Annotated in this window: 113 protein-coding genes (2 of these 113 cut by a window edge); 54 read left to right on the top strand and 59 right to left on the bottom strand. The window is 62.3% G+C overall.

Features of this window, described 5'->3' with window-relative positions; all coding sequences use genetic code 11:
• Nucleotides 1–264: the beginning of an AEC family transporter gene (locus G9C82_RS07360; RefSeq protein ID WP_007189239.1), read on the bottom strand. Its footprint begins 645 nt before the window's first position; 264 of the gene's 909 nt are visible here — the first part of the coding sequence; its start codon is at nucleotides 262–264; its stop codon lies off the left edge, out of view.
• Between the two features lie 178 nt (nucleotides 265–442).
• Here G9C82_RS07360 and G9C82_RS07355 point away from each other — a divergent pair, with 178 nt between their 5' ends.
• The 3 genes from G9C82_RS07355 (at nucleotide 443) to G9C82_RS07345 (ending at nucleotide 2,981) form a co-directional block, all read left to right on the top strand.
• Nucleotides 443–955, top strand: coding sequence for a hypothetical protein (locus G9C82_RS07355; RefSeq protein ID WP_121301980.1), 513 nt, complete (start codon nucleotides 443–445; stop codon nucleotides 953–955).
• A gap of 108 nt (nucleotides 956–1,063) precedes the next feature.
• Nucleotides 1,064–2,473, top strand: a complete 1,410-nt coding sequence (locus G9C82_RS07350) for a signal recognition particle protein Srp54 (protein WP_004964625.1) — start codon at nucleotides 1,064–1,066, stop codon at nucleotides 2,471–2,473.
• A 109-nt stretch (nucleotides 2,474–2,582) separates the two neighbouring features.
• On the top strand, nucleotides 2,583–2,981 hold the full coding sequence (locus tag G9C82_RS07345) for a universal stress protein (protein WP_004964622.1): 399 nt from the start codon (nucleotides 2,583–2,585) through the stop codon (nucleotides 2,979–2,981).
• Nucleotides 2,982–2,989: 8 nt separating this feature from the next.
• Here G9C82_RS07345 and G9C82_RS07340 read toward each other — a convergent pair whose 3' ends face one another.
• From G9C82_RS07340 to G9C82_RS07315, 6 genes are all read right to left on the bottom strand, one after another.
• A complete protein-coding gene (locus G9C82_RS07340) occupies nucleotides 2,990–3,673 on the bottom strand; it encodes a co-chaperone YbbN (RefSeq protein ID WP_127013738.1) in 684 nt (227 codons plus the stop codon).
• Nucleotides 3,674–4,417 (bottom strand): ABC transporter ATP-binding protein, encoded by a 744-nt coding sequence (locus tag G9C82_RS07335; RefSeq protein ID WP_127013737.1) that lies wholly within the window; start codon nucleotides 4,415–4,417, stop codon nucleotides 3,674–3,676. It lies immediately after the preceding gene.
• Entirely contained in the window at nucleotides 4,414–5,172 is a 759-nt protein-coding gene (locus tag G9C82_RS07330) for an ABC transporter ATP-binding protein (protein WP_004964614.1), read from the bottom strand. Before G9C82_RS07330 ends, G9C82_RS07335 begins: the two co-directional genes overlap by 4 nt.
• Entirely contained in the window at nucleotides 5,169–6,260 is a 1,092-nt protein-coding gene (locus G9C82_RS07325) for a branched-chain amino acid ABC transporter permease (protein WP_127013736.1), read from the bottom strand. The genes G9C82_RS07330 and G9C82_RS07325 overlap by 4 nt, the downstream gene beginning before the upstream one ends.
• Complete coding sequence (locus tag G9C82_RS07320) at nucleotides 6,257–7,195, bottom strand: branched-chain amino acid ABC transporter permease (protein WP_007189237.1); 939 nt, start codon at nucleotides 7,193–7,195, stop codon at nucleotides 6,257–6,259. The genes G9C82_RS07325 and G9C82_RS07320 overlap by 4 nt, the downstream gene beginning before the upstream one ends.
• Before the next feature lie 132 nt (nucleotides 7,196–7,327).
• Entirely contained in the window at nucleotides 7,328–8,719 is a 1,392-nt protein-coding gene (locus tag G9C82_RS07315) for a substrate-binding protein (protein ID WP_127013735.1), read from the bottom strand.
• A gap of 131 nt (nucleotides 8,720–8,850) precedes the next feature.
• Here G9C82_RS07315 and G9C82_RS07310 point away from each other — a divergent pair, with 131 nt between their 5' ends.
• The 4 genes from G9C82_RS07310 to G9C82_RS07295 all read left to right on the top strand — a co-directional run bounded on the left by G9C82_RS07310 (nucleotide 8,851) and on the right by G9C82_RS07295 (nucleotide 12,064).
• Nucleotides 8,851–9,693: a hypothetical protein gene (locus tag G9C82_RS07310; protein WP_127013734.1), complete on the top strand. Its 843-nt coding sequence runs from the start codon at nucleotides 8,851–8,853 to the stop codon at nucleotides 9,691–9,693.
• Nucleotides 9,694–9,748: 55 nt separating this feature from the next.
• Nucleotides 9,749–10,327 carry a magnesium transporter gene (locus G9C82_RS07305; RefSeq protein ID WP_007189235.1) on the top strand — a complete coding sequence of 193 codons (579 nt, stop codon included), beginning with the start codon at nucleotides 9,749–9,751 and terminating at the stop codon, nucleotides 10,325–10,327.
• Nucleotides 10,328–10,894 (top strand): magnesium transporter, encoded by a 567-nt coding sequence (locus tag G9C82_RS07300; RefSeq protein ID WP_004964594.1) that lies wholly within the window; start codon nucleotides 10,328–10,330, stop codon nucleotides 10,892–10,894.
• 123 nt (nucleotides 10,895–11,017) lie between these two features.
• Nucleotides 11,018–12,064 (top strand): nucleoside recognition protein, encoded by a 1,047-nt coding sequence (locus G9C82_RS07295; RefSeq protein WP_127013733.1) that lies wholly within the window; start codon nucleotides 11,018–11,020, stop codon nucleotides 12,062–12,064.
• 19 nt (nucleotides 12,065–12,083) lie between these two features.
• Here the strand turns inward: G9C82_RS07295 and G9C82_RS07290 are convergent, their stop codons facing one another.
• Together G9C82_RS07290 and G9C82_RS07285 are read right to left on the bottom strand one after the other, a co-directional pair.
• A complete protein-coding gene (locus G9C82_RS07290; protein WP_004964588.1) occupies nucleotides 12,084–12,818 on the bottom strand; it encodes a GNAT family N-acetyltransferase in 735 nt (244 codons plus the stop codon).
• A 123-nt stretch (nucleotides 12,819–12,941) separates the two neighbouring features.
• Nucleotides 12,942–13,835 (bottom strand): CBS domain-containing protein, encoded by an 894-nt coding sequence (locus G9C82_RS07285; protein ID WP_127013732.1) that lies wholly within the window; start codon nucleotides 13,833–13,835, stop codon nucleotides 12,942–12,944.
• 87 nt (nucleotides 13,836–13,922) lie between these two features.
• Between G9C82_RS07285 and G9C82_RS07280 the strand changes: the two genes are divergently transcribed.
• The 3 genes from G9C82_RS07280 (at nucleotide 13,923) to G9C82_RS07270 (ending at nucleotide 16,573) form a co-directional block, all read left to right on the top strand.
• Nucleotides 13,923–14,879 carry a lamin tail domain-containing protein gene (locus G9C82_RS07280; protein ID WP_127013731.1) on the top strand — a complete coding sequence of 319 codons (957 nt, stop codon included), beginning with the start codon at nucleotides 13,923–13,925 and terminating at the stop codon, nucleotides 14,877–14,879.
• Between the two features lie 51 nt (nucleotides 14,880–14,930).
• Nucleotides 14,931–15,986 carry a molybdopterin-dependent oxidoreductase gene (locus G9C82_RS07275; protein WP_127013730.1) on the top strand — a complete coding sequence of 352 codons (1,056 nt, stop codon included), beginning with the start codon at nucleotides 14,931–14,933 and terminating at the stop codon, nucleotides 15,984–15,986.
• Between the two features lie 242 nt (nucleotides 15,987–16,228).
• The gene (locus G9C82_RS07270) at nucleotides 16,229–16,573 is read left to right on the top strand and encodes a hypothetical protein (RefSeq protein ID WP_004964575.1); all 345 of its coding nucleotides are present in this window, start codon (nucleotides 16,229–16,231) and stop codon (nucleotides 16,571–16,573) included.
• 58 nt (nucleotides 16,574–16,631) lie between these two features.
• Here the strand turns inward: G9C82_RS07270 and G9C82_RS07265 are convergent, their stop codons facing one another.
• The 7 genes from G9C82_RS07265 to G9C82_RS07235 form a co-directional block, all read right to left on the bottom strand.
• On the bottom strand, nucleotides 16,632–17,255 hold the full coding sequence (locus tag G9C82_RS07265) for an HAD family hydrolase (RefSeq protein WP_127013729.1): 624 nt from the start codon (nucleotides 17,253–17,255) through the stop codon (nucleotides 16,632–16,634).
• On the bottom strand, nucleotides 17,252–17,674 hold the full coding sequence (locus G9C82_RS07260; RefSeq protein ID WP_007189229.1) for an RNA-binding domain-containing protein: 423 nt from the start codon (nucleotides 17,672–17,674) through the stop codon (nucleotides 17,252–17,254). Before G9C82_RS07260 ends, G9C82_RS07265 begins: the two co-directional genes overlap by 4 nt.
• On the bottom strand, nucleotides 17,671–18,234 hold the full coding sequence (locus tag G9C82_RS07255; RefSeq protein ID WP_127013728.1) for an AAA family ATPase: 564 nt from the start codon (nucleotides 18,232–18,234) through the stop codon (nucleotides 17,671–17,673). Before G9C82_RS07255 ends, G9C82_RS07260 begins: the two co-directional genes overlap by 4 nt.
• A 51-nt stretch (nucleotides 18,235–18,285) precedes the next feature.
• On the bottom strand, nucleotides 18,286–19,128 hold the full coding sequence (locus G9C82_RS07250; protein WP_004964564.1) for a polyprenyl synthetase family protein: 843 nt from the start codon (nucleotides 19,126–19,128) through the stop codon (nucleotides 18,286–18,288).
• Nucleotides 19,129–19,189: 61 nt separating this feature from the next.
• Nucleotides 19,190–20,140 carry an electron transfer flavoprotein subunit alpha/FixB family protein gene (locus G9C82_RS07245; RefSeq protein WP_004964562.1) on the bottom strand — a complete coding sequence of 317 codons (951 nt, stop codon included), beginning with the start codon at nucleotides 20,138–20,140 and terminating at the stop codon, nucleotides 19,190–19,192.
• Nucleotides 20,140–20,931, bottom strand: coding sequence for an electron transfer flavoprotein subunit beta/FixA family protein (locus tag G9C82_RS07240; protein ID WP_004964560.1), 792 nt, complete (start codon nucleotides 20,929–20,931; stop codon nucleotides 20,140–20,142). Before G9C82_RS07240 ends, G9C82_RS07245 begins: the two co-directional genes overlap by 1 nt.
• A gap of 81 nt (nucleotides 20,932–21,012) precedes the next feature.
• Nucleotides 21,013–22,107 carry a hypothetical protein gene (locus G9C82_RS07235; protein ID WP_127013727.1) on the bottom strand — a complete coding sequence of 365 codons (1,095 nt, stop codon included), beginning with the start codon at nucleotides 22,105–22,107 and terminating at the stop codon, nucleotides 21,013–21,015.
• A 154-nt stretch (nucleotides 22,108–22,261) separates the two neighbouring features.
• Between G9C82_RS07235 and G9C82_RS07230 the strand changes: the two genes are divergently transcribed.
• On the top strand, nucleotides 22,262–23,494 hold the full coding sequence (locus G9C82_RS07230; protein ID WP_127013726.1) for a hypothetical protein: 1,233 nt from the start codon (nucleotides 22,262–22,264) through the stop codon (nucleotides 23,492–23,494).
• 182 nt (nucleotides 23,495–23,676) lie between these two features.
• Here the strand turns inward: G9C82_RS07230 and G9C82_RS07225 are convergent, their stop codons facing one another.
• Nucleotides 23,677–24,297 carry a methyltransferase domain-containing protein gene (locus G9C82_RS07225; protein WP_004964555.1) on the bottom strand — a complete coding sequence of 207 codons (621 nt, stop codon included), beginning with the start codon at nucleotides 24,295–24,297 and terminating at the stop codon, nucleotides 23,677–23,679.
• A 115-nt stretch (nucleotides 24,298–24,412) separates the two neighbouring features.
• Between G9C82_RS07225 and ahaH the strand changes: the two genes are divergently transcribed.
• The 11 genes from ahaH (at nucleotide 24,413) to G9C82_RS07170 (ending at nucleotide 34,707) form a co-directional block, all read left to right on the top strand.
• Complete coding sequence (gene ahaH, locus G9C82_RS07220) at nucleotides 24,413–24,745, top strand: ATP synthase archaeal subunit H (RefSeq protein WP_004964552.1); 333 nt, start codon at nucleotides 24,413–24,415, stop codon at nucleotides 24,743–24,745.
• On the top strand, nucleotides 24,732–26,960 hold the full coding sequence (locus G9C82_RS07215) for a V-type ATP synthase subunit I (protein WP_127013725.1): 2,229 nt from the start codon (nucleotides 24,732–24,734) through the stop codon (nucleotides 26,958–26,960). The genes ahaH and G9C82_RS07215 overlap by 14 nt, the downstream gene beginning before the upstream one ends.
• 218 nt (nucleotides 26,961–27,178) lie before the next feature.
• Nucleotides 27,179–27,439, top strand: a complete 261-nt coding sequence (locus tag G9C82_RS07210) for a F0F1 ATP synthase subunit C (protein WP_004518385.1) — start codon at nucleotides 27,179–27,181, stop codon at nucleotides 27,437–27,439.
• 22 nt (nucleotides 27,440–27,461) lie between these two features.
• Nucleotides 27,462–28,046: a V-type ATP synthase subunit E gene (locus G9C82_RS07205; RefSeq protein ID WP_004964545.1), complete on the top strand. Its 585-nt coding sequence runs from the start codon at nucleotides 27,462–27,464 to the stop codon at nucleotides 28,044–28,046.
• Nucleotides 28,043–29,116 (top strand): V-type ATP synthase subunit C, encoded by a 1,074-nt coding sequence (locus tag G9C82_RS07200; RefSeq protein ID WP_004964543.1) that lies wholly within the window; start codon nucleotides 28,043–28,045, stop codon nucleotides 29,114–29,116. The genes G9C82_RS07205 and G9C82_RS07200 overlap by 4 nt, the downstream gene beginning before the upstream one ends.
• Nucleotides 29,113–29,436: a V-type ATP synthase subunit F gene (locus G9C82_RS07195; protein WP_004593990.1), complete on the top strand. Its 324-nt coding sequence runs from the start codon at nucleotides 29,113–29,115 to the stop codon at nucleotides 29,434–29,436. The genes G9C82_RS07200 and G9C82_RS07195 overlap by 4 nt, the downstream gene beginning before the upstream one ends.
• Before the next feature lie 2 nt (nucleotides 29,437–29,438).
• Nucleotides 29,439–31,199, top strand: a complete 1,761-nt coding sequence (locus G9C82_RS07190) for an ATP synthase subunit A (protein WP_004964538.1) — start codon at nucleotides 29,439–29,441, stop codon at nucleotides 31,197–31,199.
• Between the two features lie 2 nt (nucleotides 31,200–31,201).
• Entirely contained in the window at nucleotides 31,202–32,614 is a 1,413-nt protein-coding gene (locus G9C82_RS07185) for an ATP synthase subunit B (protein WP_007189221.1), read from the top strand.
• Between the two features lie 94 nt (nucleotides 32,615–32,708).
• Nucleotides 32,709–33,461 (top strand): bacteriorhodopsin, encoded by a 753-nt coding sequence (locus G9C82_RS07180; RefSeq protein ID WP_127013724.1) that lies wholly within the window; start codon nucleotides 32,709–32,711, stop codon nucleotides 33,459–33,461.
• 108 nt (nucleotides 33,462–33,569) lie between these two features.
• The gene (locus tag G9C82_RS07175) at nucleotides 33,570–34,262 is read left to right on the top strand and encodes a V-type ATP synthase subunit D (protein WP_127013723.1); all 693 of its coding nucleotides are present in this window, start codon (nucleotides 33,570–33,572) and stop codon (nucleotides 34,260–34,262) included.
• 55 nt (nucleotides 34,263–34,317) lie between these two features.
• Complete coding sequence (locus G9C82_RS07170; protein ID WP_127013722.1) at nucleotides 34,318–34,707, top strand: DUF6276 family protein; 390 nt, start codon at nucleotides 34,318–34,320, stop codon at nucleotides 34,705–34,707.
• Between the two features lie 122 nt (nucleotides 34,708–34,829).
• Here G9C82_RS07170 and prf1 read toward each other — a convergent pair whose 3' ends face one another.
• Entirely contained in the window at nucleotides 34,830–36,086 is a 1,257-nt protein-coding gene (gene prf1, locus G9C82_RS07165; protein ID WP_127013721.1) for a peptide chain release factor aRF-1, read from the bottom strand.
• 361 nt (nucleotides 36,087–36,447) lie between these two features.
• Here prf1 and G9C82_RS07160 point away from each other — a divergent pair, with 361 nt between their 5' ends.
• The gene (locus G9C82_RS07160; protein ID WP_127013720.1) at nucleotides 36,448–37,266 is read left to right on the top strand and encodes a P-loop NTPase; all 819 of its coding nucleotides are present in this window, start codon (nucleotides 36,448–36,450) and stop codon (nucleotides 37,264–37,266) included.
• Between the two features lie 27 nt (nucleotides 37,267–37,293).
• Here G9C82_RS07160 and G9C82_RS07155 read toward each other — a convergent pair whose 3' ends face one another.
• The gene (locus G9C82_RS07155) at nucleotides 37,294–37,980 is read right to left on the bottom strand and encodes a helix-turn-helix domain-containing protein (RefSeq protein ID WP_127013719.1); all 687 of its coding nucleotides are present in this window, start codon (nucleotides 37,978–37,980) and stop codon (nucleotides 37,294–37,296) included.
• Between the two features lie 135 nt (nucleotides 37,981–38,115).
• On the opposite strand from G9C82_RS07155, the gene G9C82_RS07150 reads away from it, so the two are divergent.
• Nucleotides 38,116–38,907 carry an alpha/beta fold hydrolase gene (locus G9C82_RS07150; protein WP_127013718.1) on the top strand — a complete coding sequence of 264 codons (792 nt, stop codon included), beginning with the start codon at nucleotides 38,116–38,118 and terminating at the stop codon, nucleotides 38,905–38,907.
• Between the two features lie 44 nt (nucleotides 38,908–38,951).
• Here the strand turns inward: G9C82_RS07150 and argS are convergent, their stop codons facing one another.
• Nucleotides 38,952–40,691 (bottom strand): arginine--tRNA ligase, encoded by a 1,740-nt coding sequence (gene argS / locus G9C82_RS07145; RefSeq protein ID WP_127013717.1) that lies wholly within the window; start codon nucleotides 40,689–40,691, stop codon nucleotides 38,952–38,954.
• Nucleotides 40,692–40,825: 134 nt separating this feature from the next.
• The gene (locus tag G9C82_RS07140; protein WP_127013716.1) at nucleotides 40,826–42,592 is read right to left on the bottom strand and encodes a site-2 protease family protein; all 1,767 of its coding nucleotides are present in this window, start codon (nucleotides 42,590–42,592) and stop codon (nucleotides 40,826–40,828) included.
• Nucleotides 42,593–42,695: 103 nt separating this feature from the next.
• Here G9C82_RS07140 and G9C82_RS07135 point away from each other — a divergent pair, with 103 nt between their 5' ends.
• Nucleotides 42,696–43,592 (top strand): universal stress protein, encoded by an 897-nt coding sequence (locus tag G9C82_RS07135; protein WP_127013715.1) that lies wholly within the window; start codon nucleotides 42,696–42,698, stop codon nucleotides 43,590–43,592.
• A gap of 61 nt (nucleotides 43,593–43,653) precedes the next feature.
• A complete protein-coding gene (locus G9C82_RS07130) occupies nucleotides 43,654–43,830 on the top strand; it encodes a hypothetical protein (protein WP_007189212.1) in 177 nt (58 codons plus the stop codon).
• Nucleotides 43,831–43,880: 50 nt separating this feature from the next.
• Here the strand turns inward: G9C82_RS07130 and lysS are convergent, their stop codons facing one another.
• A complete protein-coding gene (gene lysS, locus G9C82_RS07125) occupies nucleotides 43,881–45,518 on the bottom strand; it encodes a lysine--tRNA ligase (RefSeq protein WP_007189211.1) in 1,638 nt (545 codons plus the stop codon).
• Nucleotides 45,519–46,205: a UMP kinase gene (gene pyrH / locus G9C82_RS07120; RefSeq protein WP_011224653.1), complete on the bottom strand. Its 687-nt coding sequence runs from the start codon at nucleotides 46,203–46,205 to the stop codon at nucleotides 45,519–45,521.
• A gap of 420 nt (nucleotides 46,206–46,625) precedes the next feature.
• Here pyrH and G9C82_RS07115 point away from each other — a divergent pair, with 420 nt between their 5' ends.
• Together G9C82_RS07115 and G9C82_RS07110 are read left to right on the top strand one after the other, a co-directional pair.
• Nucleotides 46,626–46,874, top strand: coding sequence for a hypothetical protein (locus G9C82_RS07115; protein WP_004518404.1), 249 nt, complete (start codon nucleotides 46,626–46,628; stop codon nucleotides 46,872–46,874).
• Nucleotides 46,875–46,969: 95 nt separating this feature from the next.
• Nucleotides 46,970–48,217, top strand: coding sequence for a site-2 protease family protein (locus tag G9C82_RS07110; RefSeq protein ID WP_127013714.1), 1,248 nt, complete (start codon nucleotides 46,970–46,972; stop codon nucleotides 48,215–48,217).
• 28 nt (nucleotides 48,218–48,245) lie between these two features.
• Here G9C82_RS07110 and thiL read toward each other — a convergent pair whose 3' ends face one another.
• Complete coding sequence (gene thiL, locus G9C82_RS07105) at nucleotides 48,246–49,112, bottom strand: thiamine-phosphate kinase (protein ID WP_127013713.1); 867 nt, start codon at nucleotides 49,110–49,112, stop codon at nucleotides 48,246–48,248.
• 96 nt (nucleotides 49,113–49,208) lie between these two features.
• Here thiL and G9C82_RS07100 point away from each other — a divergent pair, with 96 nt between their 5' ends.
• From G9C82_RS07100 to G9C82_RS07085, 4 genes are all read left to right on the top strand, one after another.
• Nucleotides 49,209–50,243 (top strand): lysylphosphatidylglycerol synthase transmembrane domain-containing protein, encoded by a 1,035-nt coding sequence (locus G9C82_RS07100; RefSeq protein WP_127013712.1) that lies wholly within the window; start codon nucleotides 49,209–49,211, stop codon nucleotides 50,241–50,243.
• 115 nt (nucleotides 50,244–50,358) lie between these two features.
• A complete protein-coding gene (locus tag G9C82_RS07095; protein ID WP_004964492.1) occupies nucleotides 50,359–50,820 on the top strand; it encodes a 30S ribosomal protein S19e in 462 nt (153 codons plus the stop codon).
• Between the two features lie 85 nt (nucleotides 50,821–50,905).
• A complete protein-coding gene (locus G9C82_RS07090) occupies nucleotides 50,906–51,250 on the top strand; it encodes a DNA-binding protein (protein ID WP_004518409.1) in 345 nt (114 codons plus the stop codon).
• Nucleotides 51,251–51,868, top strand: a complete 618-nt coding sequence (locus G9C82_RS07085; protein ID WP_127013711.1) for an alpha hydrolase — start codon at nucleotides 51,251–51,253, stop codon at nucleotides 51,866–51,868.
• Nucleotides 51,869–51,904: 36 nt separating this feature from the next.
• Here G9C82_RS07085 and G9C82_RS07080 read toward each other — a convergent pair whose 3' ends face one another.
• On the bottom strand, nucleotides 51,905–52,570 hold the full coding sequence (locus tag G9C82_RS07080) for an RAD55 family ATPase (protein WP_127013710.1): 666 nt from the start codon (nucleotides 52,568–52,570) through the stop codon (nucleotides 51,905–51,907).
• 255 nt (nucleotides 52,571–52,825) lie between these two features.
• Between G9C82_RS07080 and hisS the strand changes: the two genes are divergently transcribed.
• Both hisS and G9C82_RS07070 read left to right on the top strand, forming a co-directional pair.
• Complete coding sequence (hisS, locus tag G9C82_RS07075; RefSeq protein WP_007189206.1) at nucleotides 52,826–54,133, top strand: histidine--tRNA ligase; 1,308 nt, start codon at nucleotides 52,826–52,828, stop codon at nucleotides 54,131–54,133.
• A 61-nt stretch (nucleotides 54,134–54,194) separates the two neighbouring features.
• Nucleotides 54,195–54,617 carry an SHOCT domain-containing protein gene (locus G9C82_RS07070; RefSeq protein ID WP_007189205.1) on the top strand — a complete coding sequence of 141 codons (423 nt, stop codon included), beginning with the start codon at nucleotides 54,195–54,197 and terminating at the stop codon, nucleotides 54,615–54,617.
• 63 nt (nucleotides 54,618–54,680) lie between these two features.
• On the opposite strand, the gene G9C82_RS07065 is transcribed toward G9C82_RS07070, so the two are convergent.
• Together G9C82_RS07065 and G9C82_RS07060 are read right to left on the bottom strand one after the other, a co-directional pair.
• Complete coding sequence (locus G9C82_RS07065) at nucleotides 54,681–54,950, bottom strand: hypothetical protein (RefSeq protein WP_007189204.1); 270 nt, start codon at nucleotides 54,948–54,950, stop codon at nucleotides 54,681–54,683.
• Between the two features lie 48 nt (nucleotides 54,951–54,998).
• On the bottom strand, nucleotides 54,999–55,505 hold the full coding sequence (locus G9C82_RS07060) for a GNAT family N-acetyltransferase (protein ID WP_007189203.1): 507 nt from the start codon (nucleotides 55,503–55,505) through the stop codon (nucleotides 54,999–55,001).
• A gap of 95 nt (nucleotides 55,506–55,600) precedes the next feature.
• On the opposite strand from G9C82_RS07060, the gene truA reads away from it, so the two are divergent.
• The 3 genes from truA to G9C82_RS07045 all read left to right on the top strand — a co-directional run bounded on the left by truA (nucleotide 55,601) and on the right by G9C82_RS07045 (nucleotide 59,633).
• On the top strand, nucleotides 55,601–56,428 hold the full coding sequence (gene truA / locus G9C82_RS07055; RefSeq protein WP_127013709.1) for a tRNA pseudouridine(38-40) synthase TruA: 828 nt from the start codon (nucleotides 55,601–55,603) through the stop codon (nucleotides 56,426–56,428).
• A gap of 45 nt (nucleotides 56,429–56,473) precedes the next feature.
• On the top strand, nucleotides 56,474–58,264 hold the full coding sequence (gene pepF / locus G9C82_RS07050) for an oligoendopeptidase F (protein WP_127013708.1): 1,791 nt from the start codon (nucleotides 56,474–56,476) through the stop codon (nucleotides 58,262–58,264).
• A 148-nt stretch (nucleotides 58,265–58,412) separates the two neighbouring features.
• The gene (locus G9C82_RS07045; protein WP_004964481.1) at nucleotides 58,413–59,633 is read left to right on the top strand and encodes a proteasome-activating nucleotidase; all 1,221 of its coding nucleotides are present in this window, start codon (nucleotides 58,413–58,415) and stop codon (nucleotides 59,631–59,633) included.
• A gap of 35 nt (nucleotides 59,634–59,668) precedes the next feature.
• Here G9C82_RS07045 and glpR read toward each other — a convergent pair whose 3' ends face one another.
• The 6 genes from glpR to G9C82_RS07015 all read right to left on the bottom strand — a co-directional run bounded on the left by glpR (nucleotide 59,669) and on the right by G9C82_RS07015 (nucleotide 65,173).
• Nucleotides 59,669–60,436 carry an HTH-type transcriptional regulator GlpR gene (glpR, locus tag G9C82_RS07040; RefSeq protein ID WP_004964479.1) on the bottom strand — a complete coding sequence of 256 codons (768 nt, stop codon included), beginning with the start codon at nucleotides 60,434–60,436 and terminating at the stop codon, nucleotides 59,669–59,671.
• A gap of 201 nt (nucleotides 60,437–60,637) precedes the next feature.
• A complete protein-coding gene (locus G9C82_RS07035; protein WP_004964478.1) occupies nucleotides 60,638–60,811 on the bottom strand; it encodes a hypothetical protein in 174 nt (57 codons plus the stop codon).
• Between the two features lie 2 nt (nucleotides 60,812–60,813).
• A complete protein-coding gene (locus G9C82_RS07030) occupies nucleotides 60,814–61,944 on the bottom strand; it encodes an ABC transporter ATP-binding protein (RefSeq protein ID WP_004964477.1) in 1,131 nt (376 codons plus the stop codon).
• 6 nt (nucleotides 61,945–61,950) lie between these two features.
• Entirely contained in the window at nucleotides 61,951–62,871 is a 921-nt protein-coding gene (locus tag G9C82_RS07025) for a carbohydrate ABC transporter permease (protein ID WP_004964475.1), read from the bottom strand.
• Complete coding sequence (locus G9C82_RS07020; protein WP_004964473.1) at nucleotides 62,868–63,806, bottom strand: carbohydrate ABC transporter permease; 939 nt, start codon at nucleotides 63,804–63,806, stop codon at nucleotides 62,868–62,870. Before G9C82_RS07020 ends, G9C82_RS07025 begins: the two co-directional genes overlap by 4 nt.
• A gap of 26 nt (nucleotides 63,807–63,832) precedes the next feature.
• Nucleotides 63,833–65,173: a substrate-binding domain-containing protein gene (locus G9C82_RS07015; protein WP_127013707.1), complete on the bottom strand. Its 1,341-nt coding sequence runs from the start codon at nucleotides 65,171–65,173 to the stop codon at nucleotides 63,833–63,835.
• Nucleotides 65,174–65,535: 362 nt separating this feature from the next.
• Here G9C82_RS07015 and G9C82_RS07010 point away from each other — a divergent pair, with 362 nt between their 5' ends.
• From G9C82_RS07010 to G9C82_RS07000, 3 genes are all read left to right on the top strand, one after another.
• Entirely contained in the window at nucleotides 65,536–66,750 is a 1,215-nt protein-coding gene (locus G9C82_RS07010) for a PQQ-binding-like beta-propeller repeat protein (RefSeq protein ID WP_127013706.1), read from the top strand.
• A gap of 42 nt (nucleotides 66,751–66,792) precedes the next feature.
• A complete protein-coding gene (locus G9C82_RS07005; protein WP_011224666.1) occupies nucleotides 66,793–67,263 on the top strand; it encodes a pyruvoyl-dependent arginine decarboxylase in 471 nt (156 codons plus the stop codon).
• Between the two features lie 81 nt (nucleotides 67,264–67,344).
• On the top strand, nucleotides 67,345–67,698 hold the full coding sequence (locus G9C82_RS07000) for a DUF5811 family protein (RefSeq protein ID WP_004593952.1): 354 nt from the start codon (nucleotides 67,345–67,347) through the stop codon (nucleotides 67,696–67,698).
• Nucleotides 67,699–67,754: 56 nt separating this feature from the next.
• Here G9C82_RS07000 and G9C82_RS06995 read toward each other — a convergent pair whose 3' ends face one another.
• Nucleotides 67,755–67,949: a hypothetical protein gene (locus tag G9C82_RS06995; RefSeq protein WP_007189199.1), complete on the bottom strand. Its 195-nt coding sequence runs from the start codon at nucleotides 67,947–67,949 to the stop codon at nucleotides 67,755–67,757.
• Between the two features lie 189 nt (nucleotides 67,950–68,138).
• On the opposite strand from G9C82_RS06995, the gene G9C82_RS06990 reads away from it, so the two are divergent.
• Both G9C82_RS06990 and G9C82_RS06985 read left to right on the top strand, forming a co-directional pair.
• Nucleotides 68,139–68,966 carry an IS5 family transposase gene (locus G9C82_RS06990; protein WP_127013705.1) on the top strand — a complete coding sequence of 276 codons (828 nt, stop codon included), beginning with the start codon at nucleotides 68,139–68,141 and terminating at the stop codon, nucleotides 68,964–68,966.
• 177 nt (nucleotides 68,967–69,143) lie between these two features.
• A complete protein-coding gene (locus G9C82_RS06985) occupies nucleotides 69,144–70,952 on the top strand; it encodes a hypothetical protein (protein WP_127013704.1) in 1,809 nt (602 codons plus the stop codon).
• Nucleotides 70,953–71,224: 272 nt separating this feature from the next.
• On the opposite strand, the gene infB is transcribed toward G9C82_RS06985, so the two are convergent.
• Both infB and G9C82_RS06975 read right to left on the bottom strand, forming a co-directional pair.
• Nucleotides 71,225–73,030: a translation initiation factor IF-2 gene (infB, locus tag G9C82_RS06980; RefSeq protein WP_127013703.1), complete on the bottom strand. Its 1,806-nt coding sequence runs from the start codon at nucleotides 73,028–73,030 to the stop codon at nucleotides 71,225–71,227.
• A gap of 94 nt (nucleotides 73,031–73,124) precedes the next feature.
• Nucleotides 73,125–73,679: a plastocyanin/azurin family copper-binding protein gene (locus G9C82_RS06975; protein WP_011224668.1), complete on the bottom strand. Its 555-nt coding sequence runs from the start codon at nucleotides 73,677–73,679 to the stop codon at nucleotides 73,125–73,127.
• A 197-nt stretch (nucleotides 73,680–73,876) separates the two neighbouring features.
• Here G9C82_RS06975 and G9C82_RS06970 point away from each other — a divergent pair, with 197 nt between their 5' ends.
• The gene (locus G9C82_RS06970; protein WP_004518435.1) at nucleotides 73,877–74,116 is read left to right on the top strand and encodes a PRC-barrel domain-containing protein; all 240 of its coding nucleotides are present in this window, start codon (nucleotides 73,877–73,879) and stop codon (nucleotides 74,114–74,116) included.
• Complete coding sequence (locus G9C82_RS06965) at nucleotides 74,117–74,575, top strand: NOB1 family endonuclease (protein ID WP_127013702.1); 459 nt, start codon at nucleotides 74,117–74,119, stop codon at nucleotides 74,573–74,575. It abuts the gene before it with no gap.
• Here the strand turns inward: G9C82_RS06965 and G9C82_RS06960 are convergent.
• Genes G9C82_RS06960 through G9C82_RS06950 form a run of 3 tightly spaced genes read right to left on the bottom strand, consistent with a single transcriptional unit; the run spans nucleotide 74,572 to nucleotide 77,251 of the window.
• Nucleotides 74,572–74,718, bottom strand: coding sequence for a CopG family transcriptional regulator (locus tag G9C82_RS06960; protein ID WP_121303846.1), 147 nt, complete (start codon nucleotides 74,716–74,718; stop codon nucleotides 74,572–74,574). The genes G9C82_RS06965 and G9C82_RS06960 overlap by 4 nt on opposite strands.
• 56 nt (nucleotides 74,719–74,774) lie before the next feature.
• Nucleotides 74,775–75,917 (bottom strand): CPBP family intramembrane glutamic endopeptidase, encoded by a 1,143-nt coding sequence (locus G9C82_RS06955; RefSeq protein WP_127013701.1) that lies wholly within the window; start codon nucleotides 75,915–75,917, stop codon nucleotides 74,775–74,777.
• A 23-nt stretch (nucleotides 75,918–75,940) separates the two neighbouring features.
• A complete protein-coding gene (locus G9C82_RS06950; protein ID WP_127013700.1) occupies nucleotides 75,941–77,251 on the bottom strand; it encodes a glucose-6-phosphate isomerase in 1,311 nt (436 codons plus the stop codon).
• 122 nt (nucleotides 77,252–77,373) lie between these two features.
• On the opposite strand from G9C82_RS06950, the gene G9C82_RS06945 reads away from it, so the two are divergent.
• The gene (locus tag G9C82_RS06945) at nucleotides 77,374–77,919 is read left to right on the top strand and encodes a hypothetical protein (RefSeq protein ID WP_007189193.1); all 546 of its coding nucleotides are present in this window, start codon (nucleotides 77,374–77,376) and stop codon (nucleotides 77,917–77,919) included.
• A 95-nt stretch (nucleotides 77,920–78,014) separates the two neighbouring features.
• Nucleotides 78,015–78,482, top strand: a complete 468-nt coding sequence (locus G9C82_RS06940) for a DUF5812 family protein (RefSeq protein ID WP_058992799.1) — start codon at nucleotides 78,015–78,017, stop codon at nucleotides 78,480–78,482.
• A 26-nt stretch (nucleotides 78,483–78,508) separates the two neighbouring features.
• Here G9C82_RS06940 and G9C82_RS06935 read toward each other — a convergent pair whose 3' ends face one another.
• Nucleotides 78,509–78,823, bottom strand: coding sequence for a hypothetical protein (locus tag G9C82_RS06935; RefSeq protein WP_127013699.1), 315 nt, complete (start codon nucleotides 78,821–78,823; stop codon nucleotides 78,509–78,511).
• A gap of 100 nt (nucleotides 78,824–78,923) precedes the next feature.
• Between G9C82_RS06935 and secF the strand changes: the two genes are divergently transcribed.
• On the top strand, nucleotides 78,924–79,787 hold the full coding sequence (secF, locus tag G9C82_RS06930; RefSeq protein WP_004964432.1) for a protein translocase subunit SecF: 864 nt from the start codon (nucleotides 78,924–78,926) through the stop codon (nucleotides 79,785–79,787).
• Nucleotides 79,784–81,340 carry a preprotein translocase subunit SecD gene (locus G9C82_RS06925; protein WP_007189190.1) on the top strand — a complete coding sequence of 519 codons (1,557 nt, stop codon included), beginning with the start codon at nucleotides 79,784–79,786 and terminating at the stop codon, nucleotides 81,338–81,340. The genes secF and G9C82_RS06925 overlap by 4 nt, the downstream gene beginning before the upstream one ends.
• 34 nt (nucleotides 81,341–81,374) lie before the next feature.
• Here G9C82_RS06925 and rnhB read toward each other — a convergent pair whose 3' ends face one another.
• From rnhB to G9C82_RS06910, 3 genes are all read right to left on the bottom strand, one after another.
• Nucleotides 81,375–82,010 carry a ribonuclease HII gene (gene rnhB, locus G9C82_RS06920; RefSeq protein WP_011224676.1) on the bottom strand — a complete coding sequence of 212 codons (636 nt, stop codon included), beginning with the start codon at nucleotides 82,008–82,010 and terminating at the stop codon, nucleotides 81,375–81,377.
• A gap of 58 nt (nucleotides 82,011–82,068) precedes the next feature.
• Nucleotides 82,069–83,346 carry a tRNA pseudouridine(54/55) synthase Pus10 gene (locus G9C82_RS06915; protein ID WP_127013698.1) on the bottom strand — a complete coding sequence of 426 codons (1,278 nt, stop codon included), beginning with the start codon at nucleotides 83,344–83,346 and terminating at the stop codon, nucleotides 82,069–82,071.
• An 86-nt stretch (nucleotides 83,347–83,432) separates the two neighbouring features.
• Entirely contained in the window at nucleotides 83,433–84,548 is a 1,116-nt protein-coding gene (locus G9C82_RS06910) for a mechanosensitive ion channel family protein (protein WP_127013697.1), read from the bottom strand.
• Between the two features lie 89 nt (nucleotides 84,549–84,637).
• Between G9C82_RS06910 and G9C82_RS06905 the strand changes: the two genes are divergently transcribed.
• Nucleotides 84,638–85,450 (top strand): undecaprenyl-diphosphate phosphatase, encoded by an 813-nt coding sequence (locus G9C82_RS06905; protein WP_127013696.1) that lies wholly within the window; start codon nucleotides 84,638–84,640, stop codon nucleotides 85,448–85,450.
• A gap of 55 nt (nucleotides 85,451–85,505) precedes the next feature.
• The gene (locus G9C82_RS06900) at nucleotides 85,506–86,372 is read left to right on the top strand and encodes a CheF family chemotaxis protein (RefSeq protein ID WP_127013695.1); all 867 of its coding nucleotides are present in this window, start codon (nucleotides 85,506–85,508) and stop codon (nucleotides 86,370–86,372) included.
• A gap of 256 nt (nucleotides 86,373–86,628) precedes the next feature.
• Here the strand turns inward: G9C82_RS06900 and G9C82_RS06895 are convergent, their stop codons facing one another.
• The 8 genes from G9C82_RS06895 to acs (G9C82_RS06860) form a co-directional block, all read right to left on the bottom strand.
• Nucleotides 86,629–86,853, bottom strand: coding sequence for a hypothetical protein (locus G9C82_RS06895; RefSeq protein WP_228841750.1), 225 nt, complete (start codon nucleotides 86,851–86,853; stop codon nucleotides 86,629–86,631).
• 211 nt (nucleotides 86,854–87,064) lie between these two features.
• Nucleotides 87,065–87,280: a hypothetical protein gene (locus tag G9C82_RS06890; RefSeq protein WP_007189183.1), complete on the bottom strand. Its 216-nt coding sequence runs from the start codon at nucleotides 87,278–87,280 to the stop codon at nucleotides 87,065–87,067.
• A 50-nt stretch (nucleotides 87,281–87,330) separates the two neighbouring features.
• Complete coding sequence (locus G9C82_RS06885; RefSeq protein WP_004964408.1) at nucleotides 87,331–87,804, bottom strand: universal stress protein; 474 nt, start codon at nucleotides 87,802–87,804, stop codon at nucleotides 87,331–87,333.
• 4 nt (nucleotides 87,805–87,808) lie between these two features.
• Nucleotides 87,809–89,479 (bottom strand): cation acetate symporter, encoded by a 1,671-nt coding sequence (locus tag G9C82_RS06880; RefSeq protein WP_127013694.1) that lies wholly within the window; start codon nucleotides 89,477–89,479, stop codon nucleotides 87,809–87,811.
• The gene (locus G9C82_RS06875) at nucleotides 89,476–89,904 is read right to left on the bottom strand and encodes a DUF4212 domain-containing protein (RefSeq protein WP_004964404.1); all 429 of its coding nucleotides are present in this window, start codon (nucleotides 89,902–89,904) and stop codon (nucleotides 89,476–89,478) included. The genes G9C82_RS06880 and G9C82_RS06875 overlap by 4 nt, the downstream gene beginning before the upstream one ends.
• A 45-nt stretch (nucleotides 89,905–89,949) precedes the next feature.
• On the bottom strand, nucleotides 89,950–91,944 hold the full coding sequence (gene acs, locus G9C82_RS06870) for an acetate--CoA ligase (protein WP_011224682.1): 1,995 nt from the start codon (nucleotides 91,942–91,944) through the stop codon (nucleotides 89,950–89,952).
• Between the two features lie 70 nt (nucleotides 91,945–92,014).
• On the bottom strand, nucleotides 92,015–93,706 hold the full coding sequence (locus tag G9C82_RS06865) for a bacterio-opsin activator domain-containing protein (RefSeq protein ID WP_007189180.1): 1,692 nt from the start codon (nucleotides 93,704–93,706) through the stop codon (nucleotides 92,015–92,017).
• Nucleotides 93,707–93,846: 140 nt separating this feature from the next.
• Complete coding sequence (gene acs, locus G9C82_RS06860; RefSeq protein ID WP_127013693.1) at nucleotides 93,847–95,790, bottom strand: acetate--CoA ligase; 1,944 nt, start codon at nucleotides 95,788–95,790, stop codon at nucleotides 93,847–93,849.
• A gap of 163 nt (nucleotides 95,791–95,953) precedes the next feature.
• Here acs (G9C82_RS06860) and G9C82_RS06855 point away from each other — a divergent pair, with 163 nt between their 5' ends.
• The 3 genes from G9C82_RS06855 (at nucleotide 95,954) to glmS (ending at nucleotide 99,953) form a co-directional block, all read left to right on the top strand.
• Nucleotides 95,954–96,814, top strand: coding sequence for a CheF family chemotaxis protein (locus tag G9C82_RS06855; RefSeq protein ID WP_004964393.1), 861 nt, complete (start codon nucleotides 95,954–95,956; stop codon nucleotides 96,812–96,814).
• A 158-nt stretch (nucleotides 96,815–96,972) separates the two neighbouring features.
• Complete coding sequence (gene glmU, locus G9C82_RS06850; RefSeq protein ID WP_127013692.1) at nucleotides 96,973–98,163, top strand: bifunctional sugar-1-phosphate nucleotidylyltransferase/acetyltransferase; 1,191 nt, start codon at nucleotides 96,973–96,975, stop codon at nucleotides 98,161–98,163.
• The gene (gene glmS, locus G9C82_RS06845) at nucleotides 98,163–99,953 is read left to right on the top strand and encodes a glutamine--fructose-6-phosphate transaminase (isomerizing) (RefSeq protein ID WP_007189177.1); all 1,791 of its coding nucleotides are present in this window, start codon (nucleotides 98,163–98,165) and stop codon (nucleotides 99,951–99,953) included. The genes glmU and glmS overlap by 1 nt, the downstream gene beginning before the upstream one ends.
• Nucleotides 99,954–100,401: 448 nt before the next feature.
• On the opposite strand, the gene G9C82_RS06840 is transcribed toward glmS, so the two are convergent.
• Both G9C82_RS06840 and aglF read right to left on the bottom strand, forming a co-directional pair.
• Nucleotides 100,402–101,817: a sugar transferase gene (locus G9C82_RS06840; RefSeq protein WP_004964384.1), complete on the bottom strand. Its 1,416-nt coding sequence runs from the start codon at nucleotides 101,815–101,817 to the stop codon at nucleotides 100,402–100,404.
• A gap of 356 nt (nucleotides 101,818–102,173) precedes the next feature.
• Nucleotides 102,174–102,929 (bottom strand): UTP--glucose-1-phosphate uridylyltransferase AglF, encoded by a 756-nt coding sequence (gene aglF, locus G9C82_RS06835; RefSeq protein ID WP_004964383.1) that lies wholly within the window; start codon nucleotides 102,927–102,929, stop codon nucleotides 102,174–102,176.
• Nucleotides 102,930–103,017: 88 nt separating this feature from the next.
• On the opposite strand from aglF, the gene aglM reads away from it, so the two are divergent.
• Entirely contained in the window at nucleotides 103,018–104,325 is a 1,308-nt protein-coding gene (gene aglM, locus G9C82_RS06830) for a UDP-glucose 6-dehydrogenase AglM (RefSeq protein ID WP_007189175.1), read from the top strand.
• A 5-nt stretch (nucleotides 104,326–104,330) separates the two neighbouring features.
• Here aglM and G9C82_RS06825 read toward each other — a convergent pair whose 3' ends face one another.
• From G9C82_RS06825 to G9C82_RS06800, 6 genes are all read right to left on the bottom strand, one after another.
• Nucleotides 104,331–104,825 (bottom strand): metal-dependent hydrolase, encoded by a 495-nt coding sequence (locus tag G9C82_RS06825; protein WP_127013691.1) that lies wholly within the window; start codon nucleotides 104,823–104,825, stop codon nucleotides 104,331–104,333.
• On the bottom strand, nucleotides 104,818–105,291 hold the full coding sequence (locus G9C82_RS06820) for a hypothetical protein (protein ID WP_127013690.1): 474 nt from the start codon (nucleotides 105,289–105,291) through the stop codon (nucleotides 104,818–104,820). The genes G9C82_RS06825 and G9C82_RS06820 overlap by 8 nt, the downstream gene beginning before the upstream one ends.
• 69 nt (nucleotides 105,292–105,360) lie before the next feature.
• Nucleotides 105,361–107,691, bottom strand: coding sequence for an STT3 domain-containing protein (locus tag G9C82_RS06815; RefSeq protein WP_127013689.1), 2,331 nt, complete (start codon nucleotides 107,689–107,691; stop codon nucleotides 105,361–105,363).
• A gap of 48 nt (nucleotides 107,692–107,739) precedes the next feature.
• The gene (locus G9C82_RS06810; RefSeq protein ID WP_127013688.1) at nucleotides 107,740–108,735 is read right to left on the bottom strand and encodes an NAD(P)-dependent oxidoreductase; all 996 of its coding nucleotides are present in this window, start codon (nucleotides 108,733–108,735) and stop codon (nucleotides 107,740–107,742) included.
• Complete coding sequence (locus G9C82_RS06805; protein ID WP_127013687.1) at nucleotides 108,728–109,660, bottom strand: NAD(P)-dependent oxidoreductase; 933 nt, start codon at nucleotides 109,658–109,660, stop codon at nucleotides 108,728–108,730. The genes G9C82_RS06810 and G9C82_RS06805 overlap by 8 nt, the downstream gene beginning before the upstream one ends.
• Nucleotides 109,661–109,662: 2 nt before the next feature.
• On the bottom strand, nucleotides 109,663–110,170 hold the end of the coding sequence (locus tag G9C82_RS06800; RefSeq protein WP_127013686.1) for an NAD-dependent epimerase/dehydratase family protein. 665 nt of this gene lie beyond the right edge of the window; only the last 508 of its 1,173 coding nucleotides appear in the window; its start codon lies off the right edge, out of view; its stop codon occupies nucleotides 109,663–109,665.

Genomic DNA, 110,170 nt, shown 5'->3' with positions numbered 1-110,170 from the left:
GGACTCCAGCCGACGGTGGACGAGCCAGCCCAGTGTTATTGTCAGCGCGATGATAACCCAGAACCCCCCCAGCAACGCCGGCGAAATGATTTCCTGTAATGGGCGGTCATACGTGGACCGGAATATGAGTGCCGGCAGCGCGACGGTAAAGACGAGTGTGGTGAGGATATCCGTCCGTCGCTCGGTCAACAGCCCGAAATGGCCGGCGGCGACGCCGCCCGAAAGAAACGCGATCATGAATCCGAGCTGTCCGAGAACGGCCATGTTGTTCCCCAACCGGTTCGTCTTTTTGACCCTTTCGTCACGGGCAGAAACAGTATCAGCGGAGAAGCTGGAGAGAGTTCACAGAGAATTGGAACTAATTCTGAAGGATTTTTGAAAAATCTTCTCAATATCCCTCTCCCTGGTGAACTGTGGAGGCGGAGACAGCCTCCAGAGCACCATGACTGGAAGCGAACAATCGACACGGCGACAGGTTCTCCGGACAACAGCAGCCCTCGGCGTCGCAGGTGTTGGGCTGTCTGTGACTGGAGCAACTGCAGCGAACCCAGGAAAGGGAGATGAGCGCGGTGCGGGGAAAGAGTTTGGTCGTGTCTATGCGAACGACGTACTCTGGCGGACAAACGTTGTGAACGTCCTTGACGAGCGTCCCAACCCGGAAGACAAAATCTACTTCCTGCATGATGGAAGCAGACCGATCGTGGCTAACGAGAAGGTGAGCGCCGACCAACGCTCACCGTTCGTCTCCGAGTCAGCACCCGGTGACCGGGACTGGAACGGTGGGCAATGGACGCACTTCTCGGCAGAGGTGACTGACATTGCGGCGTTCAATGACGACGCACCGCTGGCAACCGATAGCGATATCCTAGACAAAGACTACATCAGCGTCACTCTCGGCCGCCCTGGTTTCGGCCCACCCGACTTCTTTGTCTGCCCACTGAACGGTCGCGCATAGCGACATCCCTACAACCACTTTTCTGATTGCTGTCGGCTCACGGCTCCAGGGGAGTCGGGCGCATGACAACAAGCCTTTACCCGCACCGTCGCGTATCTCGCGCCAACAATGGTACTCGACGATCTTGGGAGTTCACTCCGGGGGACGCTTGACGACCTCCGGGGGAAATCCCGGCTCTCTGAAGAAGACATCGAGGACATCGTCAAGGAGATTCAGCGGTCGCTGTTACAGGCCGACGTGGATGTCGGGCTCGTACAGGACCTCTCCAACAGTATCGAAACACGCGCGCTGGATGAGGAACCGCCGGCGGGGACGACCCCGCGGGACTGGGTCCTGCGAATCGTCTACGAAGAACTGGTCGACCTCGTCGGCGAGTCGACCGAACTCCCGCTGGAAGAGCAGACGATTATGCTCGCCGGCCTGTACGGGTCGGGGAAGACGACGACGGCCGCGAAGATGGCGTGGTGGTTCTCGACGAAAGGGCTCCGGCCGGCCATTATCCAGACTGACACGGACCGGCCCGGCGCATACGACCAGTCCAAGGAGATGGCCGAGCGCGCTGAGGTGGACTTCTACGGCGACCCCGACGAGGACGACCCGGTGAAGATCGCCCGTGACGGGCTGGAAGCGACGGAGAACGCGGACGTTCGCATCGTGGACACGGCGGGCCGTGACGGCCTGAACGAGGAACTCATCGAACAGATCGAGCGCATCGAGCAGGAGGTCCAGCCCGACCGGGACCTGCTCGTACTGGACGCGGCGATGGGCCAGAGCGCCAAGAGCCAGGCCGCCGACTTCGAGGCGGCCATCGGCATCGACGGCGTTGTCATCACGAAACTCGATGGGACGGCGAAAGGTGGGGGCGCGCTCGCAGCGGTCAACGAGACCGACTCCACCATCGCTTTCCTCGGCTCCGGGGAGACGGTCAAGGACATCGAGCGGTTCGAGCCCTCCGGGTTCATCTCCCGACTGCTCGGGATGGGCGACCTCAAGCAGCTCACCGAGCGCGTCGAGCGCGCGATGGAGGAAACCCAGGAAGGCGACGAGGAGGACTGGGACCCCGAGGACATGCTGGAGGGGCAGTTCACCCTCAAGGACATGCGCAAGCAGATGCAGACGATGAACAACATGGGGCCGCTGGACCAGGTGATGGACATGATCCCCGGTCTGGGCGGCGGGCTGATGGACCAGCTCCCTGACGACGCGATGGATGTGACCCAGGAGCGGATGCAGGACTTCGATGTCATCATGGACTCGATGACGGAGGAGGAACTGGAGAACCCCCGCGTCGTCGGCCAGTCCCGGACCAAGCGCATCTGCCGTGGGTCCGGCAAGCCCGAGGAGCGGGTGCGTGAACTCCTCCAGCAACACAAGCAGATGGAGCAGATGCTCAAGCAGTTCCAGGGTATGGGCGACGGCGACATGGAGCGGATGATGAAACAGATGCAGCAGGGCGGTGGCGGCGGTGGCGGCATGGGCGGTATGGGTGGCGGCGGTATGGGGCCGTTCGGCGACTGACGCCGCTGTGTCGATCCGCGGAACGCGATGCGCGACGTTATTTTTGATGATCTATGTTCGAAATCCGGGCCAGAACTAAGGGTTGGCCCGTTCTACAGATGAAGCGAGCATGTACGAAATTGTCGCTGGGATAGACAAAAGTGAGGCTCGTGGGACCGCCATCGCTGAATCGATAACCGAGATTCCGATGGACGCCAGCCAGGTCCGTGTCACGCTGTTACACGACTTCGAGGAGAACCCTGAAGGCGCGTCCGTCGACCAGGTGGCCTCCGTGCGCCGGGCACGGGAAGTCCTCGAGGATGCTGGCGTCGAGGTGGCTCTGGAAGAGTCAAGCGGCGAACCGGCCGACGCGATCCTCCGGTTGGCCGACGAGCAGGACGTCGATATGATTGTCGTCGCCGGACGCAAGCGGACGCCGACAGGCAAGGTGCTGTTCGGCAGTGTCACACAGAGCGTGATTCTGGGCACGGACCGATCCGTGCTGGTCTGCAGCGGCGAAGAGGAGTAACGCCGCAGTCAGACGCCGTACACTTCTTCGACTCGCTCAGCGAGCGGCGACGGGTCTGTCCGGCCAGTGATCCGTTCGACAGGCTCGCCGTCCTCGAACAGCACGACAGCGGGGGCCGCGTTGACCCCGACCGACTGACAGAACTCCGGGGAGCGCTCGCCGGCGATGCCGCCGACCGGGACGCCGTCCGGGAACGCGGCCAAAACGTCGTCTAACTCCGCTTTCATTGCTTCGCAGGGATCACAGAACAGCTTCCACACAGTCACGACACACCGGTCGTGGGCGTCGACGAACGCCTCGTAGCTGTCGTCGTCGAGGTGTTTGACTCCCTCGGGGACCGGTGTTTCCGGCCCCAGTTCGGTCGCCATCTGTGCCATCGTCGTCAGTTCCACGGTGGTGTAGGAGTCGTCGACGTTCGACCGCAGGGTCAGGAACGTGGCAAACTCCTCGCGTGACACGTCGAGTTCGTCGACCCGCTGGGCCGCTTCAGCGGCCGAATCGAGGCCGAACACGTCGGCGACGGACTCGTGGAACTCCGCGTCGCCCATCGTCACGTAGGTGTCGTAGTACACCCCGCGGTCGGCCTCGAACGCTTCTGTCGTGCTGACCTCGTCTGTTTCCTCGTCGATGACGACGACACCTTCAGATTGCAGTGCGTCGAGTAGCGCTTCGGCGGATTGTGTGTCCGACATTTAGACACCTAGGTACTTATCGCGGGTCTCTTGGTCGTTTTGCAGTTCCTCAGCGGGCCCTTCGAAGACCACCTGCCCACGGTCAAGCACGTAACATCGGTCGGCGATTTTCATTGCTGCGACGGCGTTCTGTTCGACCAGCAGTATCGTCGTCCCGTCCTCGCTGATACGTTCGATGGCGTTTTCGACAGACTCGATGATCTGTGGTGCCAGCCCCTCGTATGGCTCGTCGAGCATCAACAGGTCGGTGCTCTGGTGGAGCGCGCGAGCGATGGCGAGCATCTGCTGTTCGCCTCCGGAGAGCGTGCCGGCCTTCTGGGAGCGCCGTTCGTCGAGTCTCGGGAAGTACTCGTAGATCTCCGCCGTCGACATCCCTTCGTCGCGGAAATCGAGCTTCCGCCGCCAGGTGTTGGATTTGTTGCGGACGGTGTCCGCGAGGTGGAGGTTCTCGGCGACGGTCAGGTCAGTGAACACGCGCCGTTCCTCCGGGACCAGCGAGATACCGCGGACGGCGATGTCCTCCGGCGGAGCGTTGGTGATGTCCGTTCCGTCGAACTGGATCGCACCGCTCCGAACGTCAGGCGGCGTCGCCCCGGAGATACACCGGAGCGTCGAGGTCTTTCCCGCGCCGTTACGGCCCAGCAGGGCCGTGATTTCGCCGTCGTCGACGCTCATCGACACATCCTGGATGATGTGGCTCTCGCCGTAGTAGCCGTTGATGTTGTCCACGTCGAGTAGCGTCATTCCTCGACACCTCCCAGATACGCTTCCTGTACCGCAGGGTCGTTCTGTACCTCCGTCGGCGTCCCCTCCGCGATGACCGACCCACGGTTGAGGACGACGATGCGGTCGGAGATGTCGAAGACGATCTCCATGTCGTGCTCGACCAGCAGGAACGTCAGATCGAGCTCATCCTTGACGCGTTTGATGAGGTCGACGGTCGATTTTGTCTCGTCGGGCGACATTCCCGCCGTTGGCTCGTCCATCAGCAGCATATCCGGCTCGGCGGCCAGCGCGATGCCGAGTTCGAGCCGGCGCTTGTTCCCGTAGTCGAGGCTGTCGGCTTGGTCCTCCCGCTCGTCGTACAGACCGACTGATTCGAGGACCTCGTTCGCCAGTTCATCGACCGCCGGGTAGCTGTTCTGATTCCGGAAGAAATTGAACCGGAACGAGCCGTGCTCGGCCGCCAGCGCCGCGATGGTTGCGTTCTCCTTGACGGTTAGTTCGGGGAAGATAGAGGCTGTCTGGAAGGACTTGCTCATCCCTCGCTGGACGACCTCGTGCGGGTCCATTCCGATGATGGAATCTCCCTGGAACGCGATCTCGCCGTAGCTCGGTTCGAGCCGTCTGGTGACGAGGTTGATGAACGTCGATTTCCCCGCGCCGTTGGGGCCGATGAGGCTCACGCCCTCGCCCTGTTCTATCTCCAGGTCCACCTCATCAACGGCCGTGAGGCCGCCGAACTGCTTGGTGAGTTGTTCCGTTTTGAGGACCGTCATTCGTCCTCACCTCCGACGACCATGTCACGAACGTAGTCGATACCGCCCCAGATCCCGTTGGGAAAGAGGACGACGGCGACGACGAACACAACGCCGAGTATGAGGTGCCAGAACGGGCCGAGCGTCTCGAACCCGCTGACGATGTTCTCGATGTACAGGTACAGCCCGGCACCGAACAGCGGCCCGAACAGCGAGCCGACACCGCCGAGCACAGTCATGATGACGATACGACCGGATTCGGTCCAGTACAGCGACTGCAGGGGCACGTAGTTCCCCTCGATGGTGAACAGGCTCCCGGCGATGCCAGCGAAGGCCGCCGAGATGATAAACGCCATTAGCTTGTACCGCCAGACGTCCAGCCCGACGAACTCTGCCCGCCGCTCGTTCTCGCGAATCGCGCGGAACACGGTCCCGTACGGCGAATGGAGGATGCGGTTCGCCATCGCGACCGACAGCACCGTCATGACGGCCACGAACACGTACAGCATGTTGTCGACCAGCATCGACAGCGGGAACGGCACCCCGCCGTGGATGTCGATGACGCCCAGCAGGCTGCCGATGTCCACGGAGGTGAAGCCGTTCTCACCGTTCGTCAGGAAGGCCAGCGGCGAGGCCGCCAGGTAGAACGACATCTGGCCGAACGTCAGCGTCAGGATGGCGAAGTAAATCCCACCGCGGCGCAGCGACAGGAAGCCGACGATCCACGCCAGCAACACGGCAAACGCCGTGCCGGCGAGCAACACCAGTAGCGGCGAGCTGCTGACGCTCGCGCTGAAGATGCCGGCGGCGTAGGCCGCGCCGCCGAAGAAGACGGCGTGACCGAACGACAGCAGACCGGTGTACCCCAGCAGGATGTCGAACCCGACGGCGAAGATACCGTAGATGAGCATCAGCGTCGCTAGCTGCGTGTAGCCGTTGAGGAAGTTGTTGAACAGGAACGGGAAGACGGCCACGCCCACGACGGTCAACAAGACCGTCGATATCTCTCGGTCGCGGAAGTCAGCCCATCGGTCCGCGAGGCCACCGGTGACCTCTGCATCCGTGTCGGCCGCCGCCGTGGCAGTCGCGTCGCGCGGTTCGTCGCTCATGAGACATCCACCTCCGAGCCCAGCAGCCCCTGCGGACGCACCAGCAGGACCAGTGCTGCGAGCGCGTAGATACCGACCTGGCTCCAGGCGGCGTAGCCGGTCTGGATTAAGAGTACCTGCAGCGTGCCCAGCATCAGCCCGGCGACCACGGCCCCCTCTATTTTCCCGACGCCGCCGATGACGACCGTCAGGAACGCCGGAACTAACTGTTCCGTCCCGATGTTGGGGTTGACGTTGGCCAGCGGGCCGCCGACGACGCCGGCCACGCCAGCGAGTGCGGCACCAATGCCGAAGACGACGAGGTACGGTCGGCTCAGTTTGATCCCAAGCAGGCGGACCATCTCGCCGTCGAGGGTCCCGGCTTGGACGATGAGGCCGAAGTCAGTGTACTCGACAAGTGCGTACACGCCAAGGACAAGGACCGCCGTAATCGCGATGACGCCGAGTCGCCAGCGCGGGAAGTTTCCCACCACGGGCAGCGCGATGGGACCGGATGCCCACGAGGGCTGTGGGAACGGCTGGCTGCTCCCGCCAAGCAGCGCCCGAAGCAGTTCCTGGACGATGATCGCGAGCCCGAATGTCACGAGAATCTGGTCAGTGTCGGGTCGGTCGTAAAACGCCTGTGCGATGAACCGCTCCATCAGTAGTCCGATAATGAACACGACAATCGGTACGATGACTAGTGCGGCGACGAATCCCAGTCCGATACCGTATGACTGGATTCCCCATTCCGCTAACTGACCGTTGTTCAGTGGAACCTGTCCAGTTATGAACAGCCCCAGATACGCGCCAACGAGGTACAGCGCCCCGTGGGCGAAGTTGACGAATTTCAGCGTCCCGAGGATAATCGACAGTCCAACCGCGAGCAGGACGTAAATCGCACCCTGTTGTAACCCATTCAGCAAGATGGTGAGGATATCCGCGAGTAGCGTCACGTCGGATTCCCCCCACTGCACTCTGCTCGTACTATCTGCGTATTCCTAATCATGCTAGTTTTTGTGTATCAAGTAAGGCAACCTCATGCACTATAAATCATGAGGGGAACGGTCCCCTGTCCGGATTATGACCTATTCGTCGCCGTACTCGCCGAGTTCGCACTCCGCGGCCGGCCCGGAATCGCACGCGTATCCGACATCGTCTCGAGACGTGATCTCGACGATGTCGATGAAGTTCCCGTCTGACTGTTCGCTCTCCGGCAGCCCCTGAGCAACTGGAATGTCCCGCTGGGCCTGATGGTCGCAGGCACGCATCGTCTCCTGGCCCATGCCGATGTTGCTGTACTCGTAGTCCTCCAGCTGGCGGATGACCTCCGGCGGGTAGAACGTGCCTGCTCGCTCGGCGGCGGCCGCGTACTGGAGCGTCTGCGAGTAGGCGAGCTGGGCCGGCCCGGATGGGACGCGGTCGTATTCGTCTTGGAACGCCTGCGTGAACGCGTTCGACGCCTCGTTGTCGATCTGGGAGTCCCAGGCGATCGTCCCGTAAATGCCTTCGATGGACCCACCGGCGGCCTGTGCCATTGGGCGGTTGTACAGCGGGACGACGAGCTCCATGTCCTCGTCGATACCGGCATCGACGGCCTGCGAGACGGAGTTTGCGCCGTCCAGCCCGTAGTGGTTCAGGACGAGCACGTCTGCGCCGCTGTTTGCGGCCTCCGAGAGATACGAGGAGAAGTCGCTGGTTCCGAGCGGCGTCGGGACGCTATCGACTTCTTCCCAGCCGATTTCTGAGAGGAACTGGTTCATCGAGTCCTGCTGGGTCTGGCCCCAAGAGTAGTCGGCGTACAGTTGGTAGAAGGAGTTGTCTGAGCCGTACTCGCTTTCAAGCACCGGTGCGAGCGCCTGGCCGGTCATGTACGCGTTGAACATCTCCCGGAACCCGTACCGGGCGCAGTCTTTCCCAGTCGTGTCGTTCGAGTGGGTCAGACAGGCCATGAACATGACGTTCTCCGTCTGACAGAGGCCCTGCACGGCGATGGCCACTGCACTTGAAGAGCCGCCTGAGATCATCACCACGTCGTCTCGGTTAATCATTCGCGAAGCGGCCTGCCGGGCGGTGTCGGCGTCGGTTGCGGTGTCCCCGTTTACTGAGTCGACCGTGTACCCGAGGACGCCGTCGCCGCTGAGGGAATCGAAACTGTCCACCCAGCCACCCCCGTTATTGAGGTGTTTCTGGGCGAGTTCGTATGCCCGGAGTTCGTCCTGCCCCTCTGACGAGTAGGGACCGGACTGTGGAACGTTGAACCCGAACGTGACCGTGTCGCCCTCGACCGGGAAGTTCCCGAGCGACGGGTAGTCGTCGCCGCCGTCGCCACCACCATCGCCACCATCGCCGCCGTCGCCGCCACCATCGCCACCGTCGCCACCGGAACAACCGGCCAGTCCCGTCAGCCCTGCCACACCTGCGACGCCCGTACTCTTCAGCAACTGTCGTCGGTTGACCGAACTGCCATTAGTTGGCATGTTCCATACGGTGTCTGTATCTATCATAATAGTTTCGGTAGGTTAATCAACGATTTCACGTCTGTAGACCGACACATCCCGGATAAATGGCGATCCGTAGCGTTATTCCGATCTGAATGGTTTGTTATAGCATGGCGAGGACTATGGGATGGCGGCTACTCGTCCTCATCGTCGTCGTTACCGCCGGCTGTGGCGGGTTTGGGTTCAGCGATGGCGACGACCCGGTGACACCTGCTCCGGTGCCGACCAGTTCTGCGACCACCTACCCGACTGGCGTCGGCCCAACGGGCGTCACCAGCCCATCCCTCCTCGGCTCCGCACACGGGGACCGCCTCAACGGAAGCGGGTACACGGTGACGGTGAACCGGACCGCCAGATATGCAAACGGGTCATTGCGGTCCCACCTTCGAGTCCACGTCGCGCTGGACGCGAACCGGACACACCTCGCTAACATATCTGTCCGTGGCCACGCGGCCCCGGTGCTCCTTGGTCGACCGCCGGCGACTGCGTCGTTCTGGTCCGATGGCGATAGGTATCTCCGCCGACTCGCGCGAGACAACCAGACCATCTACAACGAGTACGACCCGCCGGACAGCTACGCCGGAACGTGGCGGTACTGGGTTCATACCGCCGCGCTGAACGGCCGTCCTGCCGCCGACGTGACCCGGACCGTTGCCCCGTTCCACACTCGGACCCGACAGTCCCAGCAGCCAGATGGGACTGTCTATGTCATCAGGGGCGACCGGCTACGGGAAAACACGACATCGACAGCGTGGACGAGCCGGGAGAACGCAACACTTGTCGCCCACGTCACTCGGTCAGGGCTCGTCCGCGACTACCGGACCGAGTACACGACGGTCACGGACGGCGGCGACCCGGTCACTGTCACCAGAACTGTTCGGTTTACAGGGGTTGGGAACACGACGGTCGGGCCGCCACCGTGGCGCGACAGGGCCCAGTCGACTCCCGGCTGAGGGGTCGCCAGCGCTATCAGGGGGCTTTTTTTCGCTCGCCGTCCTTCGCCCTGCAATGACTGTCCGCGAGGTGGCACTCGAGGCCTACCGGGAAGCGCTACCGGTGCTGGCGCTCAGTGCGGTCGGCGGCCTCTTCGCGGGCGTTGTCCTTGGCGGCATGGACGCGGAGTTACAGGACGTTGCGGGATTGCTCGTACTCGTGCCGGCGCTGCTTGCCACTCGGGGGAACGTCTACGGCTCGCTCGGCGCACGTCTGGGGTCGGCGCTTCATCAGGGGCTTATCAACCCGAGGTTCTCTTTTGACGACGACCGTATCAACGCCGCCGTCGCGGCGGCACTGGCAAACGGTGTCCTCATCAGCGGCGTCGCCGCGGTGATGGCTGTCGCCCTGCTCGCGCTGGTCGGGCGACCGTCGGCCCCCCTCACAACCCTCGTCGCCATTGCGCTCATTGCGGGCTTTGTCTCCGGGCTGTTGTTGACTATTGCCGTCGTCTCGGTCGTGTTCGTCGGCTACCGCCGTGGACTTAATCCGGACACACTGGCCGGCCCGGTCGTGACGACGACGGGCGACGTGGTCGGCATCGCCACGCTGTTGGGCGCGACCCGTCTCGTCCTCGCGCTGGGGGGTGGCTGAATGGCGGAGTTCGCCTCCCAGTGGTCGGTTTCGGGTATCGTCCGGACGATGTTTCCCATTCTGGTGGTGCTCACGGCAATCGAACTCGGTAGCGGTCTCGTCCTCGATACCTTCGAGGGAACACTGCTGCAGTATCCGTCGCTACTCGTGCTCGTTCCGGTGACAATCGGGATGGCGGGCAACCTCGGCAGCATCCTCGCGGCGCGGTTCTCGACGGCGTTTCACCTCGGCCTCCTGTCGTTTGCGGTGACTGACGACCGATTGGCCGGCAACGCGATCGCCACTGTTGCCCTCGCGGTGACGCTGTTCCCGCTCGTCGGCGCTGGCGCGTGGCTCCTCCAGGCCGTCATCGGCGGCACTGCACTCCCGCTCCGGACGGTCGTCCTCGTCGCACTCGTCAGCGGGAGTCTGCTGGCGGTGCTGGCTATCGTCGTCACGACGGTGACGACCTACGCCGCCTACCGGTTCGAACTGGACCCAGACGACGTGGTCATTCCCGTCGTCACGAACGTCTGTGATGTGCTGGGCGTGGTGGTGTTGTTCGGCACTGTCCGTGTGCTCGTGTAAGGCGTCAGCGTCGGCGCTTCGGTATCCGCTGTCCAACACAGCCACCGCTGCCCGGCAGCCACCGTCCTGAAACCGACCGACGCTATCGATGGGCATTTGCGGGCCAGGGTCGTACGTTTCAGCGTGCAGTCGCTCGTCGCCGCAGTGCTCGGCCATCCGGCAGTCGCTGTCCTCGGAGATGTCGCTGTCCGGGTCCTCCGTATCACGCTTTTCCTCTCCTTTGGCGTGTTCCTCGCCGAACTGGCGGTCGCGTTCGGGCTGGTCGAGAAGATCGCCGTCGTCTCGCGCTATCTCACGTCGCCGGCGAACCTCCCGGACGAGGTCGGGACCGCTATCCTGACGACGACGGCATCGACGACCGCCGGCTACGGCATGCTCGCCGACTTCCGGGAGTCCGGCGCGCTGTCCGACCGCGCGACGATAATCGCCGTCACCATCAACACGTTCTTTGGCTTCGCTCAGCACATTATCACGTTTTACGCGCCGATACTCATCCCGATTCTGGGCTTTCGCGTCGGGGTGCTGTACGTCGCGACGCGGGGACTCATCGCGCTGGCAATTACGCTGACTGGCATCGCCGCCGGCGCGGTCCTGCTGGATGCATCTAACGTCGGCCGGTCAGGCGCAAATACGGACCCGGCCCCCGACGGCGGGACCGCTGGCGACGCAGCCGACGTGTTCGATGACCGTCCAGAGACCCGCCGAGCGGCCGTCAGGGCCGCGTTCGACGCGACCACGGACAAAGTTCGGGACATCCTGCCACGGCTAGCGGCTATCTACGCCGTCGTCTCGCTACTGCTCGCCTACAGCGATGAACTGCTGACACTCATCGGTAGTAACGGGGCGTCTGTGACGACTGCCGCTGACGGGTTCGCCGGGCTCCTTGGCTTGCCCGGCGCGGCCATCCCTGTTATCGCCGCCTACGCGCTCGATACGACCTCGGGGGCGACGGTCATCGCACCGCTCATCCGGAACGGGACCTTCTCCGCCCGGACCGCCGTGGCGACGATGCTCGTCGGCGGCATCATCTCGTTTGCCGTCTCGACGTTCAAGCGCTCGATCCCGTTCCAGTACGGCATCTGGGGTCGGGAGTTCGGCTCGAAAGTTATCGTCGTCAACACGGGGCTGAAAATAGTCTGGATCGCGCTGGCGCTTGTCGTCTTACTGTAGTGCGGAGCCGGTGGCCCCGTCAGTCAAACGTGTAGGCCATCATCACTTCGTCGACCTGCTCGCCGTCGACGGTGTAGTGGTTCCGCCGGATTCCCTCGGTGTGCCAGCCGTGGTCTTCGAGGAACACCATCGCGTTCTCCGTGATCGCCGGCACGCTGTTGTACAGCTTCCGGTAGCCGTTGGCTTTCGCCCAGTCAAGCCCGCGTTGCATGAGCTGGCTTCCGATGCCTTGGCCACGCTGTTCCTCCCTGACACCGACGGTGAGCTGGGCCGTCTCGCGAAGCTTGTCCAGCTGCGGGATGTCGAGGTGACACCAGCCGATGACCGCCTCGTCAACTGTCGCGACGAAGAACACTCTCGATTCGACTGTGTTGTGCCGTGTGACGGCATCCTCGTACAGCAACTGTTCGGCGACGCTCTCGGCGACAACGTACGTCCCGTCGCTTGAGACGTTCCGAATGGTCTGGACGAGCCCTTCGAAATCGTCGTTGTGGGCCGGTCGAATCGTGTACGTCAGCCCGTTCGTGGTGTGTTCCTCGACTGAGCCGACATCGAGCGCCAGCGTCAGTGTCCCACCGTCGTCCTCGATGTACCCCTTCGACAGAAGGTGCGTCAGGGCCTTCTCGAACGCTTCGGGAGAGAGGTCTACCATCTCACGGACTCTATGCCGTGCCGCCGTCCCGTGTCGTTCGACGTACTGGTACACCTCCATCGCCGCGCTCGTTTCGAATGTCGGCCGTTCGACAGCGTCCATACCGGGTGTATCTACTAGCAGATTATTAACAATTGTTATTTGGTAACACGAAACAGGAAACGTGGTGGGAGTTCTCCCGGACTGGTCATAGTCGAATGTGATGTGTTGTGCCTGACTATCGGCTCAGGCCGTGTCCGGAATCGGGTCAGAGATGACAACGGCGTCGCCCTCGATAACGCAGTTCCCCTCTGAATCATCGACGGCTGTGGCCAGGCGGAATCGGTTGTCCTGAATGCGTTCGACGACCTCACAGCGGGCCGTGACCTCCTCGTCGATGTCGATGGGTCCCTGATAGCTCAGTTCTTGCGAGAGGTAAATCGTCAGTCCAGGGAGCCGTGCCAGAGCCGCGCTGATGATGCCGGACACGAGCGTTCCGTGGACAATCCGGCGGCCGAACCGCGTTCCGTCCGCGAACGTCGCGTCAAGGTGGAGTCTATTCGTGTCGCCACTCGCTTCGGCGAAGGCCTCCACGTCAGCCTTGGATATCGTCTTGCTGAACTCGACGTGGTCACCCACGTCGATACCGTCGGCAGTCCCGTAGCTCTCGAACGTCCAGTCCTCGTTCTCGTACAGCGTGTCCGGCCGGGTGAACCGCTTTTGCTGGGACTGGTCGTTGGACATTCTCACCGCCCGAGAGAGGTGCGGGATGTAGTCCGAGAGGTCGGTCGTCGTGACGATGCCGACGAGTGACCCGTCCTCGACGACGGGCAGCTTCTTGATATTGTTCGTCCGGAGTCGGTCGACGGCCGCTTGCATGTCCGCGTCGGGGGCGACCGTCACCAGTGTCTCGGCCATCACGTCGCCGACTGACAGCGCTCTGGTATCCCCTTCGGCTGCGGTGACGGCGACGATATCGCTCTCCGTAATGATACCGACGCCGCTGCCGTCGTCCTCGACAACGAGCGAGCCGATGTCCTCGTCGCGGAGGCGCTGGGCCGCCTCAATGACCGGAGCGCTGGGACTGATGGTTTTGACAGGTGTCCGCATGATTTCCCTGACTGGCAGCGGGACGAGCATTGTACCGAGACCCAGACATGGCAGACGTATAACAGTCCGCCCGGCGACACCGCCACGCTTGTGTCGCCGGCCGCTAACATCTGTGTGATGCGATGGGGCGTGTTCGGCGTTGTCGTTGTCCTCGTGGTCGCTACTGGCTGTAGCGGGTTCGCCGGCTCGCCGTCGCAGTCGGCAGGGACCGCCGTCGACAGTCAGCCGGCAGTCAACGTTCCGGAGTCTACCGTCACCGTGACGGTCACGGCTGTCGTCGACGGTGACACGATACAGGTCGCCTACGAGAACGGGACCGGTGACACGGTCCGGCTCGTCGGTGTCGATACGCCCGAAGTCCACACGGAAAACGACCCCGCGGAGTTCGAAGGTGTCCCCGAAACTGACGACGGGGCATCCTGCCTCTGCGGGGCCGGCACGAACGCGTCGTCGCTCGCTAAACAGCGGCTCCTTGGCGAGACGGTCGGGCTCGCGTTCGACCCGAACCTGAACCGGCGCGGCTACTACGACCGACTGCTGGCCTACGTTGTCAACGACGAGACGCTGTTCAACTACCGGCTTGTCGAGACCGGTCACGCGCGTGTGTACGACAGCGAATTCGAACGAGCCGAACTATTCTACGCCGCCGAGGATGCCGCCCGTTCTGACCGGCGCGGGCTCTGGCGCTGTACGGACCCGGGCGAAGTGATTCGAACGGCTATCGCCGATGGCGGGACTGAGAGCGCCAGCGGCGTCGAAATTGCGGAAATCCACGCCGATGCGGCAGGCAACGACAACGAGAACCTGAACGACGAGTACGTCACGCTCACGAACACCGGCGATGCGACCCTCGACCTCTCCGGGTGGACGGTCAGCGACGCTGTGGGCCACCAGTATATGTTCACAAACCTGACCCTCGACTCGAACGGCTTGGTAACTCTCTACACCGGCAGCGGCACCGACACTGAGACAGAGCGGTACTGGGGCCGGAACGGGGCGGTCTGGAACAACGACGGCGACACCGTCATTGTCAAGAACGCCAGCGGCGAGACGGTCTTTCGACAGTCGTACTGACGCTGTCACGCCGCCACGGCAGTATAAATCAATCCAGTGCTAACAGTACCCATGACCATCCGCCGGCTGACGCCAGCGCCACGGGCGGTCGACTGGGGGCTGTTTGCGGCGGTGGCGACGCTGCTTGCCACTGGTGTCGCCACCATCTTCGCAGGCATCCCCAGCAGCGCGTGGATAATCGACCTCCACGCACTCTCTGGCGTGGTCCTGACGCTTCTGTTGCCGGTGAAGCTTCGTCGTGTCTTCCACCGTGTCGCTCCGTCGCGGCTGACCGGTACTCGTGTCCTCTCGGTCGGTCTGGCCGCCGTCACACTGGGCGCGCTCGGCACCGGCGTCTGGTGGATATTCGGCGGCACGCTCGACCTCGGCCCGTGGGGCTTGTTTCACCTCCACGTCGCGCTCGGCCTGCTGGTCCCGCCACTGCTACTGGTGCATCTCCGCGCGCGGTTCTACTCGCCGGCACAGGCCACCTGTGGCGGCCGCCGGGACGTTCTCCGGTACGCTGGCTTGGTGACCGCGGGGGCACTCCTCTGGCGAGTTCAGGGGCCGGTCAACGACGCACTTGACACGGCCGGCGCTGACCGCCGGTACACCGGGTCACGGGAGGAAGGGACCGACGACGGCAACCGATTCCCTGTCACTAGCTGGGTCGCCGACGACCCGGACCCGGTCGACGCGGCCGATTGGTCGCTGTCGGTCGCCGGCCGGGTCGCCCACGAGGCAAGCTACGTCGCTGGCGACCTCTCGCCGGACGCGACCGAATCGGCGGTGCTTGACTGCACGAGCGGCTGGTACTCTGGCCATGAGTGGCAGGGCGTTCGCGTCGGCGACCTGCTCGACGCCGCCGACCCCGACGACGCGGCGGCGTGGGTCCAGTTCCGCTCTATTACTGGCTATCGCTGGAGCCTCCCGCTGTCGGAGGCCCGCGATGCCATGCTGGCTACCCACGTCGATGGTGAGCGCCTGGCCCACGGGCACGGCTACCCGCTCCGACTCGTCGCGCCCGGCCGTCGAGGGTTCCAGTGGGTAAAATGGGTCGAGTCAGTGCGAGTCAGCAAGCGCCGCGAACTCGGGGAGTGGCTTGCGATATTCGTGAGCGGACTTTGAGTTCGTCCGAGCCCCTCAGCGGCAGCACGGTCGCCGCTCCTTGTGGCCCTTCCCCTCGGAAGGCGGCGGTTACCTGTAGTACATAGCTGCTTCGGACGGGTTTCACTCCGCTGCACTGTCGGTCCTCGCTGACCCCCGGCCCAGCGCAACACTGCGCTGTCAGCGCTCGAAAGAGCAGCTTACCGCTGTAGCTGTCACTGAAGCTACCACTAACGAAGTACCGCTGCGCGATAGCAGGAGGCATGAATTGGCGGCACCCCGCTCGATTTGCCGGTCCGTCGAACACCGCCGTCGCCCTGTGGGCGGTCGCCGTCGCTTTTTTCGGCGTCGGCGACCTCGTCACGACGCTCATTGGCTACAGCATTACTGGCGTGACCGAACTTAGCCCCGTGGTCAAACTACTGCTGGAGGAGCACGCGGTGCTGGTGCTGACCGGCCTGAAAGCCACCGTGTTCGTGGGCTTTTTCGCCGTCTGGAAGTACGTCTCTCGGCCGTATTCCATCGGCGTCCCACTTGGACTGGCGCTACTGGGCGTTGCGGTGACAGCGTGGAACACCGGCATTATCCTCACGGCTGTACTGGCCTGAGCCCCAGCGGTCGGCCGCTCCCAGTACCCGTGGTGTTCTGTGCCGGCAGTCACGCACGCTATACCAGCGCGTCGATAGAATCCCAGAGGTCCGGCCCGCCGTCATCGCCCGACTCGTAGTGAATCGGCACGAAGCCCGCGTTGCGTGCGCCCTCGACATCGGTTTCGTACTCGTTGCCGACCATCACGTACTCGTCGGCCGGCAGCTCCTCTCGGACCCGGTCGAACGGTGCGCTGTCGGGCTTGTGTGCGCCGACCTCGTAGGAGGCGACAAAGAGGTCGAACAGGTCGGTCAGCCCGTGATGGTCGAGCTTGGCGACCTGCCGCTCCCGGATACCGTTGGTGACAATCGCGAGCTGATTGTCAGCGGCAAGTGCGGTCAGGCTGTCCCGGGCTGCGTCGGGGACGGTCGTCGATGCGAACTCGGTCTCCCTGAGTGTCTCGACCAGCGCGTCGAGGTCTGTGTCGGCCCCGGCCGCCTCCACGACGGCGGCCATCGACTGGCGGTACGGGTCCGGCTCCAGCTCCTCAAAGGCCGTGTAAAACACGTCCTTGCTAACGGCCCGTAGCTCGTCCGTGTACTCGATACCGTGGGCCTCGATTGCTCTTCGGACGATGTTCTTGTACGGCTCCGGATAGTGGACGACCGTGTCATCGAGGTCAAAACAGATGGTCGTCGTCATGTGTCCTCGTCGTAGACCGGCTGGCCGTCCTCAGTTGGCGGCGCGACGTAGTCGATGTACTCCTCGGCCGTCGGTTCGGTGACGGTCACGTTCACGTGGATGTCGCCCAGTTCCGAGGGGTCACCGACCGCGAAGTTGATTCGCCCCTCGAACGCTGCTTGCTTTTTGACATCGAACGCGAAGGTGTCACCCTCTAGGTTGTCGAAGAAGACTGACCGGGCCGTATCTAGGATCTCCCGCCGGTGGAGCAGCTCGGAGAATCCGTCCATCGTGTGCACCTCCGCAACGAGTGCGCCCTGCTGGTGGGTCGGGTCGGCCTCCGGGAAGAGATTTCGAACTGCATCCGCGACCCGGTCGGTTACTTCGGTGTCGTTGACGGGGGCTTCGATTCGGATGTCGACGGAGTAGACGGCGCTCATTGGTTGAGTGCCTCCGGGCCGTCCCGAATCAGTGTGCGAACGGTCCGCTGGAACGCGGCCAGCGTCTCCGTGTTCTCGATAGTCACGTCGGCCAGCTCCATGGCCTCGCCCATCCCGAACCCGAGTTCCCGATCGTCGCGGTCCTCGAGCGACTCGCCACCGTCTTCCGCTGCGGTGTCCCGTCCGCGAAGGTCGAGCCGCTTGGCCCGCAGTTCAAACGGAGCGTCTATCTCGGCGAGCAGGAATGTGTCGCCGAACGCCGTTTCGAACGCCTCGACTTCCACGTCCGACCGGATGCCGTCGACGAGAACGGTATCGTTCGATTCGAGTTCCGCCTCGATCATCGGTAGCGAGCGCTCGGCGATGGCGGCGGGGCCGTTTTCTTCCCGAAGCGCCTTCGCGACTGTTCCGTGGTCCGTTGCGGGGTCGAGCCCGCGGTCACGGCACTCTTCGCGGATGACGTCGCCCATCGTCACGACCGGCACGTCCATCTCGGCGGCGACGTTCGCTGCCTCGCTTTTCCCGCTGCCCGGCAGCCCGACGATACCGATAACTGTCATTGCCGGGCGTAATCGAGCAGCGGGCAAAAGCCCTCCCGTTCGGATCGGTCTTCACCGTTCGCGGACAACGACGAACTCCGCGAGGTCGCGCAGGTACTCCATCGACTGGGACTCCGGGGCGTCGATGGTCGACAGCGACTCGAGGGCGGCGTCGGACTCGGCCCGCGCTCGCTCGTTTGCCTCCTCGGTCGTCAGCTCCGTCACTTCCACCAGCGACGGTCGCTCCATCTCCGCGTCGGTCCCAGCCGGCTTGCCCAGGGTTTCGGCGTCGGCCGTCGCATCGAGTACGTCGTCGCGCATCTGGAAGGCTACGCCAACCCGTTCAGCGTACTGACCGACCGCCTCAACCGTGTACGGGTCCGAGTCAGCGGCAATCGCCCCCAACTCTGCCGCAGCGCGGAACAGCGCCCCGGTTTTCCGGCGAGCCAGTTCCATGTACTCCTTCTCGTTGGAGGGCTCTGCGACCAGTTCCATCGCCTCGCCCTCGCCCAGTTCGACCATCGACTCGGAGACGGTCTGCATGGCGCGCTCGTCCGTCGAAAAGAGATTGAACGCTTCGCCGAGTAGGCCATCGGAGGCGATGATGGCCGGGCCGTGGCCGAAGGCCTCCCAAGCGGCCGGGGACCCCCGGCGGAGTTCTGACTCGTCGATGATGTCGTCGATGACCAGCGAGGCGTTGTGGACGAGTTCGATGCCGACTGCGAAATCGACGGCATCGGCCGGCTCCCCACCCAGCGCCTCACACACCAGCACTGTCACCGTCGGCCGCACTCGCTTCCCCCCAGAAAGCGCCACGTGGCGCACTTCGTCTGCGAGTTCCTCCGGCTCCACGCTGTCGAGAACCGCCTCTAAGCGCTCCTCGACCCGGTCGCGCCGGCGCTCGAGATACTCCATTACCGCTCCCTTAGGACTACCATAAAAAGTACCTTGTCACCCGCGATTCAGTGTGTAGCGGCTACTGGAACTGCTCGATGAGTGCCGGGACGACCTCGAATAGGTCGTCCTGGATGCCGTAGTCGGCGATATCGAAGATCGGCGCGTTCGGGTCGGTGTTGATGGCGACAATCGTATCCGAGCCCTTCATCCCGGCGACGTGCTGGACGGCCCCGGAGATGCCGATGGCGATGTACACGTCCGGGGTGACGACCTTCCCGCTCTGGCCGACCTGGCGGTCCTTCGCCAGCCAGCCGTTATCGATGAGCGGCCGCGAACCCGACACCGTCGCGTCCAGCGCCTCAGCGAGGTCGTGGATGATATCCAGATTCTCCTCTTCCTCGATCCCGCGGCCGACAGACACCAGCACGTCGGCGTCGGTGATGTCGATATCGCCACCGCCGACCTCCTCAAAGCCCTTTACCGTGGACCTGACGGCGCTCTCGTCGATGGTCGCGTCGAACGCCTCGATTGCGGCGTCGCCGTCCGTTTCAATTGTCGGCCATTCGGCCGGGCGGATGGTCACGGCCGCCTGATCGGCGTGGACATCGATCGTCGTCTCGGCTTTCGAGCCGTACAGCTCTCTGGTAGCGGTGAGGCCGTCCTCGGCGTCGATGTCGACCACGTCGGTTACGAGCGGTCGGTCCAGCCGGTTGGCGACTGCCGGCGCGTAATCGAGGCCGTTGACGCTGTTGGGCATCAGGAGGACGGTCGGGTCCAGCTCCGTGGTCAACTGGGTGACAACCTGCGTGTACACGTCGTGGTTGAACTCCTCGCCGATGTCGACAGTGTGGACGGTGTCGACGCCCTCACGGTTCAACTCCGCCCCGAACGCTTCGACATCGCCGCCGATGACGGCGGTGTGTAGCTCGCCACCGAGTTTGTCGGCGAGATCGCGACCGGCTGCTAACTGTTCCAAGCTCACTGGTCGGAGCTCCCCGCGCCGGTGTTCGGCGATAGCGAGGACTGACATTAGCTGGTCACCCCCTTCTCCGCGAGCAGTTCAGCCAACTCGGTCGCCGTCTCTTCGGGACTCCCCTCGAACACTGTCGCCTCGCCCTCAGTTTCAGGCTCGTACAGCGAGGTCTGTTCGAGCGGGCTTTCGATTTCGGACGCGTCGAGGCCAATATCTGCTAGGCCGTGCTCCGCGAGCTCCTTGCTCTGGGCCTGCCGGATGCCCCGAAGACTCGCGTAGCGTGGGTCGTTGATCCCGGTCTGTATCGTCAGTACGGCCGGAATCTCGATGTCGGTGAGTTCCTCGACGCCGCCTTCCAGTTCCCGGTGGACGCTGGCAACACCCGCCTCCAGATCGAGGTCAAGATCGTTGACGACAGCGCCCCACTCCATGTCGAGCTTATCGGCCAGCGTGACACCGGTCGCCCCGAACCCGTCGTCGGCTGACTGGACGCCGGTCAGCACCAGATCGGGGTCTTCCTCGGCAGCGACGGCGGCCAGCACTTCGGCCTTCGTCTCGGGGTCCAGCAGGCCGGCGTCGGCGAGTGCGTCGTCCCAGACACGGATCGCACGGTCGGCCCCTTTTGCCAGTGCCTGCCGGATTGTCTCATCCGTCTCGGACGGGCCGACGGTGACAGTGACGACCTCGACATCGTCGTGGGCCTCCTTTATCTGGACGGCCGCTTCGACAGCGTACTCGTCCCACTCGTTGAGGTCGGCTGTGACGTACCGGTCGTCGATAGCGAGTCCGTCGATCTCGAACTCGTCGTCGACGGCTGCCACCTCCTTTACCGTGACAAGGATTTTCATACTCGAACTCCGACCGGACAGCGAATAAACGTTTTCGAACCAGAAACCACGCCCGGCTTGTTTACACTCACCTGCTCCGGGTTACTCGTCGAAGTCGGTGATGTCCTCATCCGGGAACGAAATGAGGTTCTCCCGGCCGATACGGAGCTTGTCGATGCGACCCTCTTCGTCCATCGATGAGAGTAACTGCGACACCTTCGCGTTCGACCAGCCGGTCTCAGAGACGATACGGGCCTGTTTCATCCGTCCGCCGTTCTCTTCGAGGAGCCGCTCGACGCGTTCCTCGTCGCTCAGGAGTTCGACATCGACATCGTCCGAGGTTCCGGTATCGCTCGCTCGCGCTGCCGTCCCGGTGCTGTCGTCTCCGTCGCCGTTCTCGGCTCCAACCGATGGTAGTGCGTCAGTGTACCCCGTTTTGAACATGTAACCGACGGCCCCGACGAGCAGCACCATCAGTATGACCCCGCCGATCCAGGCCGAACCTATGCCGCTGAAGATCGACTCCGGGGCCTCCGTTGGCGTTCGAGTATCCGGTTGTTCCCCAGTGTACACAACGGACAGGTACCCTGGCTCGAAGGTCCGTTGCCCCTCGAAAACTAGCTTTCCGTCGTCGACGGCGCTCGGGGCGCTTTCCACCCCGTATCCGGACGGTGGCGAGATGACGAATCGCTGGTCAGCGGTCAGTGTCCCAAACCACGTGCCGTCCGTGGAATTGAACGCGTCCCCGACGACGATGTTCTCGTCGGTGACGACCGCGAAGTTCGTCCACGTGAATTCGAGAATCAGCTGTCCCTTTCGGTCTGACACCTCGTACCGACGTTCGACATCGGTGATCTCCATCTCGCGACCGGTAACCGTACTGGCCTCGTCTTTAGCCTCCCGGAACGCCGGCAGCCACGCTCCTTCGCCGTTCTCCTCCGCGAACTGCTCACCGGTGTCTCTAAACCACTCAGTCTCAGTCTCGTCAAGCGCATAGGTGTCCGTTATCGTCCACTTGGCGTCGCCGTTTGACTGTATCTGGAGGGCGAACGTCGTGTTCTCCGCGACCGGTGCCGGTGTCCCGGCCGTCTGTTGGGCGGGAATATCATCCGTCGCCGCCGCTGTCGCAAGCGGCGGGGTCGCCAACAGGGCAAACAGGACAAGGAGGAGGAGGGCACCTGAAACCCGCGGGGTCATTCTCGTTCATCGATGAACGTTCTGGGGGCAAAACCCTTTCCATCCAAGAATAAAACGTCAGCGGACGCTTTGAAAGGTCTCGTGCCTTCTCAGGCAATTATTGAGATATGGAGAATGGGGAGATTTTTGTACGGTGGGTGAGTATTCATCGCTGATGCGTCCCCTCCCCGCAGTCGGTGTAATCCTCCTCATGGTCGTTTCCGTGGCTGCCCCGGTGACCGGGTTCGCCCCGCCGGCCCAGACCGCTGGGGGCAGCGACCAGTTACCACAGGTCACGCCCGTCGACAACACGACGAACCATCTCGCTATCCCGGCCAGTGACGTCAGGTCAACGACGTACAACCGGTCCTCGATCGATGTCGGCGTCGCGGTTGCAGCCGGGTCCAGTGACCTTCGGAGCGATTACGCGACGACGACATTTGAACGACAGTTCTTCCAGCAGGACAGCGAGACTGCCCGCGACCGCCTCGTCGACGAGACACTGACCGATATCGAAAGTCAGCGAACGAGTCTGGAACAACGGAACGAGGCCGCTATCCAACAATACGCCAACGGTGTAATCTCCGCGACTGAGTTCCTGCGGCAGCTGGCATTGATCGACGCTGAGTCCCGCCAGCTGGCCACCCGACTTGACCGGATCCGGGCGACCGCTGGCACCGCACCGGACTACTCACTTTCACCGGCTCAGCGCTTCCGTCTGGAAAACAACAGGGGCGTGCTCAAGACGTATCGCGGCCCGATAAGCCAGCGTATCAGTGCTGAAACCGCCGGTGAGACTGAGCCGAATGCGGTGTACGTCGAAACATCACTGGAGGGGTATATGTTGTCGACGGTCTCGGACGGCCAGTACACGCGCGAGACGTATCTCGGTCAGGACCGCGAACAGACGGCAGTCGACCAGTTCGCACAGACTAACGACTCCCTCGGTGCGGTCAACACGCGGGCGGAGAACCTCTATCCGTGGCTCTACAGCGAGCAGTACCCGTCCGTTCAGACGTACGGCCGGAGTGCTATCTACCAGATTCAGGCCGACCATCCGAACGGACGGCTGACCGCGTATCTCGACGGCGGCACGGCAAATGTTTTCTACGAAACCCAGACCCTCGACCTGACGACGGTCGACCGGTCGGAAGTGGCGACAAACGTGAATCAGTCAGTTCGCGTCCGAGTCCAGCAGTCCTTCGAGTCCGGTCCATTGCTCGTCACAGTCATTGACAACAGTACGGGCTCTACGGACGATGCAACCGTCAAAATAAACGGTAAACGAATCGGCACGACCGGCACAGACGGCGCCCTCTGGACGGTCGAACCTCGTGGGGAGTACACGGTTACTGCTATCACACAGGACGGCGACCGGGTTCGAGTGCCTGTCAGTGGGTCGGTGTAGCGACGCAGGAACCGTGGGACCCGCTGTTATTCGGGCACTTCTGCAATCGTTGTGATCGCACGCGGACTGCCCGGGCGGGACTGTCAAACCACCTTTTTCCGGCTCGGGTGACCCTTGGTCACCGCTCCCCGAAAAAACGTGGGCGAAAAAGTGGCCACTCGCTTTGCTTGTGCCCGAAGCGATTACTCGGGTACTTCTGCAATCGTTGTGATCGCACGCGGACTGCCCGGGCGGGACTGTTGAATGTGATGTTCGAACTCCTCGTACCCGGCCTCGGTGAACATCCGGTCAGCCTCCTCCTCGTCGTAAAACAGCATGATAGCATCGGCCATCTTCTGGAAGACAGTCGAGTTTGGATAGTCGGGGCCGACGATGAGGACTTTGCCGCCGGGCTTGGTCAGTCGGCGACACTCAGCAAGCGCGTCGACGGGATTGGGCCAGTACTCGATTGACCCCGAGGACCACACCGCGTCGAAACTGTCGTCCTTGAACGGGAGTCGTTCGGCGTCACCGAGGTGGTAGCGTACGTCGCCGAATTTCCCGAACTTCTCGAAAGCCTTCGAGAGCTGGTGGGGGCTCTGGTCGAGCCCGTACACCGTATCGACGTGTTCGAGCAGCCCCTCAGTGGCGAAGCCGGTGCCACAGCCGACATCGAGGACCTTGTCGTCGGGCGAAAGGTCGAGCATTGCGATCGCCTCGTCGCGCATCCGTTCGTCCCAGATGAAGGGGTTGATCTGGTCGTACACCTTCGAGAGATACTTGTAGAACGTCCGCGCGCGGGCTTTGTTCTCGAGGACTCCCATTACTGCCAGCTTAGGACTTGGCGGTCATAATTCCCCGGATTTCGGCCGCTGTATCACACGGGGAAACTTCGCAACTACCAAATAGCCGCTCTGGCAACGCTCACATGATTAGAGAATGCCACGGCCAGAAGTTCTTGACAGGATACAGGAGGCCGAGCAGGAGGCCGACGAGATCGTCGAAGAGGCCGAACAAGACCGCGAAGACCGCATCGCGGAGGCTCGCGAGGAGGCCGACGAGATCCGCGAATCCGCGCGGGAAGAGGCCGAGGCGGCTGCCGAGGACCGTCTTGAATCGGCTCGCGAAGAGATCGAGGCCGAACGCGAGCAAATCATCGAAGACGGTGAGAGCGCTCGCGACGACCTCGAACAGCAGGCAAGTGAACAGATCGACGAGGTAGTCGAATACGTCACAGACCTGTTTGAGGAGGCGGTGCATGCTCAGACCTGAGAAGATGTGCCGCGTCTCGGTGACGGGGTCGAAACGCGCGATGGAGCAGACTATTGAGGCCGTCCACGACCTCGATATGCTCCACGTCACCGAGTATGATGGCTCCTGGGACGGATTCGAACCGGGGAACTCGCTTACCGGAACCAACGAGGTTTCGGACAAGCTTGTCACGGTTCGCTCGCTACAGTCCATTCTGGACGTCAGTGAGGAGGACGCCGGCCCAACCCGAGTTGTCACCGACGAGGCGATCGAGGAGCAACTCGACGAGGTTCGGACAGCGGTCAACGAACTCGACGACCGGCGTGACGATGTCCGGGACGAACTCCGGGCTGTTGAGGACCAGATCAACACGATGGCGCCGTTCGTTGCGCTGGGAATCGATCTCGACCTGCTCCGTGGCTACGACTCGCTGTCAGTCGTCGTCGGTGAGGGTGACAGCGACGAGATCGAGGCCGTCCTCACAGAGAGCGACATCGGCACGTTCGAGTTGTTCACCGAGGACAGCGTCGTCGCCGTGTTCGCACAGGCCGACGAAGACGCCCTGCAGGACGCACTGGTTGGGGCGACGTTCTCCCGGCTCGAAGTGCCGGAGGGCGACGGCAACCCGACATCATATCTCGAAGAGCTGGAACACGAGAAACAACAGCTCGAATCGAAGCTCTCGACAGTTGAGGACGAACTCAACGAACTCCGCCTCGACCACGCCGGGTTCCTGCTCGCCGCCGAGGAGAAACTGGCTATCGAGGCCCAGAAGGGCGAAGCGCCACTCACCTTCGCAACGACCGAAAACGCCTTCATCGCCGAGGGCTGGATTCCGAACGAGCGCTACGAGGCGTTCGAGCGGTCCCTTTCGAGTGCTGTCGGCGATGCTGTCGACATCGACCGAATCGAGATTGCCGAGTACAATAGTGAGGGGCACGCGGAGTCTCACGAAGAAGTCGAGCGCGAGGGCGGCAACGGCGGCGAACCCGTCGGCAGTTCCGTCGACGCTCCTGAGCCGGAGAGCGAGAGCCAACCGCAGGAGACCGTCGCTGACGGCGGTGTCATCACGATGGGTGACGACGCGCCGCCGGTTATTCAGGACAATCCGAGCGGTGTCCGGCCCTTCGAAGATCTCGTCGAGGTCGTCAACCGACCGAAGTACGGCGAGTTTGACCCGACAGTCGCCTTCTTCCTGACGTTCCCGGCCTTCTTTGGGTTCATGATCGGTGACCTCGGCTACGGGCTGTTGTATCTGGCGCTGGGCTATGGGCTGTACTCGAAGGTCGACAGTGACGTGTTGAAGAGCCTCGGTGGCGTCGGTATGTGGGCTGGTGGGTTCACCGCGCTGTTCGGTGTGCTGTACGGCGAATTCTTCGGGCTTCACCAGCTTGGAGAAATTGTCTGGGGTGGCAGTCCGCCGATGCACAAGGGCCTCCAGCCGACCTACTCCGGCTACGCGCTGGCCTGGCTGACGATGAGCCTGCTCGCCGGGACGGTTCACCTCGCTGCGGGTTGGATCTTCGACTTCGTCGAGAACTTGAATCACGGCCTCTGGGACGCGATCACCGAGAGCGGGTCCTGGCTGCTGATGCTATTCGGCCTCTGGGCGTGGGTGTTCTCCGGCGCGAACGGCGCAGCACCTGACTTCCTCTACACCGCCGAGGCAGGAGTCTTCGCCGGGAACCCGTACGCGTGGGGCTTCACGGGACTGCCAGCGATAAACCTCTTCACGATTCCGGGACTGGGCGCGCCGTTCTCGGCGTGGCTCATCCTCTTCTTCGCTGGTCTCGTCCTGCTGGCGCTTGCCGACCCCATTGAGGTCGTCGAGTTCCTCAACGTGCTCGTGAACGTTCTGTCGTACACACGACTGGCCGCTGTACTGCTGGCCAAGGCAGGGATGGCCTTCGTTGTCAACCTGCTGTTCTTCGGCGCCTACTCCCACCATGGGGAATTCCACTTCCTCATCGGGCACGGGCCCGAATGGGCGGTCGCCGAATACGGCGCGGAAGCGATCATGTTCCCCGGGCTCGTTCACTCTGGTATCGCCGGCGCGCTGGTCGGTGTTCTCATCCTCGTGATCGGTCACCTGCTCGTGCTGGTGCTCGGTATCACCAGCGCCGGACTGCAGGGCGTCCGACTTGAGTACGTGGAGTTCTTCGGCAAGTTCTTCGAAGGCGGCGGGAAGCGGTACAACCCGTTCGGCTACGAACGCAACTACACGACTGAGGACTGATCGCGCGCTTCCTTTCTTGTCGGGCTAATTGTCGCCGTTTACTGCCGGTTTTGCCAATTGCATCGCGGGTGTCGACTGCTACACGCTCACAACCGACTACAGCTGAGCCCCTAAACCGCCCGAACAGCACGCTGACGAACCGTTTTGGGAAGCTTTATGAACTACGTGGATTCACATACGCCTGTTCGGACACGAGCAATTCCAGAGACTACACATCCATGATCGAAACCATCGCACTCCTTGTCAACGCAGTACTGCAGGAAGGTACCGCCAGTGCTCCAGCTATTCCGGCTTCAGCCGGCGCAGCACTCGCAGTCGGACTCGCCGCGCTCGGTTCGGGGTATGCGGAACGTGGGATCGGGGCCGCCGCCGTCGGCGCAATCGCAGAAGACGAGAGCATGTTCGGCCGTGGGCTCATCCTGACAGTCCTGCCGGAAACGCTCGTCATTCTCGCGCTTGTCGTCGTCTTCGTCGTCTAACAACACTCCGTTTTTTCCAATAATGAGCCTTCAAACAGTCGTAGAGGATATCCGCGACGAGGCCCGCGCGCGTGCTCAGGAGATTAGCGACGCGGCCGACGAACGTGCCGAGGAGATTATCGCCGACGCCGAGGCTGACGCCGACCAGATCCGCGAGGAACGCGAGGCTGAGGTCGAGCGGACCATCGAGCAGGAGCGAGAGCAGCGACTCTCCTCTGCGAAGCTCGAGGCCAAACAGGCTCGACTCAACGCCCGGCGTGACATCCTCGAAGACGTTCACGGCGACGTCGAGGACGCGCTTGCGGCCCTCGAAGGGGACAGACGAGAGGAACTGACACGCGCACTGCTTGACGCCGCTGTCGATGAATTCGACGACAGCGACGAGCTGTCGGTGTATGGCCGTGCGTCGGACCAGTCGCTTCTCGAGGATGTACTCGATGACTACGACGGCGCGACGTACGCCGGTGAGCGGGATTGCCTCGGCGGCGTCGTCGTCGAGAGCAACGAGTCACGAGTCCGTGTGAACAACACGTTCGATTCCATTCTTGAGGACGTCTGGGAGGACAACCTGAAAGCAATCAGCGACCGCCTGTTCGAAGACCAATGAGTTCGCGAACGGGAACGAGCGGCCAGGGAAGCAACTACGAGTACGTCATCGCACGGGTCCGTGCCCGCAGCGCGTCCCTGTTCGACGATGACGACTACCGGAAGCTGGTCCGCATGGGGACGGGCGAAATCGCCCGCTTCATGGAGGAAACGGAGTACGAGACCGAAATGAATGCGCTCGGCTCCCGGTACGACGGCGTCGACCTCGTCGAGTACGCGCTGAACCGCAACCTCGCGAAACACTTCGACGACCTGCTTCGCTGGTCTGAGGGCGCGCTGTACGACTACATTGCCCGTTACCTGCGGAAATTCGACGTGTGGAACGTCAAGACCGTCATTCGCGGGCTCTACTCGGACGCGGAGCGGACCGAGGTCGAAGACGACCTCATCCGGGCCGGCGAGTTCAGTGACCGACGTATCGAGGACCTGCTGAACGCCGGCTCTATCGAGGAGGTCGTCGAGCAACTCGACGACACCATCTTCGGTGACACGCTGGCCGAAGCGTTCGACGTATACGAGGAAAGCGGCGTTCTCGTGCCGCTGGAGAACGCGCTCGACCGCGCGTTCTACGAGACGCTGCTGTCGGGGCTTCCGGACAACCCAGAGATCGACAGCCCGACCGGGCTGTACGTGGAGTTCCTGGAGACGGAAGTCGACTTCCGGAACCTTCGGAACGCGCTCCGGCTGGCCCGAAGTGGCGCGGACATCGACCCCTCGGAGTACTTCATCGAGGGCGGACAGCTGTTCGACGCACAGGAGGTCGCACAGCTGTCGACGAACCTCGACCAGCTGGTCAGCGCCGTCCGCGAGAGCAAGTACGGCGACGACCTCGACCAGGCACTGTCGGCGCTTGAAGAAGCCGACAACCTCATCGACTTCGAGCGGGCGCTGGACGCGGCGCTGCTCGAATACGCCGACCGGCTCTCGAATCGCTACCCGCTGTCGGTCTGTCCGGTGCTGTCCTACGTCCTCGCCAAGGAACGCGAGGTCGACAACATCCGGGCCATCGCCCGCGGTCGCGAGGCCGGCCTCGGCCCCGACGAAATCGAACAGGAGCTGGTGATACTATGAGTCAGGAGATCGCTGTCATCGGAAGCCCGGAGTTCACGACGGGCTTTCGGCTAGCTGGCGTCCGCAAGTTCGCGGACGTGCCTTCCGACGAGAAAGACGAGCAGCTCGACGACGCCGTCGAGGAGATGCTCAACGACGACGACGTCGGTATCGTCGTGATGCACGACGACGACCTGTCGCATCTCTCACGCGGTGTCCGGCAGGATGCGGAGACGAGTGTCGAGCCGGTGATGGTCACGCTCGGCGGCGGCACTGGGAGCGGCGGACTGCGTGAACAGATCAAGCGAGCCATCGGTATCGACCTGATGGACGAGGACTAACCATGAGTCAAGCAACAGACACAGACGTCCGTGAGGACGGCATTATCGAAAGCGTCTCGGGACCGGTCGTAACGGCTCGGGACCTCGACGCCCGGATGAACGACGTCGTTTACGTCGGCTCGGAAGGGCTGATGGGCGAGGTCATCGAGATTGAAGGAAATATCACCACGATTCAGGTGTACGAGGAGACCTCCGGTGTCTCCCCCGGCGAACCCGTCGAAGGGACGGGCTCGCCCCTCTCCGTGGACCTCGGGCCGGGTATGCTCGACGCCATTTACGATGGTGTCCAGCGCCCGCTCGATGTGCTCGAAGAGAAGATGGGGTCGGCGTTCCTCGACCGTGGTGTCGACGCGCCGGGCATCGACCTGGAGAAGACCTGGGAGTTCACCCCTGAAGTCGAGGAAGGCGACGAGGTCGAGGCCGGCGACATCGTCGGCACCGTCCCCGAAACGCCGAGTATCGACCACAAGGTGATGGTCCCGCCCGACTCCGAGGGTGGCGAAGTCGTCGCCATCGAATCGGGCAACTTCAACGTCGAAGAGACCGTCGTCGAACTGGATAACGGCGAAGAAATCCAGATGCACCAGGAGTGGCCGGTGCGCCAGCAGCGACCAACCGTCGAGAAGGAGACCCCGACGGAACCGCTCATCTCCGGCCAGCGCGTGCTCGACGGGCTGTTCCCGATTGCGAAGGGCGGAACGGCCGCCATTCCCGGTCCGTTCGGGTCCGGGAAGACGGTCACCCAGCACCAGCTCGCCAAGTGGGCCGACGCGGACATCGTCGTCTACGTCGGCTGTGGCGAGCGTGGCAACGAGATGACTGAGGTCATTGAGGACTTCCCGGAACTCGAGGACCCGACCACCGGCAACGCGCTGATGGACCGGACCTGCCTCATCGCCAACACGTCGAATATGCCCGTCGCGGCACGCGAATCCTGCGTGTACACGGGGATTACCATCGCGGAGTACTTCCGCGACATGGGGTACGACGTGGCGCTGATGGCTGACTCCACCTCACGGTGGGCCGAGGCCATGCGTGAGATTTCGTCCCGACTCGAGGAGATGCCGGGTGAGGAGGGGTACCCCGCGTACCTCTCCGCTCGCCTGAGCGAGTTTTACGAACGTGCCGGGTACTTCGAGAACATCAACGGCACCGAGGGCTCCGTCTCAGTTATCGGGGCCGTCTCACCGCCGGGCGGGGACTTCTCCGAGCCGGTCACCCAGAACACGCTGCGTATCGTCAAGACGTTCTGGGCGCTCGACGCGGACCTGGCCGAACGCCGGCACTTCCCCTCTATCAACTGGAACGAGTCGTACTCGCTGTATCGCGACCAGCTCGACCCGTGGTTCGAGGACAACGTCCGAGCTGACTGGCCGGAGACGCGCCAGTGGGCTATCGACACGCTGGACGAGGAAGCGGAACTGCAGGAGATTGTCCAGCTCGTCGGGAAGGACGCGCTGCCGGAGGACCAGCAGCTGACGCTCGAGATCGCCCGCTACCTGCGCGAGGCGTGGCTCCAGCAGAACGCCTTCCACGACGTGGACACGTTCTGTGAGCCCGAGAAGACCTACCGCATCATGGACGCCGCCAAGACGTACAACGATGCGGCCTTCGAGGCGCTGGATGCCGGTGTCCCCGTCGAGGAGATCACCGACATCGACGCCGCGCCGCGGCTCAACCGTATCGGCGTGCAGGAAGACTACAACGAGTACATCGACGACCTCGAAGACGACATCGAGTCTCAACTGCGGGAGCTGTACTAACAATGAAAGAGTATCAGACAATCACAGAGATCAGCGGACCGCTGGTGTTCGTCGAGACCGACGAACCGGTCGGCTACGACGACATCGTCGAAATCGAGCTCAGCGACGGCGAGACCCGCCGTGGCCAGGTGCTCGAATCCGCAAGCGACTACGTCGCCATTCAGGTGTTTGAGGGGACCGAAGGTATCGACCGCGATGCCTCGGTTCGCTTCCTTGGCGAGACGATGAAGATGCCCGTTACCGAGGACCTCCTCGGGCGGGTCATGGACGGGACCGGCCAGCCGATCGACGGCGGCCCGGAGATCGTCCCCGACGAACGCCGTGACATCGTCGGTGAGGCAATCAACCCGTTCTCCCGGGAGTACCCTGAGGAGTTCATCCAGACAGGCGTCTCGGCCATCGACGGCATGAATACGCTCGTCCGCGGGCAGAAGCTGCCGATCTTCTCCGCCTCCGGCCTGCCACACAACGACCTGGCGCTCCAGATCGCGCGACAGGCGACGGTGCCGGAAGAGGAAGACGGCGAAGACGACGAGGGTTCGGAGTTCGCTGTCATCTTCGGTGCGATGGGTATCACGGCCGAAGAGGCGAATGAGTTCATGGACGACTTCGAGCGCACCGGCGCGCTGGAACGCTCCGTCGTCTTCATGAACCTCGCGGATGACCCGGCCGTCGAGCGGACGATTACGCCGCGGCTGGCGCTGACCACCGCCGAGTACCTCGCCTTTGAGAAGGACTATCACGTGCTGGTCATCCTGACGGACATGACCAACTACTGTGAGGCACTGCGTGAGATCGGTGCCGCGCGTGAGGAGGTCCCGGGCCGGCGTGGCTACCCCGGCTACATGTACACTGACCTGGCACAGCTCTACGAGCGTGCCGGTCGGATCGAGGGCCGCGAGGGCTCTGTGACCCAGCTCCCGATCCTGACGATGCCGGGCGACGACGACACGCACCCGATTCCAGACCTGACCGGGTACATTACTGAGGGCCAGATCTACATCGACCGCGACCTCAACAGCCAGGGCATCCAGCCGCCGATCAATGTCCTGCCGAGCCTGTCGCGGCTGATGGACGACGGCATCGGCGAGGGGCTGACCCGCGCCGACCACGCTGACGTGAAAGACCAGATCTTCGCCGCCTACGCAGAGGGTGAGGACCTGCGCGACCTCGTGAACATCGTCGGTCGCGAGGCGCTGTCGGAACTGGACAACAAGTACCTGGACTTCGCCGACCGCTTCGAGGAGGAGTTCGTCGATCAGGGGACCGACACGGCCCGCAGTATCGACGAGACGCTCGAACTCGGCTGGGACCTGCTCTCGATGCTCCCGAAGGATGCGCTGAACCGCATCGACGAGGACCTCATCGAGGAGCACTACCGCGAGGACGAGACCGCCGAAACCGTCGAGGCCTGACGCGACGGCTTACTTTCTCCGGCATCCCTCAATCTATACCATATATTTTGGGTACGCGACTGTTTAGCGTTGACCTCCTACACTAGAGTGCACTATGCCAGCACCAGGGAGCGAAGGAATTTGGCTGTGGCTAGGTACAGCGGGCATGTTCCTCGGCATGCTATACTTCATCGCGCGTGGCTGGGGTGAAACCGACAGCCGGCGTCAGAAGTTCTACATCGCGACAATACTGATCACGGCAATCGCGTTCGTGAATTACCTCGCGATGGCACTCGGGTTCGGCCTGACGTTCATCGAGTTCGGCGGCGAACAACACCCCATCTACTGGGCGCGATACACCGACTGGCTGTTCACAACGCCGTTGCTGCTGTATGACCTCGGACTGCTTGCAGGTGCAGACCGCAACACCATTTACTCGCTCGTCAGCCTCGACGTGCTGATGATCGGTACTGGTGTGGTCGCAACGCTGAGTGCAGGCAGTGGCGTGCTGTCTGCCGGTGCAGAACGGCTGGTCTGGTGGGGTATCAGCACTGCCTTCCTGCTGGTCCTGCTGTACTTCCTGTTCAGTTCGCTGTCCGGCCGGGTTGCAAACCTGCCCAGTGACACGCGAAGCACGTTCAAGACGTTGCGCAACCTCGTCACTGTCGTCTGGCTGGTCTACCCAGTCTGGTGGCTCGTCGGCAGTGAAGGGCTCGGCCTCGTCGGTATCGGTATCGAGACGGCCGGCTTCATGGTCATCGACTTGGTCGCAAAGGTCGGCTTCGGTATCATCCTGCTCCGTAGCCACGGCGTGCTTGACGGCGCTGCCGAATCGACCAGCACTGGCGCAACGCCTGCAGACGACTAACGACTGCCGTTCGCCGACTTCGTTTTTTGCGTGTCTGTCCGGAAGCGGCAGCACTCGAACCGAAATAACTGGAAACCGTTAACTGCCTACGTCGAAAAAAGTCCCGTAATGGCTAAGGACGTCAAACCCACGCGCAAGAATCTGATGCAGATCGAGGACCGCATCGAGCTGTCCGAGCGTGGGCACGACACGCTGGAGAAGAAGCGTGATGGCCTCATCATGGAGTTCATGGACATTCTGGACCAAGCACAGGACGTCCGTGAAGACCTCGATGGTTCCTACGAGCGGGCCCAGCGCGCAATCAACATGGCCCGAGCGATGGAGGGCGACGTGGCCGTCCGCGGGGCCGCCGCAGCGCTGAAAGAACACCCGGAACTGACGACCCAGTCCAAGAACATCATGGGTGTTGTCGTCCCGCAGATCGAGTCCAGCAAGGTCCGGAAGTCGCTGGACGAACGCGGCTACGGCGTCATGGGGACCTCGGCTCGAATCGACGAGGCCGCCGAGGCCTACGAGGAACTGCTCGAGAACATCATCCTCGCCGCTGAAGTCGAGACGGCGATGAAGAAGATGCTCGAAGAGATCGAGACGACGAAACGTCGCGTCAACGCCCTTGAATTCAAACTCCTGCCCGACCTCTATGACAATCAAGAGTACATCGAGCAGAAACTCGAAGAGCAGGAGCGCGAGGAGATCTTCCGCATGAAGAAGATCAAAGCCAAGAAAGAAGAGGAAGAGGACGAACTCGCAGCCGCGGAGGAAGCGGAAGAAGAGACCGAGCCGGTCACTGCTGACGACTGAGCGCGGTGTCCGTCCGACCGGTATCGTTTTTGCGCTTTCACGCTCGTGCTTGAGTATGTCCTGTCCCGACTGCGGCGGCGACCTCGTTTCGTTCCCAGTCCCGGCTGACCTCCGGCAGTTTCTCCCCGGAAACGCACGGGGGGCCAGCGTCTGCCGGGTCTGCCTTGCGCTCCAGCCGGAGACGGCCCCTCCGGAGGCTGTTCCGGATTTCGGGCTCAGTGACGCGATTCCAGACGACGACGGCGCAGCCGTCCCGCTGCTGTTGCTCGTCGGGCTGCTCGATTCGCTTGCGATGCACCGCGAGGAAATCACCGCGTTGCTGGAGCGAGTCGAGCGCGAGGGCGTCGACCCGCTACTGGTACTAGACCGCCTCGACTCCAGCTATGGGGAGGCGGCCCACGTTGACCTCGGCCGTCGTCGTCGGCAGCTCGAACAGTTGCTGTGAGCGGCTGGATCGCCTATTCTCCTCGAACCGCAATAGACAGAGCTGCTGTGGTCTCAGCGAAACTAACTGTGTCGTCGTCTACGCCGAAGAGTTGCTGGAGATACGAGAGCGAACGACGTGCGTTAGACGCCAGTCGAGTACCGCAGCAGGCCGGCGACGCCGCCGAAGGCGGTCAGCAGCTGTTCGCCCTTCTCGAAGTCTGTCGAGATGAACACCGTCTCGGTGCCGCGCTGGTCGGCCAGTTCCATCAGATGGTCGATGGCGTCCTCGCGCTCACCGTCCGCGGCGTCGACGGTAGCGCTACAGCGAGAGCACTCGTGGTCGTCAGTTTCGGCGTTGCTGTTGATCAGGTCGTACTCGTCGTGGCCGTTCTCGCAGGTGTAGGCGACCACGTCCTTCCGGAGGTCCTCGGAGATGAGTAGCTGTTCGACCGCGCCCATGTTGAGATTCTGGCGCGTCTGGTCGAAGCCGTAGGTGGCCTTGTCCCCGTTGTGGAGCTGCTTGAAGAAGTCCTCCATGAGCTCCTTGTCCCGGAGCATCTCGTGTTCGGCCAGCACCTCGTCGGCCGCGTCCACGAGGTCGTACAGCCCTGACTCGTCCGTGTACGCCACGTCGAACTTCCCGAGCACCATATCCTGTAGTTCGTGGTGGAGGTAATCGCCGTCGAGGAACTCGTCTTTCGTCGGCGAGGGGCCGCCGACGAGGATGCCGTCTATTTCGTGGCGGTCGGCGACGAACAGGTCGTTCGCCATGCCGGCGACCTCCTGATAGAAGTTGTCGATAGCTTCCAGCCGGAGGCGGGCGAATCGCTGGGCTGACTGGCCACCTTTTCGCTGCTTGCCCGGTACCAACGAGGAGGCGGATTTGACGGGCTCGACTCGTTTCCCTTTCAGCCAGCCGACGTTGGCCTCGCGCCGGTCGAGCACGACGAGGCCGAACAGCCCTTTGTCGGCCAGCATGTGCTCCAGCGGCTCGGTGAGGAACTCCGAGTCACAGTGATAGCGGAACGACTCGATGGGGTCCGGTGGTGATTCGAGGACTTTGGTCACCATGTCGGTCCGGCCGCCGCCGGTGTCGAACGCGCCCGAGAACACGACCAGTCCGTTGTCGGGTGGCCGCACGTCGTAGTATCGGAGTCGGTCCTTGATAGAGGTGAGCGCGTCTTGGACCGCGGTGCGGGTGTCCTTCGATTTGATGTTCGAGGCTTCGGAGTGCTCTTGGGTGACGTGGGCGACGACGTCGCTGATCTGCTTGTCCTCGGGCACGTAGATAGAGACGAGTTGGGTCCCCGAGCCCTGATAGTCCTTGAGCTCCTCGATTACCTTCCGGAACTCGTATTTTTGTTTGTCCGACTGCTCCTGTTCCTGCTGCTCGCTCATTACTCTACTTTGGCCGAGGTGGCGTAAGAACCTGTTGACAGCTGTGCGATTCGAGCAGAGCGAGAATCGCAGGACGAGTGAGCGGCGAATGAAATGAGCCGCGAGCAGCGAAACCCTGAGTGAAACGAAGGGGTTCGGAATTGCGAGCGGGGAGGACCGTCCCGCGAGCAGCGAGGGAGACGAATAGAGTGGGCGTTGTGCCCGAACAACAGAGTCGTACGGCCGTGACGGCAGATGTGATAATCGGGTACTCAGATTGGCCGTAGAACCGACGGCTCTCGGGTGCGTCTGGTTCGTGGTGGTCCAACAAATGACAGTCGCATTTATATGACTGCCTGCATTGTACCCAAGCAATCAGACTATGGCGGGGTATGTGTGTACGATTGCGGGCGGCAAGGGCGGCGTCGGAAAGACGACGACCGCGGTAAATCTCGGGGCTGTGCTTCAGGAGATGGACTACGATGTCGCCGTCGTCGACGCAGATCTTGGGATGGCGAACCTCGGCTCGATGCTCTCTGTAGAGCCAGAAAAGAGCCTGCACGAGATTCTGGCCGGCGAGGCTGCCGTGAGTGAGGCGTTGACTGATGCGCCGGGTGGGCTCACAGTGATTCCGGGTGAACAGTCGCTGGAGGCGTTCGCGGACGCTGACCCCGCAAAGCTCAGGAAAGTCATCAAGACGCTCCGAAATGCCTACGACGTGGTGTTGATCGACACCGGCGCTGGACTAAGCCATGAGGTCGCTGTGCCGCTGGGACTGGCTGACGGTATCGTCCTCGTCACGACTCCTGACGACGTTGCGGTGGGCGATACCGTTAAAACAGCCCAGCTAGCGAACCGCATCGACGGGACCGTTCTGGGCGCGATAATCAACCGCGCGACCCGCCATACGGATGTCGCGTCCATCGCCGAGCAGATGGAGTTCCCGCTGCTTGCGGTCATCCCGGACGACCCGCAGGCGACAACCGAGGAACCACTCGTACTCAACGCCCCCGAGAGCACGGCTGCAGACGCCTATCAGCGGCTGACAGAGGCGCTGGAGGGTGTGTTCTTCCGTGGTGAGAGCCCCGACGCTGATATCGAGACAATACTTGACGACGAGTGGTTCCTCGAAGACACCGAGGACCATTCTGATGTCGACGAAGATGAAGACTCTGGCGGCGTGTTCGGCCTGTTTAACTGATTTTACTGCCGTCGCTGGCGTGCTGGCTCACTCCGGAAGCGGCGGCCACAGTGTTGCGACTGTTTCTTGGATGAGTTGGGTCTGTGCCCGGCGCAGTCGCTCGGAGAGCGACGACGCAGAGATGTCCAGTTCTTGGGCCACGGCCTCCAGTGATGCACGTCGCGGAATTTCGAAATACCCCATTTCGTACGCCGTCCGTAGCGCTTCCAGTTGGCGGTCGGTGAGCCCGTTTCCGGGCGGTTTTGGTTCCGTCTCGCGGGTCAGCCGGTCCAATCCGAAGCCGGCGTTTTGCTGCCAGAACGAGGTGAACTCGGTGAATGCCGCTCGGTCGGCAAACCAGCCCATCTGTTGCCATCCGTCCACAGTCACGGTTATCTGTTCGATGATGGCGTCTGCAGTGGCGAGCGCTTCGAGCCCGTCGAGGTCGTCGATTTGGCCACCGAGTTGCTCTTCGAAGCTCAGCGCTGGCACTGCCTGATACCGGCGGGTGTCGCCGGCCGTCCCGATACGCGTCCACTCCTGCACGTCGTCGGCATCGGTGAGTGCCTGCTCGATAGCCCGCTTCGAACCGCCCGTCACGGTTGCAATAAACAGCGGGCGGCGACCGTGGTTGTACTGGAGCGAGAGTGAAATCGACGCTTCGGGAACCGCGTGCGCGACCGATACGAGCGGCAGCGCTTCACACTCGATCTGAAACTCTGCGATAAGCCCCATGGGGTACCGCTCTCCGCCGATGCTGAAGCACCTGTCGGAACAGCGAGTCGGTTGGGCGTCCACTTTCGACCCCTATTAAACGGCCCAAGCACTGAGAGAACGGCTTAGCCCGACTGCACCCGACCGTCATATTGTATGCAGCCGACACAGTCTGCAGACGAGATTGAAGTCGAGTTCGAACGCTACGGTGACGGCCAGCCGCTGCTGTTCTTACATGGCGGGATGGCACCCACGGCGTACTGGGAGCCAGTCATTCCACAGTTCGAAGGATACGGCGCTGTTGTCCCACAGCGTCCGGGGTTCGGGACCTGCCTCGATTCCCCCGCGGAAACGAGCGCTGGTGAGGTGCTGGACCGCGAGGCCAGCTACGTCCGAGCGCTTACCGACGCCGTCGACGGTGACCCGGTCCTTTTCGGACACTCTTACGGGGCGCTCACCGCTATTGAGGCCGCGACAGAGACACCGGTCGAAGCCGTCATCGCCTACGAACCGGCAGTACTGCCCGACACGTACCGAACGGAGGCCGACCTTGCCGACCGTATGGCGTCGCTCGTACAGAACGGGGAACGCAAAGCGGCGGTGAAACGCTACGTCGAGCAGGTCCTCCACCCAGACGGTATCGACGACCTCGACGCTTGGCTGGCGGAGTGGCCCGTCTGGCCCGACTGCGTGGACCTCGCCGAAGAGGTCGTCCGGATGAACCGGTCTGTCGAACAGTACCGGCTCCCAGACCGCCTCGATGTCGACGCGCCCACTCTCGTCCTGTCCGGCACCAACGGTCCGGACTTCCTTCGGCGGAGTGCTCGAAACGTACACGACGCACTGCCACACAGCCGGTTCGTCGAGTTCGATGGTGTCAGCCACAGCGGCCCCGCAGAGACACCAGAACTAGTCTCGGCGGAAGTCGACACGTTCCTGCAGAAATAGGCTGTTCGGGCAAACTAATAGCGACAGCCTGTCATACCCCGAACCTACATCGAGGTCGGCGCTTCGACACCTAGCGCGTCGAGCGCGTTCGCAATCGCGGTCCGGGTCCCATCGACGAGCGCCAGCCGTGCCGCGCGGGTCTCGTCGTCAGCGTCGAGAACCGGACACTCCCGGTAGAAGGCGTTGAACGTCTCGGCGAGGTCGCGGGTGTAGGTCGCGACGGTGTGTGGCGTCAAATCATCCGCGGCTGCCTCGATGACCGCGGGGAACCGGGCCAGTTCGCGGAGCAGCGCGCGCTCTTCCGGTTCCGACAGCGGGTCGAGGTCGGGTTCGTCGGGGATGTCGGCTTCCACGTCGTTCAGGATGCCACAGCAGCGCGCATGGACGTACTGGACGTACGGGGCAGACTGCGCCTCGAAGTCCAGCGCGCGGTCCCACTCGAAGGTGATGCCCTTGGTCGGCTGTTTCGAGACGATGTCGTAGCGGACCGCGCCGATGCCGACTTGGCGCGCGATGCGGTCGATGTCGTCCTCGTCGAGGTCGCCGCGGGTCCGGTCGTCAAGTCGGGATTCGACCTCCTCACGCGCGCGGTCGATGGCTTCGTCGAGCAGGTCGTCGAGGTCGATACCGGTCCCCTCGCGTGTACTCATCCCACCTTCGGGGAGGTTCACCCAAGAGTAAAACACCTGCCGGAGCTGGTCGGTGTCGTTGCCGAGCAGGCCCAGCGCGGCGTCGAGCTGGTCGGCTTGGAGCTTGTGGTCCTCGCCCAGCACCGTGACGGCGCGGTCGTAGGTGTCGAACTTCCACTCGTGGTGGGCCAGATCCCGGGTGGTGTACAGCGACGTGCCGTCCGAACGCAGGAAGACGAGGTTCTTCTCGAAGTCGGGCAGATCCAACTGCCAAGCGTCTTCCTCGTAGACAGCGCAGTCGAGTTCCTTCAGCCGGTCGACTAAGTCGTCTGTGTCGCCGTTGCGCATGAACCGCGTCTCCTTGACGAACTCGTCGAACTCGGCTGGGAGGCGTTCGAGCGTGGTCTGCATCCCACCGAGGACGGTGTCGACCACTTCAGCGACCCGCTCGTAGGTCTCCTCGTCGCCGTCTTCGAGGCCCTGCAGAATCGACTGGACTTCGGCCTCAGCGTCCTCGACTTCCTCGGGGTCGCCCTCTTCGAGAACGGTGTTGCCCTTGCGGTAGTACCGGACCATCTCGTACTCCGGGGACTCGCGCTCGGGTTCGGGCAGGTCGGCCTCGTCGAAGGTTTCGTAGGCCCAAGTGAACACCGCAATCTGGCGGCCTGCGTCGTTGACGTAGTAATGGCGGTCCACGTCGTAGCCGGCGTAATCGAGGACACGGGCGACAGCATCGCCGATAATGGGGTTGCGCGCTCGCCCGACGTGGACCGGTCCGGTCGGGTTCGCGGAGGTGTGTTCGACGACCACGCTCGTGTCGCGGTCGGGGAGTCGGCCGAACGTGTCGTCCGTGACTGACTGCAGGGTCTCGGCGAAATACGCCTCGCTCGGGAGGAAGTTGACGTAGGGCCCCTGTGTCGTCGCGTCGCGGACGTAGGTGAGCTCGTCGGCGTCAATCGCGTCGGCGATGTCACCGGCGACGTTCGGCGGCGCGGTACCGACCTCGCCGGCCAGCCGGAAGGCGACGCTCGATGCGAGCACGGCGTCGACGTCCTCCGGAGGTTCCTCGATACCGAGGTCCTCGGCCGGCAGGTCGAGGGCTGTGAGTGCGTCGGCGAGGGCGTCCTCGACCTCCGCACGGAGCTGCAGGAACATACGCCGGGCTTTCGCGGCGGGGAGTAAATGGGTAACGAAACCCCGGCCGTGTCAGACGGACTCCTGTACGTCGTGTCCACGTCGACCGCCGCGAGCCGGGCGGTCGTCGGGCGAAACAGTGATATCAGTCCGTCTCAGGTCAGCAGCCGCGGCCCGAACACCATCAACAGGAGGCCGCCGATCATCGAGACCGTGATGGCGATGGAGACGGCTGTCGTCACCCGCCGGCCGTCCGAGACCGGTAGCCGCGAGACGAACGACTCGGTCGACGCCCGAAGAATGTGGCCGCCGTCGAGCGGGAACGTCGGGATGAGGTTGAACTGGCCGATGACGAGGTTGATCCAGCCGGTCCAGAACAGGACGTTCGCGAGCAGGAACACCGGCGTCGTTCCGAGTGCGCCGAGCGGGCCCTGCACAGTGTAGAAGTTCGTCGCGATTCCGGTGAAGCCGGCGAAGTTGTAGCCAAAGCCACCGGCGACGCCGATGAACGGGAGCAAGAGCGTGCTGAAAATCCGTTGCGCAAACGAGAACTCAGAGACTGACGTGGGCGTGTCTGGCGATCCGCCGAGGAATTCGAGGAACGCGGCGGCGGGGTAGGCGTCGATGCCGAAGTCACTGACTTGAATGCCGCTGATGCCCTGCTGGATACTGACGCCGATGATGCCGTTGTCCACCTGTTCGCTCTCGGCCATCGTCACCTCGTAGGTCTCGCGGGAGCCGTCGACGTAGCCGATGAGAGTCACGCGGTCACCGGGTTCGCCACCCTCAAGCGCCTGCATCAGCGCGGTCCCGCTGTGCGTTCGCTCGCCGTTGACTTCGGTGATTATCATGCCGTCGCCGTCTGGTGCCCCCTCTGCTGCGAGCGGGCCGTCCTCCGCGACCAAGACGTATGCACCGAGCGGGGTCGTGACTGTCTCCCCGGACTCGGTTTCGAGCGTCGCGACGGGATGCTCGCTGGCCGTCTGTTCGAACTCACTGCTGGTAGCTACGGCAGTCCCGTTGACGGAGACAATCGTCTCGCCGGTGCCAAGTGGTGCGCTCTGGAGGGCCGCCGAGACGACGACGGACCGCTCGACGGTGACGGTCTCTGCGTCCTTCCGTGCCACCTCGACAGTCTGAGCATCACTCTCGGCGAGCACCGCTTCGAGTTCCTGCTGGTTCTCGACGGACTGGCCGTCGACCGCCGTGATGACATCGCCAGAGACGATACCCGCCTCGGCCGCAGGCGTCCCGTTGACTGGGCTCCCGACCGGAACGCCGTCGACGACGGCGACAGCACCGGCGACCGGCCCGAACAGCAACAGCAGCGTGATGATCGCCAGCGCGAAGTTGTTGGTCACGCCGGCCGTGTACATCCGGGCCTGCGCGCCGCGGTCGGACCGCAGGAGTTCGTCTTCGTCGGGTTCGACGAATGCCCCAATCGGGATAATCGCCAGCAGGGCAAGCCCCATCGACTCGATGTCGATGTCCTCGACGCGACAGAACAGTCCGTGCCCGCCCTCGTGGACGATGAGGCCGAGTAACAACCCGAGTACGATTTCGGGCGCGACCGACAGGGGGAGGAAGTCGTTGACGCCGGGAATCGCCAGCGCGTTCCGCGGTTCGTTCAGTGCGGAAGGCTGGGGATTGACGAGCGCTTGGTAGGCACCGAGCGCAACGAGGAGGAACGAGCCGACCATCACCACGAGACCGAACCCGACGCCGAGGTTCCCCCAGGCCCGCCAGAACCGCTTTGGCCGTGCGAGCCAGTCGAGCACAGCTTTGCCCTTCTGTGTGTGAATCGTCGTAATCGGGCCGCTAAAACGAATATACTCAGGGACAACGCCGCGAGTCCGGAGCGCCATCGCGAGGAGGGTGTAGGCGACAAGGCCCGCGAGGACCCACGTCAGCGTACTCACCATTTATCTGAAAATAGGCGTAGCCAAGCAAGAGGGTTTGGTTTGGGTCACACTGCTGGCCCACAGCAGCCAACGGTGAAGTGACCCCGCCGCAAACGACAACGCAATGTACGACCATATTCTGGTTCCCGTCGATGGGAGCGACGAAGCCACGGCAGCCGCACGACGTGGCCTCGCACTGGCAAAGGACTTCGACGCAACGGCTGAAGCGGTCTATGTCGTCGAGCAGCGCGCGCTCGCACTCACACGAACAGACCGCGAGAGCGCCCGTCTCCGGGAACACGGCGAGTCAGTCCTCGCGGAGATCGAGTCACTCGCCGCCGACATTGGTCAGTCCGTCACGACGGAACTGCTAGAAGGGAAACCAAGTGCGCGGATAGACGAATACGCTCGTGAAACCGACGCAGGACTCATTGTCCTTGGCCGACAGGGGATGACCGGTCTCGGGAAGCGACTACTCGGCGGCGTCACCGAGCAGGTCTTGCACCGAACTGCCGTGCCCGTGTTCGTCGTTTCGGCGGAGAAGCAGGCTGACAGGGACGAATTCGATTACTCGCGGCTACTCGTTACAACCGATGGGAGCGAGAACGCTGACACGGTGACACGACACGCCGCGGCGGTAGCAGACAGATACGACGCGCTAGTACACGTGCTCAATGTCGTTGATATCCAGGCCGCTGGCGGAGCGTTCAACGCTGGCGGGTTGAACGAGACGTTCATCGAACGACTGGAGGCGAATGGACGCGACGCCGTCGCAACAACCGCCGACGAACTTCGGACGGCGGCCCCGGACATCTCGGTTGAAACTGCCGTGGAACAGACGACCTCGCTTGACGGCGTTGCCGCCGGCATCCAAGAGTACGTCTCCGACAATGACATTGACTTCGTCGTGATGGCGTCACACGGCCGTTCGAACCTGAAACGCCAGTTGCTCGGCAGTGTTACGTCGCAACTGCTCCGAACCGTCGATGTCCCTGTGCTGGTGACGCCCCGTTCGAACTGAGGGGTGGACGAACCACCCGTTCTATGTAGTGTGGAAACGTAGTACAATGAGGTGCCGGACAATGCCAGAAACCTGCGGTATCTGTGGCGAGACGGTCCCTTTTGACGCTACCGTCCACGCGATGATTCACACGCACAGCGAGACGGGCGTCATCGACGCGTACGTCTGTCAGGACTGCTACGACGAGCAGCTCGGACCGATGTTCGAGCGGGTCGACACGCAGGAACAGTCACCCTGAAGACACCCTTCAACAGGGTGTTACGGACGGGTAGGCCCCTCCTACCCGGATTACTCGTTGCGACGGAACCGCTCCACGACGAACTCCCGGTCAAGTTTCGCGATGAACGTCCCGAGCTGTGGGCCTTCGGTGTCGTCGAACAGCAGCCGGTAGCCGGCCGAGAAGAACTCGCTGATGTCGATGTCGTTTCGCTTTGCCGTCTCGTAGATTTCCGACTGGATTGCCTCGCCGTCGTGGCCTTCGGCGATGAAATCGGCCAGTTCATCCAGTGCGGCCGCCGTTGCGTCGTCGAATGAGACCTCGGGTATCTCGGCGCGCTTGAGTTCGTAGTTGAATTCGTTGTTCGTCAGGCTGGCCCACTCTTGGGCTCGCTCGACGCGGGCAAGCGCCTGCTCGACGGCCCACTCCGGCGCATCGTCCGGGATATGGCCTTCTTTCCGGGCGATCTGCTCTCGGAGCGCCGGGTCGTCGGTCATCCCGAGCACGGCCGCAAATGTGTAGGGAATCCGTATCCGCTGTTCGCGTGGGTCGTCCACGACCATCGGATAGGCTCGCTCCGCAAGTTCGGCGTCGTCCTCGCTGGCCTCGATTTCTTCGAAATATCGCCGTTCGAACCGGTCGAACTCGTCGACGAGCTGGTCGATATTCTCGACGGAGAAGTCCCGCTGTTTCCGCGGGTCCTTCACAAAGAAGTACTTGAACACCTCCGGTTCGAGGATGTCCAGCACTTCGTCGACGGTGATGACGTTGCCGGAGGAAGAGGAGAGCGGTTCGCCGTCGAGGGTGAACCACTCGTACACCATCGGGACCGGCGGCTGGATGTCCAGCACGTTCTCAGCGACATCCTCACCTGATGGCCAGGAGCCCTCGGCGTGGTCCTTGCCGAAGGGCTCGAAGTCGACGCCCAGAATCTCCCACTGAGCGGGCCACTCGAACCGCCACGGGAGCTTTCCGTCCCGGAGCGTCGCCGTGCCTTCGTGGCCACAGCCATCGATGGTCTGGTCGCCGGCCTCGACGTCTTCACAGACGTATTCGACTTCGCCGGCGTCGAGGTCGACCGCGGTGACGCCCTCAGTAATCTTCCCACACTCGGCACACTGGGGCAGGAACGGGACGTAGTCGTCGTCGACCTTGTTCTGATACTCCGCGAGCACGTCACGGGCCCGGTCGGCGCGTTCGAGCACCCGGCGCGTGACTGCTTCGAACTCGCCGTCGGCGTACAGCTCGGTGTTCGAGACGAACTCCACGTCGACGCCGACCAGCTCGGCGCTTTTCTGCAGGAGCGCCGTGAAGTGAGCGCCGTAGGAATCACAGCAGCCGAATGGGTCCGGAATATCCGTGTACGGCTTCCCGAGGTTCCGCCCGAGTGCGCCGGCGTCGACTTCCCCGAGGCCGACGATGTTCCAGTCGAGGTCGGCGAGCTGGCGGGGGACCGCCCGCAGCCGGTCCTTGTCGTCGGCGGTGAACACCTGTCGAACCTCGTGACCGCGGTCCCGCAGGGCCTCGGCGACGTAGTAGCCCCGCATTATCTCGTTGAAGTGACCGATGTGGGGGACGCCAGACGGGGAGACGCCGCCCTTAATGACGATTGGTTCGTCGGGGTCTCGTGCCTCGATGGCGTCGGCGACGGAGTCGGCCCAGAACGCCCGGGAACCGCCGCGGCCGACCTCGTAGGGGTCTTCCGCCATCTATGCCTCCGGAAGGATTTCGGACCCGTCGAACTCGCCGTCTTCGACTGCGCGCACGACACGTTCGGGATCAGTGCCGTCGAGCACCATCGTCCGGATGCCGGACCGCTGGATGATTTTCGCGGCTAGCAGGTCGACCGGTGCGCTGCTGCCGGCGTCCATCTCGATGTCGGCGATCACGTCGACGAGTTCGTCCGCGCCGAGTTCGTCGAACCGCGTCGCGTCGTCGTCCTCGTTCGGGTCGGCGTTGTAGACGCCGGGAACCGATGTTGCGTACACGAGCAGGTCAGCGCCGACGTACTCCGCGAAGGCGGCCGCCACGGCGTCGGTGGTCTGTGCGGCGACGATGCCCCCAAGGACAGGGATATCCCCGCGACGGATGGCTTCCCGGCCCTCGTCGTAGCTTTCAGCGGGTGTCGGCGCGGCACGGTCGTCTAGAGCGGCGATCAGCAGTCGGCCGTTCAGCCGCGTGACGGCGATGCCGAGCTGGTCGAGTTCGATCTCGTTCGCGCCCAGATCCCGAGCGCTGCCGATGTAATCACGTGCTGTCGGGCCACCGCCGACAACGGTCCCGAGTGTATGTCCCTGTGCATCGAGTGACTGGATGGCGTCGGCGTAGTCGGCAACCCGGTCCGCGTCGAGGTCCGGGGCCAGTACGCTTCCGCCAATGGAGACGACGACTTTCATTAGCCCGCCGTAACCGCGATGCACTCTTAAGGGTTGTCAAGGCCACTGACTGCTGTCTCTCTAGTCCGCCCTTTCTGGTGCCCACAGTGACTGCTGTCGGTCGCGTACCGGTGGGAATGTCTGTATGACGTGTGCCCGACGTGCTGACGCACGTCTGACGGTTCTGACACTCTACCGGCGAAATATACCGTTTATCGGCCTTCCCAGAGGGTGATATCTCTCTTTCACAGACCGTTCAAAGCACCACGGAACTAGTGCCAATCCACTGACTAAGAAAGCTTTGTAAAACGTCTAAAGAAATCTGAAACGGTTATAAAAAATGCGTTTTAGCTCGATTTGTCCTGAAAGTGACCGAAGTGACCTGAAGGTTCCTTCCTTTATATACTCTCGGCGGGGTTACGAGAAAGTGAGGTGACAAAGATGAGCGCTACCGCAACGCCCTCCGGCGAGGAAGAGCCCTCCAAAGAAGAGCGACTGAAGTCGTTCCTCGCAGAGAAGGCCAGTGACGGCGAGATGTATTTCAAGAGCAAGTTCATCGCTGATGAAGTCGGTCTCTCCCCCAAAGAGATCGGTGCCCTGATGGTCAAGCTCAAGGACAGCGCGTCCGAGATTAATGTCGAAAAGTGGTCGTACACGAGCGCGACCACCTGGCGTATTGAGCCGGCGTAGGCGACTGGTCCCCGCGTACAGTTTTTGCACGGAGTACCTGCTAGCTGTGCGATCGTTCGCGGAGTATTTGTGCCCGCATCGTTTACGAGCAGTTGATGAGTGGCTCCGCCGCGGACCCGCCGTCGCCTGACCGATTGGCCGGCGTGTTCTCCGTCTCGTCAGTGCGGCGGACGGACGGAACTGTCCAGTATCTCGGCAACCCACTAGTGCCACCGGATGCCGTCGCTGAGCAACTCAGGCCGGTGTTCCGACAGCGGGGCTACGACGTTCGGCTCGAAGAACTTGGTCCCGAATCGGCTACTGGGACTACTGTGACGAGCAACGGTGGGACTACCGTTGTCGACGACCCGGGCGCCAATGACTCGATTGCTCCCGGTGGCGCGGTGAACACGCGCCCGGGCCAGTACGCACTGGTGGCGGAGCCTGTCGGTACGGACACCGGCGGCGTTCCGTGGCTCAACATCGGGATGTTGCTCGCGACTATCGCGTCGACCCTCTATGTCGGGGCGAGCGCCTGGTACTATATCCCGGTCGCTAAGAACCCACTTCGCGTGTTCGAAGCTTGGCCGTTCATGGTCGCGATGCTCGGTGTGCTCGGTATCCACGAACTGGGTCACTACGCCGCGGCCCGCTACCACGGCGTCGACGTGACGCTCCCGTATTTCATCCCGTTCCCGTCGTATCTCGGCACGATGGGAGCGGTCATCAACATCCGTGGGCGCATCCCCGACCGGACGGCGCTGTTCGATATCGGCGTGGCCGGCCCGCTTGCCGGCCTCGTTGCGACAACAATCGTCACGGTCATCGGCCTCTCGATAGACCCGATTACCGTCCCGGAACGCGTGGCGAACAGCGACACCGGCGTCATCATCACGTTCAACTATCCGCTTCTGTTCCAAGCGCTGGAAGCCCTAGTCAACGCGCTGGGGCTCGGAACCGAGGTCGGCCCCGGCGAGTCAGTCCACCCCATCGTGTTCGCCGGCTGGGCCGGGATGTTCTTCACGTTCCTGAATCTGCTTCCGGTGGGGCAACTTGACGGCGGTCACATCGTGCGGTCCATCGTCGGACGTCGTCAGGAAACCATCGCCGCCGCGGTGCCTGGCGCGTTGTTCGCACTCGCCGGCTACCTGTACTTTACCCGCGACCCCCCGCCGGTCGGCTTCGGCGTCTGGGGCCTGTGGGTGTTCTGGGGTCTGTTCGCCACCGGGCTCGCGTACGCCGGTCCGGCCCGCCCGACCGTGGATACGACGCTCGACCGGCGGCGAGCGCTGCTTGGCCTGTTTACATTCCTGCTGGGAATCGCCTGTTTCACGCCGGTTCCGTTCGAGATCAGCGCGGTCTAACTGTCAGGCGGTGTCGCTGTGGCTGTTCTCAGTGTGAGTACCCTTGGTCCGGAAGCGGCTCGCCATTGAGCGTCACGCCGTCCTCGGTGACCGTTCCGACCCGGTGGAGCGGGCACGGCGTGGCCTCTCTGGCTTCGAGCACGTCGGATTCAGGCAGCGTACACACCAGCTCAAAGTCCTCACCGAAGAACACACCCAGATCTCTGCGCTCCTGCTCCGTCTCCGCGAACGTGTCGACCTGCGGGTCTATCGGCAGTGGCGCTTCGATAGCGAAGCCACAGCCGCTGGCCTCGGCCAGCTGGTGCAGCGAGCGGGCCAGCCCGTCGCTCGAATCCATCATCGCTGTCGCGTGCGGTCGGAGCGCGACGCCCGCACGGACGCGAGGCTCGAACTGGAATAGCTCGTTCGCCCGGTCGGTATCGCCACGGTCGAACAGTTTGAGGGCGGCGGCTGACCGGCCGAGCGTTCCGGTGACACAGACCGCGTCGCCGGGCGAAGCGCCCGAGCGACGAACCGGCTCAGCTGCGGAGCCGATGGCCGTCGTCGCGACGGTGAACTCGTCGTGGCTATCCAGGTCGCCGCCGACGTACTCCGCGCCGACCGCGTGACACACGTCCTGTGCGCCGTCGACGAACGCCGCGAGTTCGTCCGCGTCGAACGACGGCGCGCCGTACGCGGCCACCGCCGCCGTTGCCTCGGCCCCCATCGCCGCAACGTCCGACAGCGAGGCGGCGACGGCCCGCCAGCCCGCCGTGTAGCGGCTCGTCCCTGCCGGGAAGTCCGTCCGCTCGTGGAGCATATCGGTCGTGATGACTTGCCCGTCCACGACGGCGCAGTCGTCGCCCGCGTCGGGAAGTCGGTCGGCGAGGTCAGCGAGTGCGGCCCGCTCGTCCATACCCCGTCGTCGGGTTCCCGGGGCAAAACCCCCGTGGATATCCGCCGGCGAGACAGGGTCGGTGGGTTGAAATCGGAGACTGCCAATCCCATCCACATGGATGGGAACCGGGTGGCGACGGTCGTCGGGTTCGCGGCAGCGCTCGCCGTCCTCTCGGGGCTGGTGTGGCTTGTCGGCATCGGCGAGACGCTGGACGCGCTTACGACGGCGGACCCAGGGGCGCTTCTCGCCGTCGCAGGCATCGCCATACTGTGGCTCGTCTCGTGGGGGCTAGCGCTGTGGACGGTTCTTCAGGCGCTTGGCGCGCCAGTGGCGCCACGCACCGCCGTCCTCGTGTTCGTCGCCGCCGTGTTCTCGAACAACGTCACGCCCTTCGGGCAAGCCGGTGGCGAGCCAGTGAGCGCGTTGCTCATTTCGACGGCTGCCGACACCGAGTACGAGACCGGGCTGGCGGCCATCGCCACCGTCGACACGGTCCATTTCCTGCCGTCAGTCGGGTACGCCATCGTCGGCTTCACCTTCGTCGCAGCCGGTGCGGTCCAGTTGACCCGGAACCTGGCGTTTGCCGCCGGTGCTGTCGCGGTGCTCGCGGTCGGCATCCCCACTGCTGCTGTCCTTGGCTGGCGACACCGAGACCGGGTTCAGGCGCTGGTCATTCGCGGTGTCTCACCGGCTCTGACCGCGCTGTCGAACGTCGTGCCCCGATGGTCACCGCCGTCCGCAGAAAACATCGAGGCACGAATCGAGGGGTTCTTTTCCGCCATCGAGCGCATCGCGACCGACCGGCGGACGGTCCTCCAGACCTTTGGGCTCTCAGCGTTTGGCTGGGTCTGCCTGTCGGCGTCGCTGTGGACGTCGCTGTACGCCGTTGGGGCACCAGTCCCGGTCGAGGTCGTCCTGCTTGTCGTCCCTGTCGGGAGCATCGCCAGCGTCGTACCGCTTCCCGGCGGGTCCGGGGCTATTGAGACGGTGCTCGTGACGCTGCTGGTCTCGACAGCCCCGGTTTCGGCCGCCCTCGCCACCTCTGCGGTGCTGATCCACCGCGTTGGGAGCTACCTGCTGCCGACTGTTATCGGCGGCGGTGTCGCCGCTGCACTCGGCGTCGACCGGGCCGCGTCGCCAGAGGAGTGACCCTCGCGACTCCTGATGGGAGTGGGAGCATTGCTGCCCTGTGGGCGAGTGAACGGTTCACGCCCGCCGACTGCGAACGACGCGTTTAAATGACGGCGACGGAAAGAAATCTGCAATGGCTACACTCTACGACGTTCCCCCCGAGGAACTCATCGAGGCACTCACGGAGACGCTCGCAGACGAAGACGACATCGAAGCGCCGGACTGGGCCGAGTTCACCAAGACCGGTGTCGACCGCGAACTCCCACCTGAGCAGGAGGACTTCTGGACGCGACGGGCCGCCAGCCTCCTCCGAAAGGTCGCCGTCGACGGTCCTGTCGGCGTTAACGCCCTCCGCTCCGAGTACGGTACATCGAAGCAGGGGACGACCCGCTACCGCGTCCGCCCCCACCAGAAGACCAAGGGCTCGGGCAACATCATCCGGACGGCGCTCCAGCAGCTCGAAGACGCCGGCTACGTCGAGACCAGCGAAAACGACGGCCGCCGTGTCACGGGTGACGGTCGCAGCCTCCTTGATGACACCGCAGGCGACCTCCTGACGGAACTCGACCGTCCGGAACTCGAACGCTACGCGTAACTGACGCCTTTATCGCTGCTTTTCTCGTTCCGTAGCCCCTGCTCCGAAATCGTTTTCCGACCGACTCCAGTACGTTGATACAACTATGAGTGGCGACCCCAGCGAGGAAGAACTTGAAGAGCTCCGAAAAAAGAAGATGGAGCAGCTCAAGGAACAGCAGGGCGGCGAGGGCGAGGGCCAGGAGGCCGCGCAACAACAGGCTGAGGCCCAGAAACAGGCCGTCCTCAAACAGAACCTTACTGACGGCGCACGCAAGCGGCTCAACACGGTCAAGATGTCGAAACCGCAGGTTGGCGAACAGATCGAACAGCAAGTCGTCGCGCTGGCACGTAGCGGTCGCGTGCAGGGCCAGATCGACGAGGACCAGATGAAAGAACTCCTCTCGGAGCTGACGCCCGACTCCAAGAGCTTCGATATCAAGCGCCGGTAGATGCACTGTGCTCTGTTGTACAGCGGCGGAAAAGACTCGACGCTGGCGGCGCTTTTGCTTGACCCCTTTTATCACGTGACGCTCGTCAGCGGCTCTTTCGGCGTCCGTGACACCGACCCTGCACAGGAGAGCGCAACAGCCGTCGGCTTCGATCACGTGACGGTCGATCTGGACCCGGACGTGGCCCACGACGCCGTCAAGCAGATGTTCGATGACGGCTACCCGCGAAACGGCATCCAGCGGGTCCACGAGCACGCCGTCGAAACCGTCGCCCGCGCCGACTGGGTCGCCGATGCCGACGGTCTCGATACACTCGACGCCGTGGCTGACGGCACCCGCCGCGACGACCGGGTGCCGACGGTGGACCGCCCGCTCGCCCAGAGTATCGAGGACCGTTTCGACGTGGACTACCTCGCGCCGCTTGCGGGCATCGGTCGCGGTGCTATCGACGCGATGGCCGCCGACCGCCTCGTCGTCGAGAGCGGCCCTAGCGCCGAGATTCCGAAGGCCGACTACGAGGTCGAACTCCGCGCACTCCTGCGGAAGCGCTACGGCGAGGGTGCCGTGGCTGACGTGTTCCCCGAGCACACGCAGTCCCGCGTCCAGGGCCTGCGATAGCCGCTGGCGGTTCGAGTCTGCGGTGTGCCCGTCAAACTAAGCAATATCCCGGGTGGTGTCCACGCTGATGCGGTCAGTGAGGTCGAGGCATATCGGTTCAGTGAGCGCGCGGCCCCCGCGGAACTTCGGGATAAAGAGCCTGTTTTCGATGGCGTCGTCGCGTCGCTTCGTTTCGAGGTCGAGCACGACGTCGCTCGTGTACTCCGTTCGGTGTCGTTGCGACGGCGTCCTGTCGTGTTTGAGCGCGTACAGGACCGCGGCGCTGTCTGTCTGTGTGAGTCTGGCCTGCAGCGTTTCAAGGAAGGCCCGAAACTCTCCCGTGTCCGCGCGCTCAAGCGGTTCGACCGGGTCGACGACGAGGAGCGACCCTTCGGTGAGTCCCTCGACGTGGGCGAGCGCATCGCTGACCGGGGCCTCCCGGTCCAGTTGGCTGACTGCGAGATCGTCGTAAGACCCTCGCTGTGACCGCAGCGCCGACGTGACCGTCGTGGGTGCCTGCTCGCCGGAGAGATACACCGTTTCCTGCCGGGCGACGAACTCGGAGAGGAACAGCTCCGCCTGGCTCGCCGGTTCGGCAAGCAGTGTGACGAGGCTTCCAGTCGGAATGCCGCCGTTGAGCTTCCGGTCTAGTGCTCGAATCCCCGTCTCGAATCGTTGTGTCACTGTCTCACCCCGCGATGTCCCCACCGATTCACTGCCCATCCCATACAGCCACACTCGGTGGAGCGTCTCTTTGTTGTCCGTTCTCTAATACGGGCCATTCACCGCATAGTCAGCCTCTAGCTCGCTTACCGACAGCGTCTGCTAGCCATGCCCGCCCGTCCTCACAGTTCATTGGCAGAGACAGTCGTGACAGACAGTTTAGCCACTCTCTACCGGGCGGTACCGGCCCATGGTTCGTGGGTCTGGTCAGCGTGAACGAACAGGTTCAAGCGCGCCCTTGCTGTAGACGCCGGTATGTACGACTCCGTCAAGGGCTTTCGCGATTTCTACCCCGAGGAGATGCAGGCCCGGCGGTGGGCCATGGATACGCTTGAAGACGTCGCACAGCGCTATGGCTTCCGAGAGATCGGCACCCCAGCGCTGGAGCCGACCGAGATGTACGTCGACAAGAGCGGCGAGGAGATCGTCGAGGAACTGTACAGCTTCGAGGACAAGGGCGGGCGGAAGGTCGCACTCACGCCGGAGCTAACGCCGACCGTTGCGCGGATGTTTGTCGCCAAGCAACAGGAACTCTCGAAGCCGATCAAGTGGGTATCGACGCGGCCGTTCTGGCGCTACGAGGAGCCCCAGCAAGGGCGGTTCCGGGAGTTCTACCAGACCAACGTCGACATCTTCGGGTCGGCGGAGCCGACGGCCGACGCCGAGATTCTGGCCGTTGCCGTGGATATGCTCACTGACCTCGGGCTGACGGGCGAGGACTTCGAAATCCGCGTCTCGCACCGAGATATCCTCTCGGGCGTACTCGAGTCGTTCGAGGCGGACGTGGACGTGCCCGAGGCCATTCGCGCGGTCGACAAGCGAGCGAAGGTCGACCACGACGAGTACCTTGACGCGCTCGCCGAAGCGGGACTCAGCTATGGACAGGCCGACACGTTCGACGAGATGCTACAGATCGACGCCGAGGAAATCGAAACGCTCGGGGACCTCACCGGGTCCGAGGATGTCCGTACGGCGACCGACAATCTTCAGGCAGTGCTCGACGCAGCCGAGGACTTCGGCGTCCGCGAGCACCTCACCGTCTCGCTGACGACCGCGCGCGGGCTGGACTACTACACCGGCGTCGTCTTCGAGTGCTTCGACTCGACGGGCGAGGTGTCCCGCTCGGTGTTCGGTGGCGGCCGCTACGACGACCTCATCGAGGGCTTCGGCGGCCAGCCGACGCCGGCCGTCGGGTTCGCGCCCGGCCACGCCACGCTCCAACTCCTCTGTCAGCGCGCCGGCGTCTGGCCCGCCGAGGAACTGTCGACGGACTACTACGTCCTGCAGGTCGGCGACACGCGTCCGACCGCGGCCCGCATCGCTCGCGACCTGCGCGAGCGGGGTCACGTCGTCGAGAGCGACGTTGCCGACCGCTCCTTTGGCGCGCAGATGGGGTACGCAGACGGCATCAACGCCGAGACGGTCGTCATCGTCGGCGAGCAGGACCTGGAAAACGACGAAGTGACGCTCAAGGAGATGGAGGACGGCGAGCAGGTCAGCGTCCCGCTCTCGGCGTTCCCCGGCGACTACGACCGGCCGACGTTCGAGGACTTCGCGGAGTAACACGGCTGAGCGGCCGGCCCACGACAGCAGCTTTTTGCGACCAGCGTGTTGAGTGGTCGACATGACACTCCCCTCCATCGCTCTCCCGAGGTGGAAGCTCGTCGCGACCATCGCGATACTGTCGACGGGCCTTGCTATGCTCGCAGGTGCGGCCGGCCTTGGCGGGTCGATTGCACCGGTGTCGATCATCCTCGGCTGGTTCATTCTGGCCCCGCTCGTCGCCCTTCTGGGTTCGAAACTACCGATGATCGAGTCCCCAGAAGACGAGACAGCCCAGGATGAAACCGATGCACCCAACGCAACGGAACCGACGGTGGACCCGGTCGATCACCTCCGAGAGCGCTACGCCCGCGGTGAACTGACAGACAGCGAGTTCGAGCGGCGGCTGGACCGCCTACTGGAGACCGAATCGCTCTCAGCGACCAGCGAGGCAGAGAACACGACCGGTGAGGCCGACAGGGAAGTCAGCCTCGAAACCGAGTGAACTGGCGAGTCATCGCCCTCTGACCGTACCGCGGGTGCGTGTGCAGCCGAGGCACTTGCGGCCTCATTCCTTCGAGCTAACGACCTCGAGATCACTGTCGGTCAGGCGAACGTACAGAAGCGCGTCGTCCGGTCCCGGGTCGACCACGTCGTCGAGTTCGGGCGCACAGCCGGTCATTCCGAGGTCGTTGAAGCCACAGGCGTCACAGACCGCCGCGTCGACCAGCGGGTGGTACGTTTCGTCCCGCTCTGTCGCCGGCAAGTAGCCCGCGTCCTCGATTGTCGAGCCACACTCCGCACAAATCAGTGTCTCCGGGTGTGAGGCGAGGTCCATACACAGTTTTTGTGTAGCCGCTATTTATCGCTGTGTGGAGCCGTCCGCTCAGAGCGCCCGCTGCATCTCCATTTCGACGCGCTCTTTGGCGATAGTCTCGAAGCCGACTGATTCGTACAGTGCCCGGGCGACGTGGTTCGTGTTCGAGACCGAAAGCCAGACGCGGTCGAGTCCATTCTCCTGCCCGTAGCCAAGCAGGACGCGGATGAGCTGTGAACCGATGCCGGCGTGCTGGTAGTCCGGGTGGACGAAAATTGCCAGCTCCGACGTGTCCTGGTATGGGACGAGGACGGAGTGGCCGACGGCTTGATCCTCGTGCCAGACAACGACGTTCAGGCCGTCCTCGACAAGATTCGGGAGCCAGTCGCGGATGTCCGCTTCGGTCCGGGGTGGGACGCCCTGTGACCGGGAGTCGGTCCCGAAGTCAGCATACATCTCCACCAGTGGGTCGATGTCGCCGTCATAGGCCTCGATTGTCACCGTCCGCCCGTCGTGGTCGGTGAACGTTTCGGGCGGGCGAGGGAAGTCGTGATCCGCCGCGGCGGCGTTGGACATACCCCCGTCTTTGTCCTCAGGACGCCTAAGTTCGTCTATCCTTCCCAGCGACTGAGATTCGGGTGAGACAAGTGGTTCGCAGTCGACAAATCGGTATGCGCGCCTATCGCGTGGCCTACGACGGCCAACCGTATCACGGGTTCCAGCGCCAGCCCGACGTCGACACCGTCGAGGGCCGACTGCGTTCAGCGCTCGTCCGCCTCGGTGTCTGTGAGCGTGGCGAGGGGCTGCCTGACCGGTACGCGGCCGCCGGCCGGACTGATGCCGGCGTCTCTGCGCGGACACAGACCGTCGCCTTCGACGCGCCAGCGTGGCTCTCACCGGCGGCGTTCAACGGTGAACTCCCAAACGACGTTCGCGTGTGGGCCAGCGCCGATGTTCCCGAGGACTTCCACGCAACCCACGACGCCGCCGAGCGCACCTACACCTACTACCTGTACGCGCCGGCGGATGCGGACCGACCCGAACACGAACCGGTCGACGACGAGCGGTGGGCCGACGCTGTCGACGCGCTCGCCGGGACACACGACTTCCACAATCTTACCACGGATGAGACCGGTACTGAGCGGACCGTCGCCATCGACTGGACCCGGGACGGTCAGTTCCTCGTCGTCCAGCTTACGGCCGGCGGGTTCTGCCGCCAGCTGGTTCGCCGACTCGTCTCGCTCGCGGCGGCCGTCGCGGACGGCTCGGCCCCGCCCTCGAAGGTCGACCGCATCCTCTCGCCGGAACCCGTTAGCGGCCCCGACGGGGTTCCACCGGCCCCGCCCGAACCGCTGGTGCTGACCGACGTCCGCTACCCGAACGTGCGCTTCACCCGGGACGAAGACGCCGCGGTTGACGCCCGAACGGTCTTTGCACACCGGCGAGCGACCGCCAGAACAACTGCACGGGTCGCCGACCACATCACCGACGGGCTGTAGCTCCCGAAACGAAGGCTTACTTCGGCCCCGTCCCAAGAGCGGGCTATGAGTTCGGTACCCGCACGGAGCGACATCGATGAGGCGTACAAGTGGGACCTCGACTCCCTCTACGCCACCGACGAAGACTGGGAAGCCGCCTACGAGGAGGCGGAGGAACTGATCGAGGACCTGTCCGCCTACGAGGGACGGGCCACCGAGGACGCTGCGACTCTGCTAGAGACACTGGAGACCTACGAGGACCTGATGCGGACCGTCTCGAACGTCGCCGCCTACGCCCGGATGCGACGGGACGAGGACACGACCGACGACACGTATCAGGCACTGACCGCCCGCTCACAGTCACTCTCGTCGGAGGCCAGTTCGGCGGCCTCGTTCCTCGACCCCGAACTGCAGGATCTGGAATACGACGACATCGAGGCGATGGTCGACGAGGAACCGGCGCTGGAGCCCTACGAGCACTACTTCGACGACGTGCTCCGGATGAAAGACCACACCCGCTCGGCCGAGGTCGAGAACCTCCTCGCCGAACTCGGCGAGGTCACCGGCGCGCCCGGCGAGGTGTACAACATGCTGGCCAACGCCGATATGACGTTCCCGACCGTCGAGGACCCCGATGGCGACCAGCAGCCGATCACGCTCAACAACTTCACGACGCTCCAGAAACACCCTGACCGCGACTTCCGCCAGCGCGTCTACGAGGCGTTCTACGACGAGTGGGAGACCGTCCGCAACGCCGTCGGCACGGCCTACAAGAACGCCGTCAAGACGGATGTGAAGATGGCCAACGCCCGCGACTATGACACCGCCCGCGAGGCAGCATTGGACGGCCCGAACGTCCCTGTTGAGGTGTACGACACGCTCGTCGACACCGTCCACGACAACCTCGATACGCTCCACCGCCACGCCGACCTCAAACGCCAGTCAATCGGGGCCGACGAACTCCGAATGTGGGACCTTTACACCCCACTCGTTCAGGAGGAATCGCCGGAAATCGAGTACGAACAGGCCTGTGAGTATGTCACCGAAGCTGTCGCACCACTGGGCGATGACTACCAGTCTCGGCTCGCCGACGGGCTAGACTCGCGGTGGGTCGACGTCTATGAGACCGAGCACAAGCAGTCCGGCGCGTACTCCGGCGGTACCTACGACTCCCAGCCGTTCATCCTGATGAACTATCAGGACGACGTGGAGTCGATGTACACGCTGGCGCATGAACTCGGCCACTCGATGCACTCGGAGTACACCAGCGAGGAGCAGCCCTTCGTCTACTCCGGCTACGAGATATTCGTCGCCGAGGTCGCGAGCACTGTCAACGAGACGCTGTTGACCCACCACCTGCTTGACACCGTCGAGGACGAACGCCTCCGCCGGCACATCCTCAACGAGTACCTCGAACGGTTCCGGTCGACGCTGTACCGCCAGACGATGTTCGCCGAGTTCGAGCACCGCACCCACGAGATGTCTGAGGCCGGTGAGCCGCTGACGCCCGACCGGCTTGACGACCTTTACCGGGAGCTGAAAGGCGACTACTACGAGCCGGCGGTGCTCGACGACCGCATCGCCCGCGAGTGGATGCGCATCCCGCACTTCTACCGGGCGTTCTACGTCTACCAGTACGCGACCGGCATCTCGGCGGCCGTCGCGCTTGTCGACGGCATCCTCGATGACGGCGAGCCCGCTGCCCAGCGGTATATCGACTTCCTCCGGAGCGGGTCGCGGCAGTACCCGCTGGAACTGCTGCGCGACGCCGGCGTCGACATGGCCAGTCCGGACCCGGTCGAGTCCGCGCTCTCGACGTACAGCGACTACCTCGATGAGTTCGCCGAGCTGCTGTAGGGCGGTCAGTAGCTATTCGGTGCCTGCCCGGCTAGTCGAGCCACCGGTCTAACTGAACGGTACAGCCCCGTCTCGACACGGATAACTGTTTCACCCCCTGTGACCCGAAGGCACTTTGTGTCTCAACCGTATAGTACCGACCATCCAAATGTCGCGCAGTCCCTCGCTTCCGGAACGACCACGGTTGGAACTTGATCCCGATATGACGCCTGACGAGCGTCTGGAGGCACTCCGGGAACATTTCAAAGAGATAGTACAGGTCAACGAACAGCTGACTGAGCAGCTCGACGCTGCCCGTGACCGGCAACACGACCTCACGGACGAGGTCGACCAGCTCGAACGGGAAAACGAGACGCTCAAAACCTCGTCGCTGTACATCGCGACAGCCGAGGAGCTGACCGACGACGGCGTCGTCGTCAAACAGCACGGCAACAATCAGGAAGTGCTGACGGAAGTCTCGCCGTCCATCCGTGACGGCCTTGAGGCCGGTGACCGCGTCGCCATCAACGACTCTTTCGGCGTCAAACAGATCCTCGATCCCGAAACCGACGCCCGCGCACAGGCGATGCAGGTCGATGGCTCGCCGGACGTTTCCTACTCGGACATCGGCGGCCTCGAAGAACAGATCCGTGAGGTCCGAGAGGCCGTCGAGGAACCGCTCGTCAACGCCGAACAGTTCCGTGAGGTCGGTATCGAACCGCCAAGCGGTGTCCTGCTACACGGCCCGCCCGGCACCGGGAAAACGATGCTGGCGAAGGCCGTCGCCAACGAGACCGACGCGACGTTCATCAAGATGGCCGGCTCCGAACTGGTCCGGAAGTTCATTGGTGAGGGCGCGCGACTGGTCCGAGACCTGTTCGAGCTTGCCGCCGAGCGCGAACCGGCTATCATCTTCATCGACGAGATCGACGCCATCGCAGCCAAGCGAACGGAGTCGAAGACCTCCGGCGACGCCGAGGTCCAGCGGACGATGATGCAACTGCTCTCGGAGATGGACGGCTTCGACGAGCGCGGGGAAATCCGTATCATCGCCGCGACGAACCGCTTCGATATGCTCGACCGGGCTATCCTCCGCCCTGGCCGCTTCGACCGCCTCATCGAAGTTCCGAACCCCGATGTCGAAGGCCGCGAGCGCATCCTCGAAATCCACACGCAGGAGATGAACCTCGACGACGACGTGGACTTGGGCGCGTTTGCCACCGAAACTGACGGCCTCTCCGGCGCGGAACTGGCCTCACTGGCGACCGAGGCTGGGATGTTCGCCATCCGCGACGGCCGAACAACGGTCCAGCAGGCCGACCTCCACGACGCCTTAGAGAAAATCGAAGCCGACGACGACGCCAGCAGCGTTCCGGTCGCGTTCGCCTGACGCTGGAGGAAAGCAGATTTTAGACAGGGACAGGATCACGGAACGGCCAGCAAATTGTCGATCACCGCGACGTTCGCCTGCTCGAACACCGCCCGCATCTCGTCGCTCAGCGACACGTCCGTTATGAACATGTCAATATCCTCGACAGTCGCGAACTCGCGGAAGCTCTGACTGTCCAGTTTGCTCCCGTCGGCCACCAGAATGACGTGTCGGCCGCCTTCACAGAGCAGTGTCTTGATGCGCGCTTCGTCTTCGTTCGAGACGGAGAGACCGCCATCGATCTGGACCGCATCGGTTTCGAGAAACACGATGTCGAAGTTCGTTTTCCGAAGGTATGACTCGGCGCTGGGACCGACGAGCGCGTCCGAGGTCTGGCGCAGTGAGTCGCCGACGACCTTGACCTCGCCACAAGTCTCGCGGAGTTCGAACGCGCTCTCCGGTGAGTTCGTTGCGGCAAGCAGCGACAACTGCTCCGGGATGGCTTTCGCTATTTCGCGCGCTGTCGGCCCCGTGTCGAAGAAGACGGCGTCGCCGTCGCTCAGTTCATCGACGGCGCGCTTAGCGATAGCCCGCTTGCCACTTGGGTTGTCAATACTATCGGCCGTACTGGACCCGTCTTTCTCCGACGCCGGAAGGGCACCGCCGTGAAACCGTTCGATAAGCCCGTCTTCTGCGAGTGACGAGAGGTCTCGTCGGATCGTCGCCTCGGAGACACCGAACTCTTCGGTGAGTTCTTCGACGGTGACCCGATCCGATCTGTTTACTTGTCGAACGATTTCTTTCCGTCGTTCATCAGGAATCATGTTCTAGTACAGCGGGCCCGGACTCTGCAGGTGAGGGTGGCCTCCGACTGATGTATGTGTTAGTTCGTATCATCTCTTTCAATAGAATCGGCCCTGCTCTCAGGGCCGGCGACACAGTCTAGTGATTTGCGAGATTGCTCGATGGCGTTTAGGGGTATATCATTCAGTATGTAGACGTTCATGAAAAACTCTCTCCCGGTACTAATCGGTGAAAACACCAAACAGCGTCGTGACGACTGTCCCGACACTGCTGACGATTGCGCCGCCGTAGACACCGGTCGCGTAATTGAAGACTGCGAGGCCTGCCAGCCCGAACGCAGTCCCGAACACGAGCATATCGGCGGGTGCCATCCTATCGGCGAGTTCCATAGCCATCGTCAGATCGTCGCCTGCTGTTCGATCTTCGCGTCGTACGTGAGCGATTCGCCCGTGGCGGGATCGAAATACTGGAGCGAGTCCCTGTCGAACCGGAGGTTCACCGCATCCCCCATCTCGACCGTCGTGTCGGGGTCAACCGCGGCCTTGATGCTCTGGCCGGTTTCGAGTTCGAGTTCGAGTACGGTCTTCTCGCCCTGCGGTTCGACGACCTCCACTGTTGCCGGGTGGACGTTCGCCGGGACGCCGTCCTGATTAAGCGCGATGTTCTCCGGGCGGATGCCCAGCGTCACGCGGTCTCCGAGATACGAGCTGAGCGCATCGGTGAACTCGTCGGGAACGTTGTGGATAGCGCCGCCGAGGTCCAGTTCGAACTTGCCGGCAGACGACTCTTCGAGCGTGCCTTCGAGGAAGTTCATGCTCGGTGAGCCGAGGAATCCGGCGACGAACATGTTCCGCGGGTTCGAGTACACGTGCGTCGGTTCGCCGACCTGCTGTATCTGCCCGTTGTCCATGACTGCGATCTGGTCGGCCAGGGTCATCGCCTCCACCTGATCGTGGGTGACGTAGACAGTCGTCGTCGAGAGTTCCTCGTGAAGTTTGTTCAGTTCGGCGCGCATCTGGACGCGGAGCTTCGCGTCTAAGTTCGACAGTGGCTCGTCCATCAGGAACACTGCCGGGTCACGGACGATTGCGCGGCCCAGCGCGACCCGCTGTTGCTGACCGCCGGATAGCTCCGACGGCCGCCGTTCCAGTAACTCTTCGATCTGTAGCAGCTCCGCTGTCTCTCGGACTCGTTCGGTGATGATCTCTTCGTCCGTGTCGTGTTGCTCCAGCCCGAACCGCATGTTGTCCCGCACCGTCTTGTGCGGATACAGCGCGTAGTTCTGGAACACCATCGCGATGTCCCGCTCGTATGCGCGAGCGTCGTTGACGACATTCTCGCCGATTCTGATTTCACCGTCGGTCGCCCGTTCGAGCCCCGCGATGAGGCGCAGAGTCGTGGTCTTCCCACACCCTGACGGGCCGACGAGGACAGTGAAACTTTCGTCGGGGATGTCCAGCGAGATGCCATCAACTGCCGTAACGTCGTCGAATTCCTTTACGAGGTCGGTGAGTTCTACGTGTGCCATAGTTAGTTACTCCTTGACTGCTCCTTGTGTGAGTCCGCTCACGATGTACTGCTGGAAGAACAGGCCGAACAGGATGCCGGGTAACGCGGCAATCATCCCGCCGGCTGCCAGATGCGCCCAGTCCACGAAGTCGTCAGCTACGAACAGTGAGACCGCGATCGGAAGCGTCTGGGCCTGTTCCGAGGATGTGAGAACGAGCGCGAAGACAAACTCGTTCCACGAGAAAATGAACGCGAGGATAGCAGTGGCCGCGATGCCCGGCTTCGCCATCGGCAGGATTATTTTGACAAACGCTTCCCAACGGGAACAACCGTCGATTCGGGCCTGCTCGTCCAATGATTCGGGAATACCGTCGAAGTAGTTCTTCATTATCCAGACGGCAAACGGGAGGTTGAAGAACGTGTACGTGAGGATGAGCGCGAGCCGCGTGTCGTACAGGCTCCCGGTGAGTCCGCCGATGAGCGGCGGGTTCGACATGATCTGGAAGAACGGGACGATCAGCGCGATGGGTGGAATCATCCGCGCGCCGACGATCGACAGCAGCAGCGACTTGTTCCCCAGGAAGTCATATCGGGAGAAACTGTAGCCGGTGACCGTTCCCAGAGTGATACAGATGAGCGTCGTCGTCGTCGCGACGATCATGCTGTTGATTGTATAGTTGTCGAACGGTCGGTTCGTGAAGATATCCACGTAGTTCTGTGCCGTCGGGCTCTGTGGGAGGAAGGTGATCGGCAGCGACAGCACTTCGCTTGATGGCTTGATGCTCGTAATGAAGATGTAGTAGATCGGGAACCAGATGATCAGGACGTATACGGCGAGCAGTCCGTAAGCCAGCAGTCGCTCGCGGGCAACGGACGGCCACTCGTTCTGTGTCTCCAGTCCCAGCGACCGACGTAGTCGGTTGAGTGGTGATTTCTTCGTGCTCATGCTTCGTAGGGTGATTCGCCGAATATCTTGTACAGACTGGCCACGATGGCGAAGGTCACGGCCAGTAGGACGACCCCAAGTGCAGCGCCGGTCCCGGGTTCGTTGAATACCTGTGCGGTCCGGTACAGCCAGGAGGCCCATACCTCAGTCGCCTTCCCAGGGCCGCCCTGTGTCATCACCCAGACCAGATCCAGCGCCCGGATGTCGAAGATGATACGGATAGTCAGCGCGACCAGTATCGATGGTTTCAGGAACGGATACGTGACGTTCCAGAACCGGGACCACCGACTCGCGCCATCGACTTCGGCGGCGTCGTACAGCTGCTCGGGGACGTTCTGCAGGCCTGCGAGCAGGATGATGATGATGAAGGGGGTGAACACCCAGACGTCGGCGATGATAAGCGCCATCATGGCGAGTGCGCCATCCGAGAGGAACGGGATGTTGCCGGAGATGACACCGAGTCGCTGGAGCGCGCCGTTGATCGCGCCGAAGTCGGACTGGAACATCCAGCGCCACATCAGCCCGCTCATCACGTAGGGAAGAATCCACGGAACGATGACCGCCGTCCGGAACCAGCCCCGCCCTTTCAGGTCCTTATCGAGCAACAGCGCGATGCCAAGGCCGAGCAGGAACGAGATAGAGACGCTGAAACCGACGTAGATGACTGTATTGGTGGTAATCGAAACGAAACTGGGACTGAACACGCCGAGGGCGGCTTCGCCCCCTTCCCGCGCGAAAATCAGCCGCCGGAAGTTCCGGAGGCCGACGAACTCCATCTCGTTCGTTATCGGGTTCCGGAACTGGAAGCTGCTGAGAAACAGTTTTGCGGTCGGATAAACGATTATTGCGGCGATCCACAGCAGCGTCGGCCCAACGGTTAACGGGACGAACAGCTTGTCGAGTTTGCGACGCAGTGGGCTCTTTTCGATTGACATAATATATAGATCCTGACCCGCGTCACTCAGAGCAGGCCGATGTCCTGGTAGAGACGCTCGATGTTGCTGTAGGCGTCGTTGAGTGCCGCTTCGGGGTCTTTGTTACCCAGCAGTGCCGGCGTGAGCTGCTCGTTCAGGTAGTCGTCGACCTGTGGCTGTGCCATGTACGTCTCGCTCTGTGCGTTTTCGAGGTTGAACCGCATGTCTTCGAGCAGCCAGGACGGGTACTCGCTTTGTACCTCGTCGTCTTCGTACACCTCCGGAACGACAGCTGGGTTCCCTTCGACGAGCATGTTGTTCTTGGACGACTCGCGTGTCGTCATGAAGCGGGCGAACTCCTTGGCTGCGTCCTTCCGCTCGGAGAACGCAGAGACGCTGATGCCGTTCGTGTCCTGGAACGTTGCACGGCTTTCCGGCCCCTTCGGTGGCTTGGCGCTGCCGATGCGGTTCTCGTCCCATTCGTCAATTGCGCGGGCTCCAAGCGGCGTCCAGGATTCGACGGTCGCGTACTGGCCGGCGATGAAGTTGTCACCGACGCCACCCTCGCCGAGACTGGACATCCCGTCAGGCATGATGCCGCGCTCACGGAGCCCATTGAAGAACTCCAGTACCTCTTTGCCTTCCTCGACAAACACCGGCTCGTAGCTGTCGTTGAATAGCTGGCCGCCGGCTTGGTAGAGGAACTGCTTGAAACTGAATACGGACTTGCCGGCCCAGGTGAACGCGAACCCGGATTTGTCGCCCTGTGATAGCTGTTCGCCCTGACTCAGGACCTCATCCCACGTGTCCGGCGGCGCGTCGAAGCCCTGGTCGTTCAGGTACTGCTGGTCGTAGAGGTAGCTCCCCCACTTCCCGAATTCGGGAGCCATGTAGGTCTGGCCGTCGAATTGGACGAGGTCGTTCAGCGAGTCGGGGAACTTGCTCATGTGGTCGCTTCCGAGGCCGATCGGCTCGAGCCAGTCGGAACTGACGAAGTCAGCCAGCCACCAGGTCGGGCCGTTGAACGCGTCGACGGTGCTGTCCTGGTTCCGCCAAATCGTCGTCAGACTGGTCTTGAGGTTGCTCCACGGAACCTCGTTGACTTCCACGGAGATACCGGTCTCCTCCTCGAAGCGTTCAATGTTGGCTTCGGTTCCGGGGTCGAACTCCAGCGACCCGGCGTTGTAGAACACGATTTCCTCTGCCATCGTCTCCGACCCAGTGCCGGTTGTGGCACCGTCTGAACTCTCACCGTCGGAACTATCGCCACCGGAGCCGTCTTCGGTGCTCGAATCGGAGCCGCCACTGCAGCCAGCAAGCGCCGCTGCCCCGATGACACCGGCACTTTTGATGAACGTTCGACGAGTGCGGTTTGAACTCTCTTGCATACAATCGCTCACGAAACAGCCATAGATTATAAATTATGGGGGTTATTAAATATGAAGATAAATATCATAGTTTATAGCACAGGCCCTTCTATTGGCTCTTTAGCGTCTAAAATAGTATTTGAGGGCACAACTATCTTATAGTAATATTATTTATTAATTTGAAACTACTGTTTTGTGTGATTGATTTCGCTCACAAACCTGAATTGGGGCATAATTTGAACGAACCATTCACCGAATCGTGCAGACCTGGTAACCGTCTCGATCGGACTGCCGGCATTCGGTCCTGCATCGAGACTCCACAGGTCGCCTGTAACCCACATAACGCCGCGCGATTTAAGCTACCCCGCCCGGTATCGGTGCCCGTGACAGAGCGCGGACGGACACGGCGGGCATTTCTGGGGACGCTCGCAGCGACAACAGTCGGGTCGGTCGCGGGGTGTCAGTCACAGTTCAATCCGATTGCATCGACGGCGCTCGATGAACACGCCGCCACGCAGTTCCGACAGGGGCTCTTGAACCAGGGATATCAGGATACGTCCGTTCCGGACGCCATCGAGCGGGCCTGGGAACTGCCGGCGAACCGCGGGGACCACACCGCGGCGAAAGGGAGCCCTGCGCTGGCACCGACTGGCGACCTGATTCTGGCCGACGACACCGGCCGCGTGCGGGCCATCGCGCCGGACGGCGAGGTCCAGTGGGCAACAACAATTACACAGGCGACGCGAGGGAGCCACGGCACGCCGGCCATCGCCAACGATACCGTCTACATCGGGGCCTACGACGGCGCGCTGTCGGCACTGGACCTCGAAACCGGCCGGCGGCGCTGGCGGACGGACCTGGGCGATGCCATCGGCGCGAGTCCGACGTACTACAACGGGTCGCTGTACGTCGCTGTCGAGCACGCGGCTCCGAGCGGGAGCGTTGTCGCTGTCAACGCCGCGACCGGCGACGTGCAGTGGCGCGACAGCCGACCGACCGACCACCCCCACTCGACGGTGGCACTGGACCGCGAGCACGGCCGCCTGCTGTTTGGCTCGAACGACGGCTACTGCTACGCGTGGTCGTTTCCGGGTCTCGAACAGGTCTGGCGCTACGACACTGGCGGCGACGTGAAAGCCCCCATCGCCGTTGCTGATGGGACCGCCATCGTGCCGTCGTGGGCTGAGACAGTCACTGCCGTCGACGTGACCGACGGTTCGGAACGGTGGACCTTCGAAGCCGACGCCGACGTGATGTGTGCGCCAGCGGTCCACGACGGCTCCGTCTACGTCGGCAGCCACGACGACCGGGTGTACGCACTCGACCTCGAAAGCGGCGAGGAGCAGTGGCGGTACGACACCGGCGGATGGATTATCGGGAGCGTCGTCGCCACCCGGGACCACGTACTCGTCGGGTCCTACAACGGGCGGCTGTACGCACTGGAGCGAGACTCGGGTGCGGTGGCCTGGACCATTGAGAACCGCGGCCACGTGACGAGTGCGCCGCTGGTGACCGCTGATGGCATCTACTACACAGAACGCGCTGTCGACGGCGACCCCGACCGCCCGGGGATGTGCTACGGACTCGTTCCGGCATAACGAAGCGAAACCCCTTACACCACGGACCGTCGACTCTCGCCTATGAGTACCATTCGGGTCGTATGGGGGACTGCGACCGGCCCGACCGCGCTGGCCGCATACGACGCGGCACTCGCCGAGGCGGGCGTCCACAACTACAACCTCATCTCGCTCTCGTCGGTCATTCCTGCCGAACCGACTATCGAGGTGACTGAGACAGCGCCGGATCTGGGGCCGCCCGGCGAAGCGCTAGAGGTCGTCCAGTCCTCGGCGACCGTCGCACCGGGTGAACGCGGCGCGGCGGGCATCGGCTGGGCCCGTAGCGAGGACGGGCCGGGTATCTTCTACGAGGTCGACGGCACCAGCGAGGATGCGGTCCGGATGGAAATCCGTGAGGGGCTGGCCGCTGGTCGGGACCTCCGGGACTGGGAGTTCGTCGAGGAGAACGTCTACGTTGAATCGGCGTCCGACGACGCCGAGTACGCCAGTGCCGTCGTTCTCGCCACCTACGGCGAGAGCCACCCCGTCGTGTAGTGCGTGTGCCGACGGTGCCGGTCAGAACTGTGCTCGACACTGGGTTTTTAGTGCTCCCCCCCATAGAGACAGAGAACGTTCATGTACGGTAATACGTCGTTTGGTGGGGAGACGGAAGAAGTGACGCTGACCGCGGAACAGCGCGAGAACCTCCGCCGGGACCTCTCGAGCGTCGCCGCCCGGACCCGCGAACTCCTGCCCGGCGAGTTCGTCGTCGGCTCGGAAATCAGTAACAGCACGACGGGCCCACGGGCCACAATCGCAGTCCAGCCTCCGGTCGGGTCGGTCGTCAGCGCTGACTACACGCCGGAAGACCCGGAAAGCGCGAGCATCTCCGATGCCGAGCGCGACGACCTCGCGCAGGGCATCGCCGCCTCCGCCGCCCTGCAGGTCAAGCAAGTGATGGGCGACGACACGTCGCCGACAGCGCAGTAACAGTCGCTGCTCTCAGTTTTCTGCAGAACAGCCGTGGTGACGCGTAGTCGTTGCTATCAGTCGTGACCGCCGCTGGTGACCGGCGGGTCATAAAACAGCGCGTAGCCGATGGAGCCGGTCGCTGGGAGGCTGCCGGCACTCAGCGCCGTGACGAAGCTAAGCGAAGTAACCACGGCACCGAGCGACGCCAGTAGCATCGAGAGGGCGATGCTGGCAAGCACGAGGTCAGGCATCGACAGGGACCCAGGCATTCGTGTCTGTATGGAGACACTCCTCCTAATTAAATATTATTACTCGCGCAAACAGCGCACCGAGTACCGCCTATTTGCCCCAGAATTAATCTTCTGATTCTACCAAATTTGGGCTCTGGTGAATCGCTGGACAGCGTCGGCTTCGACCGTCAGAACTAGGAAGTTGAAGCGGGAAACCGCCGATGATCCATGTCGAAGATCTCCCGCTTCACGAAGAAAGCGGTCCAGTTAGCTAAAAATGCTGTTGGTGAGCGAGGCGAAGTCGCCGCCCCCGAAGAGGGTGGCGGCTTCGCCGAGTATGCGGTAGTGTCACTGCACTGTCTGCGGGTTTACCTAGAAAAATCCTACCGAGACGCACTTGATTTGTTGAGCGAGATGCCACAAATACTCGGGGATATCGGCCTCGACGCGGCCGATCTCCCCGATCACTCGACGCTAGTCAAGTGGTTTGACAGAATCAAGACAGCACTCTGGCGAGTGCTGCTGCGCCTGTCGGCGCAGGAGCACGAGCCATCCGATCATGCCGCTATCGACGCGACGTTTTTCGACCGGGAAAATGCTAGCAAACACTACTATCGGCGGACGAATTACCGGGTTCAGACGCTCAAAGCGACAGCTCTTGTCGACACAGAAAGCCAAGCCATTCTAGACGTTCACTGTACGACTGAGAAACGCCACGACACGCAGCTCGGCTGGCAGGTCGCCCTCCGCAACGCGGGCGACCTCGCCAGCCTCGCTGCAGACAAAGGCTACGACTGGATAGGTTTACGCGACAAACTCCGCGAAGAGGGCGTAAGACCGCTGATCAAACATCGTGAGTTCCGGCCCATCGATCACGCGCACAACGCGTGGATCGATGGGCCTCGATACCGCCAGAGAGCGATGTGTGAGACTGTTTTCTCCACGATCAAGCGTACGCTCGGCGACACCGTGCGTGCGCGAACCTGGTACGGTGAATTTCGTGAACTCGTCCTGATGTGTGCGGTTCACAACATCAAGCAATCGCTAAACCAGTGAAATCAAGCTACGTCTGGTGATTCACCACGGCCCAAATTTGTATAACAGAACCATCACCAGCACCAGATGGTCACTCCAGCGGTGTCAATCGCTCTTGAATGGAAATAAGTCGTATCCCACAGCTGGTGACCATTTACCTCCCAAACAGTTTTTATTACTCAGAACGCTGAATTGTTAATGACTGACGATTTGGACGGCTCGTCCGAACCTGATGGGGTCAGGTATTCGTATTGTGTTTCACGGCGAGAAATCCTTGCAGCAGGGGCCGCAGGTGTAGCAACTGGACTTGCAGGCTGTAACGCATTCAATCAAGATGAGTCACTAGATGGCACTGACTCCACGCCACCACCTGAAGAAGATCAACAATTAGATATTCAGGTCAATCTGGTTGAGGTATCCTTGGATACTATCAGGTTCAAATTATTCGGAATCAAAGATTATGACCCAGATACATTTAGAGTCGATATATATTCAAACGCCCCAGTAGCAGATGACGACGATCGACGACCACTTGCAAGAGAAGAATACCAAGCATTTCCTCAAGTCTATGGAGCAAAAGCGAGATTTGAAGACGCAAATGAATATTTTGACGGGTATCTGAACACGCCTCAGGAGTTGATTTTTGAAATAGCGATTGATGACGGTGAGGCACAGGAAGTCCACAGAACTCACGAAGCAATCATGATGTTTGAAAATAAAGCCCGAGGAACAACAGAAATTCGCTCGCTCGGGCCAAAGTTTGCATCAAGAGAAACATGGGACAGTGATACCACTCCAAAACAAAAAGTTGAACTCTGGTATAATGAACCAGACGAGTCACCATTTAATGTTCCAAAACTTGACAAATCAGAGTATTCTGAAACGGATGTAGACGGTGACGATTGGTTTGACCTCAAGAACATCGAAATCACAGCTCTTGTTCGTACACCAATATTCACTACTGCGTTTTATGTTGACGATGACGATGAAGTACAAGGGCCATATTATGATTGGACCGTCTTTACCGTTCGAATGTCAGAGATTGAGTATTTAGAAGCAGTATACTTCAATTCACCGTCTACTATGAGAATTGCGGTTCCTGATACAGAATGGAGTATTGGTGATGGGGGCGCTCGTCAAAAAGAAATTCCTCATAAAACGAACTACGGAAGTAATGTGACTGTAGGCAATATTTCTGAGCCAGTTGCTCAAGAATCAGATGATGCAGTAGTGCAACTACTAGAAGCCGCTGTTTTTCCAGATAGAAGCCCTAATGAATTTGTTGGTGCAAATCCGCTACGGTTCGCAGTTGGGCGAGCAGTAAGTAAACGTTGGGCACGCAAAATCGAAGAAGCATTCGAAAACAAACACTATCTATCATCGCTTGAAACCCCTGACTACCACAAGCTAACAGTATTGAAAGCATTTGTTGGCGATGCACTCCCATATAAATGGACTCTTGGTAGATACCACAATTCACCAGAAGAAAGCATTATCGAACTGTTCAAGAATGGAACAGAAGGTGTCGAGAACACGGAGGGTGCAGACTGTGTGACAGCATCTATTCTATTCGCAGGTATTGGCTATTGGCTTGTTGATGCTGAACCAGTACTTCCGTGGGTATATGTAAGTGGGCGTGTAAAACACTTGTTCACAGGGTGGGGTGGATTAGATATGCCAGACTTGAGGAGAAACCGAAGCCCTAACGCATTAGGGTATGAAGGTCCAGACACACCGCATTCTAGTGATAAAATTTCATATGATTATTGGAATGTTGAATGTACAGAAGGGTTTTCATCGATTGGATTTATCCGAGGTTCGATTGCTGACACGCAGTATCTCGCAGCTTGGTCAAATGGAGACCCTCTTCAACTGACAACACACATTCGATTAAATGAAGCCGATGAACCAGATATCGATGGTGAGATTAAAGTTGACCGAACCGAAAATGAGGGGATAATCAAAGTGTTTGACGATAATCCGCTATATCGATTCGAGTCAGAATAGAGACGCTACGCTATATCTCAAACAGTTCGTGTATGCTGTCTCGTATTGTTTGTAGTGTTGGTCGCTCGTCAACTTCACTTGAACATCCGTGTAACAATACTTTTGATACATCTTTTTGGAGTTCAGACGACTGTAACACATCCACAAAGAAACAGCACAACTGATAATTCTCTGTCAACCGTAATTGCGACTCAGTAATAGCTCCGGACCACTCTGAAACGTCAGGCGGAACCCGCCAAATAATAGATACAGAGTCGTTTCTGAGCAGGGACTCACTTCCCCCAGAAGGGGTCGCGGTTCCGGTGTTTCTCCAGATACATCGACAGCGCCTCGCGCTCGTCGACGGAGATGTCTTCCTTGAGTTCCTGTTCGAGAATCTTTGCGTGCTTTTCGGGGATTTCGACCCAGAGGTCGTCGCCTTCCTCGACTTGGCGGCCGACGGTCGGCCCCTGAATGGAGACAGCCATGCGCTCACCGGCGCGGGCCGAGTCAACGTCTTCGCCCTCATCCTGAATCGTTTTGAGGGTCCCGACGCGGTTCGCCTCGCCGTTCTCCCACCTGACGACGTTGACGTTCCGACGGAGTTCACCTGAGAGGATTTCGACGCCGACGACGGCCGGGTCGGACTGGCGGAAGGTGTGGTCCTGCAGAATCCGGAACTTCGCCGGGCGGGTGATGTTCTCCAGAATCTGCTCCTGCTGGGCCTCCTCGATGGCGGTGACGTGGTCGTCGTAGGACTCGACGAGCTGGTAGATGACGTCGTCCTCGAACAGTTTCACGTCCTCCTGTTCGGCGAGGTCCCGCGCGTCGTCGAGCACGTCGACGCTGAACGCCAGAATCGCCTGATTGGTCGACTCGCCGGCCGTTTCGGCGACTCGCACGTCCCGCGGTGCGACCGCGCCGACCTCGGCCCGCATCACCGGGATTTCTTCCTCTTCGAGCGTACTGGAGAGGGCCTCCAGCGACCCGAGCGTGTCGGCCTTGATGACGACCCCTTCTTCCTGTGTCGTCACTTCGATTTCGGCGAGTTCCTCCTCCACCTCGGCGATGACCTCGCTTCGGTCGCGGTCGCGGATGACGCGGATCGGCGCGCCGGCCATCGCATCGCCGAGTTCCGGCGCGGCGATTTTGACACCGTCGGCGGCGGCGACCTCGTCGACCTGCTCGAACTCCTGTTCGGTCCGGATCTCTTCGAGCGGGCGTGGCCGAAGCAGCGCACGCACGTCAGTGATGATCGGCCCTTGCAGCCCCCCGACGACGATGGTATCGTCGTTGCGGATGGTCCCGTCGTAGATGATGGCGTCGAGCGTCGTCCCGAACCCCTGGGTGTCTTTCACTTCGAGGACAGTCCCAACACCGGGACCGCTGGTGTCGATTTCCATCTCCTCTTTCATGTAGCGCTGGGACAGCCCCATCATCACCGTCAGCAGGTCAGGGATGCCCTCGCTCGTTTCGGCCGAGACCGGCACGACGCCGATGTTGGCCTGGAAGTTCTGGACGCGCCAGTACATATCCGCGGAGAAGCCGTTGTCCGAGAGTTCGCCGATAATCTCGTACAGCTTCTCGTTGAGGTCGGTCTGCACGCGGTCGGACTGTGCGTCCATCGTCTGCTGGACCGGTTGCCCCTCGTTAGGGTTCCAGCCGGGGACGGTGTCAATCTTGTTTGCGGCGACGATAAACGGCGTCTGGGTTCGCTTGAGGATGTCGATGGCCTCCAGCGTCTGGGGCTGGAAGCCGTCGTTGACATCGACGACGAGGATGGCGATGTCGGCGAGCGCGCCACCGCGGGAACGGAGCGTCGAGAAGGAGTGGTGGCCCGGCGTGTCAATGAACAGCAGGCCGGGCAGGTCGAAGTCCGTCGGGTCGACTAGGTCACCAGCAATCTCGGAAATCACGTCAAGCGGGACGGCTGTCGCGCCGATGTGCTGTGTAATCGCGCCCGATTCGCCGGCGGTGACGGCCGAACCGCGGATCTTGTCGAGCAGGCTCGTCTTCCCGTGGTCGACGTGGCCCAGAACGGCGACGATGGGCGTCCGCAGGGTGTCGTCGGTGGCTGTTGTGGGGTCCGTGTCAGACATAGATGGCTCCAGAAGTTGTCAGAACCGAGTCGTCGGTGGCAGTTAAGTTCGTCGTCATCAAACGCACGCAACCGAACGTGGGGCTAAGCGGGCGTCACTCGGTTACAGTGAACGACCCTGTCATGCCGATGCTCTGGTGAGGGACGCAGTGGTACTCGTACTCTCCGGGGACCTCAAACGTGTAGGCGTACTCGTAGCCGGAACTGTACGTCTTTCCGTCGTCTCCGGGCGTCCCCGTCCAGTCGCTGCCTTCCGGCGTCGCGGTCGATTTGACGTTGTGGCCGCCGGCCTCCCAGACCCACAGCACGGTGCTTCCAGCGGGGACCTCGAACGTTTCCGGGGCGAAACTGAAGCTTCCCGGCGCGACGGCGACCTCCTGTTCGGCGTCCACCGACGTTCCAGTGGAGGCCGGCGTTTCGGTCGAAGTGGCAGTCTCAGTCGGTGTTGGTGTTTCGGTTGGGGTTGCGGTCTCCGTCGACGTCGTCACCGAATCAGTCGGCGTTGCTGTCGCAGTACGGGTTGATACTTGCGTAGCGGTGGCCGTCGCTGTTGGGGATGATTCACCGCTGTCGCCACCACTGCAGCCCGCGATAGTCCCGGTAACGACGGCCGTGAGCGCGCCGAGAAACTGACGCCTGTTCCGGTCCATGCGTACTCGTAGGATGCCTGCCGCTTAGGGCTGCTGCCTACTGTGACTGTGCGATCCCGGTCACAGAACGACTCCACTGGGACTCTCAACACTTGCTTACCCAGCGTTTCTATCCGTGACTGTCGCTGTCGGCGACCATCGTTCTTTCGTCGGATATCCCCGTGGCGTTTATGTAACCTCGTTCGGAACAAGGGGGTATGGCTGCAATACTCGCAGAAAACCTGTCGGGGAAAGACGTGATGGGGACTGATGGCGCGGAGATCGGCAGTCTCTACAACATCACGATGGACTTCTCCTCGGGCGCGCTGCACAACCTCGTTATCGACCCCGCGGAGTCGCTCCGTAACACAAACTTCGAGTACAGCGACCAGGGCCGCCTGCTTGTCCCGGTTGAGCGGGTCAAGGCAGTGAAAGACCACATGATCGTTAAACGCTAGATGTACGTTCTTGACTCCTCGGCATTTATCAACGAGTATCACACCGACGAGCAGATAGCAACGATTCCACTCGTCAGAGAAGAACTGGAGGACGAGGCCGCCTATCGCTTCGACGCGCTCGAAGGCTCTGGGATGCACCTTCACATTCCCGAGGACAACACTGTTGAGCGCATCGAGCGCGCTGCCAGCGAGACCGGTGATCTTGCGGAGCTCTCGGCAACCGATACCCGGCTGATTGCGGCCGCGTTCGAACTCGACAGCCGCCTCGTCACGGACGATTACGCGATGCAAAACGTCGCGGAGAAACTCGATGTGGCGGTCGAAGTTATCGCCCGTGAGGGGATCTCCGAACAGCGGGAGTGGCTGTTCCAGTGTGCTGGCTGTGGCCGCGAGTTCGACGAGAACCGCGACCGCTGTCCCATCTGTGGGAGTTCGCTCTCGCGGAAAAACCCGGCTTAGACGGTCTGTTCGTCCCGGGCGTTGAGCCCGAGCTCGACTAGCTGCGACAGCACTTCCGCCTCTGTGATGCCGTAGCGCCGCGCAAGCGTTTCGACACTCCGCGCTTGGTCGTCATCACAGACGATAGTGAACCGCCGAGCCATGTCATCGCATACAACAGTAGGTCGCATAAACACCCGTCAGACAGCAGTCAGACAGCTCAGATCGCCGGATTTCCTGTAATCTCGATGTACAATGTGAGAAACTGGATTGCGTTGAACGCCCCGTGAATAAAGATGGGCACGAGCAGGTTCTCGGTCTTGAGATAGCTCAGGCCCAGCAGCGTCGAGAGGACGAACACTAGCAGTAGCGAGAGGACGGTCTGTGTCGGCGTCCCGGCGGCGTACTGTCCGAAGTGGACGACACCGAAAACGGCGCTGGTGAGTATAATCGCCTGGAATTCACCGAAATCGTCGTAGAGGTACTTCTGGATGAGGTTCCGGTAAATAAACTCCTCGCTCGGCGCGATAGTCAGAAACGCGAGTGGGACCATCACGAGCAGGAATGACGGGTCCTCGCGGGCCAGTTCCTCGACGCTGCTCCGGGCCGCTTCGAGCCCGAGCGCCTGAATGAGGTAACTGAAGCCAAACAGCGCGACCATGAGGACGACGACGCCGCCGACGCTGTAGCCGATGTCACGGAGACCGGGGCGCTGCAGGTCTAGGTCGGTCCAAGTACGGTCTAGCCGGCTGGCGACGGCCGCCCCGAAACCGATGAATCCGACGCCGATGCCGATAGTGAGCGTGACATACGCGGGGCCGGTGACAGTCCCGCCTTCCAGCGCCGTGGCGCTGACAAGCCCTGCGGCCGCGACCCCGAGAACGACGAACTGGGCGAACACCGTGCCCACGAGGAAGCCGGCCAGCCCGATTCCCGTTGCGACCGAGAGCGCTCTGGCGACCGTGTACAGCCGGTCGTTCGGGATGCCGGTCGCCAGCGCCCAGCCCAGCGCAACCGTCAGACCCCCGGCCAGCACTGTGAGATAGACCGCGATGCCGACGGTCGCCGCAACGCCAGCACGGAACTCCGGCCCGAAGAAGGCGACGAGCGTGGCGAGGGTTGTGACGATGCTCGCGCCTGCTGCGCCCAGACCCGCCTGTCTGCCGTCGAGTGCGCCGTGACGAACAAGCGAGAAGGCGAGCGCGGCGACGACGAAGCCGGCGGCGGCGACCTGTCGGGCGGTGACCGGGCCGACAGTCGTCGCCGGTGTCATCCAGCCAGCGATGCCGGTTTCTGTGGCGACGAGTACGACGAGACCGAGGCCAGCGGCGAGAACACCCCAGTTCGCGGCGGTATCGTCCATTATCGGCAGTCCGTTGCGCCGGCCTAAAGGGACTCCGTTTCGCCGATACGCAGTCGCTCGCGCTCGTCGATGACCGCCGTCTCGTCCGTCGCTTCGCCGCGGATGAGCGCCCGCGTGGCGTTTTTGCCCCACTCGACGGCCGGCTGGGTGAACGTCTCCACGTCCGCGAGTTCGCCGACGAGGACACAAGCCGCCTCCATCGCGTACAGCAATTCGCCGACGCTTTCGGCGTCGAGACGGTCGATTTCGACTTCCAGTGCCGGCCGGTCAGCCGCCGGCAGGCTCGCCACCGTCGCCTCGTACTCGGCGTCAATGAGGCCGCCGAGGTCAGTTCCGGCGAGATACGACAGGTCTTCGTGGTCCGGGTCGGGAATCGACACGTCGGCACGCTCGCGCGGTCGGACGAACGTGACGACCTTGTCGCGGTGGCCGGCGCGGTACAGCTGGAGCTGAGAGTGCTGGTCGGTCGCGCCAAGCGCCCGCGCCGGCGTCTGGCCTCGCCCGTCCTTACCCAGGCTCTCGGCCCAGAGCTGTGCGAACCACTCGCCGAAGGACTCCAGGCGCTCGGCGTAGGGCATGACGGCGTTGACCGTCGCGCCCGCTTCTTCCAGCGCGTAGGCCATCGCGCCGTAGGCGTAGGCCGGCGAGTCATACAGCGACGGCGCGAGGTCGTCAGCCGCCTTCTGACCGCCGGCAAGCAGCCCCTCGATGTCGATGCCGAGGATGGCTGGCGGGACGAGTCCGACCGCCGACAGCGCGCTGAAGCGGCCCGGAACGCCCTCGGGGACCGGCAGCGTCGGCAGGTCGTGCTGATCGGCGAGCGCCCGGAGCGGGCCGGACTCGCCCGTCGTGACGACGATTCGCTCGGTCCAGTCGACGCCGCGGTCCTCGTAGGCCTCGCGGACGACGAGGAAGTTTGCCAGCGTCTCCGCCGTCGTCCCCGAACGCGAGACGACGTTGATGGCCGTGTCGGCGAGTGAGAGGCCAGCGAGCGTCCGCCGGACGTGCTCCGGGTCGACGTTGTCCAGCACGACGTGACTGCCCGGGTCCTCAGCCAGCGCCTCTGTGATGGTTTTCGCTCCCAGCGCGGAGCCACCGATGCCGACGGTGATGACCGATTCGGCGTCGGCCACCGGCGCGACGGCGTCGTGGATGGTCTCGGCATCGGTTGCTTCGGGGAGGTTCAGCGAGGCGTAGCCGAACTCGCCCTTGTTCCGACCCTGCTCGATTCGCTCGTGGGCCACGGCCACCTGCTCGTCCAAGTCGTCAAGCGTCGCACGCTCGACGCCCGGGTCGGCGGCACTGGCAAGCGCGGCTCCGATATCGACGTGCATACTGGGGATGTCGATGGGCGGGTACAAACAACTCCCGGACGGCATGGCAGCAGACGTGGCTCCGTTGTCACCGCTGGCCAGACAACACCGCGCTTAACCACGCGCTTGCCTAAGGATCAGGTATGACAGACGCGACGGCAGAGCAGTCCGTCACAGCCGATGCCGACGACAAGCCCGAACCGTACAACGGGCTCCCCGGCGCATTCCCGTACGCGTTCCGGGCCACTGACTCGTTGCTGTTCAAAGCCTACGTCCCGGTTGCGCTGTTGCTGTCTGTGGCGATTACGCTCGTGTTCTCGTTCGGACTGATAACGCAACTCGCCGAAACCGGGAGCGTCCGCGGCGGCACGTTCACCTTTTCGCGGAGCTTCTTCCTGTTCGTCGGGCTGTTGCTCGTCGCGCCGCTGCTGGCTCCAGTGCTCTCCGTCGCGCGCCGCCATCGACGGACCGCATCCTCGGTCGCCTACGACCGCGCCCTCGCCCTTTCGGCGTTTCTGTTCATCGGGTCGATATATCTCGCGCTGTTGACCTCCGCTCCGGCGGAGCTTCGAGAGCCGACACAGAGCGCTGTCGTCGGCTTCTTCTACTCGTTGCCGCCGATTGCCGGCGTCGTCCCGCCGATGCTCGCGACGCTGGGGATATATCTGACTCACCGGCTGCTGAAGTAGCACCGCCAGTCCACGGCTGTCCACTCTTACGGCATACCACTCCAGCCCGTTCCCGGGTCGAAACGGGCAAGAACGCCCGCCACGAACGTGTGTCCATGACAGCGATTGAAGGGACATTTCTTGTCACGAACGCCGACGACGGGTCGGCGACGCTTCGGAACGTCGCAGACTCACAGGTGCTGACACTGTCTGACAATCCCGGCGTTGAGGCCGGCGAAGTAGTGGAGGGAACAGTCGAACCGGAGCCGCCGATGGAGGTCACCTACACCGTCACCGAGGTCGCCGAGCGGCGCACAATTCCCGTCGAGACGGTCGACCTCGCGCCGACGGCACAGACGACCGAAATCGCGGCCGAGCAGGCCCCCGGCGAGCTAACGACGGTCGAACGCGCTGGTGAGGGCGAGGTACACGTCCTCACGGTCCCGGAAGACGAGACGGCCGAGGCCGCAACGGATGTCGTCGAGGACGAGGCGACCCTCTCGCGGGCGGCCAGGCTCGGCGTCGACCGTGTCGAGGTTCGGACCGCAGCGGGCGTTGTCAGCGTGCGCTACTTGCCGGACTGACGCGTTCTCTCACTCGCCTCGACTTCTTATTCGGTCGGGCCCGCGGCGCTCTGGACCTGCCAGCCACCGGCGATGCCACACGCCTCGCGCTCGGTGTACACGAACTCGGTGTCTTCGGTCACCGCGGACCCGCCCTCGACGGATTCGACCTGGAGCGGGAAGTCAAGCGTGTCGCCACAGCAGCCAACGCCGACAAACTCTGTCCACACGTCGCCCGGTGTGGCGGTGTTGTGTGTCTTCCGGAGGTACGCGCGGAACGGCGACCCGTAGACTTTGTCCCGACCCCACCCGCTGAGGTCCGCTGGATACGAGAGTTCGACCCTGATTGCGTGCTCGGACATACCGGATATACGTGATAGACTGGCATAGATGTACGGCACAGCGGATGTCAGCGGCAGTGATTGGGAAGGCTTATTCCGGCCCGTCTCACACCGTTCCGTCATGTTCGAGTTCGAGGTCCCGGAAGTCGATTACACCCAGTATTCGAACCGTCAGCTAGTGGCGGTTCCGCTGGTGGTGCTCGGTCTGGCGCTTGCGGTCCTCGGTGGCTGGTATCTGGTCACCGGCGCGCCGGTCTCTCCGAGCATCGACTTCACGGGCGGTTCGGAACTCACCGTCGAGTCGTCTCTCTCACAGGCGGAGCTCAGGGACAATACGTTCGACGAACCCGTGGTTTCCGTCCAACAGGTCGAGGGTGAGAACCGGTATATCATCACGTTTGATTCGTCGAATCTGGAGCCAATCGAGGAAACCGCGCGTTCGAGCGATCAGATGGAGTTCCTCGGTAGCGGGACCACGTCGCCGATATTCGGTCAGGAGAACCAGCGGCTAGCGGTCGTCGGCATCGGTGTCGCCTTCCTCGGGATGAGTTTGCTTGTCTTTGCGATGTTCCGGTCGGTCGTACCGAGCATCGCAGTCGTTCTGTCGGCGTTTTCGGACCTTGTCATCCCGCTCGCGGTAATGAACCTGCTCGGAATCAAGCTCTCACTGGGAACCGTCGCCGCGTTGCTGATGCTCATCGGTTACAGTGTGGACTCCGATATCCTGTTGAACAATCACGTCCTCCGGCGCTCCGGCGGGTTCTACGAGTCGACATACCGCGCGATGCGGACCGGTGTGACGATGACGCTGACGTCGATGGCGGCGATGGCGGTGATGGCGATTTCGGCGACGATATTCGGTATCGAACTGATGGCTTCTATCGGGTTCGTTCTCGTCGTGGGCTTGGCTGCTGACCTGATGAACACCTATATGCTCAACGTCACGTTGCTTCGCTGGTACAAGTATGAGGGGGTCAAACGATGAGCACACTCAAGGAAAACTGGCGCGTCGTTGCGCTGGTCACGCTGTTGCTACTCAGCGCCGTCGCGCTGTTCATCCCCGGCGTTCCGCCAGGGACCTCGGATACTGAAGGAGCTGGGGCCGCGAACCAGTCGACGAACCTCCAGTACGGGATTCAGCTCAGCGGCGGGACGCGTATTCAGGCCCCGATCGTTGGCACTACCGCTGAAGGTGTCGATGTTGCACCCGCAGACGAGGCCGACTTGGCACAAGCGACGGCGGACCGGTTGGGTCTCGACCCGATTGACGTGCGCGTTTCGAACCAGACTGAGACCGTCGAGGTGTTCTCGAACAACGTTTCCACCGGAGAGGTCGAATCCGCACTCGAAGCCGAGGGGTACGAACCGAGTGAGGTCCGTCCCGGCGTGACCCGGGACACCCGAGAGAACATGGTGTCGGTTATCAACGACAAACTGCGCGAATCGGCGCTGACAGGGGGTTCGGTGCAGCAAGTCAGCTCGCCGGGTGGTCGGAGCTTCATCAGCGTCACAGCCCCGGACAGGGGACGCGAGGAGCTCATCGGCCTGCTCGAAGAGCGTGGTGTCGTCCGCGTGTACGCTGTCCACGACAATACTGAGAACGGCTCCTACGTCCGTGAGCAAGTCCTCTCACAGGGCGACTTCGCGGGTATCGGGGCAGCACAGCGAAGCGAAACGCAGGGAACGCACGTCCCGGTGACTGTCAAACAAAGCGTGGCCGAGCGCTACGCGAACGACATGGTCGAGGCCGGCTTCGGGAGCGGGTCGACCTGCCGCGACTCGGACTACGACCACGAGAACCTCCAGAACTCACAGGCAGACTGCCTGGTGACGACACTGAACGGCGAGCCGGTGTTCATCGGTGGTGTCGACCCGGGGCTGGGACAGTCCTATCGGAACGGTGAGTTCGCCAACAATCCGCAGTTCATCATGCAGACCAGCAATATGTCTGAAGCGACCGAGCTGGAACTCGCACTCAAGGCCGGTCGGCTACCGGCCCCGCTTGACTTCGACAGCGCCGAAAGTCAGACGCTTTCGTCTGCGCTCGCTCAGGAGTTCCAGCAGCGCTCCCTCCTGACGGGCATTCTCGCCGTCATCGCGGTGAGCCTGGTGGTGTATCTCCGGTACGGGCGTCCAGAGGTCGCCCTGCCGATGATCGTCACGGCGCTGTCGGAGGTGTTCATCCTCCTCGGATTCGTTGCCTTCGTCCAGTATCCGCTGAACCTCTCGCATCTGGCCGGGTTTATCGCAGTCATCGGGACGGGGGTGGACGACCTCATCATTATCGCCGACGAGATCCTCCAGCAGGGGAAAGTTGAAACGGGCCGCGTGTTCCAGAGCCGCTTCCGCAAGGCGTTCTGGGTCATCGGCGCGGCTGCGGCGACGACCATCGTCGCGATGAGTCCGCTGATGGTCCTCTCGCTTGGCGACCTCTCCGGGTTCGCCATCATCACCATCGTCGGCGTGCTGGTCGGCGTGCTCGTGACGCGCCCGGCCTACGGTGATATCCTCCGGAGTCTCGTGCTGGACGAAGACTGACACCGTCGGTCGCTTTCTCCCGAGTTCACGACGCTCAAAAGTCACTGAGCGTTGACTGTGATGCCGCTGCCAGTACGTCGTCACACGTCGACCACGACCGGCGGGCACACGCCGGCAATTCGCCGTGTCGGTCAACGTAGTCCGCTAGGAAGGTCCGCGTTGTCGGGTCACTGGGATAGCCTGACCCCACGTCGCCGTACTCCGCTGCCAGCTCTGCGACATGGGTGTCGCGGGCCACCTTCGCAATAATTGAGGCCGCACCGACTAGCGAGTCCGTCTCGTCGGCTCCATGTTCCGCGGTTACAGCCACGTCGGTGTCGACTGCGTCCGCGACCCGACGACCGAACCGCGCCGCGTCGGTGTCGCCGGCGTCGACCGTCCCTGACAGGCCGTCTCGGGCCACCGCGGATAGGGCCTCTGCCTGCCCTTCGACAGTCAGTGTGTTCATGTCCGTCTCGTCGGCATCGATGCGCTCGACAGATATTTCAGCAATACCAACGGCGTCTGCCGATTCGCGGATTTCCTTGGCCAGTCGCTCGCGTCGCTCCGGCCTGATGTCCTTCGAGTCGCCGACCCCGCCGGGCAGGGCCGCAGGGTCGGCCCGGACGGCGGCGGCGAACATCGACCCCAGAACCGGCCCTTTCCCAGCCTCGTCAACGCCAAATCGCATGGCTGGCACGTCGATGCCGGTGTAAAAACAGGTTCCGGTTGGACGGCAGTCCAGCGAGCTACTCTTTGAGGAACTCGTCTGTCGCGAACGGTTCGTCCTCGCCCTGCACGTCGATTACGTCGAGCGCCGTCACCACGGCGTCGGTGTCGAGCAGGCCGGCTAGGCTCGGCTCCGTGCGGCCCTCATCGCTGGAGACGAGTTCTTTCACGTACAGGCCGCCTTCCCCGTGGATGCGGAGTTCGGCGTGGCGGTCGTCGGTCAGTTCGCCTTCGGCGTCGTACACTGCTCGCGTCCGTGTGATGTCGGCCCGTCGGTGGGTGACTCGCTGGGGGGTCTCCTGCTGGATGGTCGCTCCGTCCAGCTCCGTTAGTGCGTCCTGCAGGACGTCGGCGTCGACCGCGTCGCCAAACTCCACGTCCATCCGGTAGGTCTTGGAGGCGTCCAGTTCCTTGACGCGCTCGACCATTTCGTGGGTCGCCAGGTGGAGGTCCGTCACTTCGACCTTCCCATCGGCGAAGGCGTTGATGTCGGCTTCGAGTTCGTCGGCGTCCACGTCACGTTTTCGCGGTTCCATCACTTCGATGACGAACGGGCGGCCCGAGTCGAGCATTCGCGCGTCGACGTCCTCGCGGCCGGCACCGTGGAACACGGCCTCCTCGCCGTCCATCGCTTCACGGACGACAGGCGCGGACAGTTGCTCGACGCTCTCGTCGTAGCGGTAGCCGCTGCCGTCACAGCCGTCACAGGGTTCGCCTTGCCACAGCCCGGTCCCGTTGCAGTCGTTGCAGGGCCACTTCGTCTGGGGGATGTCGCGTTCGAGCTTGCGGTAGCGGCCGTAGATGAACGCCGAGTTGACGTGCGTTTCTACCTCGTCCGTTGCGAGGTCGAGCGTGAGCTGGACTGCTGGACGGCCAAACTCCACCTCCGCGCCGGTCAGGTCGCCGATTCGCTTGCCGACTTCGCGGTTGAGTTCGGTCTTCAGCGCCTCTCCGGCGTCGGGGTCCAGCCCCACGTCCTCCCGGAGCAGTTCGTCGTTTTCTTCGAGTAGCGGCGGCACTTTCGTCCCGACTTGGTAGGTGTCGAATTCGCAGCCGCGGACGGCGCTTGCGGCCTGCTCGGCCCACCAGTCGAAGCGGTCACACTCTCCTTCACAGACCCAGCAGTCCTCGCTCTCCTCAAATGGGTCGTCGTCTGCAAGCGCAAGCGTCACCCGAAGGGCGTGGCCCCGTTCGGCGTTGGCCAGCCCGAAGCTCCGGTCGGCGAAAAGCCGGCCGAGACAGGAATCACACAGCGGCCCGGTGGCAAGCGCCGAACGGGCGTCCTCAAGTATACTCATTGCCTGAGCCGACGCGTCGCCCCCGTAATTGCGTTTCGACCTCTCGGTCGTCTGGGCCGGGGAGGGCCCTGTGACCTTGCTTTCGCTTACTCACCGGTCACGCCGCCGTCATCTGTGGGTTTGCTCTTCGACTGCGCTTGGTCGAATAGCTCGCCCGGAATCTCTTCGGTTGAGATGGAGATGGACCGCTGGGGGAACGGGATATCGATGTTATCGGCCCGGAACCGTTTGTAAATCGCGCTGTTGAGTTCGTGGGTTGCACGAGCTGTCAGGGCCGGGTTGCTGACCCAGCACAGCAGTTCGAAGTTCAGCGCTGAGTCGCCGAACTCTCGGAACCGGACCCGCGGGTTCGGGCGGTCCTGCACGAGGTCCTCGGCTTCGGCTAGTTCCAGCAGGATATTCTCGACTTTGTCGATGTCCGTCCCGTAGGCGACGCCGACAGGGACCCGAATCCGGCGCTTGCGTCGCGGCGTCGACTCGTTGACGATAGCAGCGCTATTGAGCTTCGAATTCGGAACTGTGACGAGAATGTCGTCGCGGGTGCGGATGACCGTCGAGCGGACAGAGATGTCCTCGACGCGGCCGCGTTCGCCGCTTTCGAGGACGACGAAGTCGCCGACCGCGTACGTCCCGTCGAGATACAACGATAGCGACCCGAAAAAGTTCGCCAGCGTGTCCCGGGCCGCTAGGCCGACAATGATGCCCATAATCCCCGCTGAGGCCAGCAGCGGCGTCACGTCGATGTCCCAGAGGACCAGCAACAGCAAAACCCCGCCGCCCGAGATGAGCGCGCTCCAGACGTTCTGGAGGATGGGGACCATCTGGCGGTCGATGTACGCTGAATCTGTCGCGATGGCGGACGCCTGACGGCCAATGCGAAGCAGCGTCACCATCCAGACGATGACGACCAGCGAGAGCGTCCCGGCCTCAAGCGAGACGGCGATGGCCGGCCGGATATCGTAAATCTGCGCGCCGGCGTACGCGCCGCCGAGGCCGATCGAGATGTACGCAGCGGTGTGAATCCCACGGAACACGATGTCGTCGACGTCGCCCTCAATGTGTGGGGTGACCCGTCTGATCAGCCGGTCACCGAGGACACGGATGACCAGCGCGAGCGCGACCCCGCTGCCGACGAGTACCAGAAACCCCTGCCAGGCCGGCAACCCCGACAGCAGGTCCACCATCCCACTTCCCAGTTGCATACCCCCGTTTGGACACCGGCGCTATATATACTGCCACGTCGACGGCCCGAACCGAACGGCCTTTGTCCCGCGGCGTCCGCTCCGTGGGTATGAACCCGATTCTCGTCGCTATTCTGCTGGGCCTGCTGCAAGGGATACTGGAGTGGATTCCGGTCTCCAGCGAGGGCGGTGTCGCCCTCGCGTCGACGGTGGTCACAGGCGTCTCACCCGCCGCTTCGACCCGCCTCGCACTCTTTCTCCACGCCGGGACGGCGGTTGCGGCCACGGCCTACTATCGCACCGAGGTCCGAACCATCCTCCATTCGATACGGCAACTCTCGCGTCGCCCGTTCGCCGACGAGACGGCGGACCTCTCGTTTATTGTCATCGCGACGGCGGCAACCGCTGTCACCGGCCTCCCCGCGTATATGGTCCTCGACGCGGCTGTTTCGGAGCTAGAGGGCGGGCTCTTTCTGGCGCTAGTCGGCGGCCTACTCGTCATCACTGGTCTCCTCCAGCGGTTCGCTGCGGCGCTGTCGCTGGGCGAGCGTGAGATTCCGGACGGGTTCGACGCTGTTCTAGTCGGGGTGTTGCAGGGGCTGGCCATCCTCCCCGGAGTCTCCCGGTCTGGGACGACGGTGAGTGCGCTGTTGCTCAGGGGCCACGAGGGTGAGTCGTCACTTCGACTCTCATTTCTACTGTCGATTCCGGCCGCGCTCGCTGCCAACGTCCTGGTTCTCGTTGACGATGGTGTCCCCGCAATCGACCCGCTGCCGGCCGTTGTCGCGCTCGTCGTGAGCGCCCTCGTCGGCTACCTCACCGTCGACGCGCTGGTCCGGCTGGTCCGGCAGGTCCCGTTCTGGGCGGTCTGTACGGTGTTCGGTGGGTTCGGGGTCGTCGGCGGCTTGCTTGTCGCGCTGTGAGAACGGTGCTGGTACTTATTTATTCTCCGGCGTCAAATCTGTAGTACCAGCGGCTATGAGTGGTGACGAACGCAAGCTAGTCGACACGTCGGGGGACTTCCAGTACGTCGTCCGCGACGGTGACACGGTGACCGACCCGAAGTGGCGCTCCTGTCGACTCATCGTCACCAACAAGCGACTCATTCTGGCGACAGACGGCTCGAAACAGCCGATCCCACACTCCAGTATTACCCTCCCGTCGAACCCTGACGATCTGATTCCCGACGGTGGGACCGGCGGCGCAACCGCGCTGGAGGTGGGCAACAACGTCCTCCTCGTCGACACCCCGAACTTGGACGACTTCCAGACGGAGTACGTCCGCGCGACGCTACAGGGTGAGGTTATCCTCGCACGACAGCAAGCGGTCGTCGGCGGCGTCGTTCAGGAGGACGCCGAGTGGAGCAAGGCACGGTTTCAACTGGATGACGACATCATCCGCCTCCAGTTCCCCGGCGGCAAGAGCATGTCATTCGAAATTGAGGACGTCGGAACTATCGAAACGGGGACCAGTACCGTGATGGGCCAGGAGCGGGAGGTCATCGAGGTCGAACACACTGACAATCAGGACCGTAGCGTCGAAACCCACATCTCGGGGATGGACCACCACACGCGGGCGCTGAAGACGCTCTTTACCCGCGTTATCGAGGGCCGTGAGGACGATTACGAACTCTCGGAGATGGAGAGTCAGGTGTTGATGGCGCTCTACTCCGGTGTTTCACCGTTTGAGATGTCCGATTTCGTCGGAACAACGCCCGACGAGGTCGAGGAAATCTATCAGAAACTGCTCGATGTTGGTGCGGTTGATGAGGTCCGGGTTCGGACCGAGGTCGCGTTGAACGCGCAGGGGCGGAATATGGCGAGTGAGGCGATGAGTGAGAAATAGCGAGGGGCCGACCGGAGAGAGGGCCCTCGGATAGCGAACGAGGAACGCAGTGACTCGTGAGCGGCGTGGCGCTACGCGCCACAGAACGATTTTCCCTGACGCCGAGCCAACAAAAGTCGGGCGAGGACCGATTCTGATCCGGGGCAGTGGAGCGGTACCGCCACTGCGACGCGTGGCTTGCCTCTAGCGGTGGTCGGGTTCCGATGTCGCCCAGTCAGTACAGTCGGACTCGTGCCCTGCTTCCGTCTCGCCGTTTTCACTCACGCAGGTACTCGACGTCCTCAGCTTCCGTCACCGACACCCCGTCCGGGAGGTCCGACTCCGGGACCGGCGTCAGGGTGAGAACTTCACCCGCCTCGGTCTGGACCCATTCCTCACCCGTCGCTTGACTCCAATCGTGTGGTTCCCAGAACCCCGACTCGAAGCGCATCCAGATGTCGAGACCACTGTAGTACTCTCCCGTTGAACTTTCGTATATCATTGCTGACTCCACGGCGTCTGCTGCCATCGAAAAAGTCAATGCACCTACATGGTATTATTACTACCGGCAGGGCAGAAATTCGCCTGGCTTGAGAATGGAGGGGTGCTTGGATAGCACGGGTAAAGCGGTGGTTCGGCCACCGAATGAGTATGTTTAACAGGGGTGCCGTGAACCAGCTATGGAGCCGCCGCCGCGGAAAACGGAGTCCGGCCTACTGCTGTTCCATCGCCAGCTCGAGCGACCAGAAAAAGCCGTAGTACGCGACGACGCCGGCGGCGAGCGTCAGGTAGTAAGCCCACTGGGGAGCCGACAGTAGGTCGAAGATGACGCTCACAGCAGTCACCCAGGCGATAGCGAACACGAGGTCGACGAACATGCCTCGCTTGTGGTCTCGCACGTGGTTTCGGAGGGTGTCGACGACGCTCATCGGCGGCCTCGTGTCGTCCATGACGGTCGGAGTCGGTGCTGTCCCATTAGTCACGCCTCGATATCCGTCTCGCCGTGAACGTCGACGACGAGTACTGGTAGCCGCGTCCGGCGCAGCACCTTCTCCGTGACGCTGCCAAGGATGACGCGCTTGAGGCCCGAGCGGCCGTGGGACCCCATCACGACGAGGTCGATGTCGTTGTCCTCGACGAACTTTCGGATAGCGCGGGCCGGTTCGCCGGCGGTGATGTGCTCTTCGACCTCGACGCCGTGTTCGGCGGCACGGTCGCGGACGTAGCCGGTGGCCTCATCGGCGTCTTCTTTTATATCGGTCATCTCCGCCAGGTTTCCTTGGCGGATGCGGTCGACCTGTTCTGTCCCCAGCGAGTAGCTGGTCGCGTCGACGTCGACGACGTACAGTGCGTGGACCGTTGCGCCGTATTTCGAGGCGATGTCGACCGCCTGATCGACCGCGTTTTCGGCGGTTTCGCTGCCGTCGGTCGGAACGAGGATATTGTCGTACATGGGTTTAATCGTCCGCGGGGGTACTGCCACTGGTGCTGTCGCCGACGACGTCTGCGGCGGTCTCCTGTTGCCCCATCGGTTCGGGGCTGTGACACTGTCGAACCATCTTTTTCGTCTCCAGCGGTGGCTCGGGCGTCGCCAGCGAGACGGCGATAGTGACGATGAACACGAGCGGCGTCCCGATCAGCGCAGCGCCGATCGGTGGGACGTACTGGGCGTATATCGGGACGAGTGCGCCGCCTTCTCCAGCGGCTGCGCCGAGCGCGCCGATGTAGCTCGGGAGGACGCTGTTGATAATCGAGGTGATCCAGATGAGCAGGCCGAGCACCATCCCGGCCAGTGCGCCCTGACGGTTCGTGTTCTCCCACCAGAGGCCGAGGAAGAACATCGGGAACAGGACGACGCCGGCCAGCGAGAACGCGTAGGCGACCAGCTCGCCGATGAGCGCCGGTGGGTTGAACGCGGTCACCGTTACCAGCGCGCCCATGCCAATGATCGTCCCGCGACCGATGAGCACCTGCTGTCGCTGGGTCGCGTCGGGATTAATCAGCTCGGTGTAGATGTCGTGTGCGACCGCGGAGGAGGCCGTGATGAACAGGCCAGCCGTCGTCGCGATAGCCGCGGCCATCGCACCGGCCGCCACGAGGCCGACGAACCACGTCGGGAGGTTGGCGAACTGTGCGGCGAGCACGACGATCACGTCACCTTCAGCGCCGGACATGCCGCCTTCTGCGGCGTAGGCGCTCGCGCCCGTCGTCGTCTGGAAGAGGTCGACGCCGAAGGCCGCCATTGCGGGCGACGCCCAGTAGAGCAGGAGGATGAAAAACAGCCCCCACACGCAGGACCAGCGAGCGACGCGCTCGCTTCTGACCGTGTAGAATCGGACGAGGACGTGCGGGAGGCCGCAGGTCCCGACGATGAGTGAGAACGCCGTCGCGACCCAGAGGTAAAACGGCTGGTTCACGAACGGCGCAGAGAACTCGCGGCCGAGGTCAGCGATCAGTGCGCCGTACTCGATCTGCGGGAGCACCGTCGAGTACCCCTGCGAGAAGCCGACGACGTACACGCCTGCGAGGAACGCGACAATGAGGATGGTGTACTGGACGGCCATGTTCTTCGTTGCGCCCAGCATCCCCGAGAGCGCGAGATAGCCGACGGTGATGGTCATCATCACGACGATCATCGGGATGATATCGAGCCCGAAGACGTACTGTCCGACCAGTCCCATGCCGCGGGCCTGACCGACGGAGTAGACGTACGCGATGAGCAGCGTGGTGAATGCGGCCAGCGCGCGGGCAGTTGGGGAGTTGAACCGGTCGCCAACGAAGTCCGGCGCGGTGTACTTCCCGAACCGGCGCATCTGTGCTGCCAGGAAGATGAGCAGGACGAAGTAGCCGGTCGTCCAGCCGACGATGAACGCCAGCCCGTAGAAGCCAGAGAGCGCGACCAGCCCGGCGAGTCCCAGATACGAGGCGGCGGACATCCAGTTCGCGCCGATGGCCATCCCGTTCTCGATATTGCCGATGCCGCGGCCCGCGACCCACATCCCCTCTGTGTCGGCCACCTTGAACACGTAGCCGATGACGAGGAACGACGCCATCATCAGGAAGACGATAATCGCCGGGACGAGCTTGAACGAGATGTCGAGCGCTTCTGCCTGTAGCGGGACCGTCACTGCTCGACACCCCCGTCAGTGGCCGCTGCCTCGCCCGTCTCTGGAGCCGTGCTCTCGACGGAATCGATGCCGTACTTCTGGTCAAGCCGGTCCCGGTAGCGCGTGTATACGACCGCCAGAATGAGCGCGCCCGTCGGCGCACCGAACGAGACGAGGAAGTAGTGCAGCGGGAAGCCAAACAGGGGCGTCTGCACGGTCATCATCTCCGGCGCAAGTGCGGTCAGCGTCACCGGGCCGAACACGACCAGCGCCCAGAGCACGAAACTGCTCCAGATGATCTTCAGGTGGTCGCGCATAAACGGCGTACTCGGCCGTAACAGGTTCACCTCCCTGTCGAGGTAATCGATGTCGTCGTGGGCGGCTGCTGTGCCGCCGTCTGGTTGGATAGTTGACTCTTCTCGGTCCGCAGGCGTGTCTCTTGACATGGGTATGAAAGCTTGAAAATTCGTGGTGCTGTTCGCTGTTAGGGCTCAGTCACCCTGGACCTTGGTCTCGATATCACTGACAACGTCAGGGTTTCGCAGCGTACTCGTATCGCCCAGTTCCTCGCCGTTGGCGATGTCTTCCAGCAGGCGGCGCATGATCTTCCCGGAGCGGGTCTTCGGCAGTTCGGGCGTGAAGATGACCGCTTCCGGCCGCGCGATCGGGCCGATAGCATCCTCGACGCCGTCGATAATCGCACTGCGGAGTTCCTCGTCCTCGTCGTAGCCGTCCTCGGTGATGACGTAGGCGTACACCGCCTCGCCCTTGATATCGTGGTCGCCACCGACGACAGCGGCTTCGGCAACGCCTTCCACGCCGACGATAGCGCTCTCGATTTCCATCGTCCCGAGACGGTGGCCGGAGACGTTGATCACGTCGTCGACCCGTCCCAGCACGGTGATGTAGCCGTCGTCGTCGATTTTTGCGCCGTCCTCGGGGAAGTACACCCAGTCGTCAGAGTCGTCGCTATCGGTGTCCGAGTACTCGGCCCAGTATTCGTCGATGAACCGTTCGTCGTTCTTGTACAGCGTCCGGAGCATCCCGGGCCACGGCTTGTCGACGGTCAGGTAGCCGGCGCGGCCGGGTTCGACTTCCTCACCCTCGGTGTCGACGATGCGTACGTCGTTGCCCGGTAGCGGCGGCCCGGCCGACCCCGGTTTCATGTCCTTAACGCCGGGTAACGTCGTTATCATCATGCCGCCGGTTTCGGTCTGCCACCAGGTGTCGACGACGGGACACTCCTCGTTGCCGATATGTTTGTAGTACCATTTCCAGGCACGGGGGTTGATTGGCTCACCGACCGTGCCAAGCAGGCGCAGGCTAGAGAGGTCGTGTTGCTCGGGGTACTGTTTGCCCCACTTCATGAACGCCCGGATAGCTGTCGGCGCGGTGTACAGTTGGTCGGCTTCGTACTCCTCGACGATGTCCCAGAGGCGGTCCTTGTCGGGGTAGTCCGGCGTCCCCTCGTACATCATCGTCGTCGTCCCGAGCGCGAGCGGGCCGTAGACGATGTAGGAGTGACCGGTAATCCAGCCGATATCGGCAGAGCAGAAGTACGTGTCCTCGGGTTTGATGTCGAGCACCGCCTGCGATGTCCAGGCCGCCCAGGCGAGGTAGCCGCCGGTGGAGTGTTTGACGCCTTTTGGTTTCCCGGTGGTCCCGGAGGTGTACATGAGGAACAGCATGTCCTCGGCGTCGCGGTCGACTGGTTCGACAGTCTCGCCTTCGTTGTCGTCGATGACGTCCTCGAAGGCGACCTGATTGTCCGCGTAGTCGTGGTCGAAGCCGTCGCCGTCCATCAGCCGTTCGGCGACGATGGCGCGTTCCACCTCGTGGTCAACGCCGCTCAGCCCTTCGTTGGCTTTGTCGAGGTGGTCGAGCGGGTCGCCGCGGCGGTAGTAGCCGTCGCAGGTAACCAGATACTCCGAGTCGGCGGAGTTCATTCGGGTCGCGAGCGCGTCCGCGGAGAAGCCGGCGAACACAACGGAGTGGGGCGCGCCGATGCGGGCACAGGCCAGCATGGCGATGGGAAGCTGCGGAATCATCGGCATATACATCGTCACGACATCATCTTCGCCGACACCCATCTCACGCAGGCCGGCCGCGAACTCGTTGACCTTCTGATGGAGTTCCTCGTACGTGTAGGTGATATTGTCTTCCTCGACTGGCTCGCCGACCCACTCGATAGCGGCTTCGTCGCCGCGCTCGTCGAGGTGGCGGTCCAGACAGTTCGCTGAGGCGTTTAGCGTCCCGTCTGTGAACCACTCGTAGAACGGCGGGTTCGAGTCGTCGAGTACCTGATCGTACTCCTCCTCCCAGTCGAGAAGGTCAGCGGCCCCCTCCCAGCACTCCGGCCAGTTCTCCTCGAACTCGTCGTAGATACCCTCATCCGTGACGTTCGCCTGCTCGACGAACGACTCCGGCGGCTCGAAAACCTCCTGCTCTTCGAGCCGTGCTTCGAGTTGGACATCTTCATCTGACATGGTCTATCATCGATATTTCACAGCGGCCATATAAACGGGGGGTCTAACTACGATAACATGAAACAGGGTTTCAGTTGTCGGCCGGCTGCCGCGGCTCCGCCGGCCGGTCGTCGAAAAACGCGGTCAGGACCTTCTGCTGTGCTTTCCTGAGGTGATTGTGCAACGTCGGCGACGAGACGTCCAGCGAGTCTGCTAGCTCCTCTGCGGTTGAGCCACGAGGCCACTCGAAGTAGCCGCTGTGGTAGGCCGCCTGCAGGACCGTCTCTTGTCGGTCTGAGAGCGTGTCAGTCAGTCGGTCGCGGAACCCGGTGTCCGTCTCGGCCGGCCGCTCTGTCTCTCGCTTCGCCGCTAGCGATGTCTCTCTGTAGGCATTGGTGATGGCGTTGACCGTCGGTCTGATCTCGGCCTCACTGGGGAGTTCGACTGCGATAGTCGCCACACCATCGGTAGCCGTCACAGCGCGGATGCGGCCGCCGCTCTCGACCAACTGGAGTGCTGGCGTGTCAGTGACGACAACTTCCAGTAACACGCCGTCGCTGTGCTCTTCGAGTAGCCTGGCGTCGGTCACGCCGTCGTCGTCGTCCGCATACGAGAGTATTGCGTCGGCCGATGCATCTTCAACCATCAGATAGTACAGCAGCGACTGGCCTGCAACAGGGACGACGCCGGACAGTTCGACCGTACAGTGTAACGCCTCGGATACTCCGGCGGTAAACGTTCGCTCGTCCGCACAGTGGAACTCCAGCTCGGTCACTGTGTCGGCAAGTAGGAGGCGTTTGCGTTCGGCGGCGACCTGTGCGTGGCCGATCTGCACGCCAAGCGCGGATAACACGGCACGTTCCGCGTCAGTGAGGCCCTCGCCTGTCCCGACCCCAACGACACCGGACACGGCGTTTTCTCTGACGAGCGGGACCAGAGCGACCGACCCAACACTATCGTCGACGACACGAACCTCGCCCACGTCAAGTGGCGTGGAGGCTGACTCGATATGGGCGTCGATCTGCTGCTCGACAGCCGCCTCCGAGATTTCTGTCGTCGCGCGCGGTGTCAGTCCGTCGCCAGTCCGCTCGGCCAGCCAGGCGAATTCGAAGCCGGCTGTCTCTGTCAGGTGGTCACAGACTGTTGTTGCAATCGCTTCCCCAGTCGCGGCGGCCGCAAGCGCCTCGCTGACCGCCGTAATCCAGTTGACGGGTCGCTGGGACCCGCTTGCCGCCGCCCGCCTGCCCGACCCGTCGACGGCTGTGATGATGGTTTCGCGGTCCGGTTCGTCAAGCAGAGGGTCGAGTCGGTCGAGTCGGTCCCAGCCGCCGAGTGCACAGACGACGTCCGGCGGGACGCCGTCGTCCAGCAGGCTCGCCGCGAACCGCCACCGGAGGTCGCGTGTGGAAACTCCGTGCAGGTGTGGTGCCGTATCGGCGGCTCGGTCGGCTACCTCGCTGACGAGCATCTGGAGCCGACGCGGGGAGACGGAAAACAGCGGCTCGTCGTCGTCCGTCCCGGCCGCGTTCGCGTACTTCCGCATATCGTGCTCAACTGAATCCGGGAGGTACGTCTCGCGGACTACTTCGCCGTCCTCCCGAACGGCAAGCAGGCGGTGTCCCTCGAACTCGGTGATGTCGGTCAGCCGCACGGCCGTCATCTCCGCCGGACGGAGTCCGGCCTCCGCACCGAGCCGGAGCACGAGGTCGGACCGGTGTGTCCCGGCCGCGCGCCGGAGCTGTTCGTACCCTCGTTCGCCGATGCGGTCCGCTGCGCCGTCCATATATTTCGGAAGTTCAGATAATACCGAAATAAGCGTTGCGACTAGAACGTGGTTACGGATGAGATACTGACAATAATACAGCCGCTAAAGACGCCACTGCCACAGAAATATTTCGGAAGTATAGATAAATCCGAACCAGCTTACTTCCGTCTCGTAGTCGACTGGATTTCGCCGAGAATTTCGGGGTTTCGCAGCGCGCTGGTATCGCCCAGATCCTCGTCGTTCGCCACTGACGTCAGCAGGCGGCGCATAACCTTGCCCGAGCGCGTTTTCGGGAGGTCGGGCGTGAACACGACCTCTTTCGGGCGGGCGATACCACCGATGGCGTTGACGATAGCGTCCTCGATGGCTGTCTGGAGTTCACGCTCGGCGTAGCCGTCCTCCGGAGAAGCAAACACGTACACCGCCGTTCCGGTCGTCTCGTCGTCGGCACCGACGACGGCGGCTTCGGCGACGCCGGTGACGCCGGCGACCGTCGACTCCAGTTCCTTGGTGCTAAACCGCCGGCCGGCGACGTTGATCGCGTCGTCGATCCGACCGAGGAACGTGATGTAACCGTCAGCGTCGACCGAGACGCTGTCTTCGGGGTAGTACCGCCATTCCTCGGCGCTGTCCGGGGCGCTGCCCCAGCCCGTCCCGTCAAGTAACGCGCGGGGCATCCCCGGCCAGGGGCGCGTCACAACGAGTTCCCCGGCCGTGTTCGGCTCGGCTGTTGCGCCCGAGCGGGTAACGACGGATGCCTCGATTCCCGGCAGTGGGGTTCCAGCGGCCCCGGGTTTCATTTCGTCGACACCGGGCAGCGTCGATACGAGTATCGCACCGGTTTCGGTCTGCCACCAGGTGTCCACGACTGGGCACTCGCCGCCGCCGATGTGTTCGCGATACCACTCCCAGGCGTGAGCGTCCATCGGCTCGCCAACCGTGCCCAGCAGGCGCAGGCTGGAGAGGTCGTGTTGCTCGGGGTACTGTTCACCCCACTTCATGAACGCCCGGACTGCCGTCGGCGCAGTATAGAACACGTCAACGGCGTACTTCTCGATGAGCTCCCACAGGCGGTCTTTCTCGGGGTGGTCCGCTGTGCCGTTGTACAGTACTGTCGTCGTTCCAAGCGCGAGCGGGCCGTAGACGATGTAGGAGTGGCCGGTAATCCAGCCGATATCGGCCGAACACCAGTAGGTGTCTTCGGGCTTGATGTCGAGAACTGACCGGGCGGTCCAGGCGACGTGTGCGAGATACCCCCCGGTCGTGTGGGTGACGGCCTTCGGCTGCCCGGTCGTGCCCGAGGTGTAGATGCGAAAAAGCGGGTCGTCCGCTGCCTGCGAAACGGGCTCGACTTCGGCTCCTTCGTGGGCCGCCAGCAGGTCGTGATAGTCGACGTAGTCGTCGCCTAAATGCACATCACGGCCCAGTCGGTCAAGCACGACGACCGACACGTCGTGGTCGACAGTGATTCGCGCGTTATCGGCCTTGTTCTTTTGTGCGACGGCGCTACCGCGGCGGTAGTAGCCGTCACAGGTAATGAGATACTCTGACTCGGCTCGCTCCATTCGCGTCGCGAGCGCGTCCGCAGAGAACCCGGCGAAGACGACGTTGTGTGGCACGCCAAGACGGGCACAGGCCAGCATCGCGACCGGGAGCTCGGGCACCATCGGGAGGTACAGCGTCACCACGTCGTCCGGGCCGACGCCGCGGTCGCGCAACGCTGCTGCAAAGGCGTTGACCTCCCGGTACAGTTCGAGGTAGGTGTAGGTGCGGGACTCGCCGAGGTGTCCCTCCCAGACCAGTGCTAATTGGTTCTTGCGCTCGGGGAGGTGCCGGTCAAGACAGTTGTATGCGGCGTTTAATCGGCCATCGGGGAACCATTCGAACGGTGGTCCGTCCGTTCCACGGAGCACCGTCTCACACGGCTTCTCCCAGTCAAGCAACTCGGCGGCCTCGCGCCAGCAATCGGGCCACTCCCGTTCGAAGCGGTCGTAGACAGCCAAGTCCGTCACGTTCGCCTGTTTGACGAACCAGTCCGGTGGTTCGACTGTCTCTCGCCCCGTCTGGGACTGGCCCCGATCCGGTTCGTCACCCCGTGTCATCAGTTGACAGTACATCGCCGCACCCAAAAAATATCCTATCTAATTGTGTACGATTCCGCTGTGAGACCGACTACTGCGGTCGGCCGTTCTCACTTTCGACACTGGCGACGGAACTTATATTGAGTCCTGCGGACAACAACTGCACGAGAGGTCGGTACGGGGTATGAGCGACACCGAAAAGAAGATCGCCGATACGAAGGGGCAGTTCCTCCAGGCGGTCTCACAGGGCCAGCGGCTGACCGACGCCGAGTGGCGAAACTGTCGCATCGTCCTCACCACCGAGCGGGTCGCCCTGCTGGGCGACGACAAGCGACAGATTTCACTGACCGATATCGACCGTATCGCTGACCGGTTCGACGTGAACCAGCAGAGTGCCGGGGTCTCCGACTACGTCGCACTCTACGTCGGCGAAGACGTTATCCTCGTGTCGGCATCGGACCACGGAACGTTCGAGACCGATTTTTACCGGGCGAGTCTCGACGGCGCAATCGTGCTGGTTCAACACCCGGCACTGAAGGGCGGCGTCGTCCAGTCTGCTGAGTGGACGAAAGGCCGACTCAAAGTGACTGACGAGGCGCTGAAACTCGCGATGGCCGACGGCCAGGCTGTCGTCATTGACCGCGCCGACATCGGCGACCTTGCTGTCGAAGAGAAGCAGGTCAGCGGCGAGGAGCGGACGGTCATTCAGGTCGAACACAGCGAGGAAGATATCAGCGTCGAAACCCATCTCGCAGGCGAGGAGTTTCATGCAACTGTCCTCCGGACAATGCTCGAAGAGAGCGCCGAACAGAACCAGGCCGATCTGGACCTGAGCTCGACGGAGAAGCGGGTCATCATGGCGCTACACTCCGGTGTGTCGCCGTTCGACATCCCCAACTTCGTCGGCATCGACGTCGAAAAAACCGAGGAGATTTTCGACCGACTGATCGAACTCGACGTGATAAGCGTGCTCCGGGAACGGACCGAAGTGAACCTAACGACCAAGGGCCGTCGGGTCGCTGGCGAGCGGATGGGCGAGCAGTAGTCTGTTGTCCAGAACCAGCAAGCGCCACGAGGACCAATTGTTTTGGATATTTGAAACGTCTGGTTTTGCCGTGATAAACTGGACATACGTGTCGAGTAAACACCACCCAATCTCGGTAAGGCCGCCATATTGAAGCCCCTCCTCCGTCTGCAACAGGTATGCACATCGATACGGCTGTAGTCCTTGCTGCGGGTGAAGGGACTCGTCTCCGGCCGTTGACGCGAAACCGGCCAAAACCTATGTTGCCGGCCGCAAACCGTCCGATTCTCGAACACGTCTTCGACGCGCTGGTCGAGGCAGGCATCGAAAAACTGGTCGTCGTCGTCGGCTACAAGCGCGACCGCGTTCAGGACCACTTCGGGCCGACATATCGCGGCGTTCCTATTTCCTACGTGAGCCAGACGAAACAGCTCGGCAGCGGACACGCACTCCTTCAGGCACGGAGCGTCGTTGACGGCCCGGTTCTGGTGATGAACGGTGACCGTCTCGTCGACGCAGCCACTATCGAGGAGGTAGACACCTCCTATGCGGAGACCGGGAACACAAGCATCGCCGTCCTTGAACGGCAAGACACCAGCCGGTACGGTGCTGTCGAGGTACAGGACCGCGATATTGTTGATATCGTCGAAAAGCCACAACACGACGAGTTCAGGCTCATCAACGGCGGCGTGTACGCTTTCGACGGCGACATCTTCGAGGCTATCGACGAAACGACCCGTCACGCCGGCGAGCTGGCACTGACTGACACTATCGAACTCATCCTTGAATCTGACCGCGTCCAGGCAGTCGAGGTCGACGGGATGTGGGTCGACGCGACGTACCCGTGGGACCTGCTGACCGTCGCCCGAGAGGTGCTGGCGCGGGGCCGGGTCGTCGAATCGGCCCGAGACGAGCAGGTCTGGGTCGATAACTCCGCACGCGTCCACGACGAGGCGACCCTCCAGTCGCCAGTTGTCATTGGCCCGGACTGTGAGATCGGACCCGACGCTGTCATCGGTCCGAACGTCGCGCTTGGCCGTAACACCACTATCGGGGCCAACAGCGTCATCCAGCACACTGTCCTCGACGCGGACACGCGTGTCGACCCGAGTTCGACTCTTATTGACACTGTCACCGGGCAGGACGTGGATCTGGGCGTCAACACTGTCGTTCCTGGTGGCCCGGCCGATGTTCAGGTCGGCACAGAAGTGTTCGAGGACCAGCGGCTCGGTGCCGTCATCGCCGACCGTGCCGTCGCACTCGGTGACGTGAGCTTCGTTTCCGGGTCGCTCGTGGGTCCTAATGCTCGGCTCACCACTGGCGTGACAGTCAATGGAACTGTCCGCGAAGGCGCGGAGGTGGTCCGCTGATGTGTGGGATCATCGGCTGTGTCGGCCGCGGCGACGAAACGCTCGACACGCTCGTTCACGGCCTCTCGAAGCTGGAGTACCGCGGGTATGACTCCGCTGGCGTCGCGCTTGCGAACAATCATCTCGACCTGTGCAAACACTCCGGGAAAATTGCCGACTTGCGCGAGGCACTGTCGGACCGGACGCTCTCGGGGTCGGTCGGTATCGGCCACACCCGCTGGAGCACGCACGGTCCGCCGACCGACGAGAACGCTCACCCGCATCAGGACTGCACCGGTGATGTCGCAGTCGTCCATAACGGCATCATCGAGAACTACCAGTCCCTGCGGGACGAACTCGTCAGCGCTGGCCACACTTTCACGTCCGACACCGATACTGAGGTCGTCCCCCATCTCATCGAAGACGCGCTAGAGGCGGGAGCTGACCCCGAAGACGCTGTCAGAGAGACGGTCGACCGACTTGAGGGAAGCTATGCCGTCGCCGTTGTCGTTGCCGGCTGTGACTCGGTATTTGCTGCGCGAAACGACTCGCCGCTCGTGTTAGGCATCGACGACGACGCGACGTATCTGGCCAGTGACGTGCCCGCCTTCCGGGATTTCACCGACAAGGTCGTCTACCTCGCTGACGGCGAGTTCGCCCGCCTCAACGGTGCCGGATGGACCGTCACTGACACCGACGGCAATGTCGTCGAGAAGGACATCGACACCGTCCAGTGGGACCCCGAGGAGACCGGCAAAAGCGGCTACGACCACTTCATGCTCAAAGAGATCCACGAGCAACCGCGTGCGCTCCGGCAGTGTCTGCGGGGCCGGGTCGACGAACTCGCCGGAACGGTCGACATCGGCGACCTCGGCGACCTTTCCCCGACCGGCGTCCAGTTCGTCGCCTGCGGGACCTCCTACCATGCAGCTCTGCACGGCGCACAACTGTTCCGTGAAGCGGGCGTCCCCGCCCAGGCGTTCCTCGCCAGCGAATACGCCACAGGTACGCCACCCATCGGCGACGCGCTCGTCGTTGGCGTCACGCAGAGCGGCGAAACCGCAGACACGCTTTCCGCACTTCGGGCCGCCCGCCGCCGCGGCGCACGCACGCTGGCCGTGACCAACGTCGTTGGCTCAACCGCGGCCCGCGAATGCGATCACGCGCTGTACATCCGCGCTGGGCCGGAAATCGGCGTCGCCGCTACCAAGACCTTCGCCTCCCAGCTAGCCGCGCTGAACCTGCTCGCCCTTGGGACGTCGACGACCGGTGATGCCCGGCAGGTAATTAGCGCGCTCCGCGACCTCCCCGGTCACGTTCAGGAGGTTCTTGATGAGTCTGCCGCCCGGGAAGTCGCTGAGTTGTATCAGGACGCCAACGCCTACTTCTTCATCGGCCGTGGCTACCAGGAGCCCGTGGCACTCGAAGGCGCACTGAAAATGAAGGAGATCACCTACAAGCACGCCGAGGGCTTCGCTGCCGGTGAGCTAAAACACGGCCCACTTGCTCTGGTGACAGAGAACACGCCCGTGTTCGCTATCGTGACTGGCGACGACGAGCGCGCCCGCAAGACGATCGGAAACGTCAAAGAGGTCGAAGCGCGCGACGCCCCGGTGGTCGCAATTACTGACGGACAGAGCGACGTTGAACGGTACGCCGACCACGTACTCCAAATTCCGAAGACGCATCCGCGGGCCGCTGCAGTGCTTGCGAATACGCACCTGCAGCTGGTGTCGTATCACACAGCTGCATTGCTGGGCCGAAACATCGATAAACCACGCAACCTGGCAAAAAGTGTGACGGTAGAGTGAGCGGCGCGTAGCTGGCTACTCGCGTTGCTCGTGGTTCTCTGACGGTTTTGGCGGTTCGAGGAGTTTTGCTGCCAGCTTGACTGCTTTTGAGCCTGAGAGGGTCTTTTCGATAGCCCGTGTCACTGTGCCGAGGCCAGAATTTTTCCAGAATCGCGTAAGCTGGGGAGTGAAAGCGTCGAGAACAGCGAGTAATGGACCGACAGTGTACGTTTCGCGTAGGTCGATAACGATGAGCGCTGACTCCGACGTTACTGTGTGGCGCAGATTCTCGCTGCCCTGTTACCTTGCCGCTGTGACTGCCTCTCACCGTTAATCAAAACTCGGTGATAACAGTGTACCAGGGTGATGATTACGGTTCTCAGATTCAGTGCAACTCCCATACGGAAGCGCTTACCGAGATACACGGGCTCATTACGACCGATGTATTGCGGTCGATGATTAACTGTTCTCAATGGTTCCTGTGCGCCATTATAATATCAATAATAACGCTCCAGATCTGTCTCGAAACGAGTTTCATATCGTAGCTAAACGACTGGTCACGCACGTATTCTAGGTCGTATCGCAGCTTTTCGCCCGGCTCCTTTCCAGTCACATGATTAACCTGGGCAGGACCGGTTAGGCCCGGTTTGACGAACCATCGTTTCTGCCAGTCAACGACACCAGTCTGGATATCCGAGTCCAGCACCGGTCGTTCTGGCCGTGGACCGACGACGCTCATATCTCCTCGCAGTATCGACCAGAGCTGTGGAATTTCATCCAGATGGGTCTGTCGCAGCACTCGCCCGACCGAGGTTACGCGTGGATCGACTCCACCCGCATCTTCGTCGCTAATCTTCGCACCGGTTTCGTCTTCTGCGTTCTCGATCATCGACCGAAACTTGTAGATCGAGAAGGTTTCGCCGAACACCGCTGTTCGGTCTTGTCGGTACAGTATCGAGCCGCCGTCCTCTAGCTTTATCGCGACTACAATCCCAACGATCACCGGCGATAGCGCGATCAGCCCAGCCGATGCAAACGCGATATCGAACGCGCGCTTGAGAATGTAGTCCTGTATGTCCCAGGGCTCGATCTCTACGTCAACCAGGGTTCCGACTCCACCGCTGGCGGTCAGCACAGAATCTGCATGGTCGCGATGAACTTTCGCGTTGACACCGTACTCGTAACAGGCGTCGAGAGCGCCGAAGAACTCCGCCCGGTCGGCATGCTCAAACGCTAGCACGACCGTATCGATGTCATACTCGACGAGCACGTCCTCAATCCGCGAGAGGCCACCCAACCGTTCCAACCCACTGGGGTTAGTTCCGCCGTCAGCGATGGCTTCGGTCTGTTCGATTGTCGTAATGACACTCGTCGGACAGAGATATCCCAGGAGCGTCCCGTTGACCTCGCTTGCTACTTCCTCTATCACTTGGAGGTTATCGCCAACGACGATGGTTCGCTCGCCATTTGAGGACGGTCGCTTCCGAATCCACACAAACCACGCGGGCAGTGCGACCAGTAATAAGGGAGTCACTAATACGACAGTCAAACGCGGCAGCTTGTACGAATAGTCGAAGTAGCCGATCGTCGCTAGGACGAGAGCCGCCACGAGTACCCGCTTCTGGGCCAGTGCTATCGCATCAAGAATTCTCCGTGGGCGGGGTTTGTACAACGGGAGGAACACACTGACGACGACCGCGATTGTGACCAAGAGCTCGATCGTGAACTCTGGCCCCGTTGGAGGGTCAGTCGGCAGTCGACTGAGTATCGGGATAGTTGTCGCTATCGACTGGATGGTCGCGTTATTAACAAGTGCGATGGCGACCGCTGTAAGCACGACAACGCCGGCCACACTTGCAACCCGGTACCGCCAGCCACTATCCATTATCAGTGTGATTGCCCAGTTCCGGGATAAGTCCTGCGTCCCGGAACTCAAATACTGAAGCTACTGTCCGTAGACACGCGGTCCAACTGCCCTGCATTGTCATAGTGCCACTGAAAGACACTGCTGCACGAGACCTGTTCGTGAGCCGACGGACCCACAGTGTACGCACTAGCGTAGTCGTGTCGACTATCGCAGCGTTGATCCAACCCTCTCTGTGCCTGTTCCATTTGACGCTGTACGGCAGATATCGTCTCACGGTGGTGGTCCAGTCTTCTGATTGAGAACCCACACAACCACGCGACCGACGTGACTGTATGGTCTCACCGGTTACTGACCAGGCTACCCGAACTGAGTTCTCACTCGCTTGCAGCGATGTTTTCGGCGGCTATCTCTGGGTTAATTTCGCCCTGTAGCCGTTCCTCGGCCTGATCGCGGTCTTCGGGATAGCCGATATCGTTCCGCCAGCCGTCCATGCGGATCGCGTCGATCGTTCGCCCGGAGTGTAACAGGAGGTCAATCGCATCACTGATCTCGTACTCGCCGCGATTGGAGGGCTGCACCAGATGGCAGGCGTGGAAGATAGCTGGCGTGAACGTGTAGAACCCAGTCATCACAAGGTTTGACGGCGGCTCTTCTGGCTTTTCGACGACTTCGGTGATCTCACCGTACTTGTTGGTGTCACAGACACCGTACCGCCCGGCTTCTTCCCACGGGACTTCCTCAACGAGGAAGGCGGCGTCGGCACGTTCCTCCGCCTGACGGTTGACGACGTCTTGGAGGTTCGCTTCGAAGATGTTGTCGCCGAGCATCAGCATGAAGTCGTCGTCAACGTGTTCCTCGACGGTCAGGAGTGCATGGGCAAGGCCGTTCTGCTCGCGTTGGTGGGTGTAGGTAATCGGAACACCATCGAACTCGTCCTCGTAGTGATTAATGATGGCCTGCTTCTTGTAGCCGACAACTACCAGCAGTTCGTCGGCGCCTAGCTCGATCAACTGCTCGAAGCAGTGGGTCAGAATCGGTTTCCCCGCGACCTCTACCATCCCCTTTGGCTTGTCTTCGGTCAGCGGGCGGAGACGGGTCCCCTCACCAGCGGCAAGTACGACAGCTTTCATATCTCTCAATTCGTTGGCCGTCCGATAAAACTCTTGTCGAATTATAAGATCCGAATTATAATATCCGCTCCTTGACTACTGCCGCCCGATGAATGTCAGCATTGTCGGGAGTGGATACGTCGGGACAACGGTCGCCGCGTGTCTTGCGGATCTCGGGCACGAAGTCGTAACGATAGACATCGACGAAGACATCGTTGACGCAATCAATAACGGCGAGTCGCCGATACATGAACCTGGGCTTGACGAACTTGTCGCCGAACACGGTGGTGGGCGACTCCGGGCAAGTACCGACTACGAAGAAATACTCGACACTGAACTGACGATGTTGGCGCTTCCGACACCATCGAACGACGATGGAAGCATCGACCTCCAGTTCATGGAAGCCGGTGCGGCATCTATCGGTGAGGCGCTGGCCGGCACTGAGAACGCGGCAGCGGACCCGCATCTCGTCGTCACGAAGTCGACTGTCGTCCCGAACACGACCGAGGATCGGCTCGCACCACGTATCGCTGACGCCGGTCTCGAACGCGGGGCGGACTTCCTCGTCGCGTCCAATCCTGAGTTCCAGCGCGAGGGGACGGCCGTCGCGGACTTCCTGAATCCTGACAAACTCGTCTTCGGGATGGACGACGACCGCGCAACGGCCCTTCTCAATGACCTCTACGCGCCGCTACGCGAGGCTGCTGACGGCGACGTGCCGGTCGTCGAAACCGGTATCGCCGAGGCCGAGATGATAAAGTACGCCAACAACACGTTCCTCGCGACGAAAGTCAGCCTCATAAACGATATCGGGAACATTTGCAAGGAGTTCGGCGTTGACGCCTACGAAGTCGCCGATGCTATCGGACTCGACGACCGGATCGGCGAGCAGTTCCTCCGAAGCGGCGTCGGCTGGGGTGGCAGTTGCTTCCCGAAAGACACGGACGCCATCATCGCCGCGGCGCAGGAGCAGGGCTACGACCCCGCTGTCCTTTCGGCGGCCGTGGAACTGAACGACGCGCAGCCAGAGCGGCTCCTCTCCCTCCTCGATGACCACGTCGACGTATCCGGCAAACGAATCGCTGTTCTCGGGCTGGCATTCAAACCCGGGACGGATGACATCCGAAACACGCGAGCTGTTCCGGTCATCGAGGGACTGCAGGAGCGTGGCGCAGACATCGTCGCCTACGACCCTGTTGCCACCGAGAATATGCGCGAGCGCTATCCCGACATCGAGTACGCCGACTCGGCGGCGGCCGCCCTTGCGGGTGCGTCAGGCGCTGTTGTCGTCACTGACTGGGACGAGTTCGCAGCGCTCGACGCTGCGTTCGACGAGATGGCAGACTCCGTCGTCGTTGACGGTCGACGCATCATCGAGCGGCGCGACGGCATCACCTACGAAGGATTGACCTGGTAGCGCAGTCAGTTACCTGCCTGTATTTGCCTGTCGATGACGGCTACCGTGCCGGCAGCGAGTAGCGCCACAACGAGCACGGTCGGGTCCGAAGACACGTACAGGCTCGGCGTCGGCGGCCGCCAGTTCGTGAACGGGTACAGCCACGCGCTCGCTCGCCCGTCGGCGTACACTCGCATCCCATCGAGCAGCAGCGACGTGAGGCCGCCGAACGTCACGAGTCCGAATACTCGTCTCCAGCGTCGTCGCTCGAATGCGACGGTGATGACTCCAGCGAGCAACAGGACTCCGCCGAGTGTGGAGACAGGCATATAGGAGAACGGAACGCCGAGAAACGCTTCGACTACCCTCTCGTTTAGCACGATTCCGACCTTCACCAGATCGGGAATCGCCGCACCGCCCATCCCAACGACGACCCAGCGCTGATCGAGCCAGTCGGCACGCCAGCTTGCCACCGTGAGAAGGATGTATGTGACGAGCAGGTGTGTTAGCAGGTCAGCCATCGCGGGCCTCCAGCGTCCACGAATCGCGGTTGATGCGCCAATACCGGACGAACAGGAGCAGGAATCCGAATGTGCCGATAGCCGAGGCACCGTACTTGTAGAACTCGGCCCACCGACTGCTGTTGACGACTTCGACGCGCTCGGCCGTTATCGTCTGCGCTGGTTCGAGCGTCCCGTACACCTGAACGACGCCACCGGGTTCGACGGCTGTTCTCGTCTCAGTGACCCTGAGTGTGATTGCCGTCTCATCGCTTTCGGCCCTGATTCGCATCTCGTCATCGCTTGCCTCTGTCACTGTGCCGAACACCATGAGCTGCTGTCCGACGTACGACTCGTATCCGGCCGAAAGGTCCGCAGCATCCGGATACGGTGACCGTTCGTCCTCTGTCAGTTCCGCGTGGATGCACAGTCCCCCGAGTGTCAGACACAGCACAAGCACGATGATGACACGAACCCAGACGCGCACACCATCTGTTCTTTCGGTGGGTACAATGGTCGTTTCGCTTCAGAACTACAGTGTGCCTGTCTGAGAAAATCACTCGACAGTCACGCTACCGCCGCTGTACACCATTTCTTCCGTGACTTCGACGGTCGTTTCACTTCCGCTATCGGTCGTCACCGTGTACGTCCCAGGGTTTGCGACGGTAACAGTGAACGCACCGTTCCGGTCGGCTGTCGTCTGGCGTTCGTAAGCTATCTCTCTGTCCGAGACAGCGACCGTCGTTTCGACCGAAACGGTTGCATTCGGGGCCACGGAGCCCTTTACCGTCCCACCGGGGACGACCGCGAACGCCTTGTGGCTCCCGTCTTCGCTCGTGAAGAGCGGCCGGTAGTGGGCCAGGCCGTCCACATCCCCGTTCCGGCTTCCGAAGTGCTGGTGTAACCGAGTGTACATCGTGGTCGGCTCCTCGATGTCGGTCACTGTCGTCACGACGTATCCGACCCGGCCAGAAATCCGATTATGGGCCTCATCAGGATCCGTCGCTGCGACGACCGGTTCGTACGTCCCGCGAGCATACCCGTAGCTCCGTGACTCGCCGTTGACGAAGTAGTTATACACGCGGTTCTGTCCCCAGCGGCTGAGCACATAGTTTTCGGGGTATTCGAGTCCGCGCTCGGCGGCGTCTGCTTCGATTGCCGTCGCCGCGTCGTACGTCCCGTCCTCAACGAGCACCTGACTCGTTTTCACCGGAACCTGCACCATTCCGAGGGACCCGAACAACAGGAACAGCACGAACAGCGACGCAACCGCGCGGGTGTCTGGAACGAGCACGTCCCGGAAGTCCCTGTCACCAGTCGTTAGTACTGGACGGGCGAGGTCGACCCACGAGGCGGCCCAGACGAACGCGAGGCCGGCGAACAGCGCGAGAAACGTGGCCAGCTCGCCGACGAAACGGACTTGAATCACGGCGAGGACGAGCAACACCCAGGCGTAGCTACTGGCGACGAGCCAGCCGCTTCGGTCGTTCCGAGCGAGGTCGACGCCCCACACCATCGCCGGGAGCGCCAGAAACAGCGTCAGGCCGAGCAGGAACAGGAAGCCGAATGCGTCCGCGCTGAACAGCCCGTACGTCTCGGCAATCCCGTCGGATCGAAACAGCGCGTCGAGCCGGCTATTGAACGTTCCCCACTGTGCTGTGAAGCCGAAGCGGAAGAGGAGGAGACCGACGACGCCAAGCCCGATATCGACCACAGCTAGTTGCCCGGCAGTGCCACCGAAGCGTCTGGCTGCTTCTGCCGTCGCAATGACGACGACAGTGCCCAGCGTCAACAGTGCTGGCGCACTAGCGACAAGCGCAGTTTGCCAGCCGGTGATAGTATGGACACCGCCAGCGAGTAGCGCACCGAGGCTAACGCCGGCAAGAACTGGTGCGTTTCTGACCAGTGCCGACCGGTCGTTAGACACGTCAAGAAGTGTCTGGCCTAATACGACCAGACTGGCCGGCAGAACAAGCAACGGTCCGGCCTCCCACGCAAGCACTTGGCCGGCAATCCCGACACCGATGCCGACTGCGGCGATCCACGGCTGTGGTCGACGAAGCGACGTTCGATTCGTGGCCGTTAGCGCGACCACGAGTGCAAGAGCAGTGAGTCCCAGCCAGGGATAGTCGAAGGCGTGGTGGTCCGCGAACCCGAGGCTCGTCCGGAAGGCGTGGCCGGGAATAAACGCTAGAAAGAGGACCGATGCGAGACCGACACGCCGGTCGCCTGACACCCGAACTGCGAGCAGATAGAGCAGGACGCTCGTAACGAGTGCTGACACGACCGGATACCAGGCGAGAACGTGGCCAATAACTGGGTTGCCCCCGCCGAAGAGGCTGGCGACCCACCAGAGCGTCGCAACCGTGAGTGGCTCCCCATTGGCTAATCCACCTGGGAGCACGGAGAGTGCCCCGAAATCGGCCGCGCTGCCGGCGTTTGCCGCGACCTGTTCGACGTGATACCTGTAGTAGTAGGGGTCGTTGCCCGAGAGGACGATGTCGCCGCCACGATATATCGACCCGATGACGTACGTCCGGGCGACGAACACGACCGCTAGGGCAGCGACGAGCAGGCCAGTTGCTCGTGTATCGAAATCAAAACGTAGCGCGTCACCGAGCGCTAGCCCCTGCCCGCTGTCATTACTGACCTCGGAGTCGCCGTTAAGCGCGGCCCGCACAGCGTCGGGATCGGCGACGCGGTACTCGTCACCGTCCTTCTCGACGATGCCAGCGGAGACGAGTTCGCCGAACTGGCCCGAATCGATGGGAATGTCGTCGAACGTCCAGCCGTCCTGCTCGTCGTCGACGGCCAGAACCACTTCCGTCGCATCTCGTAGCTCGGGCCGGTCATCAAGTACCGCTCCCGCCCCGGGCGTATCGCTCATGTATCTTCTCTTTCCGGTCTGGCGAATAAATCCATCGAGACTCGTCGTCTACGTGTTCGCCGACTCCAGTGCGGTCCGAATTGCTGATTCTACGTCGTGTTCGGGCGTCCAGCCAAGCGCGTCGCTTGTCCGCCCGGTATCGACCGGGAATGAGTCAACGAGCGTCTCGTCGTCGCCCCGTGGGTTCTTGACCAGTTCCACGTCGGCATCGATGTCGGCGATATCGGCGGCGATATCCCTGACGAGGTTGGCGACGGTATGGACGCCCGGGTCCTCGTCGCTTGCGATCTCGTATTTTTCGACGCCGGTCTCGCCGCGGTCCAGTTGCTCCAGTAGCCGTTCGCAGCTATCGACGTAGGCCCGGGCCACGTCCTTGACGTGAATGAAGTTCCGGGACTGCGTTCCGGGCTCGTAGACAGTCAGCGTCTCGCCAGCGAGCGCGCGGTTCACGAAGAAGTTGATAACGGTCCCCTTCGAGACGGTCTGGCCGTCTATCTCGTGGCTCCCATAGAGGTTCGATATCATGAACTGGTGGGCAGGGAACGCGCCGTCGGCGTACGTCTCGACATCGCGCTCGTTGAGCAGTTTCGTTCGGCCGTACCAGTTCAGCGGGTCCCGTGGGTGGTCGACTGTAATGGGGAATTCCTGTGGGTCGCCGATGACGGCCATCGAGAACGGGAAAATCAGCGCTGCGCCTGTCTTGCGGCAGAACCAGGCGACGTTGTCCGTTCCCTGTACGTTCACTTCGTACGCTAGGTCTTGTTTCTCCTCGCAGTCGTCGACGCCGGACACTGCCGCGAGGTGCATCACGACGTCGGCCCCGTCTAGCGCCGCTTCCAGACGGTCCCGGTTCCGGATGTCGACGTGTTCGATATCGACATCGCCGACGGACTGCACGGTACCGAGATAGAAGTTGTCGATAGCGGTGATCTCCCAGTCAGGGTGGGCCTGCTGTAGTTCGTAGATGACGCGGCTCCCGATGTAGCCTGCACCGCCGGTGATGGCGATGTGTGGCTGTTCGCTTGTAGGTTCTGTCTCAGACATTGGTGGTGAATTTCTCCGCGAGGTCGCGGACGCCCTCGCGGAGCGTCCACGATGGTTCGAAGCCGGTCCCGCTCAGTCGGTCGAAGTTGACGTGATACGACGGGCCGGGATGCTCGTCTTCGAGGTAGGTCACGTCGACCGGGGCGACCTCGTCGGCGACGATGTCGGCGATCTCCGAGATCTGGTAGTTCGCGTCCATCGACCCGACGTTGTACACTGGTTCGTCCCAGGAATCGGGATCGCACGCCGCCTCCGCGTAGGCACGGGCAGCGTCCCGGACATGGATGAACGGCCGCCAGTTCGAGCCGTCGCCGTAGACGGTGAGCGGGCGGTCGGTGAGCGCGCGGAACACAAAGTAGTTCACGACGAGGTTGAACCGGATGCCCGGCGAGTGGCCGAAGTTGGTAGCCATTCGCAGGGCGGTGCCAGTCATATCGAACTCCTCGCAGTACTCCTGCAGTAGCGTCTCGGACTGCAGTTTCGTCTCCGCGTAGGGGTTGATCGGGTCCGGGTCGACTGTCTCGTCGATGTCGGTGCTGGTCGCGCGGCCGTAAACGTTACACGAGGAGGCGAAGACGACGTGGTCGACACCGAGCTTGCCGGCCGCAGTCAGGACGTTCTCGGTGCCGTCGTAGTTGATGGCGAAGGTTTCGTCACGGCGTTCATGTGTGCTCGACGCGCCGGTGATGGCAGCGAGATGGATGACGCGGTCGACGCCGCGCATGGCGCTCTCCACGTCGCCGTACTCGCGGATGTCGCCCCGGCGAAATTCGAGGCTGTCGCCGAGCGTCCCCAGCAGCGCCCGCGGCGATCCTGAGGAGAGGTCGTCGAAGACGACGACGTCGTCCACGCGGTCGTCCGCACGGAGCAGCGGTATCAGCGCGCTGCCAATGTAGCCACAGGCCCCGGTGACCAGCACGTCCATTGTCAGTCCTCGCTCAGGACGCCCGGGAGGAAGCGGTCCTCGTGGGCCTCGATGGTGTCGGCGTAGCGGGTCAGCGTCCCGAAGATATCGTCGACGCCGTCCTCGAAGGACTGTGACTGGCCACCGATGAGGTCGGCGTACCGGTCGTTTTCGATCTCCATCTTGTGGGTCTCGTCCTCGTCGCGGGGGTTCTCGAAGTGTTCGACAGCAACATCGAGGTCGTACTCGCTGCCCACATCTGCAATCGTCTCGGCGATCTCGACAATGCTGATGGCGCGTGTGACCTGATTGTACACCGTCAGCCCTTCGGGGCGCTCGTCGGGGTCGGTCAGGGCCACTTCGGCTAGCCCTTCGACGGCGTCCTCCAGCGAGATGAACGGCTTGCGCTGTTCGCCTTTGCCATATACCGTGACGGGATAGCCTGCGACGGCCTGCGCGCAGAAGCGGTGCGTGACCGTCCCGAAGTAGTAGTCGAAGTCGAAACGTGTCTTGAGCCGGTCGTCAGCGCGG

Origin of the sequence: Haloarcula sp. R1-2 (assembly GCF_011627385.1) — an archaeon.
In the GTDB taxonomy this organism is placed as follows: Archaea; Halobacteriota; Halobacteria; order Halobacteriales; family Haloarculaceae; genus Haloarcula; species Haloarcula marismortui.
Note: the sequence above shows the minus strand (reverse complement) of the source record. Positions and strands in the feature narration are given on the sequence as shown.

What these genes read in the sequence shown, in the direction of transcription:
- G9C82_RS07345 (WP_004964622.1), top strand. Translation starts at nt 2,583, where the DNA reads ATGTACGAAATTGTCGCTGGGATAGACAAAAGTGAGGCTCGTGGGACC.
- G9C82_RS07135 (WP_127013715.1), top strand. Translation starts at nt 42,696, where the DNA reads ATGTACGACCATATTCTGGTTCCCGTCGATGGGAGCGACGAAGCCACG.
- G9C82_RS07335 (WP_127013737.1), bottom strand. Translation starts at nt 4,417, where the DNA reads ATGACGCTACTCGACGTGGACAACATCAACGGCTACTACGGCGAGAGC.
- G9C82_RS06990 (WP_127013705.1), top strand. Translation starts at nt 68,139, where the DNA reads ATGTCGAAGATCTCCCGCTTCACGAAGAAAGCGGTCCAGTTAGCTAAA.
- G9C82_RS07285 (WP_127013732.1), bottom strand. Translation starts at nt 13,835, where the DNA reads ATGCTCGTCCCGCTGCCAGTCAGGGAAATCATGCGGACACCTGTCAAA.
- G9C82_RS07100 (WP_127013712.1), top strand. Translation starts at nt 49,209, where the DNA reads ATGGATGGGAACCGGGTGGCGACGGTCGTCGGGTTCGCGGCAGCGCTC.
- acs (WP_011224682.1), bottom strand. Translation starts at nt 91,944, where the DNA reads ATGTCAGATGAAGATGTCCAACTCGAAGCACGGCTCGAAGAGCAGGAG.
- acs (WP_127013693.1), bottom strand. Translation starts at nt 95,790, where the DNA reads ATGACACGGGGTGACGAACCGGATCGGGGCCAGTCCCAGACGGGGCGA.
- G9C82_RS07000 (WP_004593952.1), top strand. Translation starts at nt 67,345, where the DNA reads ATGTACGGTAATACGTCGTTTGGTGGGGAGACGGAAGAAGTGACGCTG.
- G9C82_RS07250 (WP_004964564.1), bottom strand. Translation starts at nt 19,128, where the DNA reads ATGGAGTATCTCGAGCGCCGGCGCGACCGGGTCGAGGAGCGCTTAGAG.
- G9C82_RS07190 (WP_004964538.1), top strand. Translation starts at nt 29,439, where the DNA reads ATGAGTCAAGCAACAGACACAGACGTCCGTGAGGACGGCATTATCGAA.
- G9C82_RS07310 (WP_127013734.1), top strand. Translation starts at nt 8,851, where the DNA reads ATGGCGAGGACTATGGGATGGCGGCTACTCGTCCTCATCGTCGTCGTT.
- G9C82_RS07290 (WP_004964588.1), bottom strand. Translation starts at nt 12,818, where the DNA reads ATGGACGCTGTCGAACGGCCGACATTCGAAACGAGCGCGGCGATGGAG.
- glmU (WP_127013692.1), top strand. Translation starts at nt 96,973, where the DNA reads ATGCACATCGATACGGCTGTAGTCCTTGCTGCGGGTGAAGGGACTCGT.
- G9C82_RS07325 (WP_127013736.1), bottom strand. Translation starts at nt 6,260, where the DNA reads ATGAGCGACGAACCGCGCGACGCGACTGCCACGGCGGCGGCCGACACG.
- G9C82_RS07350 (WP_004964625.1), top strand. Translation starts at nt 1,064, where the DNA reads ATGGTACTCGACGATCTTGGGAGTTCACTCCGGGGGACGCTTGACGAC.
- G9C82_RS06970 (WP_004518435.1), top strand. Translation starts at nt 73,877, where the DNA reads ATGGCTGCAATACTCGCAGAAAACCTGTCGGGGAAAGACGTGATGGGG.
- pepF (WP_127013708.1), top strand. Translation starts at nt 56,474, where the DNA reads ATGAGTTCGGTACCCGCACGGAGCGACATCGATGAGGCGTACAAGTGG.
- G9C82_RS07025 (WP_004964475.1), bottom strand. Translation starts at nt 62,871, where the DNA reads ATGAGCACGAAGAAATCACCACTCAACCGACTACGTCGGTCGCTGGGA.
- G9C82_RS07265 (WP_127013729.1), bottom strand. Translation starts at nt 17,255, where the DNA reads ATGACGACGACCATCTGTTTTGACCTCGATGACACGGTCGTCCACTAT.
- G9C82_RS06950 (WP_127013700.1), bottom strand. Translation starts at nt 77,251, where the DNA reads ATGCACGTCGATATCGGAGCCGCGCTTGCCAGTGCCGCCGACCCGGGC.
- G9C82_RS07090 (WP_004518409.1), top strand. Translation starts at nt 50,906, where the DNA reads ATGAGTGGCGACCCCAGCGAGGAAGAACTTGAAGAGCTCCGAAAAAAG.
- G9C82_RS07020 (WP_004964473.1), bottom strand. Translation starts at nt 63,806, where the DNA reads ATGTCAATCGAAAAGAGCCCACTGCGTCGCAAACTCGACAAGCTGTTC.
- G9C82_RS07195 (WP_004593990.1), top strand. Translation starts at nt 29,113, where the DNA reads ATGAGTCAGGAGATCGCTGTCATCGGAAGCCCGGAGTTCACGACGGGC.
- G9C82_RS06875 (WP_004964404.1), bottom strand. Translation starts at nt 89,904, where the DNA reads ATGTCAAGAGACACGCCTGCGGACCGAGAAGAGTCAACTATCCAACCA.
- G9C82_RS07035 (WP_004964478.1), bottom strand. Translation starts at nt 60,811, where the DNA reads ATGGCTATGGAACTCGCCGATAGGATGGCACCCGCCGATATGCTCGTG.
- G9C82_RS06940 (WP_058992799.1), top strand. Translation starts at nt 78,015, where the DNA reads ATGACAGCGATTGAAGGGACATTTCTTGTCACGAACGCCGACGACGGG.
- G9C82_RS07260 (WP_007189229.1), bottom strand. Translation starts at nt 17,674, where the DNA reads ATGAGCGCCGTCTACTCCGTCGACATCCGAATCGAAGCCCCCGTCAAC.
- G9C82_RS07180 (WP_127013724.1), top strand. Translation starts at nt 32,709, where the DNA reads ATGCCAGCACCAGGGAGCGAAGGAATTTGGCTGTGGCTAGGTACAGCG.
- glpR (WP_004964479.1), bottom strand. Translation starts at nt 60,436, where the DNA reads ATGATTCCTGATGAACGACGGAAAGAAATCGTTCGACAAGTAAACAGA.
- G9C82_RS07170 (WP_127013722.1), top strand. Translation starts at nt 34,318, where the DNA reads ATGTCCTGTCCCGACTGCGGCGGCGACCTCGTTTCGTTCCCAGTCCCG.
- G9C82_RS07150 (WP_127013718.1), top strand. Translation starts at nt 38,116, where the DNA reads ATGCAGCCGACACAGTCTGCAGACGAGATTGAAGTCGAGTTCGAACGC.
- G9C82_RS06810 (WP_127013688.1), bottom strand. Translation starts at nt 108,735, where the DNA reads ATGTCTGAGACAGAACCTACAAGCGAACAGCCACACATCGCCATCACC.
- G9C82_RS07045 (WP_004964481.1), top strand. Translation starts at nt 58,413, where the DNA reads ATGTCGCGCAGTCCCTCGCTTCCGGAACGACCACGGTTGGAACTTGAT.
- G9C82_RS06995 (WP_007189199.1), bottom strand. Translation starts at nt 67,949, where the DNA reads ATGCCTGGGTCCCTGTCGATGCCTGACCTCGTGCTTGCCAGCATCGCC.
- G9C82_RS07300 (WP_004964594.1), top strand. Translation starts at nt 10,328, where the DNA reads ATGGCGGAGTTCGCCTCCCAGTGGTCGGTTTCGGGTATCGTCCGGACG.
- G9C82_RS07235 (WP_127013727.1), bottom strand. Translation starts at nt 22,107, where the DNA reads ATGACCCCGCGGGTTTCAGGTGCCCTCCTCCTCCTTGTCCTGTTTGCC.
- G9C82_RS07095 (WP_004964492.1), top strand. Translation starts at nt 50,359, where the DNA reads ATGGCTACACTCTACGACGTTCCCCCCGAGGAACTCATCGAGGCACTC.
- G9C82_RS06885 (WP_004964408.1), bottom strand. Translation starts at nt 87,804, where the DNA reads ATGTACGACAATATCCTCGTTCCGACCGACGGCAGCGAAACCGCCGAA.
- G9C82_RS07160 (WP_127013720.1), top strand. Translation starts at nt 36,448, where the DNA reads ATGGCGGGGTATGTGTGTACGATTGCGGGCGGCAAGGGCGGCGTCGGA.
- G9C82_RS06935 (WP_127013699.1), bottom strand. Translation starts at nt 78,823, where the DNA reads ATGTCCGAGCACGCAATCAGGGTCGAACTCTCGTATCCAGCGGACCTC.
- lysS (WP_007189211.1), bottom strand. Translation starts at nt 45,518, where the DNA reads ATGGCGGAAGACCCCTACGAGGTCGGCCGCGGCGGTTCCCGGGCGTTC.
- G9C82_RS06865 (WP_007189180.1), bottom strand. Translation starts at nt 93,706, where the DNA reads ATGGACGGCGCAGCGGACCGCATCGGCGAACGAGGGTACGAACAGCTC.
- G9C82_RS07155 (WP_127013719.1), bottom strand. Translation starts at nt 37,980, where the DNA reads ATGGGGCTTATCGCAGAGTTTCAGATCGAGTGTGAAGCGCTGCCGCTC.
- G9C82_RS07270 (WP_004964575.1), top strand. Translation starts at nt 16,229, where the DNA reads ATGAATTGGCGGCACCCCGCTCGATTTGCCGGTCCGTCGAACACCGCC.
- G9C82_RS07340 (WP_127013738.1), bottom strand. Translation starts at nt 3,673, where the DNA reads ATGTCGGACACACAATCCGCCGAAGCGCTACTCGACGCACTGCAATCT.
- truA (WP_127013709.1), top strand. Translation starts at nt 55,601, where the DNA reads ATGCGCGCCTATCGCGTGGCCTACGACGGCCAACCGTATCACGGGTTC.
- G9C82_RS07110 (WP_127013714.1), top strand. Translation starts at nt 46,970, where the DNA reads ATGAGTGGCTCCGCCGCGGACCCGCCGTCGCCTGACCGATTGGCCGGC.
- ahaH (WP_004964552.1), top strand. Translation starts at nt 24,413, where the DNA reads ATGCCACGGCCAGAAGTTCTTGACAGGATACAGGAGGCCGAGCAGGAG.
- G9C82_RS06910 (WP_127013697.1), bottom strand. Translation starts at nt 84,548, where the DNA reads ATGCAACTGGGAAGTGGGATGGTGGACCTGCTGTCGGGGTTGCCGGCC.
- G9C82_RS07185 (WP_007189221.1), top strand. Translation starts at nt 31,202, where the DNA reads ATGAAAGAGTATCAGACAATCACAGAGATCAGCGGACCGCTGGTGTTC.
- G9C82_RS07005 (WP_011224666.1), top strand. Translation starts at nt 66,793, where the DNA reads ATGAGTACCATTCGGGTCGTATGGGGGACTGCGACCGGCCCGACCGCG.
- G9C82_RS07200 (WP_004964543.1), top strand. Translation starts at nt 28,043, where the DNA reads ATGAGTTCGCGAACGGGAACGAGCGGCCAGGGAAGCAACTACGAGTAC.
- G9C82_RS07205 (WP_004964545.1), top strand. Translation starts at nt 27,462, where the DNA reads ATGAGCCTTCAAACAGTCGTAGAGGATATCCGCGACGAGGCCCGCGCG.
- rnhB (WP_011224676.1), bottom strand. Translation starts at nt 82,010, where the DNA reads ATGCGATTTGGCGTTGACGAGGCTGGGAAAGGGCCGGTTCTGGGGTCG.
- infB (WP_127013703.1), bottom strand. Translation starts at nt 73,030, where the DNA reads ATGTCTGACACGGACCCCACAACAGCCACCGACGACACCCTGCGGACG.
- G9C82_RS06985 (WP_127013704.1), top strand. Translation starts at nt 69,144, where the DNA reads ATGACTGACGATTTGGACGGCTCGTCCGAACCTGATGGGGTCAGGTAT.
- G9C82_RS07080 (WP_127013710.1), bottom strand. Translation starts at nt 52,570, where the DNA reads ATGGGCAGTGAATCGGTGGGGACATCGCGGGGTGAGACAGTGACACAA.
- G9C82_RS06900 (WP_127013695.1), top strand. Translation starts at nt 85,506, where the DNA reads ATGAGTGGTGACGAACGCAAGCTAGTCGACACGTCGGGGGACTTCCAG.
- G9C82_RS06975 (WP_011224668.1), bottom strand. Translation starts at nt 73,679, where the DNA reads ATGGACCGGAACAGGCGTCAGTTTCTCGGCGCGCTCACGGCCGTCGTT.
- G9C82_RS07255 (WP_127013728.1), bottom strand. Translation starts at nt 18,234, where the DNA reads ATGACAGTTATCGGTATCGTCGGGCTGCCGGGCAGCGGGAAAAGCGAG.
- G9C82_RS07245 (WP_004964562.1), bottom strand. Translation starts at nt 20,140, where the DNA reads ATGTCAGTCCTCGCTATCGCCGAACACCGGCGCGGGGAGCTCCGACCA.
- thiL (WP_127013713.1), bottom strand. Translation starts at nt 49,112, where the DNA reads ATGGACGAGCGGGCCGCACTCGCTGACCTCGCCGACCGACTTCCCGAC.
- G9C82_RS06805 (WP_127013687.1), bottom strand. Translation starts at nt 109,660, where the DNA reads ATGGACGTGCTGGTCACCGGGGCCTGTGGCTACATTGGCAGCGCGCTG.
- G9C82_RS06960 (WP_121303846.1), bottom strand. Translation starts at nt 74,718, where the DNA reads ATGGCTCGGCGGTTCACTATCGTCTGTGATGACGACCAAGCGCGGAGT.
- G9C82_RS07030 (WP_004964477.1), bottom strand. Translation starts at nt 61,944, where the DNA reads ATGGCACACGTAGAACTCACCGACCTCGTAAAGGAATTCGACGACGTT.
- G9C82_RS07140 (WP_127013716.1), bottom strand. Translation starts at nt 42,592, where the DNA reads ATGGTGAGTACGCTGACGTGGGTCCTCGCGGGCCTTGTCGCCTACACC.
- G9C82_RS07070 (WP_007189205.1), top strand. Translation starts at nt 54,195, where the DNA reads ATGACACTCCCCTCCATCGCTCTCCCGAGGTGGAAGCTCGTCGCGACC.
- G9C82_RS07240 (WP_004964560.1), bottom strand. Translation starts at nt 20,931, where the DNA reads ATGAAAATCCTTGTCACGGTAAAGGAGGTGGCAGCCGTCGACGACGAG.
- aglM (WP_007189175.1), top strand. Translation starts at nt 103,018, where the DNA reads ATGAATGTCAGCATTGTCGGGAGTGGATACGTCGGGACAACGGTCGCC.
- G9C82_RS06855 (WP_004964393.1), top strand. Translation starts at nt 95,954, where the DNA reads ATGAGCGACACCGAAAAGAAGATCGCCGATACGAAGGGGCAGTTCCTC.
- G9C82_RS06840 (WP_004964384.1), bottom strand. Translation starts at nt 101,817, where the DNA reads ATGGATAGTGGCTGGCGGTACCGGGTTGCAAGTGTGGCCGGCGTTGTC.
- secF (WP_004964432.1), top strand. Translation starts at nt 78,924, where the DNA reads ATGTTCGAGTTCGAGGTCCCGGAAGTCGATTACACCCAGTATTCGAAC.
- argS (WP_127013717.1), bottom strand. Translation starts at nt 40,691, where the DNA reads ATGTTCCTGCAGCTCCGTGCGGAGGTCGAGGACGCCCTCGCCGACGCA.
- G9C82_RS06965 (WP_127013702.1), top strand. Translation starts at nt 74,117, where the DNA reads ATGTACGTTCTTGACTCCTCGGCATTTATCAACGAGTATCACACCGAC.
- G9C82_RS06945 (WP_007189193.1), top strand. Translation starts at nt 77,374, where the DNA reads ATGACAGACGCGACGGCAGAGCAGTCCGTCACAGCCGATGCCGACGAC.
- hisS (WP_007189206.1), top strand. Translation starts at nt 52,826, where the DNA reads ATGTACGACTCCGTCAAGGGCTTTCGCGATTTCTACCCCGAGGAGATG.
- prf1 (WP_127013721.1), bottom strand. Translation starts at nt 36,086, where the DNA reads ATGAGCGAGCAGCAGGAACAGGAGCAGTCGGACAAACAAAAATACGAG.
- pyrH (WP_011224653.1), bottom strand. Translation starts at nt 46,205, where the DNA reads ATGAAAGTCGTCGTCTCCATTGGCGGAAGCGTACTGGCCCCGGACCTC.
- G9C82_RS06905 (WP_127013696.1), top strand. Translation starts at nt 84,638, where the DNA reads ATGAACCCGATTCTCGTCGCTATTCTGCTGGGCCTGCTGCAAGGGATA.
- G9C82_RS07330 (WP_004964614.1), bottom strand. Translation starts at nt 5,172, where the DNA reads ATGACGGTCCTCAAAACGGAACAACTCACCAAGCAGTTCGGCGGCCTC.
- G9C82_RS07085 (WP_127013711.1), top strand. Translation starts at nt 51,251, where the DNA reads ATGCACTGTGCTCTGTTGTACAGCGGCGGAAAAGACTCGACGCTGGCG.
- G9C82_RS06825 (WP_127013691.1), bottom strand. Translation starts at nt 104,825, where the DNA reads ATGGCTGACCTGCTAACACACCTGCTCGTCACATACATCCTTCTCACG.
- G9C82_RS06890 (WP_007189183.1), bottom strand. Translation starts at nt 87,280, where the DNA reads ATGAGCGTCGTCGACACCCTCCGAAACCACGTGCGAGACCACAAGCGA.
- G9C82_RS06895 (WP_228841750.1), bottom strand. Translation starts at nt 86,853, where the DNA reads ATGATATACGAAAGTTCAACGGGAGAGTACTACAGTGGTCTCGACATC.
- G9C82_RS07315 (WP_127013735.1), bottom strand. Translation starts at nt 8,719, where the DNA reads ATGCCAACTAATGGCAGTTCGGTCAACCGACGACAGTTGCTGAAGAGT.
- G9C82_RS07060 (WP_007189203.1), bottom strand. Translation starts at nt 55,505, where the DNA reads ATGTCCAACGCCGCCGCGGCGGATCACGACTTCCCTCGCCCGCCCGAA.
- G9C82_RS06815 (WP_127013689.1), bottom strand. Translation starts at nt 107,691, where the DNA reads ATGAGCGATACGCCCGGGGCGGGAGCGGTACTTGATGACCGGCCCGAG.
- G9C82_RS07210 (WP_004518385.1), top strand. Translation starts at nt 27,179, where the DNA reads ATGATCGAAACCATCGCACTCCTTGTCAACGCAGTACTGCAGGAAGGT.
- G9C82_RS07015 (WP_127013707.1), bottom strand. Translation starts at nt 65,173, where the DNA reads ATGCAAGAGAGTTCAAACCGCACTCGTCGAACGTTCATCAAAAGTGCC.
- G9C82_RS07280 (WP_127013731.1), top strand. Translation starts at nt 13,923, where the DNA reads ATGCGATGGGGCGTGTTCGGCGTTGTCGTTGTCCTCGTGGTCGCTACT.
- G9C82_RS07115 (WP_004518404.1), top strand. Translation starts at nt 46,626, where the DNA reads ATGAGCGCTACCGCAACGCCCTCCGGCGAGGAAGAGCCCTCCAAAGAA.
- G9C82_RS07065 (WP_007189204.1), bottom strand. Translation starts at nt 54,950, where the DNA reads ATGGACCTCGCCTCACACCCGGAGACACTGATTTGTGCGGAGTGTGGC.
- G9C82_RS06925 (WP_007189190.1), top strand. Translation starts at nt 79,784, where the DNA reads ATGAGCACACTCAAGGAAAACTGGCGCGTCGTTGCGCTGGTCACGCTG.
- aglF (WP_004964383.1), bottom strand. Translation starts at nt 102,929, where the DNA reads ATGAAAGCTGTCGTACTTGCCGCTGGTGAGGGGACCCGTCTCCGCCCG.
- G9C82_RS07225 (WP_004964555.1), bottom strand. Translation starts at nt 24,297, where the DNA reads ATGGGAGTCCTCGAGAACAAAGCCCGCGCGCGGACGTTCTACAAGTAT.
- G9C82_RS06955 (WP_127013701.1), bottom strand. Translation starts at nt 75,917, where the DNA reads ATGGACGATACCGCCGCGAACTGGGGTGTTCTCGCCGCTGGCCTCGGT.
- G9C82_RS07215 (WP_127013725.1), top strand. Translation starts at nt 24,732, where the DNA reads ATGCTCAGACCTGAGAAGATGTGCCGCGTCTCGGTGACGGGGTCGAAA.
- G9C82_RS07305 (WP_007189235.1), top strand. Translation starts at nt 9,749, where the DNA reads ATGACTGTCCGCGAGGTGGCACTCGAGGCCTACCGGGAAGCGCTACCG.
- G9C82_RS07275 (WP_127013730.1), top strand. Translation starts at nt 14,931, where the DNA reads ATGACCATCCGCCGGCTGACGCCAGCGCCACGGGCGGTCGACTGGGGG.
- glmS (WP_007189177.1), top strand. Translation starts at nt 98,163, where the DNA reads ATGTGTGGGATCATCGGCTGTGTCGGCCGCGGCGACGAAACGCTCGAC.
- G9C82_RS07130 (WP_007189212.1), top strand. Translation starts at nt 43,654, where the DNA reads ATGCCAGAAACCTGCGGTATCTGTGGCGAGACGGTCCCTTTTGACGCT.
- G9C82_RS06915 (WP_127013698.1), bottom strand. Translation starts at nt 83,346, where the DNA reads ATGAGTATACTTGAGGACGCCCGTTCGGCGCTTGCCACCGGGCCGCTG.
- G9C82_RS07230 (WP_127013726.1), top strand. Translation starts at nt 22,262, where the DNA reads ATGCGTCCCCTCCCCGCAGTCGGTGTAATCCTCCTCATGGTCGTTTCC.
- G9C82_RS07175 (WP_127013723.1), top strand. Translation starts at nt 33,570, where the DNA reads ATGGCTAAGGACGTCAAACCCACGCGCAAGAATCTGATGCAGATCGAG.
- G9C82_RS07355 (WP_121301980.1), top strand. Translation starts at nt 443, where the DNA reads ATGACTGGAAGCGAACAATCGACACGGCGACAGGTTCTCCGGACAACA.